The organism is Bacillus sp. REN10 (assembly GCF_016820555.1).
Classification (GTDB): Bacteria; Bacillota; Bacilli; order Bacillales; family Domibacillaceae; genus Bacillus_CE.
Genome location: NZ_JADHDW010000007.1, coordinates 1 through 115,343 on the forward strand (window position 1 = coordinate 1; position 115,343 = coordinate 115,343).

General features: G+C 39.9%; 107 protein-coding genes, 3 pseudogenes and 4 riboswitches (1 of these 114 running past the window's edge). Of the genes and pseudogenes, 46 read left to right on the plus strand and 64 right to left on the minus strand.

Features of this window, described 5'->3' with window-relative positions:
* From IRB43_RS18235 to IRB43_RS11105, 5 genes are all read left to right on the plus strand, one after another.
* Nucleotides 1-77 (plus strand): hypothetical protein (locus IRB43_RS18235; RefSeq protein WP_481748142.1); only part of this gene is annotated, 77 nt, incomplete at its 5' end.
* Nucleotides 78-179: 102 nt separating this feature from the next.
* Complete coding sequence (gene putP / locus IRB43_RS11090; protein ID WP_203363551.1) at nucleotides 180-1,655, plus strand: sodium/proline symporter PutP; 1,476 nt, start codon at nucleotides 180-182, stop codon at nucleotides 1,653-1,655.
* A 120-nt stretch (nucleotides 1,656-1,775) separates the two neighbouring features.
* Nucleotides 1,776-3,011, plus strand: a complete 1,236-nt coding sequence (locus IRB43_RS11095; protein WP_203363552.1) for a PucR family transcriptional regulator — start codon at nucleotides 1,776-1,778, stop codon at nucleotides 3,009-3,011.
* A 55-nt stretch (nucleotides 3,012-3,066) separates the two neighbouring features.
* On the plus strand, nucleotides 3,067-3,228 hold the full coding sequence (locus IRB43_RS11100; RefSeq protein WP_203363553.1) for a hypothetical protein: 162 nt from the start codon (nucleotides 3,067-3,069) through the stop codon (nucleotides 3,226-3,228).
* Nucleotides 3,200-4,036 carry a prohibitin family protein gene (locus IRB43_RS11105; protein ID WP_203363554.1) on the plus strand — a complete coding sequence of 279 codons (837 nt, stop codon included), beginning with the start codon at nucleotides 3,200-3,202 and terminating at the stop codon, nucleotides 4,034-4,036. The genes IRB43_RS11100 and IRB43_RS11105 overlap by 29 nt, the downstream gene beginning before the upstream one ends.
* 173 nt (nucleotides 4,037-4,209) lie before the next feature.
* On the opposite strand, the gene IRB43_RS11110 is transcribed toward IRB43_RS11105, so the two are convergent.
* The 7 genes and pseudogenes from IRB43_RS11110 to IRB43_RS11135 all read right to left on the minus strand — a co-directional run bounded on the left by IRB43_RS11110 (nucleotide 4,210) and on the right by IRB43_RS11135 (nucleotide 11,521).
* Nucleotides 4,210-6,057 (minus strand): acyltransferase family protein, encoded by a 1,848-nt coding sequence (locus tag IRB43_RS11110; protein ID WP_203363555.1) that lies wholly within the window; start codon nucleotides 6,055-6,057, stop codon nucleotides 4,210-4,212.
* Nucleotides 6,058-6,347: 290 nt separating this feature from the next.
* Complete coding sequence (locus IRB43_RS11115) at nucleotides 6,348-6,512, minus strand: FeoB-associated Cys-rich membrane protein (protein ID WP_203363556.1); 165 nt, start codon at nucleotides 6,510-6,512, stop codon at nucleotides 6,348-6,350.
* Between the two features lie 21 nt (nucleotides 6,513-6,533).
* A complete protein-coding gene (feoB, locus tag IRB43_RS11120) occupies nucleotides 6,534-8,543 on the minus strand; it encodes a ferrous iron transport protein B (RefSeq protein WP_203363557.1) in 2,010 nt (669 codons plus the stop codon).
* Nucleotides 8,540-8,767, minus strand: coding sequence for a FeoA family protein (locus tag IRB43_RS11125; protein ID WP_203363558.1), 228 nt, complete (start codon nucleotides 8,765-8,767; stop codon nucleotides 8,540-8,542). The genes feoB and IRB43_RS11125 overlap by 4 nt, the downstream gene beginning before the upstream one ends.
* Nucleotides 8,768-8,915: 148 nt before the next feature.
* Entirely contained in the window at nucleotides 8,916-9,863 is a 948-nt protein-coding gene (locus IRB43_RS18240) for a methyl-accepting chemotaxis protein (protein WP_481748143.1), read from the minus strand.
* A pseudogene (locus IRB43_RS18245) lies at nucleotides 9,855-10,628 on the minus strand (MCP four helix bundle domain-containing protein); the annotation flags it as partial. The gene IRB43_RS18240 and the pseudogene IRB43_RS18245, both read right to left, overlap by 9 nt.
* Before the next feature lie 359 nt (nucleotides 10,629-10,987).
* Nucleotides 10,988-11,521: a MarR family transcriptional regulator gene (locus IRB43_RS11135; RefSeq protein ID WP_203363560.1), complete on the minus strand. Its 534-nt coding sequence runs from the start codon at nucleotides 11,519-11,521 to the stop codon at nucleotides 10,988-10,990.
* 265 nt (nucleotides 11,522-11,786) lie between these two features.
* Here IRB43_RS11135 and IRB43_RS11140 point away from each other — a divergent pair, with 265 nt between their 5' ends.
* From IRB43_RS11140 to IRB43_RS11160, 5 genes are all read left to right on the plus strand, one after another.
* Nucleotides 11,787-12,929, plus strand: a complete 1,143-nt coding sequence (locus IRB43_RS11140) for a betaine/proline/choline family ABC transporter ATP-binding protein (protein WP_203363561.1) — start codon at nucleotides 11,787-11,789, stop codon at nucleotides 12,927-12,929.
* 14 nt (nucleotides 12,930-12,943) lie between these two features.
* On the plus strand, nucleotides 12,944-13,597 hold the full coding sequence (locus IRB43_RS11145; RefSeq protein WP_203363562.1) for an ABC transporter permease: 654 nt from the start codon (nucleotides 12,944-12,946) through the stop codon (nucleotides 13,595-13,597).
* A gap of 62 nt (nucleotides 13,598-13,659) precedes the next feature.
* Nucleotides 13,660-14,535, plus strand: a complete 876-nt coding sequence (locus tag IRB43_RS11150) for an osmoprotectant ABC transporter substrate-binding protein (RefSeq protein WP_203363673.1) — start codon at nucleotides 13,660-13,662, stop codon at nucleotides 14,533-14,535.
* Between the two features lie 9 nt (nucleotides 14,536-14,544).
* A complete protein-coding gene (locus IRB43_RS11155; RefSeq protein ID WP_203363563.1) occupies nucleotides 14,545-15,219 on the plus strand; it encodes an ABC transporter permease in 675 nt (224 codons plus the stop codon).
* Between the two features lie 73 nt (nucleotides 15,220-15,292).
* Nucleotides 15,293-15,703 carry a hypothetical protein gene (locus tag IRB43_RS11160; RefSeq protein ID WP_203363564.1) on the plus strand — a complete coding sequence of 137 codons (411 nt, stop codon included), beginning with the start codon at nucleotides 15,293-15,295 and terminating at the stop codon, nucleotides 15,701-15,703.
* A 24-nt stretch (nucleotides 15,704-15,727) separates the two neighbouring features.
* Here IRB43_RS11160 and IRB43_RS11165 read toward each other — a convergent pair whose 3' ends face one another.
* Complete coding sequence (locus IRB43_RS11165; RefSeq protein WP_203363565.1) at nucleotides 15,728-16,099, minus strand: IDEAL domain-containing protein; 372 nt, start codon at nucleotides 16,097-16,099, stop codon at nucleotides 15,728-15,730.
* Between the two features lie 260 nt (nucleotides 16,100-16,359).
* Between IRB43_RS11165 and IRB43_RS11170 the strand changes: the two genes are divergently transcribed.
* Together IRB43_RS11170 and IRB43_RS11175 are read left to right on the plus strand one after the other, a co-directional pair.
* A complete protein-coding gene (locus IRB43_RS11170) occupies nucleotides 16,360-16,884 on the plus strand; it encodes a sigma-70 family RNA polymerase sigma factor (protein ID WP_203363566.1) in 525 nt (174 codons plus the stop codon).
* The gene (locus tag IRB43_RS11175) at nucleotides 16,881-18,029 is read left to right on the plus strand and encodes a DUF4179 domain-containing protein (RefSeq protein WP_203363567.1); all 1,149 of its coding nucleotides are present in this window, start codon (nucleotides 16,881-16,883) and stop codon (nucleotides 18,027-18,029) included. Before IRB43_RS11170 ends, IRB43_RS11175 begins: the two co-directional genes overlap by 4 nt.
* A gap of 105 nt (nucleotides 18,030-18,134) precedes the next feature.
* On the opposite strand, the gene IRB43_RS11180 is transcribed toward IRB43_RS11175, so the two are convergent.
* A complete protein-coding gene (locus IRB43_RS11180; protein WP_203363568.1) occupies nucleotides 18,135-18,899 on the minus strand; it encodes a DODA-type extradiol aromatic ring-opening family dioxygenase in 765 nt (254 codons plus the stop codon).
* Nucleotides 18,900-19,036: 137 nt separating this feature from the next.
* On the opposite strand from IRB43_RS11180, the gene IRB43_RS11185 reads away from it, so the two are divergent.
* Complete coding sequence (locus IRB43_RS11185) at nucleotides 19,037-19,588, plus strand: cupin domain-containing protein (protein WP_203363569.1); 552 nt, start codon at nucleotides 19,037-19,039, stop codon at nucleotides 19,586-19,588.
* Nucleotides 19,589-19,631: 43 nt separating this feature from the next.
* Here IRB43_RS11185 and IRB43_RS11190 read toward each other — a convergent pair whose 3' ends face one another.
* From IRB43_RS11190 to IRB43_RS11205, 4 genes are all read right to left on the minus strand, one after another.
* Entirely contained in the window at nucleotides 19,632-19,832 is a 201-nt protein-coding gene (locus IRB43_RS11190) for a cold-shock protein (protein WP_094834552.1), read from the minus strand.
* A 96-nt stretch (nucleotides 19,833-19,928) separates the two neighbouring features.
* The gene (locus tag IRB43_RS11195; RefSeq protein WP_203363570.1) at nucleotides 19,929-20,246 is read right to left on the minus strand and encodes a magnetosome magnetite crystal formation protein family; all 318 of its coding nucleotides are present in this window, start codon (nucleotides 20,244-20,246) and stop codon (nucleotides 19,929-19,931) included.
* Nucleotides 20,247-20,353: 107 nt separating this feature from the next.
* The gene (locus IRB43_RS11200; RefSeq protein ID WP_203363571.1) at nucleotides 20,354-21,802 is read right to left on the minus strand and encodes a tryptophanase; all 1,449 of its coding nucleotides are present in this window, start codon (nucleotides 21,800-21,802) and stop codon (nucleotides 20,354-20,356) included.
* 193 nt (nucleotides 21,803-21,995) lie between these two features.
* Entirely contained in the window at nucleotides 21,996-22,445 is a 450-nt protein-coding gene (locus IRB43_RS11205) for a DinB family protein (protein ID WP_238941972.1), read from the minus strand.
* Between the two features lie 139 nt (nucleotides 22,446-22,584).
* Between IRB43_RS11205 and IRB43_RS11210 the strand changes: the two genes are divergently transcribed.
* From IRB43_RS11210 to IRB43_RS11220, 3 genes are read left to right on the plus strand one after another with little or no spacing between them, the layout of a single operon-like run.
* Complete coding sequence (locus tag IRB43_RS11210; RefSeq protein WP_203363573.1) at nucleotides 22,585-22,974, plus strand: DUF4181 domain-containing protein; 390 nt, start codon at nucleotides 22,585-22,587, stop codon at nucleotides 22,972-22,974.
* Nucleotides 22,975-22,979: 5 nt separating this feature from the next.
* Complete coding sequence (locus tag IRB43_RS11215; protein WP_203363574.1) at nucleotides 22,980-23,537, plus strand: histidine phosphatase family protein; 558 nt, start codon at nucleotides 22,980-22,982, stop codon at nucleotides 23,535-23,537.
* A 12-nt stretch (nucleotides 23,538-23,549) separates the two neighbouring features.
* Nucleotides 23,550-23,846, plus strand: a complete 297-nt coding sequence (locus IRB43_RS11220; protein WP_203363575.1) for a TIGR04104 family putative zinc finger protein — start codon at nucleotides 23,550-23,552, stop codon at nucleotides 23,844-23,846.
* A gap of 32 nt (nucleotides 23,847-23,878) precedes the next feature.
* On the opposite strand, the gene IRB43_RS11225 is transcribed toward IRB43_RS11220, so the two are convergent.
* Entirely contained in the window at nucleotides 23,879-24,145 is a 267-nt protein-coding gene (locus tag IRB43_RS11225; protein WP_203363576.1) for a hypothetical protein, read from the minus strand.
* A gap of 154 nt (nucleotides 24,146-24,299) precedes the next feature.
* Between IRB43_RS11225 and IRB43_RS11230 the strand changes: the two genes are divergently transcribed.
* The 5 genes from IRB43_RS11230 to IRB43_RS11250 all read left to right on the plus strand — a co-directional run bounded on the left by IRB43_RS11230 (nucleotide 24,300) and on the right by IRB43_RS11250 (nucleotide 28,737).
* A complete protein-coding gene (locus IRB43_RS11230; protein ID WP_203363577.1) occupies nucleotides 24,300-24,929 on the plus strand; it encodes a lysoplasmalogenase in 630 nt (209 codons plus the stop codon).
* A gap of 171 nt (nucleotides 24,930-25,100) precedes the next feature.
* Entirely contained in the window at nucleotides 25,101-26,114 is a 1,014-nt protein-coding gene (locus IRB43_RS11235) for a FecCD family ABC transporter permease (protein ID WP_203363578.1), read from the plus strand.
* Nucleotides 26,111-26,920, plus strand: a complete 810-nt coding sequence (locus tag IRB43_RS11240; protein WP_203363579.1) for an ABC transporter ATP-binding protein — start codon at nucleotides 26,111-26,113, stop codon at nucleotides 26,918-26,920. The genes IRB43_RS11235 and IRB43_RS11240 overlap by 4 nt, the downstream gene beginning before the upstream one ends.
* Complete coding sequence (locus IRB43_RS11245; protein ID WP_203363580.1) at nucleotides 26,904-27,614, plus strand: class I SAM-dependent methyltransferase; 711 nt, start codon at nucleotides 26,904-26,906, stop codon at nucleotides 27,612-27,614. Before IRB43_RS11240 ends, IRB43_RS11245 begins: the two co-directional genes overlap by 17 nt.
* Before the next feature lie 22 nt (nucleotides 27,615-27,636).
* Nucleotides 27,637-28,737, plus strand: coding sequence for an ABC transporter substrate-binding protein (locus tag IRB43_RS11250; protein ID WP_203363581.1), 1,101 nt, complete (start codon nucleotides 27,637-27,639; stop codon nucleotides 28,735-28,737).
* Nucleotides 28,738-28,765: 28 nt separating this feature from the next.
* Here the strand turns inward: IRB43_RS11250 and IRB43_RS11255 are convergent, their stop codons facing one another.
* Nucleotides 28,766-29,749 carry an alpha/beta hydrolase gene (locus IRB43_RS11255; RefSeq protein WP_203363582.1) on the minus strand — a complete coding sequence of 328 codons (984 nt, stop codon included), beginning with the start codon at nucleotides 29,747-29,749 and terminating at the stop codon, nucleotides 28,766-28,768.
* An 11-nt stretch (nucleotides 29,750-29,760) separates the two neighbouring features.
* On the minus strand, nucleotides 29,761-30,297 hold the full coding sequence (locus tag IRB43_RS11260; protein ID WP_203363583.1) for a helix-turn-helix domain-containing protein: 537 nt from the start codon (nucleotides 30,295-30,297) through the stop codon (nucleotides 29,761-29,763).
* A gap of 131 nt (nucleotides 30,298-30,428) precedes the next feature.
* Here IRB43_RS11260 and IRB43_RS11265 point away from each other — a divergent pair, with 131 nt between their 5' ends.
* A complete protein-coding gene (locus tag IRB43_RS11265) occupies nucleotides 30,429-31,793 on the plus strand; it encodes a vWA domain-containing protein (RefSeq protein WP_203363584.1) in 1,365 nt (454 codons plus the stop codon).
* 103 nt (nucleotides 31,794-31,896) lie between these two features.
* Here IRB43_RS11265 and IRB43_RS11270 read toward each other — a convergent pair whose 3' ends face one another.
* Complete coding sequence (locus tag IRB43_RS11270; protein ID WP_203363585.1) at nucleotides 31,897-32,511, minus strand: hypothetical protein; 615 nt, start codon at nucleotides 32,509-32,511, stop codon at nucleotides 31,897-31,899.
* A gap of 217 nt (nucleotides 32,512-32,728) precedes the next feature.
* Between IRB43_RS11270 and IRB43_RS11275 the strand changes: the two genes are divergently transcribed.
* Complete coding sequence (locus tag IRB43_RS11275; protein ID WP_203363586.1) at nucleotides 32,729-33,007, plus strand: amphi-Trp domain-containing protein; 279 nt, start codon at nucleotides 32,729-32,731, stop codon at nucleotides 33,005-33,007.
* Between the two features lie 367 nt (nucleotides 33,008-33,374).
* The gene (locus IRB43_RS11280) at nucleotides 33,375-36,260 is read left to right on the plus strand and encodes a hybrid sensor histidine kinase/response regulator (protein ID WP_203363587.1); all 2,886 of its coding nucleotides are present in this window, start codon (nucleotides 33,375-33,377) and stop codon (nucleotides 36,258-36,260) included.
* A 57-nt stretch (nucleotides 36,261-36,317) separates the two neighbouring features.
* On the opposite strand, the gene IRB43_RS11285 is transcribed toward IRB43_RS11280, so the two are convergent.
* The 4 genes from IRB43_RS11285 to IRB43_RS11300 form a co-directional block, all read right to left on the minus strand.
* Entirely contained in the window at nucleotides 36,318-37,355 is a 1,038-nt protein-coding gene (locus IRB43_RS11285; RefSeq protein WP_203363588.1) for a GerMN domain-containing protein, read from the minus strand.
* Nucleotides 37,356-37,536: 181 nt separating this feature from the next.
* On the minus strand, nucleotides 37,537-37,932 hold the full coding sequence (locus IRB43_RS11290) for a carboxymuconolactone decarboxylase family protein (RefSeq protein WP_203363589.1): 396 nt from the start codon (nucleotides 37,930-37,932) through the stop codon (nucleotides 37,537-37,539).
* Nucleotides 37,933-38,021: 89 nt separating this feature from the next.
* Nucleotides 38,022-38,255, minus strand: coding sequence for a DNA alkylation repair protein (locus IRB43_RS11295; RefSeq protein WP_203363590.1), 234 nt, complete (start codon nucleotides 38,253-38,255; stop codon nucleotides 38,022-38,024).
* Nucleotides 38,256-38,353: 98 nt separating this feature from the next.
* Nucleotides 38,354-43,900, minus strand: coding sequence for a SpaA isopeptide-forming pilin-related protein (locus IRB43_RS11300; protein ID WP_203363591.1), 5,547 nt, complete (start codon nucleotides 43,898-43,900; stop codon nucleotides 38,354-38,356).
* 511 nt (nucleotides 43,901-44,411) lie between these two features.
* Here IRB43_RS11300 and IRB43_RS11305 point away from each other — a divergent pair.
* Nucleotides 44,412-44,984, plus strand: a complete 573-nt coding sequence (locus IRB43_RS11305) for a class D sortase (protein ID WP_238941974.1) — start codon at nucleotides 44,412-44,414, stop codon at nucleotides 44,982-44,984.
* Between the two features lie 224 nt (nucleotides 44,985-45,208).
* On the opposite strand, the gene psiE is transcribed toward IRB43_RS11305, so the two are convergent.
* The 7 genes from psiE to IRB43_RS11340 form a co-directional block, all read right to left on the minus strand.
* The gene (gene psiE, locus IRB43_RS11310) at nucleotides 45,209-45,652 is read right to left on the minus strand and encodes a phosphate-starvation-inducible protein PsiE (protein ID WP_203363592.1); all 444 of its coding nucleotides are present in this window, start codon (nucleotides 45,650-45,652) and stop codon (nucleotides 45,209-45,211) included.
* A 166-nt stretch (nucleotides 45,653-45,818) separates the two neighbouring features.
* The gene (locus IRB43_RS11315; protein ID WP_203363593.1) at nucleotides 45,819-46,619 is read right to left on the minus strand and encodes a YwqG family protein; all 801 of its coding nucleotides are present in this window, start codon (nucleotides 46,617-46,619) and stop codon (nucleotides 45,819-45,821) included.
* A gap of 87 nt (nucleotides 46,620-46,706) precedes the next feature.
* Entirely contained in the window at nucleotides 46,707-48,662 is a 1,956-nt protein-coding gene (locus IRB43_RS11320; protein WP_203363594.1) for a GTP-binding protein, read from the minus strand.
* A 170-nt stretch (nucleotides 48,663-48,832) separates the two neighbouring features.
* Nucleotides 48,833-50,596, minus strand: a complete 1,764-nt coding sequence (locus tag IRB43_RS11325) for an alkaline phosphatase PhoX (RefSeq protein ID WP_203363595.1) — start codon at nucleotides 50,594-50,596, stop codon at nucleotides 48,833-48,835.
* Between the two features lie 255 nt (nucleotides 50,597-50,851).
* A complete protein-coding gene (locus IRB43_RS11330) occupies nucleotides 50,852-52,252 on the minus strand; it encodes a ferrous iron transporter B (RefSeq protein WP_203363596.1) in 1,401 nt (466 codons plus the stop codon).
* On the minus strand, nucleotides 52,215-52,964 hold the full coding sequence (locus IRB43_RS11335; RefSeq protein WP_203363597.1) for a FeoB small GTPase domain-containing protein: 750 nt from the start codon (nucleotides 52,962-52,964) through the stop codon (nucleotides 52,215-52,217). Before IRB43_RS11335 ends, IRB43_RS11330 begins: the two co-directional genes overlap by 38 nt.
* Nucleotides 52,936-53,187 carry a FeoA family protein gene (locus IRB43_RS11340; protein ID WP_238941967.1) on the minus strand — a complete coding sequence of 84 codons (252 nt, stop codon included), beginning with the start codon at nucleotides 53,185-53,187 and terminating at the stop codon, nucleotides 52,936-52,938. The genes IRB43_RS11335 and IRB43_RS11340 overlap by 29 nt, the downstream gene beginning before the upstream one ends.
* Before the next feature lie 246 nt (nucleotides 53,188-53,433).
* On the opposite strand from IRB43_RS11340, the gene speE reads away from it, so the two are divergent.
* Both speE and IRB43_RS11350 read left to right on the plus strand, forming a co-directional pair.
* Nucleotides 53,434-54,237: a polyamine aminopropyltransferase gene (gene speE, locus IRB43_RS11345; RefSeq protein ID WP_203363676.1), complete on the plus strand. Its 804-nt coding sequence runs from the start codon at nucleotides 53,434-53,436 to the stop codon at nucleotides 54,235-54,237.
* Nucleotides 54,238-54,529: 292 nt separating this feature from the next.
* Nucleotides 54,530-55,243, plus strand: coding sequence for a C39 family peptidase (locus tag IRB43_RS11350; RefSeq protein WP_203363677.1), 714 nt, complete (start codon nucleotides 54,530-54,532; stop codon nucleotides 55,241-55,243).
* An 85-nt stretch (nucleotides 55,244-55,328) separates the two neighbouring features.
* Here the strand turns inward: IRB43_RS11350 and IRB43_RS11355 are convergent, their stop codons facing one another.
* From IRB43_RS11355 to IRB43_RS11415, 13 genes are all read right to left on the minus strand, one after another.
* Complete coding sequence (locus tag IRB43_RS11355; protein ID WP_203363598.1) at nucleotides 55,329-58,514, minus strand: hypothetical protein; 3,186 nt, start codon at nucleotides 58,512-58,514, stop codon at nucleotides 55,329-55,331.
* 255 nt (nucleotides 58,515-58,769) lie between these two features.
* Nucleotides 58,770-60,740 carry a TRAP transporter permease gene (locus IRB43_RS11360; RefSeq protein ID WP_203363599.1) on the minus strand — a complete coding sequence of 657 codons (1,971 nt, stop codon included), beginning with the start codon at nucleotides 60,738-60,740 and terminating at the stop codon, nucleotides 58,770-58,772.
* Complete coding sequence (locus IRB43_RS11365) at nucleotides 60,733-61,242, minus strand: DUF1850 domain-containing protein (protein ID WP_203363600.1); 510 nt, start codon at nucleotides 61,240-61,242, stop codon at nucleotides 60,733-60,735. Before IRB43_RS11365 ends, IRB43_RS11360 begins: the two co-directional genes overlap by 8 nt.
* A gap of 77 nt (nucleotides 61,243-61,319) precedes the next feature.
* Complete coding sequence (locus tag IRB43_RS11370; RefSeq protein ID WP_238941968.1) at nucleotides 61,320-62,309, minus strand: TAXI family TRAP transporter solute-binding subunit; 990 nt, start codon at nucleotides 62,307-62,309, stop codon at nucleotides 61,320-61,322.
* Between the two features lie 161 nt (nucleotides 62,310-62,470).
* Entirely contained in the window at nucleotides 62,471-63,520 is a 1,050-nt protein-coding gene (mtnA, locus tag IRB43_RS11375) for an S-methyl-5-thioribose-1-phosphate isomerase (RefSeq protein WP_203363602.1), read from the minus strand.
* Complete coding sequence (gene mtnK / locus IRB43_RS11380; RefSeq protein ID WP_203363603.1) at nucleotides 63,489-64,748, minus strand: S-methyl-5-thioribose kinase; 1,260 nt, start codon at nucleotides 64,746-64,748, stop codon at nucleotides 63,489-63,491. The genes mtnA and mtnK overlap by 32 nt, the downstream gene beginning before the upstream one ends.
* Before the next feature lie 15 nt (nucleotides 64,749-64,763).
* Complete coding sequence (locus IRB43_RS11385; protein ID WP_203363604.1) at nucleotides 64,764-65,768, minus strand: ABC transporter permease; 1,005 nt, start codon at nucleotides 65,766-65,768, stop codon at nucleotides 64,764-64,766.
* Nucleotides 65,769-67,250, minus strand: coding sequence for a sugar ABC transporter ATP-binding protein (locus IRB43_RS11390; protein ID WP_203363605.1), 1,482 nt, complete (start codon nucleotides 67,248-67,250; stop codon nucleotides 65,769-65,771).
* The gene (locus IRB43_RS11395) at nucleotides 67,247-68,356 is read right to left on the minus strand and encodes a sugar ABC transporter substrate-binding protein (RefSeq protein ID WP_203363606.1); all 1,110 of its coding nucleotides are present in this window, start codon (nucleotides 68,354-68,356) and stop codon (nucleotides 67,247-67,249) included. The genes IRB43_RS11390 and IRB43_RS11395 overlap by 4 nt, the downstream gene beginning before the upstream one ends.
* 58 nt (nucleotides 68,357-68,414) lie before the next feature.
* Nucleotides 68,415-68,927 carry a cupin domain-containing protein gene (locus IRB43_RS11400; protein WP_203363607.1) on the minus strand — a complete coding sequence of 171 codons (513 nt, stop codon included), beginning with the start codon at nucleotides 68,925-68,927 and terminating at the stop codon, nucleotides 68,415-68,417.
* Between the two features lie 42 nt (nucleotides 68,928-68,969).
* Nucleotides 68,970-69,593 carry a methylthioribulose 1-phosphate dehydratase gene (locus IRB43_RS11405; protein WP_203363608.1) on the minus strand — a complete coding sequence of 208 codons (624 nt, stop codon included), beginning with the start codon at nucleotides 69,591-69,593 and terminating at the stop codon, nucleotides 68,970-68,972.
* A complete protein-coding gene (locus IRB43_RS11410; RefSeq protein ID WP_203363678.1) occupies nucleotides 69,590-70,279 on the minus strand; it encodes a 2-hydroxy-3-keto-5-methylthiopentenyl-1-phosphate phosphatase in 690 nt (229 codons plus the stop codon). Before IRB43_RS11410 ends, IRB43_RS11405 begins: the two co-directional genes overlap by 4 nt.
* Nucleotides 70,255-71,475 (minus strand): 2,3-diketo-5-methylthiopentyl-1-phosphate enolase, encoded by a 1,221-nt coding sequence (locus tag IRB43_RS11415; protein WP_343070863.1) that lies wholly within the window; start codon nucleotides 71,473-71,475, stop codon nucleotides 70,255-70,257. The genes IRB43_RS11410 and IRB43_RS11415 overlap by 25 nt, the downstream gene beginning before the upstream one ends.
* Nucleotides 71,476-71,560: 85 nt before the next feature.
* Nucleotides 71,561-71,664: riboswitch (SAM riboswitch) on the minus strand.
* 252 nt (nucleotides 71,665-71,916) lie between these two features.
* Here IRB43_RS11415 and IRB43_RS11420 point away from each other — a divergent pair.
* From IRB43_RS11420 to IRB43_RS11445, 7 genes and pseudogenes are all read left to right on the plus strand, one after another.
* Nucleotides 71,917-72,327, plus strand: a complete 411-nt coding sequence (locus tag IRB43_RS11420; protein ID WP_203363610.1) for a hypothetical protein — start codon at nucleotides 71,917-71,919, stop codon at nucleotides 72,325-72,327.
* A 115-nt stretch (nucleotides 72,328-72,442) separates the two neighbouring features.
* Nucleotides 72,443-72,814: pseudogene (locus IRB43_RS18250) on the plus strand (PAS domain-containing protein); the annotation flags it as partial.
* Between the two features lie 96 nt (nucleotides 72,815-72,910).
* Nucleotides 72,911-73,348, plus strand: a pseudogene (locus IRB43_RS18255) (methyl-accepting chemotaxis protein); the annotation flags it as partial.
* Between the two features lie 92 nt (nucleotides 73,349-73,440).
* Nucleotides 73,441-74,193, plus strand: coding sequence for a carotenoid biosynthesis protein (locus IRB43_RS11430; protein ID WP_203363611.1), 753 nt, complete (start codon nucleotides 73,441-73,443; stop codon nucleotides 74,191-74,193).
* Nucleotides 74,190-74,852, plus strand: a complete 663-nt coding sequence (locus IRB43_RS11435; RefSeq protein ID WP_203363612.1) for a lysophospholipid acyltransferase family protein — start codon at nucleotides 74,190-74,192, stop codon at nucleotides 74,850-74,852. Before IRB43_RS11430 ends, IRB43_RS11435 begins: the two co-directional genes overlap by 4 nt.
* Nucleotides 74,853-74,866: 14 nt before the next feature.
* Nucleotides 74,867-75,970 (plus strand): glycosyltransferase family 2 protein, encoded by a 1,104-nt coding sequence (locus IRB43_RS11440; protein WP_203363613.1) that lies wholly within the window; start codon nucleotides 74,867-74,869, stop codon nucleotides 75,968-75,970.
* Nucleotides 75,967-77,439: a phytoene desaturase family protein gene (locus IRB43_RS11445; protein WP_203363614.1), complete on the plus strand. Its 1,473-nt coding sequence runs from the start codon at nucleotides 75,967-75,969 to the stop codon at nucleotides 77,437-77,439. The genes IRB43_RS11440 and IRB43_RS11445 overlap by 4 nt, the downstream gene beginning before the upstream one ends.
* A 31-nt stretch (nucleotides 77,440-77,470) precedes the next feature.
* Here the strand turns inward: IRB43_RS11445 and IRB43_RS11450 are convergent, their stop codons facing one another.
* From IRB43_RS11450 to IRB43_RS11460, 3 genes are read right to left on the minus strand one after another with little or no spacing between them, the layout of a single operon-like run.
* Entirely contained in the window at nucleotides 77,471-78,304 is an 834-nt protein-coding gene (locus IRB43_RS11450; RefSeq protein WP_203363615.1) for a phytoene/squalene synthase family protein, read from the minus strand.
* Nucleotides 78,297-79,757, minus strand: a complete 1,461-nt coding sequence (locus IRB43_RS11455; RefSeq protein ID WP_203363616.1) for a phytoene desaturase family protein — start codon at nucleotides 79,755-79,757, stop codon at nucleotides 78,297-78,299. The genes IRB43_RS11450 and IRB43_RS11455 overlap by 8 nt, the downstream gene beginning before the upstream one ends.
* Nucleotides 79,754-81,280, minus strand: coding sequence for a phytoene desaturase family protein (locus IRB43_RS11460; protein ID WP_203363617.1), 1,527 nt, complete (start codon nucleotides 81,278-81,280; stop codon nucleotides 79,754-79,756). The genes IRB43_RS11455 and IRB43_RS11460 overlap by 4 nt, the downstream gene beginning before the upstream one ends.
* 168 nt (nucleotides 81,281-81,448) lie before the next feature.
* On the opposite strand from IRB43_RS11460, the gene IRB43_RS11465 reads away from it, so the two are divergent.
* Nucleotides 81,449-81,934 (plus strand): hotdog domain-containing protein, encoded by a 486-nt coding sequence (locus tag IRB43_RS11465; protein ID WP_203363618.1) that lies wholly within the window; start codon nucleotides 81,449-81,451, stop codon nucleotides 81,932-81,934.
* A 73-nt stretch (nucleotides 81,935-82,007) separates the two neighbouring features.
* Here IRB43_RS11465 and IRB43_RS11470 read toward each other — a convergent pair whose 3' ends face one another.
* On the minus strand, nucleotides 82,008-83,666 hold the full coding sequence (locus IRB43_RS11470; RefSeq protein ID WP_203363619.1) for a putative bifunctional diguanylate cyclase/phosphodiesterase: 1,659 nt from the start codon (nucleotides 83,664-83,666) through the stop codon (nucleotides 82,008-82,010).
* A gap of 249 nt (nucleotides 83,667-83,915) precedes the next feature.
* A riboswitch (cyclic di-AMP (ydaO/yuaA leader) is annotated at nucleotides 83,916-84,058 on the plus strand.
* A 48-nt stretch (nucleotides 84,059-84,106) separates the two neighbouring features.
* A riboswitch (cyclic di-AMP (ydaO/yuaA leader) is annotated at nucleotides 84,107-84,257 on the plus strand.
* Nucleotides 84,258-84,487: 230 nt separating this feature from the next.
* On the opposite strand from IRB43_RS11470, the gene IRB43_RS18260 reads away from it, so the two are divergent.
* From IRB43_RS18260 to kdpDN, 5 genes are read left to right on the plus strand one after another with little or no spacing between them, the layout of a single operon-like run.
* A complete protein-coding gene (locus IRB43_RS18260) occupies nucleotides 84,488-84,562 on the plus strand; it encodes a potassium-transporting ATPase subunit F (RefSeq protein ID WP_481748144.1) in 75 nt (24 codons plus the stop codon).
* Nucleotides 84,563-84,584: 22 nt separating this feature from the next.
* Complete coding sequence (kdpA, locus tag IRB43_RS11480; RefSeq protein ID WP_203363620.1) at nucleotides 84,585-86,264, plus strand: potassium-transporting ATPase subunit KdpA; 1,680 nt, start codon at nucleotides 84,585-84,587, stop codon at nucleotides 86,262-86,264.
* Between the two features lie 20 nt (nucleotides 86,265-86,284).
* Nucleotides 86,285-88,312 carry a potassium-transporting ATPase subunit KdpB gene (gene kdpB / locus IRB43_RS11485; protein WP_203363621.1) on the plus strand — a complete coding sequence of 676 codons (2,028 nt, stop codon included), beginning with the start codon at nucleotides 86,285-86,287 and terminating at the stop codon, nucleotides 88,310-88,312.
* 30 nt (nucleotides 88,313-88,342) lie between these two features.
* Entirely contained in the window at nucleotides 88,343-88,903 is a 561-nt protein-coding gene (gene kdpC, locus IRB43_RS11490; protein ID WP_203363622.1) for a potassium-transporting ATPase subunit KdpC, read from the plus strand.
* A 24-nt stretch (nucleotides 88,904-88,927) separates the two neighbouring features.
* Nucleotides 88,928-90,088, plus strand: a complete 1,161-nt coding sequence (gene kdpDN / locus IRB43_RS11495) for a KdpD-like non-kinase potassium sensor (RefSeq protein ID WP_203363623.1) — start codon at nucleotides 88,928-88,930, stop codon at nucleotides 90,086-90,088.
* Between the two features lie 34 nt (nucleotides 90,089-90,122).
* On the opposite strand, the gene IRB43_RS11500 is transcribed toward kdpDN, so the two are convergent.
* Complete coding sequence (locus IRB43_RS11500) at nucleotides 90,123-90,689, minus strand: LOG family protein (protein WP_203363624.1); 567 nt, start codon at nucleotides 90,687-90,689, stop codon at nucleotides 90,123-90,125.
* 71 nt (nucleotides 90,690-90,760) lie between these two features.
* Between IRB43_RS11500 and IRB43_RS11505 the strand changes: the two genes are divergently transcribed.
* The gene (locus IRB43_RS11505; protein ID WP_203363625.1) at nucleotides 90,761-91,423 is read left to right on the plus strand and encodes a Crp/Fnr family transcriptional regulator; all 663 of its coding nucleotides are present in this window, start codon (nucleotides 90,761-90,763) and stop codon (nucleotides 91,421-91,423) included.
* A 78-nt stretch (nucleotides 91,424-91,501) separates the two neighbouring features.
* Nucleotides 91,502-91,996 carry an OsmC family protein gene (locus tag IRB43_RS11510; protein ID WP_203363626.1) on the plus strand — a complete coding sequence of 165 codons (495 nt, stop codon included), beginning with the start codon at nucleotides 91,502-91,504 and terminating at the stop codon, nucleotides 91,994-91,996.
* Between the two features lie 58 nt (nucleotides 91,997-92,054).
* Here IRB43_RS11510 and IRB43_RS11515 read toward each other — a convergent pair whose 3' ends face one another.
* The 6 genes from IRB43_RS11515 to IRB43_RS11540 all read right to left on the minus strand — a co-directional run bounded on the left by IRB43_RS11515 (nucleotide 92,055) and on the right by IRB43_RS11540 (nucleotide 98,857).
* Nucleotides 92,055-92,345, minus strand: coding sequence for a YxcD family protein (locus tag IRB43_RS11515; RefSeq protein ID WP_203363627.1), 291 nt, complete (start codon nucleotides 92,343-92,345; stop codon nucleotides 92,055-92,057).
* A complete protein-coding gene (locus IRB43_RS11520) occupies nucleotides 92,333-92,767 on the minus strand; it encodes a hypothetical protein (RefSeq protein WP_203363628.1) in 435 nt (144 codons plus the stop codon). Before IRB43_RS11520 ends, IRB43_RS11515 begins: the two co-directional genes overlap by 13 nt.
* A 297-nt stretch (nucleotides 92,768-93,064) precedes the next feature.
* Nucleotides 93,065-93,922, minus strand: a complete 858-nt coding sequence (locus IRB43_RS11525) for a protein-glutamine gamma-glutamyltransferase (protein WP_203363629.1) — start codon at nucleotides 93,920-93,922, stop codon at nucleotides 93,065-93,067.
* Nucleotides 93,923-93,989: 67 nt separating this feature from the next.
* Nucleotides 93,990-95,267, minus strand: coding sequence for an MFS transporter (locus IRB43_RS11530; RefSeq protein ID WP_203363630.1), 1,278 nt, complete (start codon nucleotides 95,265-95,267; stop codon nucleotides 93,990-93,992).
* A 125-nt stretch (nucleotides 95,268-95,392) separates the two neighbouring features.
* Entirely contained in the window at nucleotides 95,393-96,718 is a 1,326-nt protein-coding gene (locus IRB43_RS11535; RefSeq protein ID WP_238941969.1) for a short-chain fatty acid transporter, read from the minus strand.
* A 159-nt stretch (nucleotides 96,719-96,877) separates the two neighbouring features.
* Nucleotides 96,878-98,857 (minus strand): collagen binding domain-containing protein, encoded by a 1,980-nt coding sequence (locus IRB43_RS11540; protein ID WP_203363631.1) that lies wholly within the window; start codon nucleotides 98,855-98,857, stop codon nucleotides 96,878-96,880.
* Between the two features lie 90 nt (nucleotides 98,858-98,947).
* A riboswitch (cyclic di-GMP riboswitch) is annotated at nucleotides 98,948-99,035 on the minus strand.
* Nucleotides 99,036-99,400: 365 nt separating this feature from the next.
* On the opposite strand from IRB43_RS11540, the gene IRB43_RS11545 reads away from it, so the two are divergent.
* The gene (locus IRB43_RS11545) at nucleotides 99,401-99,562 is read left to right on the plus strand and encodes a hypothetical protein (protein ID WP_203363632.1); all 162 of its coding nucleotides are present in this window, start codon (nucleotides 99,401-99,403) and stop codon (nucleotides 99,560-99,562) included.
* 87 nt (nucleotides 99,563-99,649) lie between these two features.
* On the opposite strand, the gene IRB43_RS11550 is transcribed toward IRB43_RS11545, so the two are convergent.
* The 11 genes from IRB43_RS11550 to IRB43_RS11600 all read right to left on the minus strand — a co-directional run bounded on the left by IRB43_RS11550 (nucleotide 99,650) and on the right by IRB43_RS11600 (nucleotide 111,329).
* Nucleotides 99,650-100,189 carry a hydrolase gene (locus tag IRB43_RS11550; protein WP_203363633.1) on the minus strand — a complete coding sequence of 180 codons (540 nt, stop codon included), beginning with the start codon at nucleotides 100,187-100,189 and terminating at the stop codon, nucleotides 99,650-99,652.
* A gap of 15 nt (nucleotides 100,190-100,204) precedes the next feature.
* A complete protein-coding gene (hprK, locus tag IRB43_RS11555; protein ID WP_203363634.1) occupies nucleotides 100,205-101,110 on the minus strand; it encodes an HPr(Ser) kinase/phosphatase in 906 nt (301 codons plus the stop codon).
* Nucleotides 101,111-101,172: 62 nt separating this feature from the next.
* On the minus strand, nucleotides 101,173-102,279 hold the full coding sequence (locus tag IRB43_RS11560) for a serine hydrolase (protein WP_343070866.1): 1,107 nt from the start codon (nucleotides 102,277-102,279) through the stop codon (nucleotides 101,173-101,175).
* Between the two features lie 103 nt (nucleotides 102,280-102,382).
* Nucleotides 102,383-102,814, minus strand: a complete 432-nt coding sequence (locus IRB43_RS11565; protein ID WP_203363636.1) for a hypothetical protein — start codon at nucleotides 102,812-102,814, stop codon at nucleotides 102,383-102,385.
* A gap of 254 nt (nucleotides 102,815-103,068) precedes the next feature.
* Nucleotides 103,069-104,019: a sensor domain-containing diguanylate cyclase gene (locus IRB43_RS11570; protein ID WP_203363637.1), complete on the minus strand. Its 951-nt coding sequence runs from the start codon at nucleotides 104,017-104,019 to the stop codon at nucleotides 103,069-103,071.
* 254 nt (nucleotides 104,020-104,273) lie between these two features.
* Nucleotides 104,274-105,464, minus strand: a complete 1,191-nt coding sequence (locus tag IRB43_RS11575; RefSeq protein ID WP_203363638.1) for a hypothetical protein — start codon at nucleotides 105,462-105,464, stop codon at nucleotides 104,274-104,276.
* Nucleotides 105,465-105,563: 99 nt separating this feature from the next.
* Complete coding sequence (locus IRB43_RS11580) at nucleotides 105,564-106,466, minus strand: YiiX/YebB-like N1pC/P60 family cysteine hydrolase (RefSeq protein ID WP_203363639.1); 903 nt, start codon at nucleotides 106,464-106,466, stop codon at nucleotides 105,564-105,566.
* A 1,566-nt stretch (nucleotides 106,467-108,032) separates the two neighbouring features.
* The gene (locus tag IRB43_RS11585) at nucleotides 108,033-108,296 is read right to left on the minus strand and encodes a DUF2533 family protein (protein WP_203363640.1); all 264 of its coding nucleotides are present in this window, start codon (nucleotides 108,294-108,296) and stop codon (nucleotides 108,033-108,035) included.
* Between the two features lie 340 nt (nucleotides 108,297-108,636).
* Nucleotides 108,637-109,365 (minus strand): SDR family NAD(P)-dependent oxidoreductase, encoded by a 729-nt coding sequence (locus tag IRB43_RS11590; protein ID WP_203363641.1) that lies wholly within the window; start codon nucleotides 109,363-109,365, stop codon nucleotides 108,637-108,639.
* Nucleotides 109,366-109,376: 11 nt separating this feature from the next.
* Complete coding sequence (locus IRB43_RS11595) at nucleotides 109,377-110,741, minus strand: plasmid pRiA4b ORF-3 family protein (protein WP_203363642.1); 1,365 nt, start codon at nucleotides 110,739-110,741, stop codon at nucleotides 109,377-109,379.
* A gap of 24 nt (nucleotides 110,742-110,765) precedes the next feature.
* Nucleotides 110,766-111,329 carry a hypothetical protein gene (locus IRB43_RS11600; RefSeq protein ID WP_203363643.1) on the minus strand — a complete coding sequence of 188 codons (564 nt, stop codon included), beginning with the start codon at nucleotides 111,327-111,329 and terminating at the stop codon, nucleotides 110,766-110,768.
* Nucleotides 111,330-111,519: 190 nt separating this feature from the next.
* On the opposite strand from IRB43_RS11600, the gene IRB43_RS11605 reads away from it, so the two are divergent.
* Entirely contained in the window at nucleotides 111,520-112,932 is a 1,413-nt protein-coding gene (locus tag IRB43_RS11605) for a glycoside hydrolase family 18 protein (protein ID WP_203363644.1), read from the plus strand.
* A gap of 106 nt (nucleotides 112,933-113,038) precedes the next feature.
* Nucleotides 113,039-113,479 carry an Hsp20/alpha crystallin family protein gene (locus IRB43_RS11610; RefSeq protein ID WP_203363645.1) on the plus strand — a complete coding sequence of 147 codons (441 nt, stop codon included), beginning with the start codon at nucleotides 113,039-113,041 and terminating at the stop codon, nucleotides 113,477-113,479.
* 90 nt (nucleotides 113,480-113,569) lie between these two features.
* On the opposite strand, the gene IRB43_RS11615 is transcribed toward IRB43_RS11610, so the two are convergent.
* Nucleotides 113,570-114,568 (minus strand): NAD(P)/FAD-dependent oxidoreductase, encoded by a 999-nt coding sequence (locus tag IRB43_RS11615; protein WP_203363646.1) that lies wholly within the window; start codon nucleotides 114,566-114,568, stop codon nucleotides 113,570-113,572.
* Between the two features lie 480 nt (nucleotides 114,569-115,048).
* Here IRB43_RS11615 and IRB43_RS11620 point away from each other — a divergent pair, with 480 nt between their 5' ends.
* A protein-coding gene (locus IRB43_RS11620; protein ID WP_203363647.1) for a VOC family protein crosses the window boundary here: on the plus strand, nucleotides 115,049-115,343 show its 5' portion. Its footprint extends 77 nt past the window's final position; 295 of the gene's 372 nt are visible here — the first part of the coding sequence; it begins with the start codon at nucleotides 115,049-115,051; the stop codon falls past the right edge of the window.

Sequence of the window (115,343 nt, forward strand, 5' to 3'; positions counted from 1 at the left end):
GAACGGATTCGAAAGCGGGCGGACCTGATTATTTACAGCTGCATATGCAAGCAAAAACAACGTCAGAAATGTTATAATAGCTTTCCGGGGTCTAGCCTCCAGTGTGTTAACGCATTAAAGGGGTGGGGGCAGCCCCTCTCAACATCATAGATTTTTCATAGAAAGCGAGGGGTTTTTATATGTTGGATTATTCTTTAATTGCATCTGTTACGGTGTATATGGTTGGAATGCTGTTCATTGGTTATTTTGCTTATAAGAAAACATCGAATTTATCTGATTATATGTTAGGTGGACGCGGTTTAGGACCAGCCGTTACTGCTTTAAGTGCCGGTGCTTCAGATATGAGCGGATGGCTATTAATGGGGTTGCCTGGGGCAATGTTCGCTACAGGTCTCAGTTCATCATGGATCGTTATTGGGTTAACACTCGGAGCATGGGCCAACTGGCTCTATGTCGCACCTCGATTAAGAACTTATACAGAAGTAGCGAATGATTCCATCACGATTCCAGGCTATTTAGAAAATCGTTTTAACGATCAATCCAAAATTCTGCGTTTAATTTCTGGATTAGTTATCTTGATTTTCTTCACCTTCTATGTTTCTTCAGGAATGGTTTCTGGAGGAGTATTATTCCAAAATACCTTTGGACTTGAATACCACACAGGCCTTTGGATCATCACAGCTGTAGTTGTTTCATATACTCTTTTTGGTGGATTCTTAGCCGTAAGTTGGACAGACTTCGTTCAAGGTTTAATTATGTTCCTTGCTTTGATTCTCGTTCCTGTTGTTACGCTAATGCATATCGGCGGATTTGGACCAGCTATTGATACACCGCGCTCTATTGACCCTGATTTACTGGATATTTTTAAAGGAGCTAGCTTCTTAGGTGTTGCTTCCTTATTCGCTTGGGGTCTTGGGTACTTTGGACAACCTCATATTATCGTTCGCTTTATGGCGATTACGTCTGTGAGAGAAATTAAAAAAGCGCGTCGCATCGGCATGAGTTGGATGATTTTCTCTAGTATTGGGGCAATGTTAACAGGCTTTTTAGGAATCACGTACTATCAACAAAACGGATTAAAAATTAGTGACCCTGAGACGATTTTTATTAAACTAGGCGAAATTTTATTTGATCCAATTATTACAGGCTTCTTAATTTCTGCGATTTTGGCGGCGATTATGAGCACGATCTCTTCTCAATTGCTTGTTACGTCAAGTTCACTAACAGAAGATTTATACAAAACATTTTTCCGTCGCTCTGCTTCGGACAAAGAGCTTGTCTTCTTAGGACGTTTATCTGTTCTTCTTGTCTCAGTTATTGCTCTCATCCTTTCCTGGGAAAAGAGCAAAACTATTCTTGATCTTGTGGGCTATGCATGGGCAGGATTTGGTTCTGCATTCGGTCCAATGATCATTCTCAGCCTTTATTGGAAACGGATGACGAAATGGGGAGCGTTAGCAGGAATGGTAGTAGGTGCTGTAACTGTTATTGTCTGGTCAAAGATCGGGTTATCAGATACGTTATACGAAATGATTCCTGGTTTTGCCGCAAGTTTTCTTTCCATCATCATTGTCAGCTTGTTAACAGCGAAACCATCCGCAGACATTGAACAGCAATTCCAACAATTTGAGCAAAAATTGAAAGAAGAAAGTTAATTTCATACTTCCACCTTTCAACAGGCGAAAAGGACTGGACGATTCCCAGTCCTTTTCGTTGTCTTTGCGTATATTGGAGGTATAATTAAGTGTATGATAATAGAGAAGGAGGAATTTTTGATGAGTGTGTTATTAGAAAAAATCCTTTCTCTAACCGATATCAATGAGATTACGGAATTGATTAGTCAATTTTTAAAGAAGCCGATTGTGTTAGAGGATGATCAATTTTCTTTATTGGCTTACAGCTCTTATTCAATAGAAGCTTTCGATAAAGCCAATAAAGATACCATTTTCTCCAAACGCTCACCCATCCCTATTTTAGAAAAATTTATTGAGGAAGGAATTATTGAGCAATTAAAATCGATTCCAGAACCTTTTCGGGTAAAGAAAATTAAAGAAATTGGACTTAACCAACGTGTTGTTACTAGCACCAAATATAAAGAGCAAATATTCGGATATATTTGGGTTCAAGAAACGAAACCTCCGCTTACTCATGAAGAATTAGATTTTCTTCATAAAGTCTCCTCTCATATCGGAATGCTGCTGTATAAGAGGAAACAATTAAATCTTATGAAAAATAAAGAGAAAGATCATTTCTATAAAAAAATAATTGATCATGCTTATCAAAATGAAAATGAAATTAAATGGGAAGCAGCCAACCATAACATCATCCTTCCCACTACATTTATTGTTAACGTTTTCACTATGACACAAATAGAAGATGACAGCTTTGACGAATTAACAGAAACGGTGAGATTGTTTGCCAACGCCTTAAAGCACCCCTCTCATCTATTCCTTGATCAGCAAAACATTGTGGTTCTCATTGGCAGCCGCTCTTTAAATAACAGTCTGATTCATGAAAGCGCACTGGAACTGACACACACGATCTTCAGTCAATGTAAAGACCAGACCGTCTATGCTGGGATTGGAAACGAATATTCTTCAATCTCGAAGTTAAGAAATAGCTATTTAGAAGCTTTAGAAGTTATTAAAGTCGCTAAATTTCTCGGTTCACCTACACGAATTTCGCCGGACTATCATAAATTAGGTGTATTCCGATATTTGGAAGCGATCCAGCGCCATAACTATGAAACACAATATATCAATCAAGATTTAATGAAACTGAAGAAAAAAGATCAAGAAAGTCAAAGTGATCTATTAAAAACAGTGGAAGTCTTTCTAGAAAATAATTGCCGGATGAAACAAACAGCGGAACAGCTTTTTATCCATCCGAATACGTTAAAATACCGAATGAAGCAAATCGACGAACTAACGGCAATTAATTTCCACGATGTTCATGTTAGATGCCAATTATTTATTGACCTTCAACTGTTGAAACGAGAAGCCTCACAGTGAAAATAGATGACATTTCTAAAAAATAATGTAAAAATATAAAGAGGAGGCGATCAGTATGAAAGTTTTTATCGGATCAATTATCGTCATTCTGCTACTAGGGTTTGGAGTTTGGCTAATGCTGTCCCCCTCTTTTAAAAGAGTTGGTGACACGGCCTACAAACTAAAAGAAAAATTAGAGGAGGATGAGAATGGAGAACGCAAGCAACACAAAGGGTAAGAACCGCAAAATTATTGGCGGAGCCATTGTCGCGATTACATTAGCTTTAGGTGCACTTATCTTTTCTATGTTTATTGAGAAAATTCCAAATGGCTATGTTGGTGTTGTCTACAGTCCAAACGGCGGCGTGCAAGAAGAAACATTAGGTCAAGGATGGCATCTTGTCGGGTTGTTTGATAAAGTCACAGTTTACCCTGTCAGAATGCAAACCGTCAATTATAAAGACATCCAAGTGGCAACATCTGATGGAAAAAACGTTACAGTTGATTTTGCCTATAACTATAGCATTCAACCAGATAAAGTGGTAGACGTATTTAATAAGTTTGGCCCGATTCCTGTAGAGCAAATTGAAGAGTCTTACTTAAAAACAAGACTATGGGACGCTGGCCGTAAAGCGATCGCCAAATACTCGGTCATCGATACATACGGAGAGAAATCATCAGAAGCAGCGGTGAATGTCCAAAATTTATTTTCTGAGGATATTGGCGACCTAGGGTTTGCTGTCGATAACTTAACATTAGGTGTGCCAAAGCCAGATAAAGCGACTCAAGCAGCCATTGATCAGCGGGTGGGTGCAGCACAAGAGTTAGAAAGAAAACAAATAGAATTAAAGATTGCTAAGGCAGAAGCTGAGAAGAAAAAAATCGAAGCCCAAGGGATTGCCGAATACAATGAAATTATTAAAAAATCAATCTCTAAAGAAGTCATTCAAAACAAATGGATTGAAAAATGGGACGGAAAAATGCCAAAAGCCACTGGCTCTAACCAATTAATCGAAGTTCCAATCGATGAACCAGTAGCGAAATAAAGTGAAACTTCAATCAGTGGTGGTTTTCTTCATCCCCCACTGATTGTTAGTTGAACCAATCGGGCGTTTACGGGCTGTTGATCTCTCACCTACACGTCTGCGTTTCTCTGCTATGTTGAGAGACAGCCCGTTAATGTGAGATCAAAAAGAAGACAGTGAGAATGGAGCCATTCTCACTGTCTTCTTTTTGATATTCTCCCTTTTTCTATCTCATTCAAAATGAGGGACGCGTACACCTCTGCCCCTTCTTTCGATAAATGAACCCCATCAGGCGCGAAATAATTCGGATGATTGGCACTTGCTTGATACCAATCCACCAAGGTAGCATTCGAAAATTGCCCCGCTACTTCTTGTAAACCCGCATTCACTTCTCTTTCCCATGGACGTGGAACACGCGTATTCATTAAAATAATCATTTTATCAGAACCAATAGACTCAACCATCTCAGTTAGCTGTTTTTTAGCAAACGGCCCATTTGACCCTAAACCAATAATGACCGCATCCCCTAACAGTCCCTGCTCTTTTATTCCTTGAGCAACCTTTATTCCTTCTGACATTTGCCGTCCGATTTTCGCGTCCATCACTAAATCTGGAAACTGCTGCTTTAAAAAAGGAGCAACATCGATCATCACGGAATCCCCTATTGCTGTGACAGTTTGCACCTCTTTCTCTTCCTGCTGTTCAGCTTGTATAGAGGAAGACGCCTCCTTCTCGTTAACAGGTTCCTCTTTCTTCTCAGATGCTGAGTGCTGAACAGTTTGAATGGCGGTTTCTTTCGGCATTACAGACTTGTCTGAATCTGCTCCAGAAGCAGGAGCCATATAGATGCCAAATGTCGAAACGAACAATACAATCACCGCACTGCTCACAATAAACCAACGTGAAGGAGATATATCCTTCATTCTCCACTCCCCTGCTCGCCAAGCGTGGAACCGCTCACCTAGCAAGCCTTTTCGAACCGGTTTTTCAATTAATTGATATGATAAAGCAGACAATACGAAAATTAACAAAAGCTGAACACTGCCTCTTACTATATTTCCTTCGCTTGTATCCACTGCTGGACTTGTCAATACAATCACGGGGAAATGCCATAAGTACATGCCATAGGAACGTTCACCAATCCAACGCAACGGTTTCCAGCTAAGCAATTCCCCTAAACGGCTAGCTGGATGGGCAAGCACCGCCACGATAATCGCTGTGGCAACCGACAAAAACACCATCCCCCCGCGATATAAAAATGTATCATATTGACTAGAAAAGCCAACCATGAGGAAAAACACAAGCAAACTTAAACTCCCCATCACATCAAGAAAGTTTCTTGGCCCCTCCTCCACTTTTGCGGAAAGCTTCCGGCTAGGCCAAATCATTGCTAAGGAGGCACCGATTAGTAACGAAAACGCTCTCGTATCTGTTCCATAATACACACGGCTCGGATCCATGCCAGGTTCATACATCAAAAACATCAATAGCACTGATAACAACACACCTAATACAGTGACCCCTAGCAAAATATGACGCTTGTGTATATATTTCAAGCCCAAAAAGATCATAACTGGCCACATTAAATAAAATTGCTCTTCGACAGCTAAAGACCAAAAATGTGTTAATAAAGACGGTTGAAACCGATCAAAATATGATACATCTTCAAATATAAACCACCAGTTGCTGACATATAATAAAGCTGCTAACACATCTCCCCTTAGATGAACTAAAAACGCTTGATCAAATAATGTCACATAAGCAACGACGATAACGATCATTGTCAGCATCGCTGGAAGAAGCCGTCTTGCCCTTCGAATCCAAAACTGCTTAAAATTAATTCGTTGCGTTCGCTCCCACTCAGCCATTAATAAATCCGTAATTAAATAACCCGACAGCACAAAAAAGACAGTGACCCCAAGCATTCCTCCAGACATCCCTGGAATCTCTAAATGATAAAAAATCACGGCCAACACCGCTAACGCTCTTAATCCATCTAGACCAGACATATAACGACGATTTCTTTTTATCGGCTCAGGCATGCCGCTCACCTCTCGCATAAACGTTCATTTTCTTCTCATTCATCTCATTCTATGTTCAAAAGATACTAAGTATATTACCACTCTATTTCCCCATCATCAATCTATTGACCTATCCTTTCTATCCCAAAATTCCGACGGCTTTTTTCTGCAATTTTTCAGCAAATTCACTCGATGATAGGACGGATAAAGGAGTGAAAAAGTTTGGCAGATTTTCGAATAACAAGATTATGTTCCATAAAAAAGATGCTATGTGAACGAACCTCGCTTCCATAGCACCTTTTTCTAACCAATTATTTATGAATTTTGTTGGGATCGATGGCTACATCGCAAGTCGTTTCACATGACTTCTTCAAATCGCAAGCCGCGCATTTTCCTTGTTTACTTCGTTTCACATATTTGACAATGGTCCAGGCCGCGTAACCAAAAATGAGGGCACCGATGATATAGTTAATCATTTTTAATCCTCCCCTACCTTTTTAAGAAAAGCCTAATAGCTGGCCGCCTTGATAAATGATGAACGCCAACACATAAGCAATAGTTAACGCATATACAATTGAAAAGACCGTCCATTTAGCAGAACCTGTTTCTTTACGAATAATCGCAACGGTGGCTAAGCAAGGAATATAGAGCAAAATGAAAACCATAAAGCTAAATGCCGAAAGCGGTGTATAGGCTTCAGCCATAAGTCCTTGTAACGATTCCATATTCGGTACATGATAAATAATATTCATCGTGGACACCACGACTTCTTTTGCTAGAAATCCTGTTAGTAAAGCGGCGCCTGCCTGCCACGTGCCAAATCCAAGCGGCTCTAGCACGGGGGCGATCGCCCCGCCAATGGAGGCTAAAAAGCTGTCATCCATTGACACGCCTGTCCCGGTTGGCCCCATATAGGTTAACAGCCAAATGATAACAGAACCACCAAAAATAAATGTCCCTGCTTTTTTAACGAATCCTTTCCCTTTATCCCATGTACTTTTTAACAAACCTTCTACTTGTGGAACACGATAAGGAGGCAATTCAATAATAAAGACCGACGTTTCGTTTTTCAAAATGGTACTGGAAAATAACTTTGCTAAAGTCAAGGCGATGACAATACCTAGCACATACAATGAAAGAACAATGAGTGCCTGATGCTCAGCAAAGAATGCACCAACAAATAACGCATAGACGGAAAGCCGTGCAGAGCAAGACATGAGCGGCGTTAATAAAATCGTTAACAATCGTTCCTTTGGCTGCTCAATGGTGCGAGCCGCCATCACTCCTGGCACATTACAGCCAAAGCCGATAATCATCGGAATAAATGCTTTTCCGTTTAAACCAACCGATTCCATCAAGCGATCCATCACTAAAGCGACACGTGCCATATAACCTGAGTCCTCTAAAACGGAAATAAAGAAGAACAAAATTAAAATTTGGGGCACAAATACGAGAACTCCCCCCACACCGGCAACAATTCCATCCAATATGAGCGATTGAATGAAGGAAGAGGCACCAAGTGCAGTTAACATCGATTGCAATCCCCCAGTCAGCGGTCCAGCAATGAATCCGTCTAATGCGTCTGAAAGCGGCATCCCAAGCCAATCAAACGTCAGTTTAAACATCAAAAACATCGCTGCTAAAAAAAGCGGAATGCCTAAAAATCGATTCGTCACGACCGCGTCAATTTTTTCTGTTAACGGCTCTCCTTTATCCGATTCAATGCTCACAGCCTTTGTCAGCACATGATCAATAAACTCTTTTCTTTTCACATAAATAAGCTGATGAAGCGTAGTTGTTCCTTCCTGTTCACGCACTTCTGTGAGCGCCGCTTCCATTATGTCGAGCAATTTTGCTTCTAACACATGCTGCTTTAAAAAGTCGTACACCGCTTTATTACCTTCAAACAGCTGGATCGCTAACCAACGGTGTGGAAGATGCGCTAGTTTTTCTTGCCGTTGAATCAGGGCAGACAAACGATCAATCCCTTTTTCAATGACTGGCCCATAATATAAACGGAATGATTGTTTCTCGACATCCTGCATCTGTTTCTCGAGTTCATCACAGCCTTTTCCTGCCCGTGCAACAACTGGAACAATCTTTATGCCAAGCTCCTTCGCTAATTGTTGTTCGTCGACGAAAATCCCGCGGCCTTCAGCGACATCCATCATATTTAAAGCAAGCATCATTGGCTTTTCATACTCTAATAGCTGTACGGTTAATTGTAAATTACGCTCCAGCTGATTGGCATCCACAATATTTAACATGCTTGTAAACGATTCATTCAAAAGAAAAAACGTGACGACACTTTCATCACGAGATAAAGGGGCTAACGAATAGACCCCGGGCAAATCAATTAAATGACCGCTTCCATCTTTTAGCACTCCTACTTTTTTCTCGACGGTCACGCCGCTCCAGTTGCCAACATGTTCATAAGAGCCAGTTAAATTATTAAATAAAGAAGTCTTTCCCGTATTCGGATTTCCCAGTAAAGCAATTTCTTTCATTCTGCCTTCACCTGAATCAACGCGGCCTCTTTTTTCCGAATTCCTACACACTGCCCAGAAGATTCAATCATACATGGACCGCCAAAAGGCATTTGACATTTCAAACAAATCTCCGTCCCTTCACTAATCCCCATATCCATCAATCTTCTCCGCACCGTCTCTTGTAAAGTGGAAAAATCATCAATCACGGCTCGTTGCCCTTTTTTAAGATCTGATATATTCAAAGGCTCTAACCCCCATAAAAAATCAAACTATATTTGAGAACTATTCTTGATATTATTATACTACTTTATTTCGCCTGTTTATATCACAAAGCTGTGAATACTATCTGACAACGAAAAAAAGGATAGCCTCATCGCTATCCTTTCTCTCTTACACTTTAAATTGCACAACTAAATCTTGAAGTTCTTCCGCCATGTTGGCTAAAGCTGTTGAAGAAGCAGAAATTTCTTGCATAGAAGCCAATTGTTCCTCTGTCGCTGCTGAAATGTTTTGTGTGTTGGCGGCTGCCGTTTCCGCAATACCGTTCACTGTCACAATCGATTGGCTTACATGCTGGGTCCCTTCAGCTAATCGCTGCACCATTTGAGCAATCTCTTGAATTTGTGCAACTACTTCACTAACAGAATCTTTAATTTTCTTAAAGGAATGACCGGCTTCTTGAACGACTTGTAATCCTTCTTCCACTTCTGACGTAGTGGATTTCATCGACTCTAGAGCTTGATGGTTATCATTTTGGATAATTGCAATTAAATGGCTAATCTGTTCTGCCGAATTTGCCGATTGCTCAGCAAGCTTTCTTACCTCGTCAGCCACAACGGAAAATCCTCGGCCATGTTCTCCAGCTCGTGCTGCTTCAATAGCCGCATTTAAAGCTAATAAATTCGTTTGAGCAGCAATATCGGTAATAACGTCGTTAATTTTGCCAATTTCTGTAGACCGCTCATTCAAGCCCGCTACCACATTAGACAAGCCGGTTACATTCTCATTAATTGAACTCATTTGCGTCGTTACTTTTTGAATAACTCGCTCTCCATCCATTGACATTTTTGACGTTTGTTCAACACTTGCTGATACTACTTTCGCATTATCCGCAATTTGATCCGTATAACTAGCCATTTCCTTAACGACTTGCGTACTTTCTTCTACATTGCGCAATTGATCATCCGACCCAGCCGCCAAGTCTTGAACCGCCAGCGAAATGTGTTCGCTTGCCTCACTGCTTTGTTCCGCGCTGGCACTTAATTGCTCTGAAGAAGCAGCCACTTGCTGGGACGTTTCACTCACTTTGCGAATAATCTCTTGTAGTTCCTCAACCATATGATTAAACGAATTTGTCAACTCGCCTACTTCATCCGCTGATTGATACGATCCTTTAACTGTAAAATCACCTTTCTCCGCTTTCGCTAATAAATCTTTTATTTGAGAAATTGGATGAACAATACTTCTAGAAATGATAAGACCGATCGAAATCAGTAAAATTAATGAGACAAGAATACAAGAAGCCATAAAAATGGTAGCTTTATCTAATGCCGCTTCATTTTCTTCCTTAATCTTCTGAGCCGCTTGTTCATTTAAAGCTTGGAGCTCATCTAATTCCTTATTTACCTTGTTTCTTTTTCCTCTTAATACTTTATTATACAGAGCATATGCTTCTGCGTTCTTGTTTTGTTGAGCCAATTCAATCACTTGCGCTCTCGTCTCGCGTAAACTCACTCTCAATGTTTTAAATCTGCTATAAATTTTCTTTTCTTCAGGTGTTAAATCAGCCTGTTCAAAGTTTTGATACACATGGTCAATTTCATCCGCTGCATTTTGTATGTTCGCCAACAGTTCTTGATTGCGATTCGGATCAGTCGTAATCATTAATTCTAATACATACGCATCTAGCGTACGATTCGTTTCTAAGATCTCTGCTAACCATTGAGCAGGTTTCAGACGCTCTTCATACATTGATTTAGACTTACTAGCCATATCATTCATATTCATATAACCAACAGCGCCAATCATCGAAAGCGCTAAAGCACTAATGATGACTAATAAACTCAACTTCCTTGAAATTTTCAAATTACGAAATAGGCTCATATGGACTCTCCCTCGTCTCGTCAACAAGACGTTAATTTTATACTTGTTATATCGGCACCCCCTACCTTATGATTTAATCTTTTTTTGCAATTTCTCGACAAATTTCGATTAGAATAACATAACGGATAAACAGCACTTTTTTAACTAATTTTAAGCAAAAAAAAGCAAAAAACTGTCCCAACATAAAAGGCTCTGTTTCTCAGAATAACAATATCTAACGAGAATCAAAATTAGATATCGTTTTAATTGTCAGAGCCCCTATGAGACAATCTCTTGCCGATAAATATTAATGTTGATTTTAATGATTTTTGACAGAGCTTATTACATGATCATGACACTTTATCAATCGTCTCAGCTTCTTATTTTGGCACGTGTTTAAAAATTTCTCCGCTTTCAAAAAAGTCGATAAGCCGGGTAAGCCAGTTGTAATAGTCCGACCATTGTTTCATTTCAACAAGAAGTTCATTAATTTGCTGCTCAGCTTCTTCTGTAAGTGTTTCATTTTCTTTTATTTCCATCAGTTCTCTTGTCAGCTTTTTCTCAAAGATTTTATTGCGACTGATTGTTTTGCTCCAATTAGAGGTAAATAAAGAAATGAAGGTTTGGTAGTAGTCGTTTTCCACCGTATACAAATCTTTACGAACGCCTTTTTCAAATATCTTCTCAGCTATATTTAAATTGACCATTTCCCTAACAACCTGGCTCATCCTCGTTTTGCTCATGCCTGTTGCTTCTGATAATTCATTTAACGTCATTGGTTTGCGGTTCATATAAATAATTCCCATTACTCTTCCGACTGTTGGCGAAACCCCGTACGTCCTCATATTATCGGCGATTCGATCTATATAATGCTCCTCAGCTTGTTTCTTAATGATACTAGCCTTCTCGTCCACAGTGTTAACTCCTTTCAACCGCCTTGATTCATACGTCACTTTAACATAATTTTTCTTTAAAAGAAATAGATGAAAATGAAAGTTATTAGGAGAAATTCAAAGCATTTAAGAGCATTATTTATTTTTCAACTACTTGTTCACCTCTTTTTATAAAATATGTGCAATTCATAAACTTTTTATTTTACAAAGTTTACGATATGATTTTAATGAAACATTTGTCGAAATCGATGCAATGATAAATAAATTCACACGGAGGTGTCAGAAATTGCTGAAATTTGATCGAGTATCAAAAATGTATAAAGGAGGGAAAAAGGCAGTTCAAAATTTATCTCTAGAGTTTGAAAAAGGTGAATTTATCGTCTTTATCGGCCCAAGCGGCTGCGGAAAAACAACAACAATGAAGATGATTAACCGCCTCATTGAACCGACAGAGGGCAGTATTTATATCAATGGCAGAAATGTATTAGAACAAGATCCCGTACAATTACGTCGCGAAATTGGTTATGTCATTCAACAAATTGGCTTATTTCCACACATGACGATTCAAGAAAATATTACCCTCGTGCCTAAACTTTTAAAGTGGCCCATCGAGAAACGAAGCAAAAGAGCACTTGAACTGCTCAAACTTGTCAATATGACCCCTGATTATTTGGAAAAATATCCGCATGAATTAAGCGGCGGACAGCAACAACGAATTGGTGTGCTTCGGGCATTAGCGGCTGACCCTTCATTGATCTTAATGGATGAGCCATTCGGGGCTTTAGATCCGATTACGCGGGATGCTTTGCAAGAAGAGTTTAAAAAACTGCAACGATCATTAGGAAAAACAATTGTATTTGTGACTCATGATATGGATGAAGCGATTAAATTAGCAGATCGAATTGTCATTTTAAAAGATGGTCAATTAGTGCAAGTAGGCACACCAGATGAAATTTTACAACACCCAGCAAATGAATTTGTGGAGGAGTTTATCGGAAAAGAGCGCTTGCTGCAAGCTCGCCCTACTATTCAAACTGTTGAGCAAATCATGAATCAAAAGCCCATTATAGTTCGCGAAGATAAATCTCTATCAGAAGCGATTCAATTGATGAAACATCATCGAGTAGATTCCCTTCTTGTTGTAAATAAACAAAAAGTGCTAAAAGGCTATATCGATGTTGAAATCATTGATAAGTACCAAAAGAAAGCCGTTCTCGTCGGCGATGTCATGGAAACGAACGTACTAGCAGTGCAAAAGGAAGCACTTGTGCGCGACTCAATTCGCAATATTTTAAAGCGGGGCATGAAGTATGTTCCTGTTGTTGATCATCACCATACCCTTGTTGGTATCGTCACGAGAGCAAGCCTTGTTGACATTGTATATGACTCGATTTGGGGCATGGAAGACGATAAGCAAGTTGTTGGATAGGAGGGGAGAAAATTATGAACGAGATGACGCAGTTTTTATCTGCTAATAGCAGTGAACTAGCAATGAAGACGTGGGAGCATTTCTACATTTCTGTCATTGCCGTTATACTCGGTATTCTTGTTGCGGTGCCGCTTGGTATTGTCTTAACCCGCACAAAAAAAGCCGCAACAGTCGTGATGGGAGTCGCTGGTGTTATTCAAACATTTCCTAGTCTAGCAATTTTAGCTTTTTTCATCCCAATTTTAGGTGTAGGAAAAGTTCCAGCGATTATCGCTTTATTTTTTTATTCGTTGTTACCTATTTTACGAAATACCTATACCGGCGTGAAAGAAGTGAAAAAAAGTTTAGTCGAATCAGCTATTGGGATGGGAATGACTAATTGGGAGCGAGTTCGATATGTAGAAGCGCCTTTAGCTATCCCTGTCATTATGTCCGGCATTCGTTTATCCACCGTTTATTTAATCGGCTGGGCGACGTTAGCCTCTTTTATTGGTGCTGGCGGGCTTGGAGATTATATTTTCAGCGGATTAAATTTATATGAAACTTCATACATTATTGCCGGAGCAATTCCGGTGACAATCATGGCCTTCACGATTGATTTGCTGCTCGGTCTCCTTGAAGGAATAATCACCCCGAAAGGCATTCGCACATTAAAAGAAACAGCTTAAAAGGAGAGAACGACGTGAATGATCCGAAAAAAATCATCCTGACCTTTGTGCTCATTTTATCTATGCTCATCAGCGGGTGTTCTTTGCCTGGATTAAGCGGATCGGCGCAACAAACGATTAAAATCGGCACATTAAATGTAACGGAATCACAAATTATCGGCCAAGTACTGCGTTTATTAATTGAACGTGATACCAATTTAGACGTAGAGATGGTCAATAATTTAGGCTCTTCGATCGTCCAGCATAAAGCGATGGTCAATGGCGATGTAGATATTACAGCTACTCGCTATACTGGAACCGACCTGGCCGGAGCACTTGGACAAGAGCCAGAGAAAAATCCTAAGAAAGCTTTAGCCATCGTACAGAAGGAATTTCATAAACAATTTGACCAAACATGGTTTGATTCTTACGGCTTTGCTAACTCCTATGCTTTTACTGTTACAAATGAGTTAGCAAGCAAACATCAGTTAGAAACGGTTTCTGATTTAGAACCGCTCGTTTCTGATTTAAAGCTTGGCGTTGATAATTCTTGGCTGAAACGAAAAGGAGACGGCTATGAAGGCTTCGTGCAAGAATACGGCTTTGAATTCGGAAAAACCTATCCAATGCAGCTCGGCTTAGTGTATCAAGCAGCCGCTAGCGGGAAAATGGACGTTGTTTTGGCGTACACAACCGATGGGCGCATTCCTGCATTTGATTTAAAAGTGCTAAAAGATGACCGCCGTTTCTTTCCGCCATATGATGCCTCCCCTGTCGCTTCAAATAAAGTGCTGAAACAGCATCCAGAATTAAAGAAGAGCATCGAGAAACTGATGGGGCAAATTAGCACCGAACAAATGCAAAAGATGAATTATGAAGTCGATGCTAAATTGAAAGAGCCTTCTGTTGTCGCGAAAGAGTTTCTAGAAAAACATCATTATTTTGAAGAAGAGAAATGAGGTGATTTTTTGAATACAATAAAAGATATCTGGACATATTACGCACAAAATAGCTCCTACGTATGGGAGGAGTTTTATCGTCATTTCCTCATGTCCGCTTATGGCGTACTATTTGCAGCGATTGTCGCCATTCCGCTTGGGATTATCATCGCCCGACACCATAAATTAAGTAAATGGACGATGTCTTTCGCTAACATTATTCAAACAATCCCATCGTTAGCAATGTTGGCGATCTTAATGCTTGCTTTTGGGCTCGGAACGAATACCGTCATTATCGCTCTCTTCCTTTATTCTCTCCTGCCCATTTTAAAAAATACGTACACTGGCATTCGTCAAGTCGATCGTGCTCTTTTAGAATCCGGAAGAGCGGTCGGCATGACAAAATGGCAATTATTGCGCATGGTTGAGTTGCCGCTAGCCTTATCAGTGATCATGGCCGGATTGCGCACTGCATTAGTTATCGCCATTGGAATTACAACGATCGGTACATTTGTCGGAGCTGGCGGACTTGGCGACATCATCGTTCGTGGAACAAACGCAACCGATGGAACAGCTATTATTTTAGCGGGAGCTATCCCAACCGCCCTCATGGCCGTCATCGCCGACCTCATCATGGGTTGGATCGAACACAAACTCTCCCCTGCCAACAAACAACAGAAAAAACTTCAAGAACTGGCGACATAATTCGGGGCGTGACAGGCACTTGTCGACATAACCGGCACGGCTTTGGGACATAGTAATGATGAGGTGACGGTCTATGAAGAAGAAGTTGGTTGCCTGTTTTTTAACGGTGATGTTTATGGCGTTTTCAGTCAGTGCACAGGAGACGCCTTTAGTAGAGGTATTTAGTATTGAGCAAGGAAAGGTGATTGAAACCATTCCAAGTAATGCGTCTATTCAAAAAGAAGCAGCTCGTTACTTGGCTAATATAACAGGTATTTACCGCAAAGTTTCACCTATGCCAAAGAAAGGCACAATGATTAAGATTCCTTTATCCCCTGAAGTTCAAGTAAAAAACCGGTGGGTCGATACAAAGGTCAATCAAGTCATTGTAGTCATCAGCAAAAAAGAAAAACCTTTCCTTATGATCTTTGATGACGAAAACAATCTCCATCTCTTTACTTTTAAAGGAGATGCCAAAACTTTATTATCGAAGCTGAAAAAATAAAGCCTGGATCTCCCAGGCTTTTTGTTATTCTGCGGCCACAGCCGTCAACTGGCGCAATTGAGTAGAGAAAGACCGAAACGCCTCTTCATTTCTTTGATCCAATGCTTCATTAATTTTGTAATGTAAATAGTTCAACTTCAGCTCCAGATCCTCTTTTGAATAAAGGAAGCCTTTCATATATAAATTCTCTAAGTCTTCAATGTTTATGTAAAAAAAATCTTCATTATTTCTTCCGACGAGGAAATACCATCCTAACGCATCGACATGCCGTTTATCACTTGTGATGGTTAAGCAATCCTTCCGGTGGAACTCAATCGTTCGACGATGAGATTGATCCGGGCAAAAACAGTCGACTTGATGCTCGTATGGTCGAACAAAAACAAACTGACTAGCCATCACTTTCACCTTCTCTTCATGAAAAATTTTTTATGAGCGGAACCGAAATTTATATACATAAGGGATGTTTGCGTTTGCATCATGTATCATTTATAAGAGGGGGTATCGGTCCCGCTCAATGTAAATTAAGCACACTCTCACTATAAATGATATTGATTATCATTGTCAACAATAAAAATTATTTTTTAATCCAAATGATAGGAAATGCACGCCTACTTCGTATTAATAAGTGAAAATGCTTTTAGAAAGGCGGTCACTCAATGGATGAAGAGTTAATCGTAAAACAGATCACTCGCAAAAAAGACGTTGGCTTACAACTGCTCGTCGATCACTATTCCGGACTCATCACTGCTATCGTGAGAAAGCACCTCGGGAATATAAGAACGTATGAAGAAGAATGTATCAATGATGTGTTGTTAGCCATTTGGAACAATATCAAAAGCTTCGATAAGAAAAAAAATTCATTTAAAAACTGGGTCGCAGCCATCTCCAAATATAAAGCGATCGACTACAAGAGAAAGTATATGAAGAACCAACAAAACATGAGTTTAACAGAAGTGGAGCATCAACTGACCACCCATTCTTCCCTACAGCAAGAAATACAAGAAGATGTGGAAGAATTGCTGCGCCACTTAAATGAAAAAGATCGAGAACTATTCAAGCAATACTATTTAGAAGATGTTCAACTAGAAACTATTGCTGACGCTCATCACACGACCATCGACAATTTGTACAATCGTCTGTCTCGTGGAAGGAAAAAAATAAAAAAGGCGGTGCAACAATGAAGAATCCGTATGATTTATTAAATGAAACGCAGATCAATGTAGATGAATATGAAGAAGTGGAGTTAAATCAAGCGGAGAAAGATCGTCTATTACATACGTTACAAAAAAGCGTTCAGCCTCGAACAAAGAAACCTCGAAAAGGCTTAATCGCTGCAGCGGTCGCTTTAGCCATGATTAGTCCTGTCATGTTGAGCAATGAACACGTATGGGCTTCTCTATCTAAAGCCGGAAAACAAATCGAACAGTTTTTTAATAAACCGGACAATCAATTTATTGGCTATAAACAAAAAATCGAACAAGTGGCCGCTGATAAAAATGTCAGCGTCACATTAAATGAATTAATGCTTGATGACGGGCAGATCCTACTGAGCTTAAATGTAAATGCCGCACAATTAGATAAATTGACATTAGGTGCCGGGAAAAGTTCCCCCATTCGTCCAGGAGATCCAATCATTCAAATTGGAGATGTGACATTTTCAAATACCGCTTACGATTCACAATTAGAAGATGAAAAAACGGAAGATGGCAGTTGGAACTTCTTATATTCTGTGGATTTGACCGGTATTGACACAGACGGAGACGGAATTATTGATAAGGAAAATTTCCAAATCCTCGATGACTATATGAACTCTGATAAAGACTATGACGTCAATATTACTTTTCATACAATGGAGTATGAGAAAAAGAGCGGTGTCCACTCCGGCAAATACTCTGACTCCTTTGGACAAATCAAAGGAAACTGGGCATTCCAAACGACAGTCAATGGAACAAATATTAAATCCGACACAGACGTATACTATGTCGATAAAGAAATCAGCATTAAAGAGAAAGACGTAGAAGGTATCCTCAAAATTGAAGAAGTTCGTGTATCACCTGTTTCATTAAAACTTCATTATACATTTGAGTACACAAAAGGCAGTCAAATGGAGACAAATGTTGATCTACTTATAGAAGATGAAAAAGGACGACGACTGACTGGTAGCGGTACAGGCACAGGCACAGATACACTCTCAACTATGAACATAGACATTCCATTAGAGAACGACCTTAAACAAATTAAAATTACGCCAACCTTGTTTGATTATGAAAGCGAGTCTTCAAAATACTTGAAGGACAAAGCATTTGAACTGAAGTTACAAAAATGATCATTTTCCCTCGCTCGGAGCATTCTGAGCGAGTTTTTTGATGAATCGGCCATTTTCTTCACTAAAATCAAAATAGAAAAAACCTTCTGAACAAAACTCAGAAGGCTAAAATTGCAAAGCCATATAGCTAAGTGTCCCAAGATCATAGTCTCGGAATAATACTTTCGGCTCACTTTCGTTACCTGCGCCCATCGCAATGAAAAACGGAACAAAATGTTCTTCCCGCGGAACGGCTTTCTCAGCAAATGGTGCCAATTGCTTATATTGAGTTAAATTAGAAATGTTGCCGGCATCAAGCTGCTCTAATAGCCAGTCGTCAAATTGAACCGCCCAGTCTTCCGGCTCTTTTTGACCCCAGTGTAATAAACGCAAATTGTGAACAGTCACACCGCTACCAATTACTAAAATATCTTCTTCCCCTAGTCCCTTTAACGCTCCCCCGATTCGAATTTGCTCCTCTGGCGGCAAAAATGGATGAACCGATACTTGCACCACCGGAACGTCGGCATTCGGGAACAAATGAGTCAATAACGTCCAAGTGCCGTGATCCAGCCCTCGCTTCGTATCTAGTTCCGATTCGATCGCATGCGTCTGAAAGCGTTCTTGCAACAACTTAGCCATCTCCGTTGACCCCTTCGCTGGATAGGTCACTTCATAAAGGGCTGGTGGAAACCCGCCAAAATCATAAATCGTTTCAAATTCATCATCACGAGAAGAAATTTGCATCACAGCACTTTCCCAGTGAGCCGTAAACAACACGATTGCTTTTGGCTTCAAACTCTCCCCCAGTTTTCGTAAAAATCGAGTATAATCCGTGTCTTCTATCGCAATCATCGGTGATCCATGTGGTAGAAATAATGCTGGCATCATCGTAATCCCCCTAAAAGTTTTCTCATATGAATATTTTTTCATTTATAGGATAACAAACTTAGTGATAGCCTGTCAATAATTTGTTTGTTATAATAGAAATAAGTTTTCTTAAAAGAAACTTTTTAGGAGTGAATAACATGGATATTGGATCAAAAATTCGGGCCATCCGCAAAAAAAAACAAATGACGATTGCTCAAATGTGTGAAGAAACCGGCCTTTCTAAAGGATTTATCAGCAATATTGAAAATAACCATACGTCCCCTTCGATCAGTACATTGCAAATGATTGCTGGCGTTTTGGACGTTCCTTTAGCTTATTTTTTTCTAGAAAAAAAGCAACATATGCGTGTGATTCGTAAAGAAACACGAAATAAAACAATATTTAAAGAAAAAAATATGTTAGTGGAGCATATTAATTTCACTGGGGGACTGCGAATGGTACAAGTCGAACTGCCACCCGGTGGTTCTAACGGTGAAGGCCATGCTCATGCAGGAGAAGAAATTCACCTTGTGCTAGAAGGGACCGTCCTTGCCGAACAAGGCGAAGACTCCTTTACTTTGCAAGCAGGCGACTCATTTAGCTGGAATGCGAGTGTCCCTCACCTTGTCAAAAATATCGGAGACACACCAGCCATTATCCTTATGGCGATCACGACAGACACACAGAAACAAACAGAAGACATCCTTTAACACAATAAAAAAACAGACTCGCCATTGGAGTCTGCTTTTTTGTTTAGGCTCTGTTCACATTCGTCGCTTGTGGTCCACGTTGGCCGTTTTCGATGTCAAATGTTACTTCTTCCCCTTCATTCAACGATTTGTATCCTTCACCTTGAATCGCTGAGAAGTGCACAAATACATCTTCGCCACCTTCACGCTCAATGAAGCCGAAGCCCTTTTCACTGTTAAACCATTTTACTTTCCCACGTTCCATTGCTTTGTTGCCTCCTAATATCATTCACGAAATTGCAATTTTACTTGCTCGCTTAGTATTGTCCATATTTGGTGATTTTATACGAGAAACCACAATTTAATCTCCAAGTAGTACTTTAATTCCTTTGACGATATTCCAAATGAAAAAATACAATCCGATCAACACGAAAATACCATACGTCACGACAATTCCTATTCCCACAGCCATCTCTTCTTGTGCACCAATCCCCAGTACACCAGAAAGTATCATTCCTACTACTAGTACAATAAACGGAATTATATGCGACCAAAAAGCACTTTTCGCATGAGCCTTTACCTCTTCATCGGCAACAAAATACACAACAACCGGAAATAAAAACGGGGCAAAAAATATACTAAAATAACATAACGATGATAACACTTGACTCGCTCTCATAATTTTCCCTCCTATCATTATTATTTTTACATAAGAAGAAAAAAATGGCTAATAAAAAAATCGAGTGAAATGTCACTCGATTTTTAAATGATTGACTTCTGCTCTGCTTACAAACTATCCCCAAAATCCATTTTAAATTTAGCCACTAGCTCCGAAGGCCAATCCGTTGTTGTCGTCAATTTACCAAAGAAAAAGCGCAACACATTCGGCTCATCAACAAACGTCAATCCACCGATCAGATGACGGTTTTCATATAACCAAGCAATGCGGTCAGCAGCGTACTTCACTTGTGATAGTGTAAAGACGCGTCGAGGCATCGCTAAACGAACAAGCTCCATATGCGAAAGTGTTTCATTGCCGTCCTCATCTCGTTGCTCAGACAGCGTCCCTCTTTCCATTCCACGAACACCACTGACGATATAAAGAGCGGCCGCCAATGCACCTGCTGGATACTCATGCTGTGGAATATGATCAACAAATTCCATCGCATTAATATGACAGCCCAAACCGCCAGCAGGAGTAACAACCGGAACACCCTTTTTCAACAGCTCTTCTGTCATATAGGAAATAAATTGCGGACCTTGATTAATCATTTGTTCATCCATCGTCTCATCTAGACCAACCGTGATCGCTTCCATTTCACGAACACTCATCCCGCCATATGTCAAAAAGCCTTCATATAATGTAATATACTCACGCAGCTTCATGTAAATATCTTCATGACGCGTACAAATTCCTCCGCCGCGCGCGCAACCAAGCTTGCGGGCTGAGAAATAAATAATATCAGACAAATCAGACATTTCCCTTGTAATCTTGCGAATACTCCAATCTTTACAGCTTTCTTCTCTTTCTTTTATAAAATGAAGATTATCCGCTAACAAACTAGCGTCTAAAACGAGCATCAGACCATGTTCATCACATACTTGGCGAACCTGGCGCAAATTTTCAAGCGCAAATGGCTGTCCGCCAATCAGATTTGTCCCTGCCTCCATACGAACGAATGCGATCTTCTCCGCGCCATTCGTCGCAATGACATCCTTTAACTTGGCGATATCCATATTGCCTTTAAACAGCTCATCGCTAGTGATCTTTAACGCTTCATCGGAAAAGATCTCCTCCACTCGGCCACCATTTAACACAATATGAGCTTTCGTTGTTGTAAAATGATAATTCATTGGTACGACCGATCCTTTAGTCACAAACGCTTGTGAAATAATATTCTCACACGCTCTCCCTTGATGAGTTGGTAAAAAATATTTTGTCCCAAAGATTTCTTCTATTTTATTCTCAAGCTTCGTAAACGTCTCTGAACCAGCATAGCTATCGTCTGCTTCAAGCATTGCTGCCTGCTGCTTATCACTCATCGCATTTACGCCGCTATCAGTGAGCATATCCATGAAAATATCCTTGTTTTTCAACAAAAAAGTGTTATAACCTGCTTCCGCCATCGCTTCTGCCCGACGTTCAATCGGTGGCAAATTTAACTTCTGTACAATTCTTACCTTGTGCATTTCTAAAGGAATGGACTCTCCCGAATAAAACCTTACATTAGACATCACTATACTCCCCTATTCTTTCATATGTCTTACTTTTTCCTAGCATCACATTACTACTTTAAAGCAAATATGTAAGTATTTAATAATTCTATCTTATCTGAATATTTTTTAAAAGAGTTAATTGGTGACAAAATGTAAAAAATATGACAACTTTCCTACAAAAAAAAGACCGCCCCAAGGCAGTCTTTTCTGTTTACATCACTTTCATCTGAGATTGTATCGTTCCGAGGTGCAACCCTTCATGGAACAAGACAAAGTTAAGGACATCATCAATGCTCGTCAGCACAAGCGGCCCAATTTTCACTTCATTAGCAGGGGCATCCGCTAAATGATCGGCAAAATGAGCTTGAACACGCTCTATTTGCCCCTTTAGCAAGCCCATAATCTCCTCTTTTGAAGCCGGATTTTCTAGCCAATCCGCCGGTTTCGTTCCCGGTGCGAAAAATGGTGCATATTTTTCTACATTCGATTCATAGCTTGGGTCTGCTGCTTTTAATAATGACTCCATCACGACATACGTATGACCCGCATTCCATTTGACTGTGTTGGAAAACCCTTCTGACTGCGCATCCCATTGTGCTTCCTCGATTGCCTCAAGCGTCCGAAGTGTCACATTTCGTGTAAAATTGACTCTCTCCCACATTGCCAAATCAATCCCCTCCTATTCTCTTTCTCTACCATTATAAAACATTCATTGATGTTCTCAAAAAGAAAGGATTCATTTGTAAAATCACTGGAAATAACATGTGGTTATAGTATAATAAATAGACAGGAGATAATTTATGTCATTCACTCTTTTTTTAGGCTTATTGATCGTTGCGATGATCAACTTACATTACATAGAGAAAATTTTAATCAAAAAATATAACATTCCTAAAAAACAAGGATTCTTTTATCACTATGTACATACACAGCATAAGATAATCGAAATCTTCTTGTGGCTGCTTTATATTTTAGGCACTATGTTTCTATATCTTCCGGAATATTCATTTATTCCTTCGGCCACTTTAGCTTATTCTCCTCTTGCTTTTCTCATCATGATGCACTTACTTCGTGCTTTCATGGAATGGAAATACGAGAGAGAAACGAATCGATATCGACTATCACTAGCTTTTGTAGCTTATTTGCTATTTTTAACTTTGCTACTGGTATTCATCTTGGAAAGAGTGTGAGTAGGATGGAAATATCACTAATTAGACATGGTCGCTCGACGCATGCGGATCGGACATGGATCAATGGCTCTCAATTCGAGGAATGGGTGAAACAGTATAATGCTGCCGGGGTGTTAGCAGAAGCTAACTTTCCAGAAGACACAAAGAAAAAGATTGCTTGCGCTAAACTGGTGATTACTAGTGATTTAAAAAGAGCCATCCATTCTGCTCATCTATTGAGCCATCAAGCAGATATTGTGTCGAGCCCTTTATTTCGAGAAATAGGAATGCCGAGGATATCCCTCGCTAAAGTCAAGGCTCCTCCAGCTTTTTGGTCAGCTGTATTAAGAAGCTGTTGGTTTTTAGGCTATTCTGCCCAAACAGAATCCTTGCATCAAGCGAAAAAAAGAGCTAAAGAAGCGAGTGAGCAATTAATTCGGTCCGCCACTCAATATGAAACAATCGTATTAGTCGGACATGGTTTTTTCAACCGCTATATCGCGAAAGAGCTAGAGAACTCCGGATGGAAAAGCATGAAAAGACCAGGAAGAAAGCATTGGAATTGTACAACTTATTTTTATTAAGGAGGTTGTAATATGCCTGTCTGTCAACATTGTCAGCAAGCTTGGAGTTGGACTTACACCTTTAAAAAGATGTTCACGTTTAAAAGTTATCTCCTCTGCCCTCATTGTCAGCATCATCAATTCGTCACAGCGAAATCGCGAAGAAAACTTGGTCTATTTGCCTTGCTTCCGCTTATATGGCTCCCTTTATCAGCCATTGGAGTATCCACTGTCATCATAATGATGATCGAATTACTCACTCTCCTAATTGCATTCGGCATTAGTCCTGCTCTTTATGAACTAAGCAATCAAGAGGAGCCACTTTGGTAGCCAGGCACCACTTCGAATGCCTGGCTCTTCATTTAAAGATTCATTAGCCGATATAAGCGCTCTTTATTTTGATTGAGCTGATCTTGAAGCTGTTGCACAGGTTCTTGATGAGGACTGTTTTGAACGGCATTCATGAGTGCATTGTCCGCTCGCTCAATCAAATTTCTTGCTTGCTGAATCAATTGTTCCGTTGGATGAGATTGCGCTTGTCCCACCGCTGTGGTCGCATTTTCAACAGAATTCCGTAATTGAGAAATAACATTTTCATTTTTCCAGCTCATTTTTGTATGGTCTTCCATGACAAACTCCTCCTTTTTCCTTACTATGGCTTCCATTTAAATCTTTTATTCGAAAAGCGTTCTTTTCCTGTCTTTAGCAAATAACGATAGACTTTCCTACCTCCTATTGGTAACGTAATGTAAAAGAGATACTATTTCACAGGGGGAACAAATATTGATTGGTTGGTTAAGTATAATCATTTTTCTTTCCGGCTTCGCTTATTTATTAGCGATCAAGGCGGAATCTTCTTTTTGGAAATATGCATTAAAGCCGGGGACAATGGTGCTAATTATCTTGTTGGCAAGCACTGGGTTGACAGAGCCCTCTTTCTACATCATTTGGGTCATGATCGGGTTGTTATTTTCCGTTTGCGGCGATATTTTTTTAATGTTGCCGAGCGATAAATTTTTACAAGGATTAACGTCTTTCTTGATCGCACATATTTGTTATATCATAGCATTCACTAACGGATTACAAGACTCTGCGATTGACTGGCAGGTCATTGTGCCTCTTGGGCTATTCGGGATTTTTTATTACAGTTTTTTATACCCTAGCTTAAAAAAAGAAGCCAATCTCCTTTTACAAATTGGTGTAATGATGTACATTGCCATTATTTGCTTCATGTTTACTCAATCGTATTCAACGGGCAGTCAATGGGCCATTATCGGATCTTTCTCCTTTCTCGTCTCTGATGCCATCCTTGCCTATGACCGATTTCATAAACGGTTTCAGACCGCTCATTATTACGTCATGATTACATACTATGCAGCACAATACTTGATTGCATTGAGCGCGATCCTATAGCCAGTGAGTTCAAACTCACTGGCTTTTTATTATATCTAATTATAAATAGTTATATCTAATTATAATTAGATATTGACTATTATAATTGGATTATTTATTCTAAATGAGGTGGACATTGGCAGCAACCACCCAACTTTGACTGCTTGAATTTTTTTCAGAAGAGGGAGAGAAATGACTTCGAAAAAACAACATCACCTAAAGCTAATCAGCTTAGCGATCTTTCTTATCATTTGTTTCATCATTTCGTTTTCGCTTGGTCGCTACCCTGTCACTCCTCAAGAGCTGCTTGAAGTATTAGCTTCACAAGTGATTCCATTAGAGACCACATGGGAAGCTGAAATCGAAACGATCATTTTTCAGATTCGTTTACCGCGAGTAGTAGCGGCCGTTCTTATTGGGGCTGCTTTATCTTGTGCAGGTGCGACGTATCAAGGATTATTCCAAAATCCAATGGTTTCTCCCGATTTACTTGGCGCATCTGCAGGCGCTGGATTTGGTGCTGCACTGGCGATTCTTTTAGGTGCTAGTTCTTATTTCGTGTCCACTTCTGCCTTTGTATTTGGGTTATTGACAGTATCGATCGTTTGGTTACTCAGTACGAAAGTAAAAAATAACCCGTCACTTGGCTTAATTTTAACTGGTATTATGATTACCTCTTTGTTTTCAGCTGGGCTTTCTTTCATTAAGCTAGTGGCAGACCCTAATGATCAGTTGCCCGCTATTACATATTGGCTAATGGGCAGTCTTTCCTCTATTCGTCAGCAAGATGTGCTATATAGTGGAATTCCTATCGTACTCGGATTGATTCCATTATTGTTTTTACGATGGAAATTAAATGTAATGACAATGGGAGAAGAAGAAGCTCAAACGATGGGTGTGAACACAAAAGTTCTTCGATTGTTAGTCATTTGCTGCGCGACGCTTATGACAACTGCTAGTGTAGCAGTCAGCGGCATGATTGGCTGGGTGGGCCTTGTGATTCCTCATTTTAGCCGCATGATCGTTGGAACAGATTATCGAGTGTTACTTCCCGCTTCGATGCTGCTTGGCGCTAGTTTTCTATTAATCGTAGACAACTTCTCTCGTTTACTATCAACCTCCGAAATTCCGCTTGGTATTTTAACCGCGTTTGTAGGAGCCCCGTTCTTTTTATATTTAATTTTTCGAGAAGGGAATCGATCATGACTTTTGAAGTAAAGCATCTTTCATTCGGCTATAAGGACCGCGATATTTTACATAACCTTACGTTTACAGCACAACCGCAAGATTTATTATGCGTACTCGGGCCAAATGGGGTCGGAAAAAGTACCTTGTTCCGCTGCATGCTCGGATTAATTACAAATTATCATGGGGAAATTTCAATAGCTGGGGAAAATGTTAGAAAGATGAAACCTGTTGAGTTAGCTAAAAATATCGCCTATATTCCTCAATCACATCACCCTACGTTTAACTTTACCGTGCTAAACATGGTATTAATGGGCAGAACCGTCCATCTCGGAAAAACAGGGAATCCGAAAGCGGAAGATGAACGAAAAGCATGGCAGGCGCTTGATCTTTTAGGTATTTCTCATTTAGGGCATCGCGGCTATGCGGAAATTAGCGGCGGTGAGCGGCAACTGGCGTTAATAGCGAGGGCGATTGTACAGAGAGCAAAAGTTCTCGTGATGGATGAACCGACTGCAAATTTAGATTATGGGAATCAAATGCGAGTCATGAGGCAAGTAAAGGAACTAGCCACACAAGGCTATACGATTATTTTATCGACTCATAACCCAGAGCATGCCTTTTTGTATGGGAATAAAGCACTTGTGATGTTTCAAGGAAAAATGATTGCATTTGGCGACCCAAAGGAAATATTGACGGAAGCATTACTTCAATACATTTATGGTGTCAGCGTGAAGCTGGTGGATATTGATACAGAGGATGGCAAGTCACGCCTCATCGTCCCTTGCCTCAATCAAAAGGAGAATGGACATGTTTATCTGGACTGAAGACAGCATCAAATGGTACAAACAAGCAGCTGAATACACAAAATATGATCAAGAAATTTATCAAGAAATCGCACCCTTTATTGAAGAAACCGATACTGTAAGTGACATCGCCTGCGGTTTAGGTTTCATCAGCTTGCAGCTAGCTCAAAAGGCAAAAAGCGTCACAGCTATTGATATTAGTGCACAGGCCTTGCAGCTACTGCAAGAAAATATAGAAAAACAGGCGGTTACTAATATAGAAGTGATCACATCTGATGTCGCTGACCTTCCATTCAGGGAGCAATGGGATGTCGTTGTGATGAGTTTTTTTCAGCAAAGCAGTGAAGCCGCTTTGCAATTGCTACAAATGAGTAAAAAGAGAGCTATTATTGTGTTATCCAACGGCAGTAAAACATCTTTTTGGCCTACTAACTCTCGGCCAAGTAAAAAAGGAAATGCCAGTGAATTAGTGAAACAGCTGAAAGAGAAGCATATTCGTACACAATACATCGAAAGAGATCTTGATTTCGGACAACCGTTTCATTCTTTTGAAGAGGCGGTAAAATTTATGAAGCACTATGCACCAAATAACCTTACAAATGATCTAGAACATCATCTTCAAGCTCATTTGGTGCCAATGGAAGCAAATGAATGCGGTTATCGCTACTATTTGCCTCATATAAAAAGAATCGGAATCGTTGTCATCGACAAATAGCTGTAAGTTAGGAGACAAGAACATGAAAAAAATAGTAGCATTATTATTGACAATCATGCTGATCGCATCCAGCGTCGTTGGATGTAATAAAAGTGAAGCACCGAAGGAAAATAAAGAAAAAGCAGAACAAACGGAGAAAGCGACTCGAACGTTTACCGATTCTGCTGGACGAAAGGTTGAAATCCCTGTAGAAATTTCAAAAGTGGCCCCGTCAGGACCGATTGCACAAATGGTGTTATATACTATCAATCCTGATAAGTTAGTTGGTTGGTCAAGAGAACCTAATGAAACAACAAAGAAATATATGGACAAAAAATACTGGGACTTGCCAAGCTTCGGGATGTTTTATGGAGATACATTTAATTTAGAGGCCTTGATGGCAGCAAAACCTGATGTGATCATTGATATCGGTGAAGCAAAAGATTCGATTGCTACAGATATGGATGATATTCAAGAAAGAACAGGCATTCCAACGATTTTCGTTGAAGCAAAATTAGATTCAACTGCCGAGGCCTATGTGACACTAGGTGATCTACTTTCTGAAGAAAAACAGGCGAAAAAATTAGCCGAGTATAGTGAAAAAACGATGGAAGATGCGAAGAAGTTTTCAGCATCGATTCCAGAAGACAAGCGGGTAAAACTGTATTATGGGCTAGAAGACAATGGTTTGAATACAAATGGAAAGGGCTCCTTCCATGCAGAGATCATTGATTTTGTTGGCATTGAAAACGTCGCAGTGTTAGACAAAGTGGCAAGTAAAGGCGGCGGCAACGAGGTATCGATGGAACAGCTATTACTTTGGAATCCGGACATGCTTTTATTTGCTCCAGATAGCGCCTATGAAAAAGCAGCAGCGAAAGATCCTCTATGGAAGGATCTGCAAGCGGTTCAAAACGGGAATGTCTATGAGGTACCAGAAGCTCCTTATAACTGGATGAGCTTCCCTCCTGCTGTCAACCGGATTTTAGGCGTAAAATGGCTCGGTAATCTTGCCTATCCTGATGTTTTTAAATACGATATGATCAAAGAAACAAAAGAATTTTATCAATTATTCTATCATTATGATTTAACTGATGAAGAAGCAAAAGAACTGTTAAAGAACTCTACTTTGAAAAGAAAATAAACCTGCAAAAGCCAGTGAGTCTGAGGATTCACTGGCTTTTTGCATTCGACAAAAACCGGGGCGTGACAGGCACTTGTCGAACACACCACTTCTCAATTTCTTTTTTTAACCGAGGATGCATCGGTTTGCCGATTTGGTTTTTATACTGTTTCTTCACGTTTAATACGCTTTTTTCTTCGGTATATTCACGTAACATATGATCCATATCCTTGACAACATGGCAGTGAATATTATCTTTCCCTAATGATTCCAACGCCTTCAAATCAGCCGCATTGGCTTGCACATCTTTCTCGCCAGTTACTGCTAACACCGGACAAGCAGTCTCCTGTAAGAGCTGTAATATGGCATCATCCGTATAGCTTAAATGCTCACGCAGCCATTTAGCCGGGAATTTTTTCAATTGAAGCTTAATGACGTCTTCCTTAGAAGCTAAAATCGTATCAAAAAGCTTATTTTGTTTTTCTATCACTTTCTTCTCTGAAACGAGTTTACGAAGCAAAAGCCCTTTGAATCCCCTCATGCTCTTCACTTCTTCAACGAGCGCCCTATTTTGATACTGCATCGCTGTTTTCAACGACGAGCCAGCCCCAGCAAGCAAAATCAAACCTGCCACCGGAGATTTGGCATTTGCAATTGTCGTTAAAATACAGCCTTCACTATGCCCTACTAGCACAATACGATCCGAATTGACATAAGATAAGCTTCTCAAAAAATCCACTTGACTGATCACGTCATCGACTAAGTCTAACATTCCTGTTTTGTAAGCATCCCCTTTGCTTTTTGCTATACCACGCTTATCATAGCGAAGAGTCACAAAGCCAAGACTTGAAAGAAACTCCGCAAGTTCCTTATAAATGTTCATTTGAAACCCTTTTATATTTCCATCTCGATCGGCTGCACCAGTCCCACCAACAATTACCGCCGCCGGATGCTGTTCATATCCATTCTCAGGAATCGTTACTGTTGCACTTAATTCATATTCTCCTTGAACGCTGACGTTTATCGTTTTCATTTTCCTTCCCCCTATTCCTCTTTTGCAGGCATCATCGTAAATGAAAATTTCCGTAATGTCCGCTGATCATTCGGTTCCTTCCCTGCGACTTTTATGAGAGCTTGTTTGATCTCCTCTAAAAACATATCGCATTCTTCATCGCTTAAATAAAAGGGGTAACTTCTAAACCCAACCCGATCTTGTTCCATATTGTAATCTTCTATGTTCACATACTGTTGAAAATCCATGAGCAGAGACATCGCAAATGTATAAAACAGTTGAAAATGCTCCTCCCTGCCACCTTGCTCCGCCGCTTCTTGAATTTGCTGAAACGGATTCGCTTTCAAGCGATACACCTTCTCAACTGTTCCCCTTATTTTGTTCTCCTCGCAAATCTCTAAAATGCCATCTTTCACAAGTTTATTGATATGTCTGTATAAGCTCGCTTGCGGAATATCTGGCAACTGTTCAGCAATCATTCGAGTCGTAATCATTTCTTTTCCTAACAGTGTTTGTAGAATTCTCATTCTAATTGGATTTAATAGTCCGCTTAATGTTTTATGATCCACCGTATCACCGCCTTCGTTATTATTTATAATTATATTATCATTTTTGATAACATTTAACAATAAGCAGTTGCGATCCTCCTCCTTTTTTTGTCATAATATTAAATATATTGATATTTTAGGAGGTCACTACAATGAAGAAATTATATTCTCTCCTACTCTGCTTATTGCTTCTCTCTGCGTGTTCGAATGAACATGCTAAGCCAACGGAAAAAGCACCGGAAGCCTCCACACCTAAGACAGAAAACATTCCCCCTGCAGCAAAAACAGTGGAAGAAATGATTTCACAAAAGCCAGGTGTCTTAATGAAAGAACATTTTGATGAAGACATCGAAACTGTGGAAACGATCAATTGGACCGAATACCGTAATTTTTATGAAGAAAAGTTTAAACCAGTGGCGGAAAAAGAAATCAGTCATTACGTTGAAAAACAAACGAACATGACAAGCAATGAATTGTACAACTATCTCGTGTATCAGCTTGGCTCCGGACAATACAAAAAATTTTATCAGCCGCTGCAAGATTTCCAACATGAGTTTCAAGCACCAGAATTACCGACAGGAGCAACGTCCACTGAGACAAAACAAAAGCAAACAAATGTCATCATTTTAATGGATGCAAGCGGAAGCATGAAAGCAAAAGTTCCTGGCGGAGTCAAAATGGATTTAGCTAAAAATACGATAAAGGAATTTGCAGCAGAACTTCCTGAAGATACAAATATATCTTTGCTCTCTTACGGTCATATCGGTACAGGAAGTGAGGCAGATAAATCAAAATCGTGTGCTGCCATTGAATCCGTTTTTCCATTAGGGACCTACGATCAAGCCACTTTTAACGAAGCGACAAATGCCTTTGAAGCAAGCGGGTGGACGCCATTAGCTGGAGCGATCAACGAAGCCGCAAATATTCTTGCCGACTATCCTGCTGATGAGCATAATAATATCGTCTATATTGTCAGCGATGGGATCGAAACATGTGATGGCGACCCAATCGTTGCAGCAAAAAAACTGCAGGAGCAAAATATTCAAGCAAAAGTCAATATCATCGGATTTGATGTCGATAACGACGGACAAAACCAATTAAAACAAGTAGCCGACGCTGGCGGCGGTGAATATGCAACCGTCAAAACAAAAGACGAGCTAGAAACGCAAATCATTGAAAAATGGCACCCTTCCATCTTTGAAGTCATGGGGAAAGAAGGCGTATCACTAGCTGAATACGTCAATAAATCTCAAGAACTCGTCAACTATTACTCTCATCTACAGGATTTAAGCAACTATGAAAAAAATCGGGTGACAGATGCCATCTACTTTTTAGCTAACAAAGAGCTAATCAGTGAAGAAACAAAACAGGCAGCACTCACACTTACAGAAGAAAGGAATACATTGCGTAACGATCACTTTAAGGAAACCTATGAAAAGAAAAAAGAGGAACTAGAAAAAGCGAAAAAAGTCATTGATCAACAAGTAGTGGATTGGAAGAAACAGTGGGAACAGTAGAAAGGGATAACATATGGACGTATAACTATTTCACACAGAAAGCCTAGTTTGTTATTCATTTCATCCATAAAGGCGATGGGTCGTAAATATCCCCCATCGCCTTTTAACGATAATGATCATAATAGTCTTTTGAAATGATTTTCAGCTCTAAAGCTCTTTTAGGAGAAATCAAAAACAGTGGACTTAATATAAAGAAAAAGTAGGAAAACACATAGAATAACGAAGCAATAGCAACCAGGTCTGTCGTCGGCAACAATACTCCATTCGCAATCCATACGCCAATTACTCCAACTCCCCCTAGAAGAACAACATAAATTAAAAGAAATGAAGACCGCTTATATTGACCCTTCTTATCTATATGATTGACTTTCAACAGCATCGGTTCTTGAAAAAAATAACAAATACAAAAAACAACAATATATACGGCTAACGTAAGCCACATCACCCAAGTACCAAACGTCAAATACAGCATCGGAATATAACAATAAAAGGTAAGCATCATCAACATAATAAAGACATTAATCGTCCTAACATAGACACCATCATGCCCATATTTCAGCCATATAATATACAAAATAAGCATGAGAACAGGGACAGTTCCGATACTAAACAAAAACCAAGTTAAATCTTCCGTAAACGCTCCGCACAGCGCTGAAAAAACTACAGCTAATATGATTACGTTCGGTACATTAGTCTCTCCAATCTTTGTTCTTTCCATCCAGTTTCCCCCTTTTCATTATTCCCTTATCCCTCCATCATTCTGACCTAAACAAAGATTCATTCACATTCATGCATCCCAGCTTATTTTCCAATCACTCCCCCAACTTACATCTTATTTTATTATGCCTAAATATGCATCAAACTGGAAGAAAATTAAAAATTTTTGTATAATGGTGTACAAAGGATGTACATTAAAACACGAGGAGGTTTTTTGAATGGTAAACACAAATAAGCCCATTACTCAAGTACTTATTAAGCATAAGGAACCTCAAAACCTTCATGATTTTGCATCCATGCTTGAAATAATCGCCAAAAAGTTAAAAGAAGAACAGCAATTTGTCTTTTTACAAGGAAATAAAGAAATAGAAGTCAAGCCAGCCGACTTATTAAAAGTAGAATACCAGTACACCACGAAAGGCGACAAACATTCATTTGAAATTGAATTCGACTGGTATACTGGAGAAAAAGCTGTAAAAACAATAGGCATACGATAGGATGAAAAATGAATCTGAATATTTATCCATAATAAGTAAAAAGAGTGCTTTATTTCATCAGAAAACAGATGAAGCAAAGCACTCTTTTTCATATTTGATTATACACCAATCTTTACAGCGATAATTAATGCCACAACTGCGATACTTAACCAACCAAACACCGAATAGTGACAGGCACCTGTCAAATTTGATATATTTGGTATTAATAACTGATAAAAGGATTGTTTCCATTTTGTTTAATTTTTATAATAATAGATTAAAGTCGATTTTGATTGTATGTATAACTTTGTTTGTGCTTACTAGTTTTCGTCTTGCCTGGGTCTCCTATCATGCTGTCCCTGATTCCCCTCTCGCTAAGCAAGGCGTTTTGGATCTTCGGAATACTAAGTTAACGGACGATTCTTCAATTTCGCTGGATGGGGAATGGATTTTTTATCCTACTACCCTAGAAAACCCCTTACCAGAGAAACAACATGCTCCAGATACTAAGATCATTTCTGTACCGTCAAAAGGAGGTACAGAAATTCACCATTCATTTGGCACGTACAAATTGCGAATTTTGTTAAATCCAGACCAAAAACAAATGTATGGCATTCGTGTTCCGCTTGTCAATACAGCTTCTAAATTATTTATTAATGGTCGGCCAATAGCTCAAGCAGGTGAAGTCGCCAAAACTAGCGGTCAACATAAGGGACAATATAGTTCCTACACAGCCTTTTTTGCAACGAATCAAAGTGAAATTGAACTGGTCATGCAAGTCTCCAATTTTGATACACCTGAAAAGGCGAGCATTAAAAAATCCATTAAATTTGGTTCCGCTGCATCGATCATTGACGAGCAACAATCTATTAAAACAACAACGATGATGATCATCGCTATTTTGCTTTTATACAGTCTGTATACAATATTAATTTATTTCTTTATTTATCCAAAAAAAATCATTCTTTTTTTCACAGTTGGATTTCTCTTTACGGCGCTTGATGAATTCATCAACTACAATAAATCTATACTTGAGTGGCTACACTTCGATTATGATTGGTCTATAAAAATCATCCAATTAGTATATCTTGTGTCTGCATTTTTCTTAGTACAATTGATTCGCAGCTTGTTAATGGAATATAACAAAGCGAGGGTCTTTCGATGGTTTAATATTTTATATGGGTTAGCGGCTTTATATATTTTCATCCTGCCCATTCCATTCATCTTTTTCGCAGAGAGTTTATTTTCTGTATTGTATCTCGGTTCTTTCCTTACCGTAATCGTTCTCGCTCTGAAACTATATATCCAAAAAAAGGAAGAATCCTTTTTCCTAGCCTTAACAGCTTTAAGCACAACGTCCGGAGTCATTTGGGTCATCATTAAAAGTGTAAGCTCATACGAAATACCATTCTATCCATTTGATTATCTATTTGCCTTTCTCGGCTTTTCTCTCTTCTGGATTAAACGGTTTCAACAACTGACTATTGAATCTAAACAGCTTGTTACACAGCTTCAACAGGCCGATAAGTTAAAAGATGAATTTCTAGCAAATAGTTCGCAACAATTATGGAGCCCTCTTAATGAGATGATCACCATTGCTCAAACCGTACACGACCGAAACAAAGGCTCTATGCCTACAGAGGATAAAAATGATTTAAAATTTCTCATCGATATTGGTCGCAGTATGTCATTTATGCTCAATGATCTTCTCGATTTCACTCGATTAAAAGAACGAGCCATTCATATTCATCCGACAAGCACTAATATACAAGCAGCCTTAGCTGGTGTATTCGATATATTAAGATTCTTGACGGAAGCGAAGAAAGTCCAATTGTTATCAACGATTCCGGCTTCGTTTCCTAATGTGCTGGCGGATGAAAAACGACTCATTCAAATTTTATTTAACTTATTGCATTATACGATCAAGTGTACAAGTGAAGGCGCTATTGTGGTTCACGCGGAATGTAAGGATAGCACCGCCATCATTCAAATAAGAAGCCCTGGACTTACGATTAATGAAGAAATACTAAATGATTCCGTATTGATGGAACACCGCAAAGAGCTGGGTCTGAAAGTTTGTAAACAATTAATTGAACTGCACGGTGGGTCATTGCGTGTGCATACAATGCCTGATCAAGAGCCATTCTTTCTCTTTACATTACCTATAGCGGAAGAGCAAATGCAGCAAACTGCCAAAACCGAGATGCACTCAAACGGAGAAGGAAATGTCAGGAGAGATCATCCCGAGCCATTCCAACTACAAGAAAAAACAGCTGATGAACGACGCTTTACGATTTTAGCAATAGATGATGATCCCATTCATTTAAAAGTCATACACAGTATTTTCCCATCTGAAAAATATGAAGTGGTGACCGTAACCAACAGCAAAGATGCGTTAAACTTATTACATGTTGTCGATTGGGATTTAATCATTTTAGATGCCATGATGCCCGATATGTCTGGATATGAATTCGTTCGCTTGATTCGAGAAAAGTATTCAATGTTAGAGCTTCCTATTCTTTTATTAACGGCAAGAAGCTATCCTGAAGATGTGTATACTGGTTTTGCCTTAGGAGCGAATGATTACGTGACAAAACCGATCAATTCACTAGAGTTAAAGATTCGGAGTCAAGCTCTTATCGACTTAAAGCATTCCATTAGCGAACGACTTCGCATGGAGGCGGCGTGGCTTCAAGCTCAAATTCAGCCGCACTTTCTTTTTAACACCTTAAATACGATCGCATCACTCAGTACGATTGATACATCGAGAATGGTTCATCTTTTGAACAAATTTGGACATTATTTGCGTAAAAGCTTCGACGTGAAAAATCTACAGCGTGTCGTTCCAGTCGAACATGAGCTTGAACTAGTACGTTCTTATCTTTATATAGAAAAAGAACGATTTGGTGATCGTTTGCAAATTATTTGGGAAATAGACGAGAAACTAAAGTTAGACATTCCGCCCCTTTCCATTCAACCCTTGGTAGAAAACGCTATTCATCATGGGGTTTTACAAAAGGCAAAAGGTGGAACGATTTGTATTCGAATTACTGATCATCCAACCTTCACAACGATCACTATTATTGACGATGGAGTAGGCATGAATGAAGAAAAATTGGAACAAGTGCTTAATGAGAAAGTACCTAAAAGAAAAGAAGTAGGCCTCATTAATATCAACAAACGACTAAAACGGATTTATGGCCAAGGACTGCAAATAAAAAGCTCGCCTACGGAAGGAACAGAAATTACTTTTACAATCCCCAAACTGATATAATGACGAATACAAACCACCTTGGAATCAGGGGCTGTCTAGAAAGTCAGCCCCTGACACTCAATATTGTACGCGAAGATACTCACCTTTTTTCATAGAAATATGACCAGATTCATACAATCCTCCATCGATGGTCAAGATGACTTTTTCGACGTTGTAGTATTGGCCAAATGTGTTAGCAATGCTTTGCAAAACCATTGATTCGTAGCCGGCTCCGGCATTCATTTCACTGATAAATTCTTGATTTAAATCGATATACACGATGCCATCCTTATTTAAATAGAGGCTGTTGATTTTTGTATTTTTGGAGAAAACCTTTCCAAGCGGAGGCTCTACCGGCTGTTTATAAGCCTCCTCTAGCTTCTTTCGCGTGATATCATTCGTCTTAAAGCTCACTTTTTTCGCTTTGTACTCTAGCTTCTCAGCATCGATATTCGGATAAAAGAAACGAACTTCTTGAACAAAGGGGACGTTCTCCTCAATTTTGCTTAATGAAGAGCTCACTTCCATCTCCCCGGACCGAAAGACAGACTTCACTAAACCAATTCCTTTTGCGTAGTAGTCCATCGTTTGGCTATCTTTATCTTTCGTGATCACTTCAATGGCCCGGTAACTGCCTGATGGCGTATAAACCGAAGCCGCTGTATTCGTGATTTTTCTCATGCGTCCATCCTTCAACTTCCAAGAGGTCCCTTTAGCAATTGGCTCCATTAACAAAACTTCTTCATCACCTTTTGCTTTTAAAAGATTTTCACGATAATAAGCTTCTCCTCTCGTCAGTACCTTCTTAAGTTTTCCATCCTTTAACTGAAGCACACTCGCTACAACCGTCCCGCCATTATCGATACGTTGCTGTATTTTCCCTTTTTCAAGATAGTCAATCATTACATGGTAGGAGGCATATTCATTGCCCTTTCCTTCATACACATATTTTACATTTTCAACCATTGGTAAATAATCACCAATCCCCCATTTTATCCGCGAAGAAACCGCTGTTTGTTTCTCTTTCTCCTTCCTGCTTGCCTCTTTCTCACTCGCACATCCAATGACTAGAACAAAGGTGAACACAAAGCATATAAACGGGAAAAACCTTTTCATATGTCATCCCTCCCTTATTCGTCTTGCTTCCTCGTTATCTTCCTTTTACCCAGCAGCATTCCTAATTGAAACAATTCTTTCTTGAATGCAACTAATCCTCTTTTAATAACTGCAAAAAAGCGGGTGGATGAGAAAAATAAAAATCTCAGATGCCTATAAAATTGACATCTGAGATTTTTAGCTATTTATTTGATTGCTCTTCCTTGGATTTAAACACGTTCTTTGCCATCATCAAAGCATTTTGCACGCGCGGAAATCCAATGTAAGGAATGAGTTGTAAGATGCTTTCGGTAATTTCCATTTGCGTCAATCCGGCGTTCATTCCCCGTTTCATATGAGTCTCCACTTGCTGAATAGCACCTTGCGTCACAAGTGAAGCAATCGTTACAAGCGCTCTTTGTTGATGATCTAATCCTGGTCGCGTATAAATATCGCCATAAGCAAATTCCACAATATACTTGCGCAAATCCGGTGCAATGTCTTTTAATACATCTGACTCGACTAATTGTTGCACTTCCTCCTCACTCGTATATTCCCTTAACTTGTCTATTCCTCTTTGAAACCGATCATTCTCCATTCTAATCCCTCCCATTACATTCAAAGTTCGTGTTTTTTCTAGTATTTCCTGCAAAAAAAAATAAAGTGCCAGCTTTAACGCTTGGCACTTTATTTCTCACCAAATTTAATAAACAATCGCTCATCGTCAATTAATCCACAAACCGCACATTGCACTCTTTTTTCTGGCCCATTGTAGGCAATATGCAGCGGCCCAAGCTCAATCATACTTTCCATCACATCCCCCGTTTGCGGATCTAATTTCACCGCACGAGCGACCTGCTTAATGATATTAAATCGTGATCGATTCGTTTGACAGTTCGGACAGCAATAACGAGTAGTCATAGGGGGACCTCCTACTATACATAATCACCTTTAGGCTGTCCGAAAAACCTGATTATATTCATTAATGGATCGACAAAAATCGGGGCGTGACAGGCACCCTATTGATTCGGCTTTCTTCTAGTAACCAACATAAGGATAAATGCTAAGAATAGTAAAGCAATCCCACCAGCTAACCATGTGTACATATTGGTTGCTGTGTTCGGTAATTTATTCTTAGAATCAGATGGTTTATCATTATCTGGCTGATTGTTGGAATTTCCAGGATTTCCTTGTCCATTAGAGTTCGAAGGATTTTTGTTAGGACCATTTGTATTGTTATCGTTAGGGCCATTAGGAGTTACACCAATTCCCGTGCCTCCACCAGAACTACTTGGTCCATCCTCGTTTTGTTTTTTGTTCTTAATAATTACTTTTTGAGCCTCGCCTTGTCCTTTTTTAATCGTAAATTGAAGTGGTGTTTGATCTAGTATATAACCGGCTGGTGCTTTCGTTTCCACGAATTGATAGTCACCTGGTTTTAAGTCTGTGACAAGTAATTTACCTTCTTTATTTGTCGATAAATTGCTCTTTAGTACTTTTCCGTTTAGATCTTGTAATTCGAAGATCGCGTTTTCTAACGTCAGCTTTTTATCATCTTTGTCCACTTTCGTTAACTCGACAGCACCTTCAGCCGTTTTATTCTCAAACGTGACAGTCAACGTTTCCTTCTGACCTTTGTCAATCTTGAATTTAAGAGGCGTCGGATCTAGTACATAACCAGTTGGTGCTTTCGTTTCCACGAATTGATAGTCACCTGGTTTTAAGTCTGTGACAAGTAATTTACCTTCTTTATTTGTTGATAAATTGCTCTTTAGTACTTTTTCGTTTGGATCTTGTAATTCGAAGACTGCGTTTTCTAACGTCAGCTTTTTATCATCTTTGTCTACTTTCGTTAACTCGACAGCACCTGTAGAAAGTTCATTTGTGAAACTCACTTGTCTAGTCTCTGTTTGATAATTGACGATCACAAATTCAACAGGTGTTTGATTCACCTCATAGCCAAACGGGGCTTTCGTCTCAACAAATTTGTACGTACCTTGTTTCAAGTTTTTGACGACTAATTTTCCGTTTTTATCTGTTGTTAAGCCTTCTTTAAGCGTATTTCCGTATTGATCCTTTAACGCAAAGACCGCTCCTTCTAATGTCTTCTTCGGGTCGTCTTTATCTACTTTCGTTAATTCAACTTGACCTTCATCCCACTCATAGCTTGGCCATTGAATTAATTCATTCTCAAACGTCACCTTTACCATTTCTTTTTGACTTTTATCAATCGTGAACTCCTCTGGCTTCGTATTTAACACATAGCCGGCTGGCGCTTTCGTTTCCACGAATTGATAATTACCAGGACGCAAATCTTCTACGAGCACGATCCCTTTATCATCTGTTTTTAATTTCTCTTGAATCACTTTGCCATCTTGATCCATTAACTTAAATTCCGCATCTTTTAAAGTAATCGCAGCATTACCTTTATGAACTTTCGTTAACTCTACGGCACCTGGAATTAATTTATTCTCAAAATTTACTTTTAACATTTCTGTTTGACCTTTAACAATCGTGAATTCAAGCGGCTTCGTATTCAGCTCATAATCAGCTGGTGCTTTCGTTTCCACGAATTGATAGTCACCAGGGTGCAAGTCTTTCACAACTAATTTTCCTTCTTCATTCGTTGTTAACTTGTCTTTGATCACTTTTCCGTCTTTGTCTTGTAGTTCAAATTCCGCATCTTTCAAAGTGATTTTGTGATCATATTCGTCCACTTTAGTCAGCTCGACATCACCTAGCATAATCTTGTTCGTGTGACTAACTTTATCCACTTCTGTCTGGTCTGCTTCAATCGTAAATGGAATTGGTGTCGCATCTAATTCATAACCGAACGGGGCTTTCGTTTCAATGAATCGATAATCGCCAGGCTTTAAATCGTCGATGACGATCTTCCCATTCGCATCGGTTTTAATCTCAGAATGCGATGTGTCTTCAAAATCCGTTCCGTTGTAATATTGCAGCTTATATACAGCATCCGGTAACAATATCGTAGAAAGCTCATCATCCATTTTTGTCAATTCCACTGAACGAATAATTTTCTTATTTTCAACCGTTTTCTTCACTTCTACTTCATCAATTGTTACAACTTGACCTGCTTTATGGATCCCAACTACATATCCTTCAGGCGCAGAATCTTCTTTCAGTAAATAGTCACCATACAATAGATTTTTGAATGTGACTTTTCCTTCTGCATCTGTCTTCGCAGTTTTAATAGCAATTTCACCTTCACTGTCATAAAGGGTGAAAGTCGCTCCAGGTAACAGCTTGTCTTTATCCGCTGCATCGACCTTTGTCACTACTAAATTACCAGTCGCTCCAGAACCCGTTCCGCTACCGCCTGATAACTTAACAGCAAATTTTTCGCTTGTTGCTGTATTTTCAGTCGTAATTTGTTCACCTGTTAATTTCACATCGTTCGATACGGTATCTCCGTTTTTGGCATTAATGAACGTTTGATACTCTAAAATATAAGCTGAATTAATATCATTCAAGAAGCTGATTTCAAATGACTGCTTCTCGTCAGCATCGGTTTTGATTTCAAGCCTGTAGTCCTTATCTTTAGTTAATTCTTCCCCTTTTGTTACGTTTCCGTTCTTGTCAACCGTTGTTTGATACAAGTGGAAAGAATTCTCTAAAAGGATTAAATTAGCACTCGGTGTATCTGTTACTTTAGCGTTGGAAATTTTCGACTGGCCCCGGTTAATCTGAACAGTCCAATCGATCAATTTCCCATTTTGTTTCGCTTGCTTGTTGACGTATTCTCCACCATATTGGACCGATACGCTACCTTTTAAACCCGTCAATTTGTCGCTACCATCAAACAGTGTAGCTGTATTTTCATATTTTTCTACAATCAGTTGATCCTTCAGACTTGTTTTATACGTAACATAATACGGAGCGTCCATCTTCCCAAAATCAATTCGGAATCCAGGATTGCCAGCTTGATCTTTAATCGAATCGTCTACTATATACTTATCTTCGGCTACCTTATTGCCTATTTTAACGCCTTCAACTGAACCCGTAAGCTCCACTTCATAAACTTCCAGTGAACCTTCAACCAATTTCTGTCCTTGTAAAATAAAATCTTCCACTTTAGCATCATTGATCTTTTTCAAATTGTAGTTGACACCAATTCCCCATGTGATTTCTTTTGTTTGTGCGTTATAGGAACCATTTTTAAAACCGTTATTGACTGTATACTGATCGGGATTGAATGTAGCTGTAGCGTCTTTGCTGTGCTCTTTTGACGTAGATCCATCTTTCCAAATCATATTGGCATGATTATCAAAACCAGTTTTCGTTTTGTCCGTTTTCCAATCGTTATCGAACTTGGTCTTATAAGTGATTGTATGAGCTCCAGTTAGTTCCTTTTTGAACATAACTTTGTAACCACTTCTCCAAGGAGTATCTATATCTTTATCTATTGGCTCTAACTCGTAATCTACTCCTCTTGTTAACCCACTAATCGCAAATGATCCTTCAATCAGCCCCAATCCACCATTCGGGAATGTATCCGTTAAAACTCCATCTGTCATATTGAAGTTATTTCTGTTTAATGCGATCGTCCAATTAACGGTTTTATCTTTATAATTCGCCTGTCCATCCCACTTATGAAGAATTTCCTGCCATGTATCTTGCGTAGCTTTCTTTTCTGTATCATGTGATTTCACAGTATTGATGACAGTCTCACCGTCAAAAACTTGCTTCGTTGTAACCGTTTGATAAACAATTTTATAAGCGGATGAGATGTCTTGATTGAATTGTAGCTTAAATCCATTTTTACCGTCTGCCGTTTGATCTGTTTTAGTGTAATTAGAAACCAGTTCAGAGGATGCTTCCTCTCCATTTGCATCTAAAGTAACTTTATAAACCTCAAATGTACCGTTTAATTTATGACTATCCGTGAAAAGATCTTCTAGCCAAGCGTCCTTTTGAGCGATGGTTTTCTCATTGTAGTTATACTTGATTTCCCAATCGATTGTTTGATTTAGGGATTTGTATTCCGTTGCTTTTTTCTCTAAAGGTTTTCCGCGTCCGACCGAAACCGTGCTCGTGGCATCAATATCTGTTGTATTGTCTCCTGATAAAGTGGCGGTATTACTGTAGCTTGTTTTGTCGTGGTCAGTAATCGTTGTTGTATACTTGATCCGATACGCTTTATCAAGCGTTTCATCTTGAAACTGAAGTTCAAAATCTTTGCCATCAGTTGTTTTTACAATTTTATATTTTTCAGAACCGACTTGGTTAACTACTGTTGTTGATCCATCTAGATTTATTCCTAGTTCAAATACTTGAATGGAATCTGGTTGTAATTCTTGTCCCTCTTGAATTGGATCTTTGACAACAGCGTGTGTAATCTTGTCTAGTTGTTTATTAATATCAATCGTCCAATCAATCGTTTTTGCATTATAACCTGTATCAGGAACACCTGATTTATCAATTGCCTTACCTGGCTTCGGTTGAAAGTGAACAGGTATTGTCACAATTCCGCTTTCTGTAGGAAATTCAATGATTTGATTGGTACTACCTTGAATCTTATAACTGAATATACTCCATAATTCAAGCTCTCCAGAAATATCTGAGCGAGTGGTTATTTCTTCATTAAAAGTCATCGTGACTTTTCCATCTGTTGTTACTTTAAAAGTACCGACATCTTTGCTGTTTGGAACAGCTAACTTTCCATCAATCTCATTATATAGTTCAAATTCATCTGGTAATTGAAACTCAAATGTAGAGCCTGCACCGTAACCATGACCATCCGGGAGTCTCCACTTATAATGCACGCCAACTTCTGTGCCTAAAAGCGGACGCCCATCTGGAAATTCCCCATCCTTAATTTCAACATTTTCTGTATTTGTCAACGTAACATCTGTAATAATATTTTCCGTAATCTGTGTCGTCGCTGTGGCTGCCTTCATAGATAAAGCAGGCGCTTTATTGGTCGTGTTTTTTTCCTCTTTCTGATCTACAACTTCAGTATCTTCTGATGGCTTTTCACCGTCTTTGTTTTCAACAGGTGCTTCAACATCTGATTGAAAAGCTACCTGAATTATTTGCTCTTTGTCGTTAAGATCAAAGACAATTGGAAGCTTTTCACTTCCTGTTACAGCCATTGGATCAAAGACAACTGGAATGCTTAGCTTGCCGCTAACATTTCCTTGACTTTCTGCTACTTTATTAAAAGCAATGGTTACTTGACCATCTTGACCCACGTGGTAGGTTCCTATTTCCGTTTGATTATTTGTTAATAATGAATGATTGATTTCATTATTAATCTGAAAAACAAGCGGCAGATGGAAGGTAAATGTATCTCCTTCCTTCATAGTTGCATTCGAAATAGCCCATTCGTAATGTACATCTATCTTTGCTTCTCGACTGGGCTTAAATTTTTCATTTTTGTCAGCATCAATTAATTGACCGCTTTGATCAGTCATCGTGACATTTTTCAAAATACTTTGGCCTAGCTCTTCCGCATTAATATGTGTGGGAAAACTAGTCCCATAAATTATATTTTGGAAGAATAAAATAAATATCAGGCTAATTATACCTATCTTCCTTTTCATTTTTCTTTATTACCTCCCGCTTGATCATAAGTTGACCTTATTACCTATACATCAAAGATTATTTCTAAATATGTATAGACTTAAATCTTCCTATTAATATTTTCCATAACTTTAATTCAAGTATTTTACAAGAAAAATATTGGTTTAATTAGGATTTGATTATAAGATACAACTAAATAATACCTATTTATCCGTTTCATCATTAATGATAAGTTACCAATCTCTACATTTTCTAAACATGCCTTTAGAACTCTATTCTTACAACAATCTTAGGCCAATCAACAACAAAACTCCCCCCTTTTCACTATTTATAAATCGAACAAAACTCAATAAAAAGCATCGTTATATGTTGATAATTTACGATTTTAGTAATGTATATAATTTTCTAAATGATGACTAAACTGCAATTTTAATCAAAGATAAAGATATCGTTTTTTTAACAGTCCTGATATAATGAAAATGAAATTAATTATTCATGTAGATGAAAGATAGAAAGGGGGAGATCATCTTGCTGAAGGGGGTACGAAACCTCACGTTTATGAGCGGAATTATTTTTATTGGCATATTTACCTACCAGTTTCTACAAAGTGAAAAGCTTCAAAATGATTCTATGCAAGAGGCAGAAGCACATATAGCAGAATATAAAGAATCGTCATCCAATCCGGACACCTTTAAAGTGAAGGAAAACGAGGCTTTTGCTACACTTGAAATTCCAAAATTAGATAAAGAAATACCTGTCGTTGAAGGCACAGATGCCGATTCATTAAGTAAAGGCATTGGACATTTATCACAGTCTGTTCTTCCAGGACAAGGAGAACAAATTGTATTCTCGGGCCATCGAGACACGGTTTTTCGTGAATTTAGCAAAATGAAAATCGGTGATACATTCATCGTCCATATGCCATATGGCTCCTATTCCTATGTCATCAAACATACAGAGATTGTAGACGAAGATGATACATCGGTTATTAGAAAAATGGGAGAAGAAGTTCTTGTTGTCACCACTTGTTATCCCTTTAGGTTTGTGGGCAATGCTCCCGAACGCTTCGTTGCCTATGCTTATCTGGTAGAAGATGAAAAATGATTCTCTCTTAGAGGAGCGTTAACAGGATGTATTCATTGGAAGGATCATTTATTGAAATTAAACGGTAAAAGCGGCAAATAATCCTGATTGTGAGGATTGCTTGCCGCTTTTTGTGACTATTTTTATGTTAGCGCCATTCGATAAAAGCCGAAGAGTGACTGGGCACCATCTCTAGCAATGTAGTCTCTGGAATAAGCAAAATAAGCCCATCAAAAAAGATGCGCTTATTTTCTAAAAAACCACTTGCTTTCCGGTCGATCTCGCGGTGTTAAATTTAGAATAAAATAGGAAACAATTAAAATTAAAATGACAAGTGAGTAAAATAAAGTATGCAACGCGTCATCATGGTCCACGATGATCAATCGTATCATTGCGGTAATACCGATATAGAGGAAGTAACGCAGCGGAAAATGGTACTCTTCTTTGAAATACTTCACAATCATAGCAATAAATTCAAAGTACAGAAAGAAAATCAGAATATTGGCTAAATACAGTTGATGATCCACCTGTCCATCACTTAATAAAATACGACTGAAGACAAAAAGCTCTTTCACCAATAAAAAAGACAAAATGATGGCAAGAAAAACAAGTGAAACATTTAATAACACTTGTTGTATCTTTGGAAACACTCGCAAAAAGAAGCTATACCCTTGTTTGATTTTTTGCATCTATTCCTCTCCCTTCTATAATTTCGTAATAAAAATACCTGGCTTCATTTCTACTATAATTTTATCATAAAACGATGATTTGAATTTCTCTCGCATACAAAAAAGCACATGTTGAACACTCATGTATTCACGCATGCGCTTTTCGTTTAGTAGCAAAATGCTCTGCTCAATGGCAATCCCAGTTATACATGACATTAGAGAAATCAAGCTTCTCTAGATCCTCTTTTGTGATAAAGAAATTGCCGACACCACAGTCTCCCCACATAATATCGAGATCATCATCGGTATCAATTTGCAGCAGCAGAATGTTATGTTGTTGATATTTTTTTTCATAGCTGCGCGGATCTTCTTGTGTAAAGAAAGGATAACCACCAATTTTAGCACCAGTACCAGCAAGATGCTCAGCATACACGTCCCAAAGTTCAGTTCCGTCACTCGTCTCCTGCTCTAAGTCAATCGAAAGATGCTCAAAGCGATAATCTCCATCAGAAATTGGTTCTTCATCTACTATAAACGACAACTTCGCTTCTTTTCCAATAGGAAAATAGTCTTCCTCATCTTCTTCCATATAGCTGAAATCAGTTACAAGCTTAGACTCATCTACAATAACCTCTGGATGATACAGCATTCTAAAGCCCGTTTGATTCGTTGGATCATCAAAGTCCATACCGAATATATCATCATTGCCCGCAATGTAAAATTGCAATATACCCTTTTTAGGGAAATATTCTAAATGAGGAACTTCGTCGAAATTAATTTGTGCAAGTAAGCGGAGTGGCGCACCATGTGCATCTTTCGGATGCTCGATGTCCTTTGGTAAATACGGATAGCCAGCAAATTTACTTTCAAAAAGAGTTGTAGGCTGACAGCTTCCTTCTATTCTCACTACTGGCTGAATAGATTGTTCTAACTCCTCACGATATGGCTCTAATTCTTTAGGTAAATTAAGCTTTTGATGGTTGGACATGGACCCTCTTCCTTTCTCAATAAAAAATTTCACCAAAACAGAAACATATGTTCTTATCTTAACAAATAGATGAATAAAGTTCCAGCTTTACCTTTCGACAAAAATCGGGCAGTGACAGGCACCCTCCACTTCGTCCCAAGGGACGCTGTAGCCTTGGCCTTTGGAGCAAAAGATAGAAGAGGAGGTGTAGTCTGGATCGGTGTCTTTGTTGTAGCCAATTTTTTCAATGATTTCAGCTTCGTTATGGCAGCGTTCATAACCGCCGAAGCTTAAGTGAATTCGTCCTTTGCCTTGAGTAAATGCGGCTAACTCCGTACTGTAGTTCATAAATGTAGCTACAGGAACTTTCCCTGTTAAGATCGCTTTGTTTCCTTCAGTCGTTGGTGGGTCAAAAGAGCCATGGGCTGTTTGAATGTCAGCAAGCACTTTTCCCATTTGATCCACATCGACTTTAATTTTGAACTGATATACCGGCTCTAACAAAATATTTTTCGCTTTTTCCAGCCCTTGTCTTAACGCCCGAATGCTGGCCTCACGAAAATCTCCTCCTGATGTATGTTTCGGATGGGCGCGTCCAGTAAGCAGAGTGACTTTCATATCTGTTAATGGCGATCCTGTTAATAATCCCCGATGGTCTTTTTCAAATAAATGATGCCGAACAAGGTTTTGGTTCCCGATTGGCAAATCATTAGCATGGCAAGCATTCATAAATTGAATACCGCTATTTCTTGCAGCTGGCTCTAAGTGTAGATGCACTTCCGCATAATGGCCGAGTGGTTCAAAATGTCCATATCCTCTCACGGTTGTTTCAATTGTTTCTTTATATAAAATGTGTGGTTCCGCAAATGAAACCTCGAAGCCGAAACGTTCTTGAACGACTTGTTTTAACACTTCGAGCTGAATGGGTCCCATCACATGAATGTGGATCTGCTGTGAATACTCATCCCAAGTGACCGCCAGCGCTGGATCTTCTGCATCTAGTATGTTAAAGCAGCGCAGTACTTCTTTTATATGAATATTTGTCTCAACATTCACTTTTGATTTTAACGTTGGCACCATTTCATACACCGCTTTTTCAGTTAACGTACCGAGTCCATCTCCAGCAGCCGCTTTCGTTAATCCGACAACGGCAAACAGCTCGCCAGCGATAACTTGATCAACCGCTTGACATTTGTCGCCATTATATTTTCTGACTTGCGTAATCTTTTCTTTCTCGCCGCTATAATTGATTTCATCACGAACACGCAATGTACCGCTTAATGCCTTGATAAACGTAACTCTTGTACCGTTGTCCTCGTGACGGATTTTATATACTCGTCCGGAAAACGGTTCTTCTTGTTGAAAATAAGTATCCGTCAGTTGATCAAACACATCGAAAAATTCACTTACTCCAACATCTTGCAATGCTGAACCGCTTGCACATAGAAATAACTCGCGATTTTGAATCAATGCCTTCATCGCCGTTAACCAGGATTCCGGCTGATACCCTTCTTCCATGTATTGCTCTAGCAGTTGTTCGTCTCTCTCTGCTAGGAACTCCACTACTTCTTCATTCATTTGATTTGGATCAAAAGAGTCAGTGATCTCACAAATATTTAGAGAAAACTCTCTTCGCAGCTCTTCTAATACGCGATCAACATCCGCTCCGATACGATCCGTTTTATTGATAAAGAAAAACGTCGGAATGTGATGTTTACGGAGCAGTTGCCAAACCGTTTCTGTATGGCCTTCAATCCCTTCCACTGCACTAATTAGCACAATCGCATAATCTAATACTTGAATCGATCGCTCCATCTCTGAAGAAAAATCGACATGCCCTGGGTTGTCGATTAAATAATAGATCGAGTCGCGATACGACATTACCGCTTGATCAGCAAACACCGTAATCCCTCTTTGTCGCTCTAACGCATGATGATCCAAAAACGCCTCTTGATGATCGACTCGCCCTCTTTGTTTAATGCTCTTTGTGTGATACAAAAGCTGTTCAGAAAACGTTGTCTTCCCAGCGTCAACATGTGCCAAAATACCAATTGTTTTATTCATTCAGCCACCTCAATTATTCCTTTTCAATCTACAAAGAATTATAGCAAAATCGGCAGCGTAGTTTTGAATGAAAAAACCGCCTCAAACAAGGCGGTTTTCGTTTTTCTATCGGCAATCCCGGCTTAAGAAATTAAAAAGATGAGCTCCTTCCATTTATCTTTCGATTAGAGTTATTTGTTCTTGCCATCCTCAATCACTGGAAGGTCTAAATAGCCGACATTTCCAGGGTTTTGTGAACTTAGCATTAAATAAGAGTGACCATTCATATTATCAAGAACTTGAAGCCCAGTTGCTTCTCCACCTTTAGGAACGGAAGCAATACGAGACAGTTTACCCGTATCAATACTATAAGCCCAAGTGAAGTTATTTGTATGCATACCAGAGTCTTCAGCGATAAAAATCGTTCTCATCGCTTCTGAATAAACAATATTATCAGGATTTGCCATTTTATCTGGATTGGCTGTGTTGCCATCTTTATCTTTTGAAGGAAGGTCTTCTCCTAAAACAATTCCACCCATTGAAGTGGCAACAAAGTCACTGTTAATTTTTTTATTTGTACTGTCCTTGACCCCTGCTTTTAATGGCATCTCGTAAATAGCACCTGCATTTAGTTTATCCAGTTGGATATCATCGACTGGGTCATTGCTATTCTGCTCCATACCACCTTTAACGCCAGACATGGCCATATATAATTTATCATCGGCTTTGTTCACTTCAACTGCTTCCATTTTATTGAATTCATGCGTTGCTCCCTGCAAAGCAGCGTAACGACGAGATTCCAAAAATGCGGCTGCTTTCTCCATACCCGGCTTCACCTTCAACCATTCTGTACGTCCAGCTGCTTTTACCTTTTGGAAGCCATTCGCTTGGGCATAAGCCTCATCCGTTGTCGTTTCAAAAATATCGCTAAATTTGACCTTCATAGCCAAATCTTTAATTTCTTCATCTGTTGCATGACCAAGCTTGATCCACTCAATATTTGCTTGTCCACCATTTTCTTTGCTTGCTTGTTTCCATTTTGCAGCATATAGTGTACCTGCTGATAAATCCTTCGCTTTGTCTGCTACATACATAAACATGGATGTGTAACTGCCATCATCCCCATAATAAACTGTACGATTGTCCTCCATAACCGTTACACGTTCATATGAAAGTCTTCCCATACTGTAGTGCTTGATAGCCGTTGTTTCACCATTAGGATGGACGATCACCTCTGGAAGATGGCCATATAAGTACGGATTACCAATAACTGTAGTATCCTTATAATAATTTCGAGCAAATTGGGTCACTGAAGAATTTTCCGGATTCAGCTCATGAGATTTTGCGTCCGGCTCATATTCTTCACTGCCTAAATGAGTATTCCAAGGGGACAAAGAACCAGCACAAGGTGTCCAAATGCCGCCATCCTCCGAGAAATCAATCGCCTGCATATCTGTAACTGTCAGTTCACCTGTTTTCTTATCTTGTTTCACTGTATTTAGCACCATTGCTTTTGGTAAATTACCGACTGTGCTAGGCACGGACTCATAGTGATTAATCAAATAAAGTTTACTACTTGAGCCGTTAACAGAAAGAAGTGTATTGCTATCTGGCGCTTTCGAAATAAACGGTTTATTCGTCTTTGGGTCAAGGATTGGCTGACCATTTATATCGTAAGTAACTCCGGCTACTTTTTCATTAATAACATCACCCGGCTGAAAAAGAGTCTTATATTCAAGAGGAAAAACTTTTTTCATACCATTTGAATAAGTTACTTCTACCTTAGCGTCACTGTACATTTTGTTGCGTAATTCTTCTGATTGCGGTGCTGCCATCTCTACAAACCCCACTTGATCAATTTCTACAAACTTAGATGGTTTAGCAAGTACATTCGAAGCAACAGGAAACAAAACAGCTAAACTTAACAACGGAACCAAGACTTTGTTCTTTTTCACGAACAATCATTCCTCCTTTTTTTACTCAATTTTATTGTAAAAGAGGAATATGAAAATTAATAAAGGGTTATTGTAAAAAATAAGTTAATTTTCTTTATAAAGAACAATCAACCCGTCCATAGATCACACTCCATGCTACAACACATTCATTTGTTCATCTACTAAAAAAACAAACCGCCTAGAGACATGAATCTCTCAGACGGTTTAAGCTAGCCTTTGCATTTTCGACAAAACTCGGGGCGTGACAGGCACCTGTCAAATCCAGCCAAAGCCTCGCACGATTTGTGCGACAACGAATGTAACAACGATGGCAATGGCGGTTGGCAAAGCAAAAGCGACGAAGGTCCATTTTTTGCTTTTCGTTTCTTTATAAATGTTAATAAGGGTCGTGCCGCATGGGAAATGAAGCAATGAAAATAACATCATATTTAAGGCGGTGAGCCACGTCCAGTTGTGCTCGAGAAAAATTTGCTTGATCGTGTTTAAATCTTCCACTTCTGTCATGGCACCTGTTGATAGGTAGCCCATCATCAAGATCGGCAACACAATTTCATTGGCTGGCATTCCTAAAATAAACGCCATTAAAATGAAGCCATCTAATCCTAACGTTTGAGCAAACGGATCAAGGAAGTTAACGATATACATTAATACACTCGTATCACCGATAAAGATATTGGCCGCAATCCATGTGAACACACCAGCAGGCGCTGCAACAATGACTGCCCGTTTCAATACAAATAATGACTTATCCAGCGTCGCCCGAATCACCGTATTCCAAAATTTCGGACGGCGGTAAGGGGGCAGCTCTAATGTATAATGAGTTGGAACTCCTTTCAAAGCCGTTTTCGATAAGACCCACGAAACCACTAATGTCACAACGATGCCGAAAAGCACCATCCCCATCACAACGCCAGCCGTTACCAGTGTCCCCATTGCCCCAGAAAAACCGACTGCCATAAATAAAGAAGCAAGTAAGATTAACGTCGGCCACCGTCCGTTACACGGGACGAAGTTGTTCGTCAAAATAGCTAGCATGCGCTCGCGCGGCGACTCTATAATTCTTGTTGACATGATTGCAGCGGCGTTACAGCCGAATCCCATCGCCATCGTTAAGGACTGCTTTCCGTGGGCTCCAGCGCCTTTAAATAAGCGATCCATATTAAAGGCCACGCGCGGCAAGTAACCGTAGTTTTCCAACAAAGCAAACATCGGGAAGAAAATCGCCATTGGCGGCAACATTACGCTAACAACCCAAGCCGTTCCCCGATAAAATCCAAGCACTAGTACTCCATATAACCAATCTGGAGCGTGCATCCATGTAAAAAAAGTCGTTAAATAGCCTTCAAACCAATTAAACATATCGGCAAGCATCCCCGAAGGAACGTTGGCACCAGCAATTGTGATATAAAAAACAACCCCTAACATCGCTAACATAATCGGGAAGCCCCATATTTTCGAAGTAAAAATTTGATCCAACTTTTCGGTTTGCTTCATTTTATCTAAATCTTTGTAAACAACCGTTTTGTAACAAATGGCTTTTGACGTCTCATACATATTCGTCACCACTTGGTCGCGAATCTCATCGTTAGACAACGTCTGAGCAAACTGACGCAATTCATTATAGTTGCTGGCTATTGGTCTCATAGGCGATGTCATGTGGCCATTCCCCCTTTTGCGATTTCTCCTTTTTGTCAAAATACGCTTGGAAAAGCGACTCATCTCCGTCGAGAAGACGTAAAGCTAGCCAACGCGCCGGAATCGTTAAATCGAATATTTTTTCAATAGAAGGGATCAACTGAGCAATTTTTTCTTCTATTTCTGGTGAATATGTCATCCGGTAAGGAGCGGTCGTAATTTTTCCGTCAATCATTCGATCAATCGTATCTAGCAATTGATCAATCCCCTCTTTATTACGAGCCGAAATCTTGATCACCGGCACACCGAGCTTCTTCATCAGCACTCGATCATCAATGAAAATTCCCTTCTTCTTCGCTTCATCGTTTAAGTTAATGCAAATGATTACGTTGTTAGTCATCTCTAACACTTGCAGCGCCAAGTTTAAGTTTCGTTCAATCGACGTCGCATCTACTAGAACAATGGTCAAATCAGGATGTTCGAAGACAATGTAATCCCTTGCTACCTCTTCATCGACTGAGTTGGCAAAAAGCGAGTACATACCAGGAAGATCAATAATTGTATAGTCTTTTCCCTTAAAAGAAAACTCTCCTTCTGCATGCATCACTGTTTTTCCTGGCCAATTGCCTGTATGTTGCTTTAACCCAGTTAATTCATTAAATAACGTGCTTTTTCCGACATTCGGATTTCCTGCCAAAGCAATTCTATACTTCACTTCTAACCACCTCCCCATAAATTTTAGAGCTCTCTTCTTTCCGAAGCGCAATCGTTGTATGACTCACCCAAAAAGCTATCGGGTCACCGAGCGGACTCTTTTTCAATACTTTTACCTCAGCCGATGGGACAAACCCTAAATCGAGCAGTCTTCGCCTCATCGTGCCTGTAATATCGAGCTGAGTTATTTTAATCACATCACCGATTTTGGCTTCATGTAAAGCAATCAATTGGCTCATCATTCTGTACCTCCTCTTTGTAATTTGGACGACCATCACAAAGTTTCCTTTATGCAACTTTTAATATTTTTATCATATGCATCAATTTTTCATATGTCAAACTTTTTTTAAAAAATTAATATTCAATCTTTTTCTCATTGCGATCTATATAATATTTCACTAATATAAATGGGAGAAAAGTAAATTATAGGGGGTTTTGTTGTGCAAAAATCAAATATCCTATCATATCTTCACGAAATCAACGGAGAGATGTGGCTGGTCGAAGATGATCGGGACAACTTAAAAGTAAGCTATCGAATTAAAGAGGTCATTTATACCGCTCAATCACCTTTTCAACATATTATGATTGTTGATACATATGATTTTGGCAGAATGCTAGTTTTAGATGGAGTCGTTCAATCAACGGAGAAGGATGGATACATCTATAATGAAATGATTACCCATGTCCCATTACACATCCATCCAAATCCCAAAAAAGTACTCATTATCGGTGGCGGTGACTGTGGTGCCGCAAGAGAAGTCATTAAATACAAGCAAGTGGAAGAACTGTACTTTTGTGAAATTGATCAATTAGTAGTTCAGGCTAGCAAGGAACACTTGAAAGGCGTCTCAGCTGGATTGGAGGATGAACGTATCCGCTATCTTTTCGCAGATGGCATTCAATATATGAAAGAACATAAAAATGCATTCGACGTTATTATCGTTGACTCGTCTGACCCTATTGGACCAGCGACTCAATTATTTGAATTTGCTTTTTATGAAAATGTCTTTCATGCCCTTAAAGAAGACGGCTTAATGGTATGTCAAAGTGAATCGCCACTCTTCTATCGCGAGGTGATGGAAAATACTTATGACTCGCTACAGCAACTATTTCCGATCACGAAGCAATATTTAGCTGTCATCCCAACATATCCGGGAGGGCTATGGAGCTTCACCCTGGCCTCTAAAAAGCATGAAACTTTCATCGTACCAGATGTGGAACAAACGACAAAGTATTTTAATCAAGAGATCTTATACGCAAGCTTTGCCTTGCCGGCATTTATGAAGAAATAAGGAGAGGGCTGCCTGAAGAATCAGGTAGCCCCTTTCTCTATGACTCTTATTCTCGAGAAGAAGACCATGATCCCACAAAGTATACATACAAATAACTAACCTTGGCATATAAATGAAAAATGAGGTTTAACTAATGAACATAACATGGGAAATCACAAATAGATAAATATTTTTCTCTTTCACAGTTGAAATTTGCTGATCTATCATCGACAATTAAAATAGAATCGACAAAAACCGGGGCGTGACAGGCACCCCCCGAATCAAGGAGAGAATTTCTTTGAACTTAAAATGGATGTTTACAGTTGCTAGTTTGGCCGCTGTATTGTTTATTGGGGTTTGTTTTGTTTTTGTTAAAGGGTATCAAGTAGAAGAGGCTGCTTCCATTGATAGTTTGTCTTCCACTACTCGTTCTACTGATCGTATGATAGAAGATGTACCATTGATTTTACAAAACCCGGAATTAAATAGAGGATGCGAAGTAACGAGTCTAGCGATGCTGTTGAATTATTATGGAGAAGATGTGGATAAAATGGAGTTAGCGGATCGAATCGTCAAAGAGCCTTTTGAAGAAAACAATTACAGAGGCAATATGCATCAAGGATTTGTTGGAGACATCGCTACCTTTGATCGCGACGGCTTAGGAGTCTATGTAGAACCTATTATCGATTTAGCCGAGCAATATGTCGATGAAGAACGGCTCATTAATTTAACGGGACACGCACCAGAAAATTTATATGCACAAATTAATAAAGGGCGACCAGTTTGGGTCATTATTAACTCTGAATTTAAAAGGCTAGCGGAAGGCCAGTTTGAAACTTGGCAAACAGCTGAAGGAATGATGAAAGTGACTTATTATCAGCACAGTGTCGTCATCACTGGTTATGATGAACAATTTGTCTATGTTAATGACCCTTTGAAGAAAGAAAAAAATATCAAGCTCAACCGCACAAACTTCGAACAAGCATGGATTCAAATGGGTAAACAAGCCTTGACGATCTCTGAATAACGAGATATAAAGCACATACAAAAGCCGCCAATAGCTGGCGGCTTTTGTATTATTCGACAAAATACGGGGAGTGACAGGCACTTGTCTATTTAAACGCCTCTTGAATAATGTAGTAGGATTGTTTCAGTCTTTCTTTATAGGTTGGTTCGTTCCATGTGTCCCATTTGTAGGTATTCATTGTTGGGAGTTGGTTATTTGTCATTTTTGGCAAGGAATCTGTGACTTGGCCGTTTTCGATCCAAATGAGACCCGCTTGAATTCCATTGATTTTTTTACCAGCTGTTAAACCGTCTTTATATAAGTCACCCATGATTTCACGCTGACTTGGGTCTTTGACGTTTAACAATAACCACGGAATTCTTACTTCAATCATGCCATCTTTTTCATTTACATAGTAATCAGCGAGAGAGTCATAATTTGCTGATTTCGGATTGCCGTTCCCTTGACGCAATTTCCCGGTTTCGTAATCACTAAAGGGAATGATCTCCCCTGTGCTTGGAATCAGCAATTCTTTATTCAACGCCAATTTCTGCGGATGAAAGATACCGCTATTTTTCGATGGAAGCGGCGGCTTAGGGTGCAGCATGTTTAATTTTTCTCCATATTGATACGTAAAAAAGTCATAATACGAATCAACGAGAACATGTGAATCATTTTTATCATTCAACACAATCATAAAGTCCACATCATCTTTGAATGACAAATCTTTTATCATAGTTGTATGGTAATTCCCTTGACCCGGTAGCGTATTCAATAATATGACTGGATCCCCCTTCTGCACAGCCTCCTTATTGATTCGGAAATATAAATAACGTTCATCGTGATCGATATAGAAACTATTCTCATTGTGATAGAATGGATTCGTTCCTCTCCAATCTTTTGTTTCTCCATCTACTTTTATCTTATTCCGATCAAAGCTAAGAAGCCCAAATTGCTGCTCATTCGTTTGAGCATTAGACCAAAATGGACGACGGTTCGGATTATCATAATCCATCGTATTCCACGTCCGCTTAAACCACTCATCTTGCCAAGTGAAGATCAAGCCTCCTAATAAGCCTTCCTGTTGGATATCTTCATACATATCCACAACCACTTCACCTTGTTCTTTTTCAGATAATAATCCTTGCGTCCGACCAAATGGATTCGCATGTGTTAAACCGCGTGATGCTGGAACACCAAACTCAGCAATTAAAATGGGCAACTTATGCGCTTGATGTAAATCACGCAAATAAGCGGCATAACTATTTTTCTCTCCGCGATGATCGACATAATTTAAATACTTTTCTTCGTAGTTAAAAAAGTCTGGATAATACGGATAAACGTGATAAGAAGCAAATTGATTCGTTTTCTTCATCTCATTTTTTACTTGAATTACATTAGGATTTACACTAACGAGATCCTCATCTTCGTTCGGTTCAGATGGATGCGTTAATATATCGGTCGTTACCCAGTTCGTAAAGCTGACTGGACGCACCCAATTATACTGATCTTTCTCATAGGTCACTAATGTATCCATCTGCTTTGCTAACCAATGCTCAAAAGGGGTTCCGTTGTTAGTTTGAAAATACGTGCCATTATAATCGCCAATGCCTTGATGCTGGTCATTCGTATTCTCCACCATTTGCGGATACCACTCAATACCGATAATCCATCCAATAACGTAAGGCGAAATATCGGCATTATACACCCCTGAAGCATGTCCCGCTCGCGGCTTCACTACAGCATTTCCATGAACTACATCAGTGATACGCTTCATTTCTGATTGAAATTCATCCGTATGTTTCCCTGCAAAGGCATCCAGTGTATCAACAAGTGATTCTTCCTCAATCCACACTCCATGAAATATGTAAATTGGATTTTTATGCTCTTCATTATAACGTTTCAAGGCTTGATAAAAGCCTGGAGGATGCAATGTATACACCCGAATGGAATTAGCACCCATCTCTCCAATATATTGAAACCAACGATAATATTCTTCTTCCGTAATCGCCGCTTCCCCTGGAAACACGCCCGGTTTTCCCATTCCAATATTCACACCTTTAATTGGAAGTTTTCTCCACTGACCACCTACACGAACTTCAAAAGTATCATGGTTTACTCTTGATGTATAAGCTGTTTCTTTGCTCTTCTTACTAGCTAGTTTTGACTCTTTCTTCGTCTTCACATGTTCACTCTGTTCCAAAAGCACCTTCATCATCGGTACATATGTTTGCCAAAAGAATTGTTCATTTTCATTTTGACTAAAGATTTCTTTCAGCCAGTGATACCCTTTAAATTGATAAAATCGAGGAACTTGACTGATATCATTGAAATCTCCAGCGAAATAATAACTAGACGTCTGTCTGTGACTCGTTTCTATCACACCAGCAAATTTAAGCGGAATATGATGATCCTTCAACACTTCTTTACCTTGATCCGTCAAATCCCACTGATAATAAGCTAGCGCCGTCCCTCTTGCTTTCGGCGTCACGATATCAAACCAATATTGATAATCGGCACTTTTTTTCAAACCAAATTTCTCATGTCCTTGTTCCGTAAACTTCATATTAATTCCATGACCATTAAAATGCTTACTTGCTTCTAAAACCACTACTTCCCCACTCGTATCATTGATTAAAATATAGCCCGCACCAGAATAGTGCCAGTTGTCTCCAAACCGCGCAACAATCCACTGTGGAATCTCGTTGTTCTTATTTGGGGCTAGCTCATCGAAATAACGGCCAATCCATCCAGACCATTCAAGCTGAAGATAGTCTTCCATGCTTTTTCGCACATCTTCCTTTGTTGGAGAAGCAAAGGAATTAAACTCAGCGATAAAAGTGGTTGGTTTATCTTCATTTAATCGTTGTAAAATCGTTTGCCATTCCTCCATCTGCAAGCCGCCATAAATAAGGCTAGAACGTGCTCCTTCACGTTTTTTGTTAACCCACGGCACATCTTCTTTATAAACGCCATATGTATCTGCTAAATAAATTAAATCTGCCTCAGCTAAGGATTTCGGAAAAGAACGTATACGATAGGATCGAGTTTGTTCATTCGGCTCAAAACCGACATAATCAGAAGCTGCTTCAAAAGCCTTTCCATCATTGTTCACATATTTAAAATAATTCAATACCCAGGAAATGCCGAGATGCTCCCGAAATGACTCGTCAGGAACTGTTTTATCAATAAGAGTGATCCCCAGCGGCTTTTGATTACTAAAGAACCATAAAATTACCGGCATAGCTAAACAAAGTACCCCTGCAAGCGCGACGAATAATAGCTTTTTCATTCAACTATTCCTTTCTTAAATAAGACCTCATTCCTTGATACATACCATTTACGGATACCAAATAAGTTTGAACTGTATGAATGTTACCTCCCCTTATTAACCAATTATCCCCATGATTTTTTTTAAAACCAGATGGTAGCTATATCTTACCCAAAAATTCTGTCTTTTTATATACACTTCGACATTTAACAACAAAAACAGACGAAGTTGCTATGAACAACTTCGTCTCTCTTAAACAACTTTTTAACTATATAATTACATATTGATCATGCCAGACCGCTTATTCTCATTTCGTTTCCAAAATAGCTGCATCATCAGTAAAGCCGTAAATAAAATCAGTCCTGTAACATCTGAAATTCTCTCAGGATAAATAAGTAATAATCCCGTGACAACAGAAATGACTCTCTCCACCCATGATAATGAACGCATCCAAAAACCGATAATGCCAGCTCCAATAGCAACCATCCCCGACAGAGCAGTAAAAATAACCCACACAAGTTGCCATGGTGTTGTCTCAATCATTAGTAGCTGCGGAGATAATACAAACACATACGGAATAATAAAAGCAGCAATCGCTAGTTTAGCGGATTGAATTCCCGTTCGAATCGGTTCCCCTCCTGATACCCCTGCAGCCGCAAATGCAGCTAAAGCAACCGGTGGAGTAATGTCGGCGATAATCCCAAAATAAAAGACGAATAAATGAGCGGATAAATCAGGTACGCCTAATAAAATAATCGCTGGTGCGGCAATCGTCGAAGTAATCACATAGTTAGCAGTAGTGGGAGATCCCATTCCAAGAATAATAGAAGCGATCATCGTTAAAAATAGAGTCGGAAGCAAAAAACCACCCGCTAAATCTAACAACCCATTCGCTAGCTTTAAGCCGAGCCCCGTCTTTGTCACAACTCCCACAATCATTCCCGCTGCTGCGGTTGCGGCAGCGACACCTAAAGCCGTTCTTGCTCCATCGACAAGCGCCATAACAATGTCTTTCCATCCCATGTTAACTGCACGATTGATAAACCCGACGATGATCGAAAGTAAAATAGAGTACAAAGCAGCATAAGTTACTGTGACCCCAGCCATTAACAGCACAATGACAGCAATGATCGGAAGAAGCAAATACAATTGCTTGAAGATTTCTGTTCGATTCGGCATTTGCTCTTTCGTCAACCCTTTGAGTCCAATCCGTTTCGCCTCAAAGTGAGTCATAATCCAAATCCCTGTAAAATAGAGAACAGCTGGAATAGCTGCAGCTTTAGCGATATCCCAATACGTGATTCCGCCTCCAATAAATTCAACCATTAAAAAAGCAGCAGCTCCCATAATGGGCGGCATTAATTGGCCACCTGTCGATGCAGCTGCTTCTACAGCTCCAGCGAACTCCTTTTTATAGCCCAGTTTTTTCATCATCGGAATCGTAAACGAGCCGGATGTCACTACGTTCGCAACTGAGCTTCCGCTAATCGTTCCTTGCAAGGCACTTGAAAAAATCGCTACTTTAGCCGGTCCTCCTGTGCTTCTCCCAGCAATCGCTACAGCCAAATCATTAAAGTACTGCCCCACTCCTGTTTTCACGAGAAAAGAACCGAATAAAAGAAATAAGAAGATAAAAGTTGAAGAAACAGCTAACGGCGTTCCTAAAATACCTTCCGTCGTAAAAAACATCGTTTGAACAAGCCTTTCTAAACTCAAGCCGCGATGCGACAAAAAATCAGGCATGTACGCCCCGAAATAACCATACGCTAAAAATAAGAGCGCAATAATCGTAATCGGTAAACCGACCGCTCGTCGGGTCGCTTCTAACACAAGCAAAATGGCTAATGAGCCTACATAAAAATCAACATCCGTTAAAATACCAGCACGCATCACAATATCATCAATATTCGCTGGCCAATACGCACCGACATATACACTCAAAATGGCTAGTGCGATATCATACCAAGCAATTTGAAACTTCCCTACTTTCTGCTTTTTTCGATTAGCTGGGTATAATAGAAAAATTAATGCGAGGGCAAAACCTAAGTGAACAGAACGTTGAATTTGTGCGGTGAACACACCGAAAATGGCTGTGTAAAGCTGGAATAAAGAGAAAGCTAATAGTCCAAAAAAAGCAATGTGTCCAAGAATGCCCTTTAGCTTCCTTGTCCCTGCTTCTAAATCATATTTCTCAAGTAGCTCCTGCTGCTTTTCTTGAGATAATGTTTCAAACGACTCTTTATTCATCGATATTCACTCCTTTCCACTGTTGCCAAAGACTAAGCCGCTTCGGCTGAATTCGTACCCATATCCCGGGAGATAGATCATCAGCTAGTTGATAAACCTGTTCTTCATAATGGATTTGATGCTCCGCCTTTACTTGACCAATACGTAAATCAATAAAAGGAAAAGCTCGACTCATGTTCTTAATGAAATACTTGCCGTTTTCCTTTATAAATATTTCATCTCCTTCAGCGTTAGAAGGCATTCCAATCGCAAAATTTTCATATTGCAATTCTGTCTGAATGATTTGCCCCCCTTTCAGCTGATACGTTTCGACGACATCTGTCAAATGAATAGAATGAGTATATTGAATTTGAAATGTGTCAGATGTTTGCACAGGCAAATAGGCTAATAATTGATTCGTGTTTTCAAAAGTAAAGGCAATAACCGAATGATAAGGTAAAAAGAAGAGAAAACCGCTGGCTAGCAGGAGCGGCAAACAAACTAACCCTATTTTACGCACCATTTACGCTCTCCTCTCTCTTTTATGGCAAAAATGATAGACCGAAAATATTCAGCCTATCATTTTTGTATTTGTTCACTTTACTTCGCTACCCCTTTTTCTTTAAAATATTTCTCAGCACCGGGATGTAACGGTAAATCTCCTAACCCTTCTAATGCGGTTTCTGCTTTAATTAGTTTGCCTTTTGCATGAGTGATTTTATCTGTATTATCAAAAATAGCTTTCGTGATCTTGTATACACTTTCTTCGTCTAATGCGTTACTGACAACGAGCATCGCCTTAACTGCTACAGTCGGCACATCTTCAGCAATTTTATATGTGCCTTTAGGAACCATATCCTCTGAGTAGTATGGATATTTTTTGATTAATGCTTGGACCTTCTCTTTTTCAATGGGAATGATTTTTACTTCTTTTTGTGCGGAAAGTGCTTCAACTGCTCCCGTCGGTGTACCGGCTGTAATAAACGCCGCATCAATGCTACCACTTTGAATGCCATCCGTCGATTCATCAAAGGATAGATCCTGTTTTTTTATGTCATCGAATGTTAAACCGTACAGTTCTAAAATTTGTTGAGCATTTGGCGCAGTTCCCGAACCGGGTGCTCCGACAGATACCGTTTTTCCTTTTAAATCACTGACCGATTTAATGCCGCTGTCTTTTGTTGTCACAATTTGAATTGTCTCTGGATAAAGAGTTCCGATCCCTTGAAAGTTTTCAATTGGCGCTCCTTTAAACATTTCCTTTCCACTCACGGCATAAGAAGCGATATCCGTTTGCGTAAATGCGATATCGACATCTCCATTTTTAATCGCTGTTAAGTTCTCTGCAGACGCACCTGATGATTGGGCATTTGCTTCAATCCCAGTATGATCAGTAATAATATTGGCCATCGAGCCGCCAAGTGGGTAATAAGTGCCTCCTGTGCCACCCGTTGCAATACTAATGTTCTTGTTGTTCCCAGCTTTCTTTGCTTCTCTACCTGTTTCTTGTTCTCCATTGCTACACGCAGACACAATGAGCATAAAGGCAAAGACCATCACCAAAAACAAACGGCTACTCCATTTTCGCAACACCAATTCCCCCTCTTCTCCAAATTTGTACATAAATTACAAATTAATCATAACATAGACGTTTAGTTATTTGTCAAATTATTCTCAATATTTTAACATTAAAACCTTTTACTACATAAAACGAAAACCGCCTACTACCTAGGCGGCTTTCACAATACATATCAATCATTCGACAAAATCCGGGCGGTGACAGGCACCTCCCGAATGATTCCTTTCTCGGTAATAATAGCGGTGATTAAGCTGTGATGTGTAATGTCAAAGGCGGGGTTATAGGTTTTGATGTTTGGGGGTGCCATTGGTTGTTCATACCATTGGTTCGTGATTTCTTCTGATTTTCTTACTTCAATCGGGATATCGGCGCCGGTTGCACAATTGAGATCTATGGTTGAAGTCGGCGCGCATACATAAAAGGGAATGCCGTAATGCTTCGCTAAAATGGCTAAACCAGATGTGCCAATTTTATTGGCGACATCTCCATTGGCTGCCACTCGATCACAGCCAACGAGCACCGCCTGAACTTTTCCCTCTTGCATCACAATCGATGCCATGTTATCACAAATTAACGTGACATCAACACCTGCCTCTTGCAACTCCCATGCTGTCAAACGGGCTCCTTGTAAAAGCGGTCTCGTTTCATCCGCATATACATGAAAATCATATCCGCGCTCCTTCCCTAAATACATTGGAGCGAGCGCAGTTCCGTATTTAGCAGTCGCAATCGTGCCGGCATTGCAATGAGTGAGTAACCCCCAACCAGGTTCCAGCAAGGATAAAGCATGTTCCCCAATAGCCAAACATACTTGCTCATCTTCTACGCGAATCATTTCGGCCTCTTCTTTTAGCGCTCGTTTAATATTCGCAACTGATTCATTTGCTTCTGCCTTTAACCGGTCTTCCATTCGCTGAAGAGCCCAAAATAAATTAACTGCAGTCGGCCGAGAAGAAGCTAAATATTGCTTCACTTTAGCAAACTCTTTCGCGAACTCCACAAAAGACGTGGCCTCTGATTTCTTCACACCTAAATATGCCCCATACGCAGCCGCAATCCCAATGGCTGGCGCTCCTCGTACCTTTAAATGATAAATAGCTTCCCAAATTTCTTCTGCCGTAAACAATTGCAAAAATACCTTTTCATTCGGCAAAAGTGTCTGATCCAGCAAAACTAAACAGCTGTTTTCATCATCGAGCCGCACGGATTGAATTGCTTCCATGACTCTCTACCCCTTTCACACTATGTCGTAATACTTGGACAAAATCTTCTCCTGTTCGAATCGTTGAACGTTCTAAAATAAACGTTTTCCCTGCTGTTAAACAAATGATTTCTGCAGCTGTGCGGTGCTCAGCATTCGTAATCGAAGTCAAATCCTTCACATGAGCAATACCAATCACCCGACGGCAAAGTTCAAGCCCGACTACAGCTGCGGTATCTTCAAGAATGGAATCAAGATACGATTCTTTAAACCCAGGGAAAGTGGCTGTTTGTTCGGTTGCTTTTTCGCCCCAAAGATGAAGAAATTTCACTGAAAAAAGCTGAATGACTTGGCTGATTGTCTCTTCTACATATCGTAAATAATCTGCTCTCTCTTCAGTTTCTTCTATTATATAGTTCCCATGGACATAAGCAAAAATCAGATTCGCCACGATGTTGCCAATATCATAGCCAGCCGGTCCATAAAAAGCAAACTCCGGATCGATGATTTTCGTCGAATCCTCCTTCACAAAGATGGAGCCTGTATGCAAGTCCCCATGAAGCAACGCCTGGGATTTTGTCATAAAATCAAATTTTAACTTCGCTGTTTCTAGTCTTAATCGTTTATCGCTCCAAATCTCTTCCCGAACGAATTCCTTTGTTCCTTCAAACACGTCATTTTGCTCACAATCATAAAACGGCTCAGTATAGACTAAATTTTCTGTTATCTCACATAGTTCAGGGTTCGTAAATTGCTGAACAAGTGCCTTTTTCTCCTTATGCTCCATCACGACATCCGAAGTTAACAGCAACGTTCGCGCTAAAAAAGTGGTAATATGATCCGCAAATAAAGGAAACTTCTTTCCTTTTAACAAAGCTGAACGCAAAATGTGATGATCAGATAAATCATCCATCACACAACAATTCATCACCGGATCATACGAGTACACTTTTGGCACAAAACCTGGTGCTAAATTTCCTTGTAACGTCAAGATCTCACTTTCAATGCGATTGCGGTCGGGGGAAAGCTTAAAAACATCGGAAATCCGCGCTACTGGTCCCGCTTGCTTAATAATGATCGATTGGCCGCTCTTTTGATCAACGACTCGAAACACATAATTCAAATTGCCATCCCCAATTTCATGACAAGCTAACTCTGCCTCCCTAGGAAATATGTTCAGCTGACTTTTCGCATACTCTACAGCCTCTTCTTCATTCATCGTAAAATAAGCAGATGTGAAATCTCTCAACTGGATCCCCTCCCATTATCGTTTTTTATAATAAGTAAGCCCTAAAGCAAACGCTAATACCGCTCCCTTGACAATATCCATCGCATAATATGGAACTGAAACCATCACTAAGCCGTTTTGCAAAATCCCAATGAGCACAGCACCAATAAAAGTGCCAATCGCATTTGGTTTCCCTGCACCAAAGACCGCAAACCCGATAAATGTAGCAGCCACCGCATCCATTAAATACGGAGCTCCCGCATTAATTTCTGCCGTCATGACCCGAGCAGATAACACCATTCCGCCGACTGCTGCACATACCGCCGACAATAAATAAGCCAGCATTTTATATTTATTCACGGCGATCCCAGACAGTCGAGCGGCTTCCTGATTGCCGCCGATCATATACATAAAGCGGCCATGCTTGGTATACGTTAAGAACAGATGAACAAGGAAAACGACCACAAACATTACAACAATGACCCAAGGAACTTGCCCTATTTTTTCAAAAGTCGGACTGATCGTTCCAGTCGCAAACGTTCCATCTGGCATGACCATATTTTGTGTCAAAGTGGCTCCTTTCGTATAGGTCAAAGCCACTCCTTGAATAACGAACATCATCGCTAACGTTGCCAGCATATCTGGAATTTTAAATTTAATAATGAATAAAGAGTTCAATGCGCCAATCACGAATGCCACCGCAAGGACAGCGATGATCGCCACCGCTAAATTTTGCGAGTACCAAACAAACATGGAAATGGCAACTGCATTGGCTAAGGATGCGGTGGAGCCAACAGATAAATCAAAGCCATTAATCGTTAAAGAAATCGTCACCCCGATCGCAATGATTGTCACAATCGAAATCGAACGCAAAATGTTGATCAAATTATCTCCTTCAATAAATGCGGGATTTGCCCATGTAAAAAACGTGATCAGAAGTCCAATGGTCACAATCGTTCCGTATTTATATAACCAGTCAAACAGCTGAAATAATGGTTTAACCGCCTGATTTTTCACTAAGATGGGTTGTTCTGTCTCCATCTATTTTCCTCCTGTTGAATAAAATAAAATTTCTGCTTCGTCCGTCGCAGCTGTCTTTAACTCTTTCACTACTTCTCCGTCGTAAACGACATACACCCGATCTGTCATCCCGAGAATATCGTCTAACTCACTAGAAGCGTAAATAATCCCTTTGCCTTGTTCAGCAAGTCGAGCGATTAAATCAAAAATTTCCCTTTTTGCTCCTACGTCGACTCCCTTTGTCGGCTCATCAAATATATACACTTCTGCCTCTCCCATGAGCCACTTGCCAATCACGACTTTTTGCTGATTGCCGCCTGATAAATACTCCACTTTCGTTTCAGCAGACGGTGTCACAATATTTAACTGTTGGATCATGCTTTCAGCCGCTTGTCTTTCCACTTGACGATCGATCCAGCCAAACAAACGAGAAAAGCGACGAATATTCGCCACACTAAGATTGGTTGTCACGGATTCCCCCGTGACGATTCCCTCTTTTCTTCGTTCTTCTGGTACAAGTACGAGCCCATGACGAACTGCTTTTGTCGGTGAAGAGATGTCGACTTTTTTTCCATTCAGTTTCATATCACCGTTTATCTCCGGAGATGTCCCAAACAATGCCTGACAAATTTCTGTTTTTCCTGCACCGACTAAACCTGAAATCCCTACAATTTCGCCTTTATTTACTTGTATACTCAGATTTTTAACGACACGTCTATCCGATAATCCATTAACTTCTAGAATTGGTGCACCAATGTGTCTATGCGACTTCGGGTATTGTTGAGCAAGTTGCCTTCCAAGCATCTGTTCAATTACTTCATTTGCCGATGTGTCTTCCATACGCTTTGTCATCACCCATGAACCATTTCTCATAACCGTTATTTCTTCACAAATCGTAAATAGCTCCGGCAAGCGATGAGAAATAAAAATAATCGCCACTCCTTGCTGTTTTAACAAGCGGACAAGCCGGAACAATTCTTCGGTTTCCGCGTGACTTAAAGGCGCTGTCGGTTCATCTAAAATTAAACAGCGGCAATCATTAGAAATCGCTTTAGCAATGAGCACCATTTGTTTTTCAGCAAGAGTCAGTTGATCAATGCGTTTATCTGTCGGAATAAAAACTTGCAAGCTCGCTAATAGGTCGGCTGCTTTTTTATGAATCGCTTTCCAGTTGATCCATAACCTTTGCCCGATGCTCTCCTGCATAATATTTTCAGCAACTGTTAAATAGGGAATCAAGGCGGCATCCACTTCTTGATAGACCATTTGAATTCCGTGTTGCTTCGCCTCTTTCGGCGAGCGAATATGAACCTTTGTTCCATCCATGAAAATCTCGCCGCGATAATGATCATAAGCGCCCGAGAGCACTTTCATAAGCGTCGATTTCCCCGCCCCATTTGCTCCAATTAGCGCATGAGCTTTCCCTTTTTCTATTGAGACACTCACGTTTTTTAAGGCAGCCACACCGGGAAAATCAATGGAGATATTTTTTAACTCAATCATTTTTTATAATGTTCCTTTAATATATTCATCCACTCTTCTTCAAATTCAGCAGATTGTCCCCAGCCAGAAACGACGGTTGATAAGGTTTCCATGTTGATCGGTGTTTTGGATGATGACAGATCCTTTTGTGAAATTAAATTCGCATTTAAGGCATATTCTTGCGGTGTTTCTTCTCCAGCTAGCTTCTTCGCTAAAATTCTCATATCGATTTTGCCGATTAACGCTGGATCGACAGCAGCTGTATACGTCCAAGGGCTTCCTTTTTCCTGCATCACTTGTAAGTCAGCGTTCGATACATCAATTCCGTAAATTTTGACTTCATTGCGTCCGGCTTCTTTTAATGCGCGAGCAGCTCCAATCGCAAAAGCATCCCATGTGGCATAAATGCCATCAAGCTCCCCCTTTGGATATTTCTTGAGCATCGCTTGTACGGCATTTTGTGTTTGTACCGATGTATCAGCCGCCGCGACACCGAAGCGTTCGACTTCTTTAATCCCTGGATTTTCTTTTAGCTTTTGTTCATAAACAGCATTGCGGCGCACCATCGGCGGGAAACCGTCGACCCAAAGGTAAGCAATTTTTGCTTTTCCCTTCGTATCTTTAATTAATTGTTCTAAACTTAACGTGGCTAATGCTTTGTCATCTTGAGAAGTTAAAGTCACACCTTCTACCTTCTTTAACTCTTCAACCGAATCAAACGTAACGACACTTTTGCCCTTTTCCGTCAGTTTCTTTACGGCATCAACAGTTGCAGCATCATCTCCATGGGAAAGAATGACTCCATCATAATCTTGATTCGCTGCTTGCGCGATCGCATCATGAAATTTTGCTGTATCTCCATTAGCAGTAAATACGTCTACCTTAAACCCAAGCGCTTCTCCTTCTTGTTTCGCGCCAGCTAGAAATTGGGCTGTATGATCATCACCGCCAATTTTGCGAATCACTTTCACCTTGACGTCCTCTCCATTCGCAAAACGCTCCGGTACATTTTCAATTTTTTCATTTTTCTTCTCTGATGAAGCACCTTGATCACCCGCTGAACATCCCGTTAACAACACTGTCAACGCTACGCTCGAAACAGCTAATTTCTTAACCCACTTTTTCATAAAATATCCTCCAATTCCAACAAAAATTATTCGACAAATTCCGGGGAGTGACAGGCACCTAGTAGACCGGGACCCAGCCTTCTTCTGTGACGAAGATGCGAACGGCAACGACTTGGCGGTCTTCAGCGAGTGTGAAGTAGTGACGAACTCCTTCTGGCACGGAGATGAGGTCCCCCGGGTTTAGATGAACTTCAAAAAATTGTCCGTTTTTCGCTTGAATGACAAACACACCATGGCCGCTCGCAATAAAGCGCACTTCGTCATCTGTATGATGATGTTCACGCTGAAAGTTTTTCAATAATTCTTCTAGGTTAGGGGTATGTTCAGCAAGCGAAATCACATCCCATGCTTGATAGCCTCGTCTAGCTGAAATATCTTGAATCTCTGTTTCAAATGCTTGTAAAATCACTTGCTTTTCTTCTTCAGTCAGTACAAATTCCCCTTGCAATTCAGCGGGTAATTTCGCAATATCCCATTGTTCATAAATCACATCTTGCTGCTGTAAAAAGGCAACGACTTCCTCTTGATTATCGATTACTTCATTTGTTCCTTGAATTTTAATGACAGTCATTTTCATTCCTCCTACTTTTAAAATATTGGCAATTTTTAAAATTCAATAAAGACTCGCTTTCGCTTGAATAAGCGCCAATTGGTACTGAAATAAAAATTCACACGCTTCAAGCACTTTTTTTGCTTCAAAGCTATCTCTGCCCCAGATAGTAATTCCATGGTTTCGAATTAACACCGCCCCTTTTTCTTCATTCACAAAGGGGACCATCGCAGCGGCTAAAGTAGGGATATCGGCATGATTGGGGATGATCGGAATCAGCCATTTCGCATCCTCTTCCCAGCGGCCAAATGCCTTGATCAGTTCTTGACCTTGAAACACCACTTGCCCCTGATCCCCATATAGCTCAGAAATGACATTATTCGCTACTGTATGCACATGTAAGCTGCATCCGGCACTCGTTCGCCGATAAATTTCACAATGTAAAAGTGTTTCTGCTGATGGCTTCAAATTCGTCTCTCCGACTGGATTCCCTTTCCCGTCGACAAGCAAAAAATCTTCCCTCGTTTTTTTCCGCTTATCTTTGCCGCTAGCAGTGACGAGAAATTGGATGGGATCGTCTTGAACCTTAATCGCTAAGTTCCCGCTCGTTCCCATAAACCAGTCCCGAGCGGCCAGTTCCTCTTTAATCTCGCTTAACTCGTAAACACGAGTAACAAATACACTCATTTTTCCCCCACTCCTTGCAGATTTTCTAATACGTCAATACAGTCATAGAACGTTTCAAACGGTTGAAACGGAATCAAAAGTTCCGCACATTTTTTCGATAAATAATCCCTGGCAATCACCGTATCGGCAATTTTAGCGGCCTGTAAATCAGTGACTGAATCGCCGATTACAATCGCATGGGTGTCCGCATTGCTCAATTGGCGGATAATCGTCGGCTTACAGCAGCCGCAATGTTGATTCGAACATTGTTCATCACACAGATGAGGCCATTGAATCTGAATCGTATCTCCGCTAAAATCCGCTTCATTGCAGTATACGCCAGCAATCGAATTGAAAGACTCAAGTAATGGTTTGACGAAAAAATTAATGCCCCCGCTGACAATATAAAGAGGAATGTCTTGTTGTTTCGCATACTGAACAAAGTCCGAAAAGCCTTCTCTAAATTCTGCCGTTTCTAATACAAAACTGACGATATCTTGCCGTAAAGAAGGAGATAATAGCGCAAACATTTGTCCGACTCCTTCTTGAATGCTTAACTCTTGAGCAAGAACGGCATCCTTCAATTCTTCCCATTCTGGAGGAGCAAATCGTTCCATAATGCTCGCAATATTATCTTTTTTCGTTACCGTTCCATCAAAGTCACAAAAAATAATTGGCTGCTTCAAGATGTTGCCCCATCCTTCCATCCCCATATTCGTATCGCTTCTTGCAATTCAGCCCTAGCTGTTGCTTCAGGCAACGGAATACCTTCTTGAACAGTTTCAACCGCTTGGCGAAACGCTCGGCCGCCACCTTTTGCGCCTAATGGATGTCCATGCACTCCTCCACCAGCATTAATGACGCAGTCTTTGCCAAAATCATTAATCAATAACGGGACAAGCCCTGGATGAATTCCAGCTGACGGAACTGGAAAAGCTCGTTTTAAAGAAGATTCTACTGTTAATGCTTCTTTCACTTTCATCACCTTCTCTTTTTCTAAAGCCACACTTCCGTAAGGCGATGGAAACAAAGAGAAGTCCGCTCCAGCTAATCTAGTTAATGTGCCTAGCAGTAAGGAGTAAGTGAGGCCGTACCTTTCTGAAGAAGCGATCGCACCACTAAATGCCGGATGAGCCATAATCGGCAAAGCGATATCTTCATCTTCACGTAAGCCTTGCAGTACATCTAAACCATAAGTGAATACATTGAAAAGTAAAATATCAGCTCCCAACTCTTTTGCTTTTCTTGCTTTCTCTCTTAATTCAAATGTGCGTCCAGTCAAGTTGACCGCATACAATGTACGATGCCCCGTTTCCTTATACACTTGATCAAGAACCTTTTTTCCTTCGGTAATTCTTTTTTCAAAAGGAGTGAGCTCATTTTCAAAAAGAATCTCATCATCTTTCACAAGATCCACACCACCCAATGCCTGTTCCCGCAACTGCTCAAGTAAGTACTTCATATCGCGGCCGATCACACCTTTAAAGATGCTCATAATCAACGGACGGTCATGAATGTTCAGTTGTTCGCGGATGCCACTAATACCAAATCGGGGACCTGGAAAACCGGCTAACAGCTCCTTATCGAACTTTAAGTCGATTAATTTCACTTCGCCATCTAATGACAACTTGCCGAAGGTGGTCGTTAATATCGCTGGCAAATCCGTTGAAAAATTCGCTCGCGGAAAGCGGATATGAATTTCCGCTATTGTTTTGCCTGAAACATCTTCTCCCATTTCTTTAATCTCTACGACGTCACCTTTATGTTTTTTCAACTGCTCCTGTTCAAGCAGCGGAAGATCCGTCCAAGAACCGACCGTTAACCCTAAAGCGATGCCTTCTGCTTTTTTCGGCAAACTTGCTCGATCCGCAATGATTTGATAAACAGCCGTTACTCCACTCACCTTCTTCACCTCACCATTTTTAATCATACACACGCATACAATAAAAAAACCTCTTCAAATAAGAAGAGGTTTCCGAAAAAACAACTTCTTATCTGTCAACATATCTGTTGTGAGAATTAGCACCGTGCTCATAACGAGTCGGTTGCCGGGCTTCATTGGGCTCATCCCTCCGCCTGCTCTTGATAAGAATCATTGTATGTAATTGATGGATTTAATAGATTAATTAGGATTATGCCACGCACCTGAACAAACTGTCAACAAAATTTTAAAAAAACAAAAAAATCCCCCTTCGACAAAATCTAAGAAATTCCGGAGAGTGACAGGCACCTGTGGATATGTACAAATCATACACATAAGTTTGACAATATATAAACAGTTTGATAAAAATGACTCATATAGCCTTATTTCATAGGATGACAAAATTCGGGGAGTGACAGGCACTTGGGTATATTAGCTGGGATTGTTTCGGGGATTTTTCTTGGGTTGTTTTTGAAGGTGATTGAGGTTGGTTTAGGGATTAAGGTGTATACGTTGTTGATGAATGTGGATTATATTCCGGTGATTAAAGAGTTTGCTTTGCCTGAAGTGATTGAGTTTTCGCTTCATCTGATCGTATCGATTGTTTTAGCTATGATTCTCTTCTATATGATCAAAAAAGGAAGATGGACGAATCAGCAAATCATCTTTCGAACTGTCGCTATTTGTTTTCTGATTGGTGTCTTACTATATCCAACGACCGCATTATCCGATCGAACGCCTTCGATTACGTCGCTATCAGCTATTTTTTATTGGTTAGTCGGGCACGCCTTATATGGAGGAGTATTAAGTTTATTTTATTTAAAAAAAGTTTAACATACCGTTCATTGACACTACCTTTTCCACACTATATGATCTACAAGTCATTGACTTATGCTTCATTAACATAGGAAGGAAGAAACGAACTGTGATAGCCTCATACAGAAAACAAATGATAGACAAACAAGGATTTCAAGATGACGCAGTAGCACAATCCTTTAAACGTTCCCTTGCAATGATTGAATTCGATCTACAAGGCAATGTGATTTGGGTCAATCAAAAATTCGCAGTCGCTATGGGATATACGGTGTCAGAAATGATTGGTATGCACCATTCAGCATTTTGCCCAACCGCATTCGCGCAAAGCAAAGAATATCAAGATCTTTGGCACAAACTAAGAAACGGCAGACAGTTTCAGGATAAAATTCAACGGCTCAATAAAAAAGGCGAAACAAAATATCTAGAAGCGACTTATATGCCTGTCTTTAACGGAAACAAAGTAGAAGGCGTCATTAAAGTGGCCACCGATATTACAGATCGAGAGCAAAGCACCGCTCAAATTGTCACTACTCTTCAGCACATGGCAGAAGATTTAAACAAGCGTGCTTCTAATGGCATTGAAAAAAACAAACAATTAGTGCAAAGTATCGACCTAATCGTGAAGGAGTCGATCGACCACCTTGCGACCCTTCATGCGTTAGAAGCTCAAACCGACTTAATTAAAGGGATTACTTCAACCATTCAAGGAATCGCCTCACAAACAAAGCTACTAGCATTAAACGCAGCCATTGAAGCCGCTAGAGCTGGAGAACACGGGAGAGGCTTTGATATCGTCGCTAAAGAAGTACGCAAACTTTCTGATCGTGTAGAGGAATCAATCAAGGAAATAAATGGGCATGTTGAAGGCATTATAACAGAGGTGTCCAAAGTTAGCAAAGGTACTGCACAAATGCAAGAATCCATCCAATCTGGACAAAGTCAAGTCCATACTGCCATCAAGGATTTTTTAAGTATCCATCAAGCTTCTCAACAGCTAGATGAACAAGCAAAATCATTTCAAATGAGTTTCAACATCTGAAACTCGCCTACAATCAGCTGTCACGTATCCGCTACATGACAGCTTTTATTTGCATGAACAAGTGAAATCAACGTTTTAGGAGGTTGGAATAGTTGAAATGGGATGAAGTGTTCTTTCGGCTTTTTATCTTTTGGTATGTTTGCGGAGTGATTCTCCTTAGTTTTGATTTATTGCCTTCTTGGCTTGAGTGGTCTAATGCGGTGTTTTTAATGTTAGCCGGAGGCCTAGCCATCATTTACTTTATTAAACTCTTCAACAGAAAAAATGCACTTCTGATTAGTAGTGTCATCTTTATATCTACCTTTTTTATTGAGTTCAGCGGCTCAGCCTATGGAGTGTTATTTGGGGAGTACTACTATACAGACCGCTTTGCTCCTAACCTATTTAATGTACCGATTGCGATCGGCTTTGCCTGGCTAATGGTCATGGCCACTTCTCATGTATTGGCGAAAAGAATTGTTTCACAAAGCGGACTGCTTTATGCGCTAGTGGGCAGTGCAATAGCCGTCATCATTGACCTTATCATCGACCCTGTTGCCTATCAAATAAAACAATATTGGATTTGGGAAGGCTCTGGTTTATATTATGGCATTCCATTTAGCAATTTTCTCGGCTGGTTCGCAGTCGCTTTTGTTCTTCATCTTTTCCTTTGGTTCATGCTTCACTTCACCAAACGTAATCACCCGAACCTTTTGTGGGAAAAACGAATGATGTTGTTATACGTGTTAATGATTTCTATGTTTGTATTACTAGGGATCATCGGCAAGCTTTGGGTAGCTAGTGCATTAACTGCGATATTAACCAGTCTCGTTATTCTGCTCGCATCAAGAAGGAAAACTGTATGATTGAGGCAAAAAAAAGTGGATTATTCCAACAGATGTTTTCTCTTTACCATCGGCGGTTAGTATCTCGTTCCTTTGATCATATTTACTGGCAAACAGCCGCAACGCTACCAACAGCTCCAGTTATTTTTATTGCAAATCATAGCTCGTGGTGGGATGGCCTCATCTTTTTTCATTTAGAGCGAACAGCACTTGCCCATGAGCTTTATATAATGATGCATGAAGCCGGATTGCGGCAGTATCCTTTTTTCAAAAGATTAGGAGCATTTTCTGTTAATCGCTCGCAGCCGAAAGAAATATTGCGTTCCCTCCACTATGCCGAGCAGCTTCTGAAAGAAGGAAAAAGCGTCTGCCTGTTTCCTCAAGGGGATGAGTTTCACTTAGAAACGCGACCGCTCCGCTTCCAATCGGGGGTCACCTATTTATTAGAGCGCTGCCCACAAGTACCGCTCGTTCCGCTCAGTTTTTATTATTCATTTGGACATCATCGAAAACCAGACGTATGGGTATTCGCTGGCCAACCACTAGTGTATGAACAGTTGAGAGGTGGATCACGAAAAGAAAGAACACTTCATTTAGAGCAACTTTGTACGAAACAATTAGATAAACTGAAACAATATGTTATTCATGAACAACATCAGCTATTTACGTCTCTACTTTAAAAGGGGGCTTCAATATGTATACCATTGTCACAACAGGATTAATTATTTTTCTATTGTGGACGTGGATCAATGCTAAATTTCTTCCAAAATTGCCACAAAAGGCACAAGTACAAGGAAAACCACTCGTGTCCGTGCTTGTGCCGCTGAGAAATGAAGAAAGGAATGCGAAAGGACTCGTTCAATCGTTGCAATCATTAACTTATCCTCATCTTGAATTTATTTTATTAGATGATCAATCAACCGATCAAACGTTAATAGTTTTACAGGATGCCATTGGGCAAGATCAACGTTTCCAACTATTAACGGGCAAAGAACTTCCACCGGATTGGATTGGAAAAGTTCACGCTTGTCATCAGTTGCAACAGCAAGCAAAAGGGGATTATTTTCTCTTTATTGATGCAGATGTACGATTAAAGCCGTCTATTATTGAGCGATCACTCACGTTGCTTCAGAAAAAGAACGCAAAACTACTCACTGGCTTCTCTGCCTTTGAAGTACCGTCGTTTTTAAACAAACTACTTGTACCAATGCAGCATTTTGTCGTGCTATTTCACTTGCCAATTGCTCTCGCTAATTATACAAATCTGCCTGCTACAACTGCAGCCCATGGTGCGTTTATGCTATTTGAGCGAACAACCTATCAAAAAATAGGGGGACATCAAGCGGTTCGCTCCTCTTTAGTGGAGGATGTCCATTTTGCACGCCAACTGAAAAAACAAGGTGAGCGCGTCTTGCTTGCTAATATTACCGAACAAGTCATTTGCCATATGTATGAAACGAATCGCGAAGTATGGGAAGGATTTTTGAAAAATATTTATATCGGTTTAGGCCGTTCTCCCCTGCTCGTTTTCTGTTTAACCTTATTTTATAGCGTCTTTTATATCGTTCCGCTAATTTGGCTCATCTATGGATTGGTCAGTGGGCAGTGGTTTTACTGCATCCCCTACTTCTTCACAGCGCTGCAGCGATTTTACGTTGATCAACTCACTAACCAACGCAAGTTCATCGCCTGGTTGATGCCGTTATCAGCCCTTGCCTTTATCACGATTATGCATGCATCGATGTGGAAGTCCTGGCTGAAGCAATCTTATCAATGGAAAGGAAGACAATATTCATGAAAAAGGTGGTCATTATCGGCGGTGGACTTGCTGGATTATCAGCGGCTGTCACTCTCGCTTATCAAGGGCTGGATGTGCAATTATTTGAAAAAAATGAGCATTTTGGCGGAAAGCTCATGCCTGTTCAACTTGGTGATTATACGTTCGATTTCGGCCCTAATACGATTACCATGCCTTATGTGTTTCAACAAGTGATTGAACAGACAGGGGAGCGCGCTGAAGATTATTTCGAGCTGATCAAACTCCCTGCTCATACGAGAAATGTATTTTCTGATGGAACGGAGTTAATTTTTTCTAGTGATCAGCAACAAATGGTGGCACAGCTAGAACGACTGGATCCGTCCGGCGCTCGTCGCTACCCTGCTTTCATTAAGGAAATCACTCGCTTGTATAATTTATCGCAGCAATATTTTCTCCCTCGGACGTTTCGATCATGGCGTGATTATCTCTCTCCTTCTTTAGGAGCCGCCTTGCTACAGGTGCGACCTTGGCAAACGCTGGATGATTTTTTCCGTTCTTATTTTTCCAACCCGAAAGTCATGGAAGCTTACAATCGCTATGCCACTTATATCGGCTCCTCCCCTTATCAAGCCCCGGCCACTTTTGCTATGATTGCTTACTTAGAAATGGTAGAGGGAGTGTATTATGTGAAAGGAGGAAATACGAAAATCGCTGAGGCTTTTACCACCGTTGCGAAAAAATGGGGCGCCCACCTGCACAATCATACCATGGTCAAAAAGATTCTTGTCTCCAAGCAGCGAGCAACGGCTGTAGAGCTAGCCAATGGCGAGCGAATAGAAGCGGATTATATCATTATGAACGCGGATTTATTGACCGCTTACCCAGAACTTGTCTCAGAAGAAGTCCGTCCTGCTTTTCCAAATAAAAAAGTAGAGCAACTGGAGCCTTCTATTTCTGCTTTTGTAATTTTAGCAGGTGTGAACAAGCGTTTTCCGCAATTAATGCACCATAATGTCTATTTTTCTAGTGATTACAAACAAGAGTTCATAGATTTATTCAATCGGCAGACATATAGTGAACAGCCGACTATTTACATTTGCAACTCTTCTTATACGGATGTCACACGCTCACCGAATGGTGATAATTTATTCATTTTAGTCAATGCTCCTGCTTTGCCGTCAACTCGACAACTGCAAATAGACCCTCAAGCATACAAAGAAAAAATCTATGCCAGCCTTGCTGCACAAGGAATCGACCTTGCTCCTCATCTCGTGGAAGAACAAATTTTCACACCGGCTACAATTGCCGAAACATTCGGAGCTTTCCGAGGGGCGTTATATGGCTTATCGGCCAACCGCAAAAAGTCAGCTTTCCTTCGTCCGCAAAATAAAAGCAAAGATATCGCCAATTTATACTTTGTCGGAGGAAGCACACATCCTGGCGGAGGCTCGCCGATGGTTACCATTAGCGGCCAAAATGTAGCTGCATCCATTATCGAAACAATATAAGAAGGAAGGAGCATTGAATGCTCCTTCCTTCTTATATTTTCGCCAAAATCGCTTTCTTTGCTTCATCCGTTACAAAGTGCTTTTCCTGAAAGACAGCATACTTTTTTGAACGAATAGTCGGTAATATTTCACGATATAAATAAGCTGCTCCTTTCACAGGCATACGAGCAGCGACTGGATATTCATGCATTGATTGAAAAGCCTGTTGGTAAAATCGTTCCGCTTGTTCTGCTACATGCTCCCACATATCGATAAAAGGTCCGTCGATGTTTCTCTTCCACAATGATCTTTCTGTTAAACCGTAATGATGCATAATCTCTCTCGGTATATAAATGCGATCTCGTTCTAAATCTTCGCCAATATCTCGCAAAATATTAGTTAGCTGCATCGCAAGCCCGAGAGCAATCGCTCCTTCCCTTAAAACAGACACCTTCTTAGGAGCAAGAATAGGCAACAGCATTAACCCAACCGTACTGGCCACATAATAGCAGTAATTTAGCAATTGATCCATCGTTTCATATCGATGAATATATAAGTCCATCTTCTGCCCTTTTATTAAATCACGAAATGGCTTTTCATCCATATCATACCTCAAAAACACATCATGAAGAGCCACCCACATCGCCTGAGAATGATCAAACGAGCCCGTTAAAAACCGTTCAAACTCCTCAGAGAATTGGCCAAGTTCGCTAACCGGATGATCTCCCTCATCCACAATATCATCGACCTTCCGACAAAAAGCATAAACTGCATAAACCGCTCGGCGATCTTCCTTTGGCAGTAAAGAAAAGGCTTTATAAAATGTTTTCGAATGATAAGCAATGACCGTTTCACAATATTGATACGCTTCTTTTATGCTAAGCATGGACACCCTCTCCTTTAAGAGCTTGATCACGAACCCATTGATCTACCATTAATTTAGCTCCCTGCATTACAATCGGAATGCCGCCTCCCGGGTGAATCGACGCTCCTACAGCATATAAATTTTCCAATGGATACGGTTTAACTTGGGGACGAAAAACACCTGATTGAAATAAGGTTGGTGCAATACCGAAGCTTCCACCGCCAAACAGGCCAAACTGCTCGGCATCCGTTGGTGTGCGAATCTCCATCCACTGAATCGCCTCTCGTAATCTCGGAAAAGAAAGCTGTTCCATCCGATCAATAATTTTTTCGATCCAGTCTGTTTGTTCGGACCAAGAAATATTCGTTGCAGATGGCACGGGAACAAGCGTATAAAGGACTCCTTTTCCTTCAGGAGCTAAGCTATCATCAATGATTGATGGATGAAATGTATAAAACGCCGGATCGTTCGGCAACATGTTTCGTTCAAATACAGCCTTCATATGCTCATGAAAATTCTCACCAATGAAAAATTGATGGATATTGACATCGTTGTATATCCGATCTAATCCAAAATACAAAAGCACACAACCTGATGACGGGGTAAAGGACCGCCTTTCTTTCTGTTTCATTACTTGAGCGATTGCTGGGAAATCCCCATTAAAAATAACTGTATCGAACGAATGGAAGCCTCCCTTCGTTTCAACCCCCATTACACGTTTTCCATCAGAATGAATATTGGTAACAGCCGTATTTAAATAAATGTCTACGCCTCGTTTCTTTAACTCTTCTTCTAATATAGGCACAAGACTCGCATAGCCGCCTTTTAAATAGTAAACACCATGCTCATGCTCGCTAAATGGCACTAGTGAATACATAGCCGGCGCATGAAACGGATCGCCACCAATGTACAGCGTTTGCAACGAATATGCCGTTTTTAACCGTTCATCTTGAAAGTAGCTAGACATCAACTTTCGCACCGATTGATGCGCCTTGAGCTTTAACAATGTCTTCACATTGCTTCCTGTCCAGAAATCTCGGTGATTAACAAATGCTTTTTCTAAAAAAGCTTGCTTCCCTTGGGTGAAACGCTCCCTACCTTCTTCGATAAAACGTTGAAACCCTCCCACTTCAGAAGGAAATAACCGTCTCACTTCGTCTAATTGCCGATCTAGATCCGGATATTTTGTATAGTGCAGCCCGTCTGGAAACTGAATCGAATAGAGAGGATCGCAGCGAACAAGCTCGTAGCTAGCACGATCCACCCCTGCTTCATCTAACAATTGCTGAAACATTTCCGGCAACAGGACAATTGTTGGTCCTTGATCAATTCGAAAGCCGTCTCGTTCCTCAAACGCCAATCTCCCACCGAGCTTTCCTTCTTTTTCGTAAATGGTCACGTCCACACCTTGCTTTGACAGAAACAAAGCACTGACTAACCCGCCAATTCCCCCGCCGATAATGGCTGCATTCATAACAATCCCTCCGCTACAGGAAGAGGAGAAACGGGAATTCTCTGTTTCCCCTCTTGTTCTAAAATGCCATTGACCGTGATACGGGCAGATTCTAAAATAGTTGGAAGACCGCTACCAGGATGGGTGCCACCCCCTACGAGCCAGCAATGATGCAATTCTTCAAATTGATTATGCGGCCGAAACATCATCATTTGCGAGAGCTGATGCCCTAAATTAAATGTCGCTCCTTTATACACACAAATCTCCTCTTCCCAAACGTGAGGAGTAATGATTTTTTCGACCTCGATATGGGCTTCAATATCCTTGAACTCTGTTTTTTCCTCGAGAATCTTTAAGACGAGCTTGCGAAATGCCTTTGTTTCTTTCTCCCAATCAATGGCGCCAAAATTATTAGGCACCGGAGCTAAAATATAAAGTGCCGACTTCCCTTTTGGTGCAAGCGTTGGGTCGGTCACGCTCGCGTTTTGAATATAAATAGACGGGTCTTCCGATAAAATTTTTGATTGAGTGATTTCTTCCACATTCTTTTTGTAATCTTTGGCGAACACGATCGTATGATGAGGCAAGTCGAAGGTTTTACTTACTCCGACATATAGCATAAATGTCGAACAGGAATACTTTTTCTTCGCTAATTTCTGAGGCGTGTATTTCTTTAAAACTCCCGGTTCAACTAAGTTTGTCATCGCATGAGCAAAGTCTCCATTAATGATCACTTCATCCGCTTCAATCTGTTCCCCATTTTCCAAAATGACGCCTTTCACCGTTTTCCCATCAAGCCACAGTCTTTTCACTCCGCTATTGGTGAAAATTTGTCCGCCATGCTCCGTAACGACTTTCGCCATCGCTTTCGACAGCTCATTGACTCCACCGATCGGATGAAAAATCCCGTATGCATGCTCCATATAAGATAAAATCGAAAACGCACCCGGACACTTCCACGGAGACATCCCTAAATACTTAGACTGGAAAGTGAAGGCTAACTTCAGTTCTTCCTCGTTAAAATAACGGGATAATACATCATAAAGCGAATTTGTCACCTCTAGCTCTGGCAAAGCACTTAACACTTTCGGCTGAAAAAGATGAACAAAGCGATCCATTTTTGACTGTAAAATCGGCGTTAACGCCTCCATCTTTTTGCTTGTTTCCTTTAAAAACCTTTCATACCCTTCGCCATTCCCAGGATATAGCATATCAATCTGCTGTTTCATTCGCTCTTTGTTGCGCGTCATCAAAAGCTTTTTATTTTCAAAGATCAATTCATACATCGGATCTAATTCCACAAGCTGTAAGTAATCCCGAACATTTCTTTTAGCTGCTGTAAACAATTCCTCCACAATATGAAGCATACTTAAAAACGTCGGCCCCATATCAAATTGATAATCACCTAAACGAATAGCAGAATTTCTTCCGCCGATATAAGATTGCTTTTCAAACACTTTTACTTCGTAGCCTTTACTTGCCAGAAGCATCCCAGTCGCTAACCCTCCAGGCCCTGCTCCTATCACAATCATCCTCTTCGACATAAGAGAATCCTCCTATTTATATTGAACAAATATTATACAAAAAGCATACACTCTCTTCTATTTCCTCACAACTTTCAATATGCTAAAAAGAAAATGCCACTCGACAAAATTCGGGGAGTGACAGGCACCTGCCTATGTTATAATATTCTGACAAAAGGAGGGAGAAATGTGATTGAACAAGTGGTTAAGTCGATTCAAGATGAATATCCAGATGATTTTGCTTGGTGTTATGGTTGTGGCCGTTTGAATGAAGAAGGCCATCATTTTCGCACAGGATGGGATGGGGAAAAGACGAAAACCGTCTATATGCCTCGGCCGGAGCATACGGCCATTCCAGGTTTTGTATATGGTGGGTTAGTCGCGTCCTTAATTGATTGTCATGGAACAGGGTCCGCCGCTTTAGCTTTGCATCGAAAAAATGGACATGAAGTTGGAGATGGCACACCTCCTCCACGCTTTGTAACTGCTTCACTTAATGTGAATTTCTTAAAACCAACTCCGCAAGACGTACCGTTAGTCGCGATCGGGTCGGTCACAGAAATTCATCCGAAGAAATGGAAAGTAGAAACAGAAGTATTTGCGGATGACACTCTGTGTGCGCGCGGAGAAGTGATTGCCGTTGTAATGCCGAGCACCTTCGCTAAAAAAGACTGAGTGTTCGCTCATTAATAAAAAAAGACGAAAATGACCTTTCACGGGTAAATTTCGTCTTTTTTTATCTGCATAATTAGACAAAAATCGGGGAGTGACAAGCATCTTCAAGCGGTACCGGCTTGCCAAAGTAATAGCCTTGAAAGTATTCACAGCCAATCTCTTTTAAATAGTTTGCTTGTTCAGCTGTTTCTACCCCTTCTGCAATGACATGAAAACCCAGTTCGTGAGCGACTTCAACAGTAGCATTGACAATTGCACGGCCTTTTGAAGAATATGTAATGTCTTGAATGAAACTACGATCAATTTTTACGGAGGTAATAGGTAAGTTTTTCAAGTATTGAAGACTTGAATATCCTGTTCCATAATCATCGATCTCTACTTCCATTCCAATGCTTCTAAATTGATTAATGAGCGAAATAACGCTAACCGGGTCTTTAATTGCGACACTTTCTGTAATCTCAAGTTTAATAAAAGCAGGATCCACTTCATATTTTCCGCATAACTTTATAATATTTTCAAATAAATGGTCATCAAAAAATTGCTTGATGGATAAATTAAAACCCACTTTCACCTCTTTTTTTAAGGAACGTTGCAATTTCGGAAAGTCCTTTAGCACCATTTCAAATAATAAATACCCTAATGGAATAATTAATCCCGTTTCTTCTGCTATTGGAATGAATTCATCTGGAGGTACAAATCCTAATTTCGGAGAATGCCAACGTACAAGCGCTTCAAAGCTTTCTAGTTCACTCTTTTTGTTATATTGCGGCTGATAATGGACTTGAAAACAATTATTTTGAATCGAGTGATGCAAACAATTTTTGATGTCAAATTTACGATTAATATTGACAGTCATGCTGCTATCAAATTGAACAAATTGATTTTTCCCTTTTAATTTAGCTAATTTCACCGCGTGAAAAGCTGTTTGCATTAAATCTTCAAACGTAGCTCCGTAGGTCGGATAATGAGTCACACCTATACTGAGCGTCATATAATACAAGGATTGATTATAAGTAATAGGCGCCTGAAAAACTTGATAAATCCGTTCAATAAGCTTTTCCACATCACCAAGAGCAGGATCGCACAAAATGGCAAACTCATCTCCATGAATTCTAGTCATTTTCTCAGTGTCATTTAACATAATTTCTCGCAGCCGCTCACCGACAATATGAAGAATGTCATTCGACTGGTGGATACCTAAACTCTCATTAATTCGTTTAAAATCGTCAATATTAATATATAAAAGATGAAATTCTTCCCCCAAATGCATGTGCTTCTTTACGATTTGCTCAAAATATTTTCCATTAGGCAATCCCGTCACAGCATCTTCTAGCGTCTTTTTCACTAATACTTCTTCTAGGCGCTTTTTCTCAGTAATATCATTTCGAATCGCTATAAACTGATACAAATCCCCCTCTTTGCCTCTAAAAGGAACAATCGTTGTATCTACCCAATAATACGACCCGTCTTTTGCACGATTTCGTACCTCTCCATTCCATATTTCCCCCTTACAAATGGTTTTCCACATATCTTCAAAAAACAAATGATCATGGTAATTAGAGTTCACTACTCGATGCGTTTTACCTAACAATTCATGCGATTCATATTTTGAAATCTCACAAAATTTTTTATTAACAAACGTAATAATACCGTTTTTATCAGTAATGGCTATAATTGATGTCTGATCCAATGCATGTAAAATATCAAATAACTCTTTATAATTTTTTTGCAATGGTATGTCTCCCCAATCATAGGAGTAATTTTATTTCTTAAACACATATCTATTATACCATGAAAAAATCCCTAAAAAATCAACAATCCTATAAAATACATCAGTAAAAAATAATTGATTTCATTAACAATTCGACATTTTTCGATCTAATTAAGGTGGTGACAGGCACTTTTTGTGTCGAATTTTTCTTCTTTACAAATTGCCGAATTAGGAATAGAATGACATCATCTTAATTTTCCATTAAGAAATTTTTCCAATTTGCTGAATTCTGCATGAAAATCATCAGAAACGGGGGAACCAATGAACACTGGGGTGAATCTCAAACAATTGAGTAGGGCAACTCTCGCTGTCCGAATCCGTCAGCTAACCTCGTAAGCTTTGTGAGAGGGAGATGGTGAATATTTGATGAGCAAACTAAACAAGTAAATAATGAAACGTATGCATCTATTTTGCTTAGTTCCTATTTTTTTAGGAAGCGGGGGAACCAACCGTGGCTCATGAGTCACATGGGGTGAATCTCAAAACATTGAGTAGGGTACTCTCAAACCCGAATCCGTCAGCTAACCTCGTAAGCGCATTGAGAGAGGCAACACAAATTCTGTGTATTCACACGGCTTTTTTCCCATGCCGTAATAAGAAGCCACAGGAAGAGTGACCTCTTCCTGTAGGCTTCTTTTTTGTTTCTTAAAGAAATTTTTAACAAAAAAGGAGTGTTTTGACTTGATGGATCTATTGATGATCGTTGTGCTCGCTACTATATTCGGCTTGTTTTCTTTTTTTATTTCTTGGTGTCATCAAACGATCGGAGGAGATGAATCATGATGTTCGTTGCCTTTGTCACTATTTGTCTATTATTTTTTCTACTTTATGTGCTTATTCACCCAGAAAAGTTTTAAAAAATGAAGGAGGATTCCATCCATGGATTTATTGCAAATTAGTGTTGTGTTGATTTTGCTTTTACTGCTTGTCAAACCACTGGGAACGTATATTTATCATGTGTTCTCCGGCCAACCCAACGCTTCAGATAAACTATTTCAGCCATTTGAAAATATCATTTTTTCAATCAGCGGGTTAAAAGATAGACAGAATATGTCGGTGAAAAAGTACACTCTCTCGCTGATCGTAACAAACGTCATTTTCGTCGCTGTTGGATATACAATTTTGCGACTGCAAAAATACTTACCTTTTAATCCAAATACCATTAACAATATGGAACCGACGTTAGCGTTCAATACAATTATTAGCTTTATGACAAACACGAACCTGCAGCATTATAGCGGTGAAACTGGATTATCCTATTTTTCACAAATGGCTGTCATTATGATGATGATGTTCACATCGGCCGTCACAGGTATTGTTGTTGCCATCGTATTCATTCGAGGAGTCACCTCAAAAGGACATATACTTGGGAACTTCTTTGAGGACTTTGTGAAAGGTCACACAAGGCTATTACTCCCAATGGCCACCATTGTCACACTTGTTCTAATCGGCTTGAAGGTGCCACAAACATTAGATCCGTCCATCGAACTAACAACCCTTTCTGGTGAAAAACAAGAAATGGCTATTGGACCGGTTGCATCTCTCGTTTCCATTAAGCATTTAGGCACAAATGGCGGAGGATTTTTCGGCGTGAACTCCTCTCACCCATTTGAAAATCCAAGCCCGTTGACCAACGTAATTGAAATGTTATCAATGTGGTGTATTCCAGCCGCCTTAACCTACACTTACGGACGATTTGCCAAAAATCAAAAGCAAGGCTGGATCATTTTTTCATCGATGGGATTGATTTTTTTAGCCTTCCTTTCACTCATTTATTTTTCAGAAAGCCAAGGAAATCCAGCTCTCGTCAATATCGGATTGGATGGTTCTCAAGGCAGTATGGAAGGAAAAGAAATGCGATTTGGTATCACTCAATCAGCTCTGTTTAGCACGGTGACAACCGCCGCCACAACAGGAACAGTGAATAATATGCATGATACGTTAACACCGCTTGGGAGCATTACCCCACTTTCGCTAATGATGCTGAATTCCATTTTTGGAGGCGATGGCGTCGGGTTAGTCAATATGCTTATGTATGCCATCATCGCCGTGTTCATTTGTGGATTAATGGTTGGGCGGACACCTGAATTTTTAGGGAGAAAAATTGAGCCTAAAGAAATGAAGCTAATTGCGATCGCATTATTAGCCCATCCGATTATCATTCTTGGGCCAACAGCCATTGCTTTTATGACTGAGTTAGGAAAAGAGGCCATTAGTAACCCTGGTTTCCATGGAGTTTCACAAGTACTCTATGAGTATACTTCTGCGGCTGCCAATAATGGATCAGGCTTTGAAGGGTTAGGCGATGCCACTCCATTTTGGAACATTTCGACAGGTCTTGTGATGCTGCTTGGACGATATGTATCAATCGCAGCCTTATTAGCAGTAGCTGGCTCACTTGCTAAAAAGCAACCCATCCCTGAAACAATCGGCACATTTAAAACGGATCAACCATTATTTGTAGGACTTCTGATCGGAACTGTATTAATCGTAGGTGCTTTAACCTTTTTACCGGTACTAGCCCTTGGACCAATCGCAGAATATTTAACGATTCGCTAATTGAATGAGGTGAAAAAATAATGAAAGATGTCACACCTAAGCTAAGCTCAACTGCTCTACAAAAAGCGGTGATCGAAAGCTTTGTCAAATTAAATCCACTTGTTATGATCAAAAACCCAATTCTATTTGTCGTAGAAATTGGCGCAATATTTGTATTCCTTATGATGATTGCTCCTTCCTTGTTTGAAGCGGAAGGACGATTTGGCTATAACTTTTCTGTGTTTCTCATCCTTTTACTGACTCTCTTGTTCGGTAACTTTGCAGAGGCATTAGCAGAAGGGCGGGGAAAAGCACAAGCCAATAGCCTTAAGCAAACCAAAAAAGATACCGTCGCTCGTAAAGTACAAAAAAATGGAGACATCAAACCAGTCTCTTCTAATGATCTTCGCAAAGGCGATATCGTATTAGTAGAAGCGGGCGAATTAATTCCTGGAGACGGTGAAATTATCGAAGGACTTGCCTCCATCGACGAATCAGCCATTACAGGAGAATCAGCTCCTGTCATTAAAGAAGCGGGTGGCGATTTTAGTTCCGTCACTGGTGGCACACGAGTGGTGAGCGACTGGATCATGGTACGAATCACCGCGGATCCTGGCGAGTCATTTCTTGATAAAATGATTTCCCTCGTTGAAGGAGCAACCCGTCAAAAAACACCGAATGAAATTGCGTTGAACATTTTACTCGTGACATTAACGATCATCTTTTTAATTGTCGTTGTAACACTCGTTCCAATTGCAAATTACGTGGGTATCGAGTTAGAACTTTCTACATTGATCGCCTTGCTCGTTTGTCTAATCCCAACGACGATTGGCGCCCTCTTATCGGCGATCGGGGTTGCAGGGATGGACCGCGTAACACGATTCAATGTAATTGCGATGTCTGGAAAAGCCGTCGAAGCTGCAGGAGACATTAACACGATCGTTCTGGATAAAACAGGAACGATTACATTTGGAAACCGGTTAGCTGCCGACTTCCTCGCAGTTAAAGGCGTTGAACAACAAACGTTGATCAATACGTCTGTCATCACTTCTTTATTCGATGAAACACCAGAAGGCCGATCCGTATTAGAACTAGCGAAAGAAAAAGGAGCTTCATGGGAAAAATCAGTCTATGAGAAAGCGGAAATCATTCCTTTTACCGCAGAGGAACGAATGAGTGGTATCAATTTTAAAGGCATTGAATATAGAAAAGGCTCGGTAGATGCGATCATCCGCTGGGTGAAAGAAAAAGGCGGCATGATTCCAAATGATTTAAAAATGAGCGCCGATGATATTTCGAAACAAGGTGGTACACCGTTAGCCGTCGCTAAAAATGAGCAAATTCTTGGAATCATTTATTTAAAAGACACCGTCAAACCGGGAATGAAAGAACGCTTTGATGAATTGAGAAAAATGGGCATTAAAACGATTATGTGTACAGGAGATAATCCATTAACCGCCGCCACCATCGCCAAAGAAGCAGGTGTGGACGACTTTGTCGCTGAATCAAAACCGGAAGATAAAATTAGAGTCATCCGCGAAGAACAAGCTAAAGGAAAATTAGTCGCCATGACAGGAGATGGTACCAACGATGCTCCTGCCCTTGCTCAAGCCGATGTCGGGCTTGCAATGAACAGCGGCACCATTGCGGCAAAAGAAGCGGCCAACATGGTCGACTTAGACTCCGATCCAACAAAAATCATTGAGGTCGTCTCGATCGGAAAGCAATTATTAATGACGAGAGGATCATTAACGACATTCAGTATTGCGAATGATGTAGCGAAATATTTTGCCATCATCCCCGCCATGTTTATGTTAGCAATTCCCGAAATGGAAGCACTAAATGTGATGGGATTGAATTCACCAACGAGTGCCATTTTATCTGCGCTTATATTCAATGCCTTGATCATTCCATTATTAATTCCATTAGCGATTAAAGGGGTCAAATATGTACCGATGTCTGCCAATCAATTAATCTCAAGAAATATTATTATCTATGGCCTCGGTGGAGTGCTTATGCCATTTATCGGGATTAAGCTGATTGATATGATTATCGGATTGTTCATGTAAGAAAATTTATGACAGTATGGAGGAGTAAAGATGCTTAAAATCATTCGGTTATCACTGTTGATGATCGTTCTGTGTGGAATTGCCTACCCATTAGCGATGACAGGGCTTGGGCAACTGTTATTCCCAGCGCAAGCGAACGGAAGCTTAATTGAAAATGAAAAAGGGAAAGTCGTCGGTTCTGAGCTGATCGGTCAAAAATTTGATGAAAAAAGCTATTTTTACGGGCGAGTTTCTTCTATAGAATATGATGCCTCTGCCTCAGGTTCAAACAACTATGCACCATCGAACGCTGACATGCTCAAGAGAGTGAAGCAATCGATCGCAGACATCCAAGAAGAATATCCTGAAATCGATCTAAAAGATATCCCTGTCGACTTAATTACGAACTCCGGCTCTGGGCTCGACCCACATATCTCAGTAGCTGCAGCTAAATTTCAAGTCGAACGCGTCAGCAAAGAAACAGGCATCAACGAAAATACACTAAACAAAGCAATCGACGAAACAACAGAAGCACGCAGTCTCCAACTCTTTGGAGAACCGCGAGTCAATGTATTAAAACTAAATATCAAAATACAAGAACTAAAAAAATAAGATTGGGTCTGACTCCCATTACCGATGGGGGTCAGATTTTTTCAAAGGGGGGAACCCATTTTGAATCGCAAGTATCGCAGAAAGACGCCTGAAGAGATTCTAGCGGAAATTGAGCGGCTGAAGCGTGGTAAACTGAAAGTGTACATCGGCTCAGCGCCTGGTGTTGGCAAAACCTATCGAATGCTAGAAGAAGCCCATGAATTAAAACGAGAAGGAATAGATGTAGTGATTGGTTTAATCGAAACCCATCAACGCCAAGAGACGGAACAATTAGTCACCGGCTTAGAAATCATCCCGAAAAAAACGATTCTTTACAAAGGGAGAACATTGGAGGAAATGAACAAAGATGCCATTATCGAGCGAACACCGGAAGTGGTTCTCATCGATGAACTTGCTCATTCTAACGTCCCCACCTCCTCTAACGAAAAAAGATATATGGACATAGAAGAAATTTTACAGCACGGTATCCATGTCATTTCCGCTGTTAATATTCAGCATTTAGAAAGTGTTCATGACATCGTCGAGCAAATTACAGGTGTAAAAGTAAGAGAGCGCATCCCTGACCGCTTCCTTCATCAAGCGGATGAAATCATTCTTGTTGATGTCTCTCCAGAACTACTGATTAAAAGGCTAAAAGAGGGAAAAATCTATCACTCCAGCAAAATTGAACAGTCACTCAATCATTTTTTTACCAAAGGCAATCTAGGAGCTCTAAGAGAATTATCTCTTCGTGAACTGGCCGATGACGTCGATGATCGCCTAGGATACAATCAATCTCCCACTGGCATCAATGAAGTCATTATGGTGTGCGTCCAAAATAACCAAAGTGCAGAAAAGCTCATTCGCCGCGGATGGCGAATTGCCAGCCGCTTAAAAACGAAACTGATCATTCTCCATATCTCACGCGAAGCCTCCATGAATCGCAAACCTGATGAGAGGAAAAAGATCAAAGAATGGAAAAAGCTCGCCACCCAATTTAATGCCCACTTCATCGTTGAACCACTTAATAAAAGAAACATCGCCACAGCCATTACAGATGTGGCGATAAAAAACAACGTCACCCAACTGATCCTTGGTCAATCCGCAAGAAGCCGCTGGGAAGAGCTCATTAAAGGCTCGATCGTCGACCATATTATGAGACATTCTCATGAGATGGATATTCATATTGTATCATGCAGTAAATGAAATGGAGCGCGCCTTCAAAACACGCTCCATTTCTTCAATTATATGTTTTTACTGACGAAGCTTTATACGTTTGAAATTGATCCAGCAGCACTTTCGGATCAGCATCCACCAACAACATCGAACGATGCTTATCTTGGACAAACTGTTCTTTCACCATATGATCAAACATCAAAATGAGCGGTTCGTAAAAGCCATTAATATTTAATAGACCATTTGGCTTTTGATGAATACCAATTTGTGCCCATGTGTAAATTTCAAAAAACTCTTCCAATGTCCCAGCCCCACCTGGCATCGAAATAAAGCCATCAGCGAGCTCCGCCATTTTCGCTTTTCTTTCATGCATCGAAGACACGACAATCAGCTCAGTTAAATCGGGATGAGCAATTTCTCGATCTATCAGCACTTCAGGGATGACACCAATCACCTGTCCCCCTTCTGCTAGTACCGTATCGGCAATCACTCCCATAATCCCCACACTTGCCCCTCCATATACTAAAGCGATTCCTCGGCTCGCTAGTTCCTTCCCTAATGCAATTGCTCCCTCTCTATAACTCTCAGAAGCTCCCATTCTTGATCCGCAAAACACAGCTATACGCTTCATATTTATTTCCTCCTCTTGAATCTAATACGCCCAACATTTAACATTATACATAAAAAGCAGGAAGTGACGACATGCATAAACCCGACTCATTTTATCCAATAAAATTTTATGATTTCTTCCCAGAAACTTGTATAGAACGTTGGTTGACACATGGCGAGAGAATTTCGTTTAAAAAAGGAGAGTTTATTCAAACACCGGATAAGTTGAGTGAACGAGTATTGCTCGTCATAAGTGGTCACTCCCGGTTGTTTCATTTGAACATGAATGGAAAGGAATGCGTTCTGGGGATTGCGACTGAAGGCGATTTTATCGATTTGCTTCATGTTTTTTCTGATAGAGAGCGGCATTTATTTTCGAAAGCGTTAACGGATGTGACAGTCATTTCTTTATCGAAACAAGAAGTGAAGCGTGCGGTACAGGAGACGCCTGAATTAGCAATGGCGATCATGCACTATTTAACGAATAAATTAGAAGATACGATTGAAGTTTTAGAGCAAGTCGCCTATGAAAAAGTCGAAGAACGGCTGCTGTTTCAGTTAAAAAAGCTGGCGAATCACGACGAAGCTAACGACGGGTGGGCACCGATCCCCTCTTTTGTCACTCATAAGGATATAGCGGGCATGATTGCCTCCACTAGAGAAACCGTCACTTTTCTTTTGAATAAGCTAACACAAACCAGTGAAGTTAAACAGTTTGACCAGCGAATTTGGGTGCCGATTGATTTTTTTTCATAACGTAAGGACGCTTACATACATCATTTTTTCTCTCTGTTAGTATCTAATTTATACTAATAAGTTAGAGGAGAATGAATCATGAACAACATTTCTTTAGAAGTTTTACAACAAACAGCCATGGGGATTCAAAACGATCCATCATTAGGGATGACGAAATGGAGCGCTCAAGTAAACTGGAAAGATGGCGTACAAAATAACCTCGCGATCCGCAACTTCCCGGTTCTCACAACAGATGAGCCTGCTCCGTTAGGCGGAACAGACAAAGGACCAAACCCAGTCGAATATTTAATTGGCGCAGCAGCAAGCTGTTTTGCTATTACCTTTGAAGTGATAGCCACTCAAAAAGGCATTACACTAAGCCAAGTAGAAATAACAATTGAAGCGAATTTAAATGCGGCTGTATTTTTAGGAATTGAAGAAGGGGACGGCGGCATTTTAAACCCAATCATTCACCTTAACGTCGATACAGACGGAACGAAAGAACAAATTCAAGAAATCGCCGAAATTGCTTTAACCAAGTCTCCTGTACTAGCTAGCTTAAAAAAAGACATTCGACTCAAGATCATAAACTAAATCATTGGCACAAAAAAGGATTCAACGCATCCGAACGTTGAATCCTTTTTCTGTACTTTCACCTCACAAAAGCAATAATTCCCTCCTCCTCATCAAGAACCAATTCAATCCCCGCAGCAAACGGGTCCATGTTCATTTCCTGATCCAACCAAAAGCGAAGGGCTTCAATCATGTGAACCGTCGCTAAAATTTGCTTGCGCCCTGCCCAATATGCTTCAGCGGAGAAACCATAATCATCATCATACATTAACTCTATCTCCACTTCTTGAGGGGAAATTTGTTTTTGATATGCTAGATGCAAACAAAGAGCGTTGACGATATCTTGTTCAGAAATTTTTATTTTTGCCATGCTTCGTCATCCTTGCGCTTCTTTTTCAATGAAGTAAAGATTTTACGAACAATCATCACAATCGCGACAATGGCCAACATATTAATCATGAAACCAAGGATTGAACCTAAAACGCCAAGATTTCCGAGTAAGCCACCAAGTAGTAAACCTGCCAGACCTCCGAGCATTAGTCCTTTTAACAGACCGCCTTTGTTAGACTTCGTTGCCGTTGACTTTTTCGCTGTCGTCATCGAATCTTTCTTCTCATTATCTTTTTTAAACGTCGAAGGACTATTGCTATTCGTCGAATTGGAGTCATATGATTTTTTCCCCGATTTATACTTCTTTGCACTCGCAACATACGCATTTTGATCCAACGCTTGTCCAACTGGTACTAAACACAAACTTAACACTAATAAAGATGCCATTATTTTTTTAATCATTGGAAACCCTCCATTTTTTATTTTAATTTTTTGGCATTGACGATCTTTTGTGACAAACTGAACCTCCTTCTCATCAATAAAAGAGGCCTACACCGCGTATGGTATAGGCCGAAAAACATATAAAAGACCTATACCGTTCTAGGTAAGGTCTTGCTAACAACATGAACAGTTGCCAATAAAGCCGAGAGCCTGCGCTCCGTAATGACGACTTTATTGTTAAAGCTACTCCCCTTATAAGGAATATTCATTATTTACTAATAGCCTACCGAAATCATCAATAAATGTCAAGTAAGTTACTCAGCGGCTGACATAGCTTCCCCATTTCTGATACGCAGCATGCAGTAAGAATGAATAATAATCATAGGAGACCGATGCTTGATTATGCTGAATAACAGCATGCGGATGTTTCCCTCTTGTATTTATAAACGCCAAATTAGCGAGATGATGGAAGGACGGTCTTACTACTAATTTGCTCAAATAAGCTGGTTGACTAGCACCAGGCTTTCTTTTTTTATTTAATTCAGCAATAATTTGTTCCGCTGTGCCGATCCCAAGCCCGTGTCCATAATACGTTCCATCTTCAAGGACGACCGCATTTTCTCCTCGCCACTGAGACTGATTCGGATCGAATTCAGCATTTTTAAAATACACGACATCCCCTGGTAAAACATGCTCCAAGTCCCTCGCCTTTAGTCCAAGATCAGGATCAGCATGCCAGCTGTACAAATGAATCGATGGAAATGCTTGATTAAACACCGGTTCCCCAAGCACGTTGAGCACCGCATAATAATAGACAATCACTTTAGCCGTCGCACATTCAAACGCATAGCGCGAACTATTTTTATAAATATCTAAAATCGCATCCGAGGGCCTCACATCTTGTCTTTGCTGAAACCCTCCAAACGGTGTGACATACCAATATCGCGGATTTGCACGCGACGTTTCAAATACAGCAAACCGAGCGCTGCTGTCATTCAAAGCTCTAGCGCTTTTGATGATACTCTTTCGCATATTCACTTCAAATAATAAATGATTAATAGATGAATAAGCATACACGACAGGCGCTTTACTCATTTCTTGAATAATCTTATATTCCACACTGCCAGCTGGCCAATTGTTCATTTGCTGAAAGGGCATTCCTGCTACTGTAATCATGCGATCTCCCCTTTTACCACACATTATTACTACCCTATTCGCTGAAAAGCTCTATCATGCCTAAATGTTATTTGGCAGGACTTCTCTTACCCAACATCCACTTCCATAAAGAAGCATAAGCCGGCCGCCCCACATTTTCACTTTTTCTCGTCCTTGAGAATTGCAACGGCTCCCAAAATCGCAACATGACGAGCAAACCGCTAATCACGACAGCGGCCAAAGCAAAAGTCAGCCATGGAATGAATGAAGCTGTGCCTAAGCGAAGCAATTGGCCGCCCGCAAATTTGCCGGCTCCTTCTCCCACACCAGCCACAAAATTCGTAATCCCAAAAAACACGCCCATCATTTTTGCTGTTCCCAGCCTTGATACGGTCACATCGATCGTTGGCAAAATCAGCATCTCACCAATAATAAAAATGGCTCCACTCAACATTAGCCAATAGAAATTCGTCGAAAAATAAATCGACCCAAGCCCGCCACCGATAAACAGTACACCTAACGCGAGCACATACATAGGATGTGTTTTTTGAATAAACCGCCTAGAAATCGGCGTTTGCAATACAACAACAATCACAGCATTCACCGTCCAAATTAAGCTGACCACATTCGGATTCGGCAAAATATCCTCCGCCCGCAACGGTAAGCTCAAAGCCAACTGCGTATACAACGCCCAAATCAACACGCTCACGAAAGAAAACACCATAAACGCTTTATTTTTGATAATCTCTATATATGACTTTAATGACACCGTTTCACAAGGCCGATCGCCGCATCCTTTTGGCAGCATCACTAAACTGATGAATCCAAATAAAACATAAAGACCCGTTGCCGTATAAAAAATAAGCGAAAAAGCTCTGCCTAACACGAAATAAGTTAATAAACCAGCAAGTGCGATTCCTACATTGGCCAACACTCCCCTTAAAGAAAAGGCGGTGGTTTTCTGATCCTCACCTGCTGCCAAAGCGGCGATTGCTGCTTTGATGGCGGGGGCATTCAAACCAACACCTAATCCGCTAAGAAGTCCCATACTAATCAAAAGTCCAAGCGAATCAAAAAGAGCAAAACCGGCAATCGCTGCTCCATTCAGCCACGCGCCAACAGCCATCACTCCTTTTTGGCCAATCCGATCCGCAAGCCAGCCGCTCAACAAACTGCTCGCTTGGTACGTAAAAGGAGACATGGCCAAAATCAATCCAATTTGAGCAACCGTCATCCCCTTCTCCACTTTTAGAAAAATGGGCAAAAGCGGCACCACCATATATGTACCGAGATGAGCCAATAATACTCCTGCAAGCAGTACTTTTAAATGAAAGCTGCTTTCCCTCCAACTTCCAAACAGAGCCATGCCCCCGCCTCCTATCCTTTCATCTTTCATTTAGCATTTACAATTGTTGAGGAAAGATGTAAAAGAGATGATTAGACGTGAGAGCGTAAAAAAAGTGCCTCCATGAAAAGGAAGCACTTCACAGTTTAAAATAAAAACAACCCTAAAGAAATAACCGCTCCACTTACAAATAAAATAATGAGACAGAACCCCATAATATCCTTAGCTTTTAATCCGGCAATCGCTAGTGCCGGCAATGCCCAAAACGGCTGAATCATATTTGTCCAAGCATCTCCCCAAGCAACCGCCATCGCTGTTTTCGCCATAGATACATCCATGCTTTGAGCCGCTTCAAGCATAACTGGTGCTTGAACTGCCCATTGGCCTCCACCTGAAGGAACAAAAAAATTCACAAGACCCGCGCTCCAGAAGACAAGCACATGGAACGTGCTCTCTGTTGAAATAGATACAAAAGCTTCAGATAGTACTGCCGCTAAACCAGACGAAACCATAATCCCCATTAATCCTGCGTAAAATGGAAACTGAATAATAATCCCGCTGGCTCCTTTCACCGCATTTCCAACCGCCTCTAAAAAACGCTTCGGTGTACCATGTAATAAAATCCCAAGAAATAAGAAGATAAAATTGACGATGTCTAAGTTCAAGTTCCAACCATTATTTTTAATATATAACGCCAAAAAACTAAGCCCTAACACTCCTGTGACAATCGAAATGATTCGACTATTTTCTAAGCGATCAGCTGGCGTTAACTCCGCCGCTTCGACTGTGGCAGCTTGCAATGAATCCGTCTCTTCGAGTAAAGAGCGGTCAATCACGACCGTTTGATCTTTTGCCGGCATCATCAAACGATTAATGAGTGGAATTGTCACAAACAGAGCCGCAACGATCACTAAATTATACGTTGAAAAAATCGTTTCACTTGTTGGTACAATCCCAATGAGATTTTCCGTAAAGTGCTCCGGTGTCGCAATCGTCAGCGGTACAGAACCGGATAACCCGCCGTGCCATACAAGGAATCCGCTATAAGCGCTGGCAATGAGCAGTCGATAATCAACCCCATCCACTTTCTTCGCTGACTCTCTGGCAAATAAAGCCCCGATTACAAGACCGAAACCCCAGTTAATCCAGCATGCTAACAAAGAAATAATGGAAACAAGAACGATCGCTTGTCCAGGCGACTTCGGAATCGAAGCTAAATTCCCCAATATTTTTTTAAAAAAGGGACTGCTTGCTAACGTATGACCGGTGACAAGTACAAGAATCATCTGCATCGTGAATGCCAATAAACTCCAAAATCCGCCACCCCAATACTCCACCACTTGAATCGGGGTACTGTCAGTCAAAATTAACGATAAACCAGCGACAAAAAAAGTAAGAATAATAACAAATAAGAACGGATCTGGTAAATACCTTTGCATTAACTTGTTGGACAATGAAATTAGTACCTTCAACCTTTTTCCTCCCTTTCATATATACAAAATTTTCTAACTTTTTATACATATTCCATCGTTTCTTCTCATTTCCTCTTTCTTTTCATAGACAGATACTGACAAAATCATACAATTACAAAAAACCTTCTCGCGATTTCACAAGAAGGTTTCTGTTTTATATTAAAGTTTTAAACGAATAGCTAATAAAATCAAAATACTTCCAATCAGCGAAGGAGTCATGCCTGAGTCCCCGGTTTTCGGCAAAGTATCATTTTTAACCAATACTTCTTTATTCGATCTTGGTAATGCTGGTAAGGAAGTCAATACTGGTTGTAATGAGTCCGGCTTTTTTACTGGTGGTGTCTGTGATGATATTGGCTGCTTCTCAGGTATTGTATTTGTATTTTCTTCCGACCCAGTTGGATTCTCTTCTGGCACCGGCAGTTGAACTGGTGGGACCGTCACATTTTCTTCCGTCACCGGCGGCTGTTCCGGTGGCACTGTCCCACTTTCTTCTGTCACCGGCGGCTGTTCCGGTGGCACTGTCACATTTTCTTCCGTCACCGGTGGTTGCTTCGGTGGCTGTTCTGGTGGCACTGTCGCATTTTCTTCTGTCACCGGTGGTTGCTTCGGTGGCACTGTCACATTTTCTTCTGTCACCGGTGGTTGATTCGGTGGCACTGTCACATTTTCTTCTGTCACCGGTGGTTGCTTCGGTGGCACTGTCACATTTTCTTCTGTCACCGGTGGCTGTTCTGGTGGCACTGTTACATTTTCTTCCGTCACCGGTGGCTGTTCTGGTGGCACTGTTACATTTTCTTCCGTCACCGGTGGCTGTTCTGGTGGCACTGTCGCATTTTCTTCTGTAACTGGTGGCTGTTCTGGTGGCACTGTCACATTTTCTTCCGTCACCGGTGGTTGTTCTGGTGGCACTGTCGCATTTCCTTCCGTCACCGGTGGTTGTTCTGGTGGCACTGTCGCATTTCCTTCCGTCACCGGTGGTTGTTCTGGTGGCACTGTCGCATTTTCTTCCGTCACCGGTGGTTGTTCTGGTGGCACTGTCACATTTTCTTCCGTCACTGGTAGCTGCTCCGGTGGCACTGTCACATTTTCTTCTGTCACCGGTGGCTGTTCTGGTGGCACTGTCACATTTTCTTCTGTAACTGGTGGCTGCTCCGGTGGCACTGTCACATTTTCTTCCGTCACCGGCGGCTGTCCATTCTCTCCTTGGATATTTCCACCCGCGTTATAGTTTTTAGCTTGTGATGAAACAATGATTGGCTTATTGTTCCATGACAACAAAGTCGCTTCATTTTCAAAAAATGCTTGGGAAGGATCTAAAATTTTTGTTTGATAGTAAACCATAAATGTTTCACCAAAAAGGTTCCCAAGAAATAGTTCAAATCCGGACTCTGTTTCTATTAGTCGATATGGATACTGACTTGGATTAACATCTTCTTGACTTATAATATTACCGTAACTATCGGTATTTACTTTTATTAAATTAATGGATCCTTTAATAAATTGATGTCCACCTTTAACTGTATCTTTAAGAACTACTTGTCCCAAAGGCATTTTATTTTGATTGACGCGGACGATCCAATTCACTTGATCACTAGAGTCTTCATATATAATTCCGTCTTTTCTTAAAAGCTCATCTACAACCTCAGTCGGTGCGCCGCTTTGATGACCAGCAACGCTAAGAGAAACGAATTCACTTCGGCCATTCACTTTAAATTCCAGTTCTTTTACTACTGTTGTTTCTTCTTGAATCTCTTTAATCTGCGAAGCAATAAACAAAGATCCCTTTACATTAACTTTTCCATTGACAAAATCATCGTAAGTACATGTTAATAATGCCCCATTTCCCACACACTGACCATATGAATTTCCATCCGGACCAGCCATTGGAAAACTACCGCTATATCCCCTTAATTCTTTTGGGATTTCCAATATAAATTGATCGCCTCCCTGAACAGGAGATTTAGCAGACCACTGTACTTCAATTTTAACGTCTTCATATTCATTAAAAGATACTTTTTCCTGACCATTTGAATCCAATAATCTAATTGAATCGACCACATTAACTGTTTGAGCATATGCAACCGATGCATAGGAATTTATAATCATAAATAAACAGAAGAAAATTACTGTAATCATTATGACTTTCTTTTTTATATTTTTGTTCATCATATCCCCGCTATCTTCTTCTTTTTTAACACGCAAAAAATCGTCTAGCCACAAAAGTAATTTTGCGGCTAGACGATCTTAGTAAATTCATTACCTTAGACTCTTAGCTTTGCGACCCATTCTTTCAAATGGTGTGCCAAAAAAAACAATTTTTAAACGAACTTTACAAAGTTACCAAACAGATTTTAATCAGTAAATAGTAAAATAGACTCATTTATCAATAATCAACATTATAAAAAACAAATATTTTAAACCATTAAAAGGAAAAAATGAATTGAAACTTCAATCAGTGGGGTTTTCTTCATCCCCCGCTGATTGTTAGTTGAACCAATCGAGCGTTTACGGGCTGTTGATCCCTCACATACACCTCTGTCATGTTGAGGTGTATGTGAGGGATCAAATTTTATTATGCGGCAATATCATTTTGGAGATATTAGATCATGCCATGTTCAGCAAGAATATTTTTTTAAGCAGGAAGAACACTAAAAATAAAAGCGAAAGGAGTGAAGACACATGGGACGCGGAAAAGGCTTTAATCATAAAGAAAAAGGCAATCCGGGAAATTACACAAACAAGATTGCCAAAGGAGCACAGAAACAGAGAGAACAAGTGGAGCCAATTGATGATATCGCTACGTACGAAGCATTTAAAAATCGACTAAGTGAAGAAGAATAGCAATTTCAATCATTCTCCTACTCACTTTTCCATCAAAATAGAAAAAAGCTATCCTCTAGGCCGAAACATCGACTTAGAGGATAGCCCTTATTTAACCACTTTCAAAATTTCTTTAAATTCGGCGGTATCTGCTGATTTCAACAGCTCATATAACGCCATTTCCACGCTGGTTGGCAATATGCCAAGCGCTTTCATTTTTTCAAGACCGATTTGTTTATTCGCTAACGTTCGGGAAGACACGGCATCCGCCACGATTTGTACCTCGTATCCTGCTTCTTTCAACTCGGCGCTCGTTTGATACACACAAATATGCGTTTCAATGCCGCCCACTAAAATTTGCTTACGCCCCGTCGCTTCCACTGCTTGCTTAAACTGTTCATTTTGCCAGCCGCTAAATGTCATTTTGCTAATCGGCTCAATACCCGATAACTCATCGGCAACCTCTTCAATCGTCGCCCCTAAACCTTCCGGGTACTGCTCTAACCAAATGATCGGGATGTCTAAAATTTGTAACCCTTTAAGTAGCCTCTGTAACTGGTGGATCATTGTCACGCTCTCATGAACGACGCGAGCTAGCTTCCCTTGCACATCCACTAACACAAACACCGTTTCATCTTTTTTCAGCATATGATTCACTCCCTTTTAAGAATCCAATCGCTTCATGAACTCTTCCGCGGCACTGTACCCTTGTTGCCTTAAATACCAATTATTCGCCGCCGCTTCAATTAACCCTGCCACGTCTCGACCTGGCTGTAACTGAATTTGAATATGGGGAATTTGCACACCCATATAATCTGTAGACTTAGCTTCTACCTCTAACTCATTATTTAACGAATTGTTCTCCCATTTCGTTAATTCAATATCAAGCGCAATTCTTGTTTCATCTTGAAACGCCTTCCGTCCATACAAACGCACGACATTCAACAAACCAATGCTCCGCAAGGCAAGAAATTCTTTATTCGTTTCATTATGAGTACCAAGCAATGTTCGTGGACTAAGCTTCCTCAACACAACAATATCATCCGCCACTAGCCGATGTCCGCGACCAATTAACGTATGAGCCGTCTCACTTTTGCCCACTCCCGATTTACCTCGCAGCAAAACACCGATTCCAGAAACATTCACGCACACACCATGTATCGCTGTTTCTGGGGCTAACATTTTTAACATATATGTATCCAGCTTCGCAACAAAAACCGTCGTCGGCCCCTCGGTCCGCAATAAAGGAATTCCTGCTTCCGCACAGCATTGCCTTAAATGCGTCAACTCCTCCTTTTTCCCTGTCACGATCATACATGGAGGATGATATTTCATAATATTTCTGATTCTTCGCTTCTGCTCTTCATCGCTTAATTGCTGTAAATAATTGATTTCGTTTCGACCAAGAATCTGAACATGCTCCATCGGCAAAAAGTCAAAGTAATCAATAAATTCTAACCCTGGACGAGCCGTCTTTGACTGAACAACCGGACGATTCAAATACTCTCCGCCCGCCACGACCTCCAATGAGAACTGGCGAACGAGCTGTTCCACTGTAATTGATTTCATCCCAACCACTCCTTTAATACCACAAATTATATCAGATTTTTATGAAAATCGTTTTGTGATGATCACCAAAAAGCAAGTTCTTTTTGAACACGCCTGCGAAACTCGTCATTTGTTAAAAATTTAAGCTGAAAACTGTTCATATTCAGTGAAAGCTTTTTTTGCTCTAAACGGCTTAAATCATTTGCAAAAAAGGCAAGTTCCGCTTGATTCCCTTTCTTGTCAGTCGCGTACATCGCCATCGTGAGCACAAAAGCAGTCGATCCACCTTTTTGCCCGGCATGTATGAGCCATTCCTGATTTTTCGGATTGTTCATTAACGATTCCATAACAGGATCTAGATGTTCATAGACAGACTTATTGAAGAATGTTTTGCTATTGAGTTTTTCCATGATGGACACATAATCTGTTGTCGTTGCTCGCGACAAACGATCGGACCAGACTTTTTGAAAATCCATATCGAGCATTTTCACCAAATGCTCCTTCTCTTTATCCGAAGGCGGCTCTTTCTGCCATTGTTGATGGATTTTGATCGCTCGATTACGATATTCATCCATATCCATCTCTTTTAAGGCTTTCAATGTTTCTTCTTTTGTTAGATTCTTCTCTTTCATAAGCTTCAAAGGAACAAACAATGTACTAACCATCGGATAAATCGGTTCATGACTCTTCACACCTACCTCTTCAAGAACAAGATTGATATTTTCAAGGCCAAGCACTTGGATTAAATAGTCGGTATTTGCATTAGAACTGTAAGTAATCATGCCTTTTGCCACTTCACTTAAAGGAACACTATCCATTTTTTGATCTTTTTTTACCGAATCAATCCATGCCTCATGCGCACCACCGTCCGTTTTTGGGACATAATAAGTGTTTAACTCCTTAAATGCTATTGGCTGTTGCGGATCAATTCGCCCATCCGCTGCCTGCTTGGCATATGCAATCGCTACAATCGTTTTGACTGTGCTCGCTAGTGGAAGCGGCTCTCGGTCATTGACCCCCACCCATTCTTCCTTATTATGCTTAACCGATAATGAAACATTTTTATTCTCGGCGTTCTCCTTTAAAAATTCCAAAATATATTCAGGATCATCCTTTTGAAACATCCAAATGCCAATTCCAATCACTAAAGCGACAGTAACGACGATCCCAATACCTACCCAAAGTATCATTTTCAACCGTGACACCTCCTAACGTTATATACGAATGATCCAACATTTGGTTTCGTAAAAATAAAAACACTTTCCATTGAATAGAAAGTGCTTTTAACAAAACTTATAAACTCTCCTGTTTCAGATCGCCAACCTCTCCTGTATAAGGATTAAAATAAAAATAGGCATCTAGCTTTTCTGAATAAAACACATAGACTTGGTCTTCGTGATGTTTTTGATTATGATGAAACCCCATCGTTATTTGATAATTTTTTTCTAGCATCTCTAAAGCTTCATTCACTTCATATTGAGGCTTTGTAATAAAGAAGTAGCTAGGAATGACCAATAATAACAACACTGACAATACATTGACCGTGAATCGTGCGGTCTTTCTCTCACTAAAAATAAACATGATATTTGCTAAAACAGCCACAACATAAAAAGTTGTAACATGAATTGTGCCCATTATATCTGCATATTTCTTCTGGAAAAAATATAAGAGCAGGCATTCGATCATTAATAGTGCAATGATGACCACATTCATTGTTTTTCCCATTCGCCTCTCCCTATAACAAATCAATTAGTCTTCAAACTTCAAATAATATGATCGATTCAGTTAATGACTTTCATATGAATAGTTATCATACAGCTTTTTCATTCCTTCTAAACAACACATTTAAAAGTATTATAGTAGCTGAGATGATGAAAGATTTTAAAAAATTCTCTGACCAGTTGAACACATCAAATTTCAAATAATCGTATGTAACTAAAAATATGAAAAATAAAAAATTTTCTTTTTATTACTCTCTCTTAAGACCCTACCACCCCCTGCTTCCGCTCCAATTTATCCGCATACATCTGTTCATCAGCTTGAGCAAACAGCTGAGTCATTTGTCCAAGAGAATGAAGGTGATAAGCAGAACCAATGGATAGCTTAATAGGGCGCTCGTTCTGACTATTGTTATACTCATCAATAGCAGATGCTATTTGAGCTATAAGGTCATGGACAGTAGCTTCCGTAGCACCACTCATTAGTAACACGAATTCATCTCCACCAATCCGAGCAACCATTGTCTGTTCATTAGCAAATTGCTTCAATAAATGAGCGGTTTCAATAATCAAATCATCGCCCACTTTATGTCCAAAATGATCATTGTAATATTTTAATTGATCTAAATCGCATAAAATAATGCCTACGGAAATATCCACTTCTTCATCATACTTTGTCATCGCCCGTTCAAAAAATTCACGGTTATGAATCGATGTCAAACTGTCATGGTACACACGATATTCCAACTCTTGCTGCAGCCGCATTTTATCATCAATATTGCGAATCACCCCTTGAATCGCAACTAACTCTCCCGCTTCATAAATAGGAGTGGCATGTTCTTCATACCAGCGATAAATTCCTCCATAATCGATCCACCTTTGAATAATAGGTTCTTCATAATTCAGCTCACCTTTAATCTTTTTCACTAGCAACTGTACATCATCTGGATGAATATGCTCAAAAGGAACATCCGGATCTTCATAAGCTCGCTTTACTGTTCCTTCTCCAAAAAACACATCTGCCGCAGGAGATACATACTTGAACTGACGCTTCGGTTTCAGCTCGTAATAATACAAGAGATCCTTTGAATGAGCTAATAATTCAAGGTACTTTTGTTGTTTCTTTTCCTGTGGAATTTTCAACAGCCCATACATAGATAACATACCAGTAAAAAATCCAATGATTACCCCTACATAAACTTCTTGAACCATCCATCTCCCTCATTCCTACGAACTTCGTATGTATATAGTAACAGTTCACCCATCTAAATATTTGATAAGCTACTGTTAGAAAAAAACGGCCTTTCCCTGATAAAACAACAGGAAAAGGCCGTATCTGATTATTCCTAATGAATAGACTGTAACACCTACATATCAACAAGTGAAGTTTTAATTTACAGAAAGAGCTTTTAGTAAAAAAGCTAATTACCTAAAACATTTCTCCGTTCGAAGTATTTTGCATCATGTTATAGTTTCACAACAAAATCGAGTAAATGATCTTCTTCAATTGGAATTTTATTAATTAGATTAAAAGTTTGAGTATCTACTACAAGTAAATTTCCTTTACCATTTCCGTCTGATTCTATCATATAAATTTCTTTTTCCTTTGTATTTTGATACAAAATTCGATAAGTCATTTTTTTATTTATATAATTTTCATCAAGCACAGTAAATGAGGGGGTATCTTTAAACGACAATACACCTAATGATACGCCCGATTTTTCATTATATATACTGTATAAAGCAGTCTCTTCGTTTAATAAAAGTGATCCTTCAACATCATAGTATTTATCCTGTTGGGGTAAGTCTTTGAAAATTTCATAGGTTTTATAACTCAACTTTCTATCCAGAACAAAAAGTTTTCCTTCATCATTCATAATAAATGCATTTTTACTTGTAGCATAAATAGGATAAAATTCTGTAAGCCCCTTATTAAAATTCATATAATTTGCTTTTTTATTTTTACTATCTATTAGCCCTACAAAATTATTATCAGCAATTCCCTCATCATTCACCTGACCGCTTCCAGCGTAGATGATTTTATCTTCAAATTGCAAAAGTGGCGTCCAATTGGGGGCACGTCCATATTCTGTTTCATAACTATTTTTAGTTGTATCGTTTGTAATCGACATATTAAAGTCATTATTTTTATTGGTATTTTGATCTCCGGTCTTATATGAAACCATACTTTGAAATAAAACATTAGAGCCGTAATGTTTTATATGATCTACACCTACATCAAAATTGAAATAATCTAAATCTACTTTTTTAAACGTACCTTGCTCAATATCGTAAGTATAGTACCAATTTTCTATAACAGCTTCTCCAAAAAAGGAAATGTAGAGTTTATTGAGTTCGTTAGGTTTCTGATGAACGGACATCCTTCTAAATGTATCATCTCTAATCTCATATTCTTTCACAATCTCTCCCGTTTTGGAAACCTCTCTCACAAAAGTATAGTCTTGTGAATTTCTTTTGTCAGCAGGATAAAATAATAAGTACTGACTTTCTTTCCCCTTTTTAGTTGGCTGAAACTCCTCCATACTATTTACAACAATTCGATTATTTTCTTGGTTGGACTTATTCAAACTATAAATTAATACTAAAACGGACACCGACACTATAAGTAGCCCAATAAATAATAATTTCCTTTTCATATTTCCTCCAATACATATAAAGAAAAGTACAGAATGAATCTCCACATTGTAGAGATTCATTCTGTTTCGTTATTCTTATTTAAATCACTAAATAAAACATTAAGTGAGTTCAGGAGTTTTACTTCCCCAATCCTTATATAAACGAGTATTAGCATCAATTTGAATATCATTTGGAATTACAAGCAAGAATCCACTCCAAGTAAGACCTCTAGCCCCCCTTAAATCGTAACCAGCATTATACCATTGTCTCATAGTTAGCTTAGAGCAATACCATTTGTTATCTGAAAAAATTGATGTTTTTAAAGAATATGGTTCTCCCACTTGATTTAAGCCATACTTAACAGCTTTCTTTCGGTCAGCCGTAGAAGCATTATTACCGAGTTTACTTGTGACTTTATACTGTTTAATTCCACTAGCGCCTTTCCATAAGTTAGTTCTATTCCAATGATGGACTTTCGCTCCATTATTCTTTGTTTTGGATGCTTCAATTACAAAATATTTTGTTGTCGATAGTACACCTGTATGTCCCGTAAAGCTCCTTTCACCGATAGCATTTTTACTTCCTATACTATAAAAGAGTATATCCCCGTAACGCCACGTTTTAGCAGCCTTTCCGCTAACATTTTCCTTATAATTTTTATCTACTGCTAAATCCAATTGATCTAGCTTTTCTATCAATTTCTTAAACTCTGGACTTTTATAATATTCACTTGAATCTAAGGAACGAAAATAATTTTCAACTTCAACATGTACAGCATTTACCTCATCTGAAAATCTTTGTTGATTAAGTTTTCCACGAGTTACTGAATTACTCGAACTGCTCAACTTAGAGTTATTACCCGCTAATTGGATTTCTTTAAGTAGATTATCTATTTTTACGATTTTTGAGTGAATTTCATTTTGAACATTCTGGTCAACATCATCATTTTTTGCATATGTAGCTACTGGACTCAGTATAATCGTACAACTTACTAACAGACTAACTAATCTTTTAAATCTCATGCGTTCTTCTCCTTATATTTTTAATATAATTTCTCTTGACAAAGAAGACAAAAATTCATTCGTTCAAAACATGTTTTCTACCAAAACTACCTATAAAAACATCTTCTATTCTACTAGTGAAGATGTGCTACATTGTGTTTCATTAAGGGATGATGTAGAACATTACACTTTGCTTGTTTAAGTCTTTCTTTAATTGCTATGTTATATCCAATCACAAAGTAAAGCATTTTGCTGTTCAAACTTTAGTCAACAATAAATTGAGCATTTTTTAATATAAGTTGTTTCATTGATTGATTCGAGTTCTTGCCCTCTACTAAAAAAGAGACTAAATCTGAACCAATACAAAAAGCTAGTTTATGGAGCCGGATATTAATAACGATTGTTTCACAGGGTTGTTCATAGAGAGATGAACTCGTAAAGGATAGGCGATTCTTTCAGGGAATTATGCGAAGTTTCCTTGATCTTCGCACACGTTTATCTTAACTAACGTTAATACGCTACATAACTTAAAAAATGCCACACGAAAGAAAACGCCTTTAGTATCGAAAATGTTCAAAAAAGCGCTGGCGCAAATCCTCCGCCTTTCTTTAAACAATTAAGGCATTTTAACATTATGACAATGGCGTACTCTTTTTCATCACACTAAAACAACTCTTAGAGGTTAGATTGAACACTTTCAAACTCCATTGAGAAACACTTACTCGAAAAAGTTTGCAAACTTTCATTTTTCGTAAAACAATATTGACAAAGACAGTACTTCGTTAAATATTCCGAATTCCCCTCGTAGCAAGATAGCTTTTTTAATTAGTTGGATTACTCAAAAAAACTCAATTGTTTACTTTGTGTTAGATACATGTTTCTCCGCTCATCCCTCTTACATTATATAGAAAACAATGAACTTGCCCAATATTTTTTTGCATTTTTCTGTAAATTAATACAATCCTCCTATATTTAAAGATGGCACAGTCTCAATCACCAAAAAAGAACATAAAAGATAATTTTTTAATACAAAAATAGGACTCCTAAATTAGAAGTCCAAAGTCCTGTTTTTCATACAATAATTGATCGTTTTCTTTTAAGTAAAAATCTCGGAGATAGAGGGGTTCCTTGCTCAGCTTCAAAATAAGCAAGTTCATTTGGAATACAAGGTATAATGGACGGCATATCCATTCCAACAGCGTTTTCTAGAGCTATGCTTAACGGTACTTCCTTGTCATCAATTTCTTTGTTCCATGAGATTGCATAACAAGTGTCTCCGGCACCATTTTATCCCAATAAATTAGTGCTAATGGGGGTAAATTTGACTTTGGAATCTTAGTTCTGTAAGCATGACAAAGACCATTTAAAGGATTTTGACGCTTGTTATCTGAAAATAATTCGAACTATACTCTATTGTAAAGTCTTTTTATGAAAAAAGACTTTACAATTGTTCTCTTCGTCTCCTTATCTATGTTAATTCCTCCATATGTTGTTCATTTACCATTTTGCACTAAAAAAAATGACCTTCCCTTAATAAAATACTAGGAAAAGGCCATATCATTTTGTTGTAATGAATGATTCTGATTGTTAACTTACTACAAGTTTCGCCACATACTCCCGAACCATATCAGGTGTCACTACCTTACGAGTGGGGATCAATCGATGATTCGCTAACACATTAATTTTCTCCGTCACTTCATTAATGCGCTCCGTCGTGAACTCCTTCCCAGCCTTACACAGTTCTACCGCTTCTGCAATATACGCCTCACGCTGCTCATCTAACAAGGCAAACTCTCTATATAATTTATTTTGCTTTTCCGCATGTAATATAAGATCTTTATGTACACTCATGATTATTCCTCCTATAATTAGTCTACTTTCTATAGTAACAAGTTCACAAGAAAAACTAAAGATTGCAAATTGCTAATTTTCGATACTTTTCAGCGAAAGTAGCTAACAAACAGTTATCAATAAAATAAGTTACGAACCGCATAATACACCGTTTTTAACGAATCCAACAACACTGGAAAAATATCTAAAAACGTTTGTATTGGACTAGTGAGAAATATCAAATCACCTATAACCTTTCGTTATTTCACTCCGTTTATAAACACAAAAAAAGGCAGCTCTCTAAACGAGAACCACCGCCTTTTATAAGATTCAATGATCATTATTTTTTCATACTATCCGGCTACTCCATATAAATCATCCTCTTCGTCATCCCACCATCGACCACTAAATTATGCCCATTAACAAAATCATTTTGCTCGTCCGCTAAAAATAAGCAGGCATTCACGATATCGCGCGGACGACCAACACGTCCAGATGGGTGCTGAGCATGATCTTGCTCTCCCAACTCTTCATATCCTTCTACTTGTATCCACCCAGGGCTCACGGCGTTAACCGTAATTGGTGTATCACTAAGAGAAACCGCCAGTGTGTTAGTTAGTGACACGAGCCCGCCTTTAGAAGCACCATACGCTTCCCAATTCGCTTCATTTTGATTCCATCTCGTCGAAGCAATATTAATGATTCGCCCATAGTCTTGTCCGCTGTTGGCTTCAATGAATTCCTTCGCGCAAATGAAACTACCGCGCAAGTTGACATCAATTACTTCATCAAATTCCTCAATGGAAATGTCTGATATATGTTTGGAGAACGTAGAAATAGCGGCATTATTGATGAGTACATGTACCGCTCCATATTTAGCTTTAATTCGCTCAAACGCGCGACTAATATCCGTTTGCTTGCTCACATCTGTTTCGATAAAATCAATACCTTCTGCTAAGGGCTTATGCTGCTTCATATCTAGGGCAATCACCTGATAGCCCGCTTTATGAAATCCTAAAGAAAGATGATAACCGATGCCACCTGTTCCACCTGTGATGACGCAGACTTTGCTTGTTATTTGTTCTTCCATAAGCTCCAACCCTACTTTCCGCAACACTTTTTATATTTTTTCCCACTGCCGCAAGGGCATTTTTCATTGCGTCCAACCTTGCCTGTCCCCGCAGTTGTCACTGACTGGTTTGGAAGTGGGATTAAATAATGCTTCTCCATTTCAGCCAACTCTTTTGGGGTGTGACCTCTGTTTTCCCAAATACGAGTTGTATTCGCAATCGCGGTGATGACACGTACATATTCATTCAACTGCTTCATATCTTTGAATTCAAAGCGCTGTAAAAACTGTTGAACGGTTAATTGAAAGTCAGACTGGCTCGCTTGCAAATAAGTGACAAGTTCTTCGATTTCCTCGTGAACCATTAATGTACTGCCACCGAAGAAGTCCTTTGCTAACATACGGGCGAGCTTGTCTTGCTCTGGTGTACGCTCAATATAAAAGTCATCTACATAACGAAGCAATTCTTCTTTTTCAGGTACGTAAAATGGTTTTCCTAAAGTTTCTACATAAAAATTAGCATAGTCATCAAATAATTCAATAGCATGATGAATAAATGCTTGATCATGTATAAACACATCTGCCTCTTCCATCTGCATAGCATAGTGCGGATCTTTCAAAATCGCCATTAGCTCCTTTCTTGAAAGAGCTGGCTCATTTTGTCCATTATATATTTCTAGAAACTTCGAATAGTCAATCAGCCCATAAAGATGGACACAAGCGATAGCGTACTGACAAATGAGCTCCTTATTAGGAATATCATCAAGGTCGATGAAATCTGAACGACGGTACTGATCGGAAATAATGACGTAGTTCTTATGATCAATTTTGCTCCACTCGGTCTTTTTGTATTTCACATACTTTAAACTGTCATTAATGTAGTCGATATCTAATGGTACATATCGTTGCTTTTCTGCCCAAGCAACGGTTTGTAAAAACTCCGGATGGGTTGGATCATGGTATACCTTTAAAAACTCTTTATAACCAAAAGGCCCCCCTGCATCTTCAGGTGGTGCTGTTCCCTCCCCTTCTAGCAAAGTCGGAAACCCAAAATAATAATCATCGACTGTCTCTTCTAGCTCCACCTTAATGCGCCAGTTATCGCCAAAATCATAATCATATATAAAAGAACCGTCTCTTTCTAAATACGGGTCTATTTTGATACGTGACGGTTGCTTCACATGCTTTTCGCTTTGAAGAACTTCATTATTAGTAACAAACCATTCACCTATTTCTACACCAAAAGAATGATACGGCTCTAGCTCGCTTTGAAAATTTGTCACGTGCTGAATGGTTTCATGCAGCCGATGAAATGTTGCATCTGCTGGCAAAACGACACGGCGCCACACTACTGGTTCAACATCTTCAAATGTTAGTTTGATAATATATGCTTTCATATGTCACCTTCTCTTTTTTTCCTTCTATACATGAGCTACGTGTTCACTTAATACTGCCGTCAACTTCTCCTTCATGTCATCCGAAGTAACAACACAGCTAGTAGAAAAGAGCTTTGTCTTAATAATCAATTCATATCCTGCATTCACTTCTTTGTCAAAACCGTAAAATCGGTGATCCATCGTAATTGGAACGAACTGAAATGACTTTATTTTACCCCAAGGAATAAAGCGATTGCCACTTAGGACGCCACCTTCAACTACCGCAAACATATTTAATAAGTTATCTGAATGAGTAAACGGCAAAAAAATTAATAGAAAGAAAGACCAATCAAACCCCTTTATACATAGTCCTAAAATAAACATAACCAGTACAAATAAAAGCACGAGAGAATATACGATAATGCCGCCTTTTTGTTTAGAAAACGTCGGAAAATTGACAGCCTTCTCAGGATATTTCCGTAACGCTTGAAGTTCGTCATCCGTAATCGGTAACACTACGTTCTGATTCATCTTCAGCAATACTTGAATAAATTTGTAACTATAATAGCCCATCACACTGAAAAATAACGCACACAAAAATAATTTCAACTCAATCACCACTTTACTTTGATGTTTATAACAAGGTGCTAAATAATCCTACCTTATATACGAGTGATGTAGCGTAAAGTTTCAATTCAGTTGAAAATTGGGGGACAAGGTGTCCAATCCATTGTCCCTTTCTACATTGAAGTTCAATGGCATACATATAGCTATATATTGAAATCGGAGGAGGGACATAATGATTATTCATGTAGTGAAAAGAGGAGAAACGTTATGGAGTATCGCTAATCGTTATCGTGTGAATGTTTCACAACTTATTGCCGCAAATGGGCTGCCTAACCCGAATCAGCTCGTGATTGGCCAATCGATTATTATTCCGAGCATGGTCCGTCGCCATACGGTTCGTGCAGGAGAATCTTTATGGCAAATTGCCCGAAGATATGGCGTGACAGTCGCAGCAATTGCTCAAGCAAACAAAATGAGCAGCACAGCGAACCTCAATACGGGAGACATGTTGCTTATTCCAGCGCGGACATATACCGTTCAGCGTGGAGAAAGCTTACAGCAAATTGCTCAGCGATTCGGCGTCACTGTTGGAGAACTTATGCAAACAAATCAAATTCAAAACCCTAATGCGATTTCTCAAGGAACAATATTGATCATTCCTTTTCCTAAACCGGTCATTGAAGTAAATGCCTATACGATCAACGAAGGAGAACAAGGCGGAAGAGAAGTTCGCGAGGTTGGTGATTATTTAACTTACGCCTCCCCTTTTGCTTATACAATGCGAACAGATGGCGGACTAGATCCCATTGACGACACAGCCATCCTTCAAGCCGCTCAAGCAAAAAAAGTGGCTCCATTAATGTGCATTACCAATTTCACAAGCGAAGATCCTGGCTCGCAATTAGCTCATACGATTCTTTCTAGTACACTGTTGCAAAACCGGTTATTAATCAATATTGAAAACATTATGAGAGAGAAAGGATATATTGGACTAAACGTTGACTTTGAAAATGTATTTCCAGCTGACCGCGAGCTGTATAATCAATTTCTACAGCGTGCGGTAGATCGTTTGCGCCCGCAAGGATATTCTGTTTCCACCGCTCTTGCACCGAAAATAAGCGCTGAACAAAAAGGACTTTTATATGAAGCCCATGACTATGCGGCTCACGGAAGAATTGCCGACTTTGTTGTATTGATGACATATGAATGGGGCTATCGCTTCGGACCTCCGCAGGCGATCTCTCCCATTAATCAAATGAAGCGCGTGCTCGATTATGCCATCACCGTCATTCCAAGAAATAAAATTTTTCTCGGATTCCAAGTGTACGCTCGGGATTGGTTACTTCCTCATGTGCAAGGTCAAGAAGCGGAAACATTTGATATGCAAGAAGCCATTCGCCGAGTAGCCAAATATAATGCAGTTATTCAATACGATGAAACATCCCAATCCCCATTTTATCGTTATTGGGACGAAAGAGGCCGCCAGCACGAAGTCTGGTTTGAAGATGCCCGCAGCGCCCAAGCTAAATTTGACTTAGTAAAGGACTACGGCTTGCGTGGAGTCAGCTACTGGGTGCTTGGCTATCCATTCCCGCAAAACTGGGTATTACTTGACGGAAATTTTCGAATACGGAAGTTGCGTTAAGGATCTGCATCAAGCTAGCTCTCCTTGTATTAATGATTAAACAGAATAATTATGTGCTAAATTGTTAAACATAACTCTGTCAAAATGATAAAAGGAGGGCAAAAAAATGGCTTTATTTCCCTATGATCCCTTTAGACAAATATCGAATATGAGAAGAGACTTTGACAGAGTGTTTTCTGAATTTCCTTTTGCTTTCGAAAATGATGCTCGTCATTTCGGAAACATCAGAGTGGATGTACACGAAACAGACAATGCCGTCATTGCGACTTGTGACATTCCAGGACTAGAGAAAAAAGAAGATGTACACATTGATATTGAAAATAATGTGCTCCACATTAGCGGCTCGATCAACCGAACAAATGAAATGAAAGACGAAAATATACATCGAAGAGAAAGATATACAGGCAGCTTTCACCGAACAATTGCACTTCCCACTTCCGTATCTGAGGAAGGTGTAAAAGCAACATACAAAAATGGGGTACTAGAAGTAACTATGCCAAAGCAAATGCAGACGAATAAAAAGAGAATTGACGTGGACTTCCACTAAAAGAAGCATCCAGAAAGTCAGTTTTAACTGACTTTCTGAATGCTTTTTTTCACCTTGTGAGCGGATTCTTCGACTTTTTTTGAACCGCCCCTATTCCTTTTGATGCTTCGCTATGTATTCGCCCGCTCGAATACCAGATAAAACCGCATGCTCTACTCGAGTGGCGGTCGTTTCTTCCTGACCTGCAAATGCATCTCCCGCAAGAACAAGAGAATGAGCCGTCCCTATGTCTAAAAAATCTCTCTGAATTGGATGTTCCACTTGTGCATAGCGCCAGCGTTTCACTTGAACCTCTTCGGTTGTCCACTCATGGCCAGCTACTTCTCGTATAAGTGGTAACGCTTGCTCAACAATAGCATCATCCACCTCCTCAAAATAACGCTTCGACCAATCATGATCCATATGAACAGTGATTGCACCACTAGCACTAATTCCTTTTTGCTGATTATCAGCAATCCATGAAATCATCCCTCGTTTTGGTTCCCGTAAATATCCATGCGGAACATTCACTTCCCCGTTCACTTTGAGTAATACCCCAAGCGTCGGCACATATTTTGCCCTGTTTAACACCTCTCGTTGCTCACCTGTCAACAAATGGCCACCTGCATCTAATAACTTTACACTTTGAGGAAGAGGACTCGTCAGCAACACTGTATCTGCTTGCCAATGAAATAATTGCCGTGTTCCTGTGTGCATCCCTTCCACAACATACCCGCCATTATCAGACGCACTAATCCGTGTGACTTCACACTGATAGTCAACAGGCACCCCTTCCGCCAAGCGTTTGGCTAACCGGTTCATCCCCCCTTCTCCAACATAACGCGGATGCTTCTCTGTAAACCATGGTCGAATCCACCCTTTTTCCTCCCATTGTGCCACTAATGCTTGAAATTCTTCACTTCTCGCTGTGAAAAACTGTGCCCCATGATCAAACGTCCCTGTAGCAATTCTTCTCGTGGCGAACCTTCCACCGGGACTGCGACCCTTATCAATAATATGAAATGTACCTATTGCAAGTCGCTGTAATGTATGCGCGGCAAGAAGACCAGAAATTCCAGCTCCGATAATGAGTGTATTTACTTTGTTCATCCGTTTACTCCCCTTTTTATCAAATATTTCTGTTATTATCCACCCCTGTTAGATAGGAGAGCAAATTTAAGTGTTTTTTGGATATAAGATCAAGTCCCTCGTTCCCTAATTCGTGCTACTATAGAAAATAAAGTGAAACTTCAATCAGTGGGGGTTTTCTTCATCCCCCACTGATTGTTAGTTGAACGGATCGGGCATTTACGGGCTGTTGATCCCTCACCTACACGTACATCTGCGCTTCTTCTGATCATGTTGAGGTAGGGGTCTTACAGCCCGTTAATGCGGGATAAAACGGACAAGGGGGCCACCATTTGAAAATCAGAAAAGAATACACATGTCCACTAGAGCTTGTCCACGATATGATCAAAGGAAAATGGAAGCCCATTTCATGAATGATCTTTATAAACAAATGGATGGACATATTTTAGCGCAATATACACTTAAAGGGATTTATCACAATAAAAAAAGAGGGGAACATCAATGATAAGAAAAATTGACCATCTCGTGATTACCACAGCCGATATGAATCAGTGTATTGCCTTTTATGAAAAATTAGGCTTTCATGCCAAACAGACAAACGGACGATATGAGCTGTTTGCCGGAGACTTCAAAATCAATGTTCACTTTTTAGGAAAAGAACTTTCTCCTCATGCAGCCCATGTACAAATAGGAAGCACTGATTTATGTTTTGAAATTGGTGGAGACATTGACTGTTTTAAAAGAGAACTAGAGGCACAGGGGATTGTATTGGAAACAGATATTCTTGAAAAAAACG

Coding starts and splice junctions, on each gene's coding strand:
- putP (WP_203363551.1), top strand. CDS start 180: ATGTTGGATTATTCTTTAATTGCATCTGTTACGGTGTATATGGTTGGA.
- IRB43_RS11095 (WP_203363552.1), top strand. CDS start 1,776: ATGAGTGTGTTATTAGAAAAAATCCTTTCTCTAACCGATATCAATGAG.
- IRB43_RS11100 (WP_203363553.1), top strand. CDS start 3,067: ATGAAAGTTTTTATCGGATCAATTATCGTCATTCTGCTACTAGGGTTT.
- IRB43_RS11105 (WP_203363554.1), top strand. CDS start 3,200: ATGGAGAACGCAAGCAACACAAAGGGTAAGAACCGCAAAATTATTGGC.
- IRB43_RS11110 (WP_203363555.1), bottom strand. CDS start 6,057: ATGCCTGAGCCGATAAAAAGAAATCGTCGTTATATGTCTGGTCTAGAT.
- IRB43_RS11115 (WP_203363556.1), bottom strand. CDS start 6,512: ATGATTAACTATATCATCGGTGCCCTCATTTTTGGTTACGCGGCCTGG.
- feoB (WP_203363557.1), bottom strand. CDS start 8,543: ATGAAAGAAATTGCTTTACTGGGAAATCCGAATACGGGAAAGACTTCT.
- IRB43_RS18240 (WP_481748143.1), bottom strand. CDS start 9,863: ATGGTTGAGGAACTACAAGAGATTATTCGCAAAGTGAGTGAAACGTCC.
- IRB43_RS11145 (WP_203363562.1), top strand. CDS start 12,944: ATGAACGAGATGACGCAGTTTTTATCTGCTAATAGCAGTGAACTAGCA.
- IRB43_RS11150 (WP_203363673.1), top strand. CDS start 13,660: ATGCTCATCAGCGGGTGTTCTTTGCCTGGATTAAGCGGATCGGCGCAA.
- IRB43_RS11160 (WP_203363564.1), top strand. CDS start 15,293: ATGAAGAAGAAGTTGGTTGCCTGTTTTTTAACGGTGATGTTTATGGCG.
- IRB43_RS11165 (WP_203363565.1), bottom strand. CDS start 16,099: ATGGCTAGTCAGTTTGTTTTTGTTCGACCATACGAGCATCAAGTCGAC.
- IRB43_RS11170 (WP_203363566.1), top strand. CDS start 16,360: ATGGATGAAGAGTTAATCGTAAAACAGATCACTCGCAAAAAAGACGTT.
- IRB43_RS11175 (WP_203363567.1), top strand. CDS start 16,881: ATGAAGAATCCGTATGATTTATTAAATGAAACGCAGATCAATGTAGAT.
- IRB43_RS11180 (WP_203363568.1), bottom strand. CDS start 18,899: ATGATGCCAGCATTATTTCTACCACATGGATCACCGATGATTGCGATA.
- IRB43_RS11185 (WP_203363569.1), top strand. CDS start 19,037: ATGGATATTGGATCAAAAATTCGGGCCATCCGCAAAAAAAAACAAATG.
- IRB43_RS11190 (WP_094834552.1), bottom strand. CDS start 19,832: ATGGAACGTGGGAAAGTAAAATGGTTTAACAGTGAAAAGGGCTTCGGC.
- IRB43_RS11195 (WP_203363570.1), bottom strand. CDS start 20,246: ATGAGAGCGAGTCAAGTGTTATCATCGTTATGTTATTTTAGTATATTT.
- IRB43_RS11200 (WP_203363571.1), bottom strand. CDS start 21,802: ATGTCTAATGTAAGGTTTTATTCGGGAGAGTCCATTCCTTTAGAAATG.
- IRB43_RS11205 (WP_238941972.1), bottom strand. CDS start 22,445: ATGTGGGAGAGAGTCAATTTTACACGAAATGTGACACTTCGGACGCTT.
- IRB43_RS11210 (WP_203363573.1), top strand. CDS start 22,585: ATGTCATTCACTCTTTTTTTAGGCTTATTGATCGTTGCGATGATCAAC.
- IRB43_RS11215 (WP_203363574.1), top strand. CDS start 22,980: ATGGAAATATCACTAATTAGACATGGTCGCTCGACGCATGCGGATCGG.
- IRB43_RS11220 (WP_203363575.1), top strand. CDS start 23,550: ATGCCTGTCTGTCAACATTGTCAGCAAGCTTGGAGTTGGACTTACACC.
- IRB43_RS11225 (WP_203363576.1), bottom strand. CDS start 24,145: ATGGAAGACCATACAAAAATGAGCTGGAAAAATGAAAATGTTATTTCT.
- IRB43_RS11235 (WP_203363578.1), top strand. CDS start 25,101: ATGACTTCGAAAAAACAACATCACCTAAAGCTAATCAGCTTAGCGATC.
- IRB43_RS11240 (WP_203363579.1), top strand. CDS start 26,111: ATGACTTTTGAAGTAAAGCATCTTTCATTCGGCTATAAGGACCGCGAT.
- IRB43_RS11245 (WP_203363580.1), top strand. CDS start 26,904: ATGTTTATCTGGACTGAAGACAGCATCAAATGGTACAAACAAGCAGCT.
- IRB43_RS11250 (WP_203363581.1), top strand. CDS start 27,637: ATGAAAAAAATAGTAGCATTATTATTGACAATCATGCTGATCGCATCC.
- IRB43_RS11255 (WP_203363582.1), bottom strand. CDS start 29,749: ATGAAAACGATAAACGTCAGCGTTCAAGGAGAATATGAATTAAGTGCA.
- IRB43_RS11265 (WP_203363584.1), top strand. CDS start 30,429: ATGAAGAAATTATATTCTCTCCTACTCTGCTTATTGCTTCTCTCTGCG.
- IRB43_RS11270 (WP_203363585.1), bottom strand. CDS start 32,511: ATGGAAAGAACAAAGATTGGAGAGACTAATGTACCGAACGTAATCATA.
- IRB43_RS11275 (WP_203363586.1), top strand. CDS start 32,729: ATGGTAAACACAAATAAGCCCATTACTCAAGTACTTATTAAGCATAAG.
- IRB43_RS11285 (WP_203363588.1), bottom strand. CDS start 37,355: ATGAAAAGGTTTTTCCCGTTTATATGCTTTGTGTTCACCTTTGTTCTA.
- IRB43_RS11290 (WP_203363589.1), bottom strand. CDS start 37,932: ATGGAGAATGATCGGTTTCAAAGAGGAATAGACAAGTTAAGGGAATAT.
- IRB43_RS11295 (WP_203363590.1), bottom strand. CDS start 38,255: ATGACTACTCGTTATTGCTGTCCGAACTGTCAAACGAATCGATCACGA.
- IRB43_RS11300 (WP_203363591.1), bottom strand. CDS start 43,900: ATGAAAAGGAAGATAGGTATAATTAGCCTGATATTTATTTTATTCTTC.
- psiE (WP_203363592.1), bottom strand. CDS start 45,652: ATGCAAAAAATCAAACAAGGGTATAGCTTCTTTTTGCGAGTGTTTCCA.
- IRB43_RS11315 (WP_203363593.1), bottom strand. CDS start 46,619: ATGTCCAACCATCAAAAGCTTAATTTACCTAAAGAATTAGAGCCATAT.
- IRB43_RS11320 (WP_203363594.1), bottom strand. CDS start 48,662: ATGAATAAAACAATTGGTATTTTGGCACATGTTGACGCTGGGAAGACA.
- IRB43_RS11330 (WP_203363596.1), bottom strand. CDS start 52,252: ATGACATCGCCTATGAGACCAATAGCCAGCAACTATAATGAATTGCGT.
- IRB43_RS11335 (WP_203363597.1), bottom strand. CDS start 52,964: ATGGGGAGGTGGTTAGAAGTGAAGTATAGAATTGCTTTGGCAGGAAAT.
- IRB43_RS11340 (WP_238941967.1), bottom strand. CDS start 53,187: ATGATGAGCCAATTGATTGCTTTACATGAAGCCAAAATCGGTGATGTG.
- speE (WP_203363676.1), top strand. CDS start 53,434: ATGTGGCTGGTCGAAGATGATCGGGACAACTTAAAAGTAAGCTATCGA.
- IRB43_RS11350 (WP_203363677.1), top strand. CDS start 54,530: ATGTTTACAGTTGCTAGTTTGGCCGCTGTATTGTTTATTGGGGTTTGT.
- IRB43_RS11355 (WP_203363598.1), bottom strand. CDS start 58,514: ATGAAAAAGCTATTATTCGTCGCGCTTGCAGGGGTACTTTGTTTAGCT.
- IRB43_RS11360 (WP_203363599.1), bottom strand. CDS start 60,740: ATGAATAAAGAGTCGTTTGAAACATTATCTCAAGAAAAGCAGCAGGAG.
- IRB43_RS11365 (WP_203363600.1), bottom strand. CDS start 61,242: ATGGTGCGTAAAATAGGGTTAGTTTGTTTGCCGCTCCTGCTAGCCAGC.
- mtnA (WP_203363602.1), bottom strand. CDS start 63,520: ATGGAAGCAATTCAATCCGTGCGGCTCGATGATGAAAACAGCTGTTTA.
- IRB43_RS11385 (WP_203363604.1), bottom strand. CDS start 65,768: ATGGAGACAGAACAACCCATCTTAGTGAAAAATCAGGCGGTTAAACCA.
- IRB43_RS11390 (WP_203363605.1), bottom strand. CDS start 67,250: ATGATTGAGTTAAAAAATATCTCCATTGATTTTCCCGGTGTGGCTGCC.
- IRB43_RS11395 (WP_203363606.1), bottom strand. CDS start 68,356: ATGAAAAAGTGGGTTAAGAAATTAGCTGTTTCGAGCGTAGCGTTGACA.
- IRB43_RS11400 (WP_203363607.1), bottom strand. CDS start 68,927: ATGACTGTCATTAAAATTCAAGGAACAAATGAAGTAATCGATAATCAA.
- IRB43_RS11405 (WP_203363608.1), bottom strand. CDS start 69,593: ATGAGTGTATTTGTTACTCGTGTTTACGAGTTAAGCGAGATTAAAGAG.
- IRB43_RS11410 (WP_203363678.1), bottom strand. CDS start 70,279: ATGGAAGGATGGGGCAACATCTTGAAGCAGCCAATTATTTTTTGTGAC.
- IRB43_RS11435 (WP_203363612.1), top strand. CDS start 74,190: ATGATTGAGGCAAAAAAAAGTGGATTATTCCAACAGATGTTTTCTCTT.
- IRB43_RS11440 (WP_203363613.1), top strand. CDS start 74,867: ATGTATACCATTGTCACAACAGGATTAATTATTTTTCTATTGTGGACG.
- IRB43_RS11445 (WP_203363614.1), top strand. CDS start 75,967: ATGAAAAAGGTGGTCATTATCGGCGGTGGACTTGCTGGATTATCAGCG.
- IRB43_RS11450 (WP_203363615.1), bottom strand. CDS start 78,304: ATGCTTAGCATAAAAGAAGCGTATCAATATTGTGAAACGGTCATTGCT.
- IRB43_RS11455 (WP_203363616.1), bottom strand. CDS start 79,757: ATGAATGCAGCCATTATCGGCGGGGGAATTGGCGGGTTAGTCAGTGCT.
- IRB43_RS11460 (WP_203363617.1), bottom strand. CDS start 81,280: ATGTCGAAGAGGATGATTGTGATAGGAGCAGGGCCTGGAGGGTTAGCG.
- kdpA (WP_203363620.1), top strand. CDS start 84,585: ATGGATTTATTGCAAATTAGTGTTGTGTTGATTTTGCTTTTACTGCTT.
- kdpB (WP_203363621.1), top strand. CDS start 86,285: ATGAAAGATGTCACACCTAAGCTAAGCTCAACTGCTCTACAAAAAGCG.
- kdpC (WP_203363622.1), top strand. CDS start 88,343: ATGCTTAAAATCATTCGGTTATCACTGTTGATGATCGTTCTGTGTGGA.
- kdpDN (WP_203363623.1), top strand. CDS start 88,928: ATGGGGGTCAGATTTTTTCAAAGGGGGGAACCCATTTTGAATCGCAAG.
- IRB43_RS11500 (WP_203363624.1), bottom strand. CDS start 90,689: ATGAAGCGTATAGCTGTGTTTTGCGGATCAAGAATGGGAGCTTCTGAG.
- IRB43_RS11505 (WP_203363625.1), top strand. CDS start 90,761: ATGCATAAACCCGACTCATTTTATCCAATAAAATTTTATGATTTCTTC.
- IRB43_RS11510 (WP_203363626.1), top strand. CDS start 91,502: ATGAACAACATTTCTTTAGAAGTTTTACAACAAACAGCCATGGGGATT.
- IRB43_RS11515 (WP_203363627.1), bottom strand. CDS start 92,345: ATGGCAAAAATAAAAATTTCTGAACAAGATATCGTCAACGCTCTTTGT.
- IRB43_RS11520 (WP_203363628.1), bottom strand. CDS start 92,767: ATGATTAAAAAAATAATGGCATCTTTATTAGTGTTAAGTTTGTGTTTA.
- IRB43_RS11525 (WP_203363629.1), bottom strand. CDS start 93,922: ATGATTACAGTAGCAGGAATGCCCTTTCAGCAAATGAACAATTGGCCA.
- IRB43_RS11530 (WP_203363630.1), bottom strand. CDS start 95,267: ATGGCTCTGTTTGGAAGTTGGAGGGAAAGCAGCTTTCATTTAAAAGTA.
- IRB43_RS11540 (WP_203363631.1), bottom strand. CDS start 98,857: ATGATTACAGTAATTTTCTTCTGTTTATTTATGATTATAAATTCCTAT.
- IRB43_RS11545 (WP_203363632.1), top strand. CDS start 99,401: ATGGGACGCGGAAAAGGCTTTAATCATAAAGAAAAAGGCAATCCGGGA.
- IRB43_RS11550 (WP_203363633.1), bottom strand. CDS start 100,189: ATGCTGAAAAAAGATGAAACGGTGTTTGTGTTAGTGGATGTGCAAGGG.
- hprK (WP_203363634.1), bottom strand. CDS start 101,110: ATGAAATCAATTACAGTGGAACAGCTCGTTCGCCAGTTCTCATTGGAG.
- IRB43_RS11560 (WP_343070866.1), bottom strand. CDS start 102,279: ATGATACTTTGGGTAGGTATTGGGATCGTCGTTACTGTCGCTTTAGTG.
- IRB43_RS11565 (WP_203363636.1), bottom strand. CDS start 102,814: ATGGGAAAAACAATGAATGTGGTCATCATTGCACTATTAATGATCGAA.
- IRB43_RS11570 (WP_203363637.1), bottom strand. CDS start 104,019: ATGGTTCAAGAAGTTTATGTAGGGGTAATCATTGGATTTTTTACTGGT.
- IRB43_RS11575 (WP_203363638.1), bottom strand. CDS start 105,464: ATGAAAAGGAAATTATTATTTATTGGGCTACTTATAGTGTCGGTGTCC.
- IRB43_RS11580 (WP_203363639.1), bottom strand. CDS start 106,466: ATGAGATTTAAAAGATTAGTTAGTCTGTTAGTAAGTTGTACGATTATA.
- IRB43_RS11585 (WP_203363640.1), bottom strand. CDS start 108,296: ATGAGTGTACATAAAGATCTTATATTACATGCGGAAAAGCAAAATAAA.
- IRB43_RS11590 (WP_203363641.1), bottom strand. CDS start 109,365: ATGGAAGAACAAATAACAAGCAAAGTCTGCGTCATCACAGGTGGAACA.
- IRB43_RS11595 (WP_203363642.1), bottom strand. CDS start 110,741: ATGAAAGCATATATTATCAAACTAACATTTGAAGATGTTGAACCAGTA.
- IRB43_RS11605 (WP_203363644.1), top strand. CDS start 111,520: ATGATTATTCATGTAGTGAAAAGAGGAGAAACGTTATGGAGTATCGCT.
- IRB43_RS11610 (WP_203363645.1), top strand. CDS start 113,039: ATGGCTTTATTTCCCTATGATCCCTTTAGACAAATATCGAATATGAGA.
- IRB43_RS11615 (WP_203363646.1), bottom strand. CDS start 114,568: ATGAACAAAGTAAATACACTCATTATCGGAGCTGGAATTTCTGGTCTT.